This window comes from Rhizobium sp. LC145 (assembly GCF_001005825.1).
Lineage (GTDB): Bacteria > Pseudomonadota > Alphaproteobacteria > Rhizobiales > Rhizobiaceae > Neorhizobium.
Map to the genome: position 1 here is coordinate 111,028 of NZ_LBHV01000007.1, position 106,571 is coordinate 217,598.

The 106,571-nt window shown below is 62.5% G+C and carries 132 protein-coding genes (2 of these 132 only partly in view); 56 read left to right on the forward strand and 76 right to left on the reverse strand.

Annotated elements, in window-relative coordinates; all coding sequences use genetic code 11:
* Together YH62_RS18510 and YH62_RS18515 are read left to right on the forward strand one after the other, a co-directional pair.
* Positions 1-492: the 3' portion of an NAD(P)-binding domain-containing protein gene (locus YH62_RS18510; protein ID WP_082118414.1), read on the forward strand. The gene continues 387 nt to the left of window position 1, outside the view; only the last 492 of its 879 coding nucleotides appear in the window; its start codon lies off the left edge, out of view; the stop codon is at positions 490-492.
* On the forward strand, positions 489-905 hold the full coding sequence (locus YH62_RS18515; protein WP_245282129.1) for a GFA family protein: 417 nt from the start codon (positions 489-491) through the stop codon (positions 903-905). Before YH62_RS18510 ends, YH62_RS18515 begins: the two co-directional genes overlap by 4 nt.
* Here the strand turns inward: YH62_RS18515 and YH62_RS18520 are convergent.
* Positions 902-1,312, reverse strand: coding sequence for a cupin domain-containing protein (locus YH62_RS18520; protein WP_046795744.1), 411 nt, complete (start codon positions 1,310-1,312; stop codon positions 902-904). The genes YH62_RS18515 and YH62_RS18520 overlap by 4 nt on opposite strands.
* Before the next feature lie 391 nt (positions 1,313-1,703).
* On the opposite strand from YH62_RS18520, the gene YH62_RS18525 reads away from it, so the two are divergent.
* A complete protein-coding gene (locus tag YH62_RS18525) occupies positions 1,704-2,615 on the forward strand; it encodes a DUF1062 domain-containing protein (protein WP_348625772.1) in 912 nt (303 codons plus the stop codon).
* On the opposite strand, the gene YH62_RS18530 is transcribed toward YH62_RS18525, so the two are convergent.
* On the reverse strand, positions 2,533-3,408 hold the full coding sequence (locus YH62_RS18530; protein ID WP_046795745.1) for a LysR substrate-binding domain-containing protein: 876 nt from the start codon (positions 3,406-3,408) through the stop codon (positions 2,533-2,535). The genes YH62_RS18525 and YH62_RS18530 overlap by 83 nt on opposite strands.
* A 108-nt stretch (positions 3,409-3,516) precedes the next feature.
* Here YH62_RS18530 and YH62_RS18535 point away from each other — a divergent pair, with 108 nt between their 5' ends.
* Both YH62_RS18535 and YH62_RS18540 read left to right on the forward strand, forming a co-directional pair.
* Positions 3,517-3,912, forward strand: a complete 396-nt coding sequence (locus tag YH62_RS18535; RefSeq protein WP_046795746.1) for a tautomerase family protein — start codon at positions 3,517-3,519, stop codon at positions 3,910-3,912.
* A gap of 103 nt (positions 3,913-4,015) precedes the next feature.
* Complete coding sequence (locus YH62_RS18540) at positions 4,016-4,648, forward strand: LysE family translocator (protein ID WP_046795747.1); 633 nt, start codon at positions 4,016-4,018, stop codon at positions 4,646-4,648.
* Between the two features lies 1 nt (position 4,649).
* Here YH62_RS18540 and YH62_RS18545 read toward each other — a convergent pair whose 3' ends face one another.
* The 4 genes from YH62_RS18545 to YH62_RS18560 form a co-directional block, all read right to left on the reverse strand.
* Positions 4,650-4,952, reverse strand: a complete 303-nt coding sequence (locus YH62_RS18545) for a type II toxin-antitoxin system RelE/ParE family toxin (protein ID WP_046795748.1) — start codon at positions 4,950-4,952, stop codon at positions 4,650-4,652.
* On the reverse strand, positions 4,949-5,212 hold the full coding sequence (locus tag YH62_RS18550) for a type II toxin-antitoxin system ParD family antitoxin (protein ID WP_046795749.1): 264 nt from the start codon (positions 5,210-5,212) through the stop codon (positions 4,949-4,951). Before YH62_RS18550 ends, YH62_RS18545 begins: the two co-directional genes overlap by 4 nt.
* 59 nt (positions 5,213-5,271) lie before the next feature.
* Positions 5,272-5,784 carry a GNAT family N-acetyltransferase gene (locus tag YH62_RS18555; protein ID WP_046795750.1) on the reverse strand — a complete coding sequence of 171 codons (513 nt, stop codon included), beginning with the start codon at positions 5,782-5,784 and terminating at the stop codon, positions 5,272-5,274.
* A gap of 89 nt (positions 5,785-5,873) precedes the next feature.
* On the reverse strand, positions 5,874-6,542 hold the full coding sequence (locus YH62_RS18560) for a hemolysin III family protein (protein WP_046796048.1): 669 nt from the start codon (positions 6,540-6,542) through the stop codon (positions 5,874-5,876).
* 259 nt (positions 6,543-6,801) lie between these two features.
* On the opposite strand from YH62_RS18560, the gene YH62_RS18565 reads away from it, so the two are divergent.
* Positions 6,802-7,665, forward strand: coding sequence for a VOC family protein (locus YH62_RS18565; protein ID WP_046795751.1), 864 nt, complete (start codon positions 6,802-6,804; stop codon positions 7,663-7,665).
* 72 nt (positions 7,666-7,737) lie between these two features.
* Positions 7,738-8,889: an AI-2E family transporter gene (locus tag YH62_RS18570; protein ID WP_046795752.1), complete on the forward strand. Its 1,152-nt coding sequence runs from the start codon at positions 7,738-7,740 to the stop codon at positions 8,887-8,889.
* A 16-nt stretch (positions 8,890-8,905) separates the two neighbouring features.
* On the opposite strand, the gene YH62_RS18575 is transcribed toward YH62_RS18570, so the two are convergent.
* Entirely contained in the window at positions 8,906-9,301 is a 396-nt protein-coding gene (locus YH62_RS18575) for a DUF930 domain-containing protein (RefSeq protein WP_046795753.1), read from the reverse strand.
* Between the two features lie 243 nt (positions 9,302-9,544).
* On the opposite strand from YH62_RS18575, the gene YH62_RS18580 reads away from it, so the two are divergent.
* Together YH62_RS18580 and YH62_RS18585 are read left to right on the forward strand one after the other, a co-directional pair.
* Positions 9,545-10,792: an FAD-binding oxidoreductase gene (locus YH62_RS18580; protein WP_046796049.1), complete on the forward strand. Its 1,248-nt coding sequence runs from the start codon at positions 9,545-9,547 to the stop codon at positions 10,790-10,792.
* 27 nt (positions 10,793-10,819) lie between these two features.
* On the forward strand, positions 10,820-12,112 hold the full coding sequence (locus tag YH62_RS18585) for an FAD-binding oxidoreductase (RefSeq protein WP_046795754.1): 1,293 nt from the start codon (positions 10,820-10,822) through the stop codon (positions 12,110-12,112).
* A 64-nt stretch (positions 12,113-12,176) separates the two neighbouring features.
* Here YH62_RS18585 and YH62_RS18590 read toward each other — a convergent pair whose 3' ends face one another.
* The 4 genes from YH62_RS18590 to rirA form a co-directional block, all read right to left on the reverse strand.
* Positions 12,177-12,833: a TetR/AcrR family transcriptional regulator gene (locus tag YH62_RS18590; protein ID WP_046795755.1), complete on the reverse strand. Its 657-nt coding sequence runs from the start codon at positions 12,831-12,833 to the stop codon at positions 12,177-12,179.
* Positions 12,834-13,068: 235 nt separating this feature from the next.
* Positions 13,069-13,605, reverse strand: coding sequence for a gluconokinase (locus tag YH62_RS18595; protein ID WP_046795756.1), 537 nt, complete (start codon positions 13,603-13,605; stop codon positions 13,069-13,071).
* Positions 13,606-13,682: 77 nt separating this feature from the next.
* Positions 13,683-14,720: an AbrB family transcriptional regulator gene (locus YH62_RS18600; RefSeq protein WP_046795757.1), complete on the reverse strand. Its 1,038-nt coding sequence runs from the start codon at positions 14,718-14,720 to the stop codon at positions 13,683-13,685.
* A gap of 157 nt (positions 14,721-14,877) precedes the next feature.
* A complete protein-coding gene (rirA, locus tag YH62_RS18605) occupies positions 14,878-15,360 on the reverse strand; it encodes an iron-responsive transcriptional regulator RirA (protein WP_046795758.1) in 483 nt (160 codons plus the stop codon).
* Between the two features lie 172 nt (positions 15,361-15,532).
* On the opposite strand from rirA, the gene YH62_RS18610 reads away from it, so the two are divergent.
* Positions 15,533-16,582 carry a Fe(3+) ABC transporter substrate-binding protein gene (locus YH62_RS18610; protein ID WP_046795759.1) on the forward strand — a complete coding sequence of 350 codons (1,050 nt, stop codon included), beginning with the start codon at positions 15,533-15,535 and terminating at the stop codon, positions 16,580-16,582.
* A gap of 99 nt (positions 16,583-16,681) precedes the next feature.
* Here YH62_RS18610 and YH62_RS30535 read toward each other — a convergent pair whose 3' ends face one another.
* Both YH62_RS30535 and YH62_RS18615 read right to left on the reverse strand, forming a co-directional pair.
* Positions 16,682-16,819: a hypothetical protein gene (locus YH62_RS30535; RefSeq protein WP_197082537.1), complete on the reverse strand. Its 138-nt coding sequence runs from the start codon at positions 16,817-16,819 to the stop codon at positions 16,682-16,684.
* Between the two features lie 118 nt (positions 16,820-16,937).
* Positions 16,938-18,434 (reverse strand): CoA-acylating methylmalonate-semialdehyde dehydrogenase, encoded by a 1,497-nt coding sequence (locus YH62_RS18615; RefSeq protein ID WP_046795760.1) that lies wholly within the window; start codon positions 18,432-18,434, stop codon positions 16,938-16,940.
* A 308-nt stretch (positions 18,435-18,742) separates the two neighbouring features.
* On the opposite strand from YH62_RS18615, the gene YH62_RS18620 reads away from it, so the two are divergent.
* The 3 genes from YH62_RS18620 (at position 18,743) to YH62_RS18630 (ending at position 22,336) form a co-directional block, all read left to right on the forward strand.
* Positions 18,743-19,624 (forward strand): LysR family transcriptional regulator, encoded by an 882-nt coding sequence (locus YH62_RS18620; protein WP_046795761.1) that lies wholly within the window; start codon positions 18,743-18,745, stop codon positions 19,622-19,624.
* Between the two features lie 79 nt (positions 19,625-19,703).
* Complete coding sequence (locus YH62_RS18625) at positions 19,704-21,824, forward strand: S9 family peptidase (protein ID WP_046795762.1); 2,121 nt, start codon at positions 19,704-19,706, stop codon at positions 21,822-21,824.
* Positions 21,825-22,066: 242 nt separating this feature from the next.
* A complete protein-coding gene (locus tag YH62_RS18630) occupies positions 22,067-22,336 on the forward strand; it encodes a hypothetical protein (RefSeq protein ID WP_046795763.1) in 270 nt (89 codons plus the stop codon).
* Between the two features lie 25 nt (positions 22,337-22,361).
* Here YH62_RS18630 and dmeF read toward each other — a convergent pair whose 3' ends face one another.
* The 10 genes from dmeF to YH62_RS18670 all read right to left on the reverse strand — a co-directional run bounded on the left by dmeF (position 22,362) and on the right by YH62_RS18670 (position 29,091).
* Positions 22,362-23,348, reverse strand: a complete 987-nt coding sequence (dmeF, locus tag YH62_RS18635) for a CDF family Co(II)/Ni(II) efflux transporter DmeF (protein WP_046795764.1) — start codon at positions 23,346-23,348, stop codon at positions 22,362-22,364.
* A 23-nt stretch (positions 23,349-23,371) separates the two neighbouring features.
* The gene (gene dmeR / locus YH62_RS18640; RefSeq protein ID WP_046795765.1) at positions 23,372-23,644 is read right to left on the reverse strand and encodes a Ni(II)/Co(II)-sensing transcriptional repressor DmeR; all 273 of its coding nucleotides are present in this window, start codon (positions 23,642-23,644) and stop codon (positions 23,372-23,374) included.
* Between the two features lie 125 nt (positions 23,645-23,769).
* Entirely contained in the window at positions 23,770-23,928 is a 159-nt protein-coding gene (locus YH62_RS30215) for a hypothetical protein (RefSeq protein WP_156176973.1), read from the reverse strand.
* Positions 23,929-23,961: 33 nt separating this feature from the next.
* On the reverse strand, positions 23,962-24,138 hold the full coding sequence (locus YH62_RS30220) for a hypothetical protein (RefSeq protein ID WP_156176975.1): 177 nt from the start codon (positions 24,136-24,138) through the stop codon (positions 23,962-23,964).
* A gap of 11 nt (positions 24,139-24,149) precedes the next feature.
* Positions 24,150-24,440 (reverse strand): hypothetical protein, encoded by a 291-nt coding sequence (locus tag YH62_RS18645; RefSeq protein WP_046795766.1) that lies wholly within the window; start codon positions 24,438-24,440, stop codon positions 24,150-24,152.
* 31 nt (positions 24,441-24,471) lie between these two features.
* On the reverse strand, positions 24,472-24,657 hold the full coding sequence (locus YH62_RS18650) for a hypothetical protein (protein WP_046795767.1): 186 nt from the start codon (positions 24,655-24,657) through the stop codon (positions 24,472-24,474).
* A 158-nt stretch (positions 24,658-24,815) separates the two neighbouring features.
* Positions 24,816-25,718 carry a dihydrodipicolinate synthase family protein gene (locus YH62_RS18655; protein WP_046795768.1) on the reverse strand — a complete coding sequence of 301 codons (903 nt, stop codon included), beginning with the start codon at positions 25,716-25,718 and terminating at the stop codon, positions 24,816-24,818.
* Between the two features lie 123 nt (positions 25,719-25,841).
* Positions 25,842-27,290, reverse strand: coding sequence for a sodium:alanine symporter family protein (locus YH62_RS18660; protein WP_046795769.1), 1,449 nt, complete (start codon positions 27,288-27,290; stop codon positions 25,842-25,844).
* Between the two features lie 125 nt (positions 27,291-27,415).
* The gene (locus tag YH62_RS18665; protein ID WP_052760458.1) at positions 27,416-28,267 is read right to left on the reverse strand and encodes a D-alanyl-D-alanine carboxypeptidase family protein; all 852 of its coding nucleotides are present in this window, start codon (positions 28,265-28,267) and stop codon (positions 27,416-27,418) included.
* Positions 28,268-28,350: 83 nt separating this feature from the next.
* The gene (locus YH62_RS18670) at positions 28,351-29,091 is read right to left on the reverse strand and encodes a cation transporter (protein ID WP_046795770.1); all 741 of its coding nucleotides are present in this window, start codon (positions 29,089-29,091) and stop codon (positions 28,351-28,353) included.
* 84 nt (positions 29,092-29,175) lie between these two features.
* On the opposite strand from YH62_RS18670, the gene YH62_RS18675 reads away from it, so the two are divergent.
* The 4 genes from YH62_RS18675 to YH62_RS18690 all read left to right on the forward strand — a co-directional run bounded on the left by YH62_RS18675 (position 29,176) and on the right by YH62_RS18690 (position 30,945).
* On the forward strand, positions 29,176-29,589 hold the full coding sequence (locus tag YH62_RS18675; RefSeq protein ID WP_046795771.1) for a helix-turn-helix domain-containing protein: 414 nt from the start codon (positions 29,176-29,178) through the stop codon (positions 29,587-29,589).
* Positions 29,590-29,620: 31 nt separating this feature from the next.
* Complete coding sequence (locus YH62_RS18680) at positions 29,621-29,917, forward strand: DUF6516 family protein (protein WP_046795772.1); 297 nt, start codon at positions 29,621-29,623, stop codon at positions 29,915-29,917.
* On the forward strand, positions 29,890-30,246 hold the full coding sequence (locus tag YH62_RS18685; RefSeq protein ID WP_046795773.1) for a transcriptional regulator: 357 nt from the start codon (positions 29,890-29,892) through the stop codon (positions 30,244-30,246). The genes YH62_RS18680 and YH62_RS18685 overlap by 28 nt, the downstream gene beginning before the upstream one ends.
* Positions 30,247-30,456: 210 nt before the next feature.
* Entirely contained in the window at positions 30,457-30,945 is a 489-nt protein-coding gene (locus YH62_RS18690; protein ID WP_046796051.1) for a GNAT family N-acetyltransferase, read from the forward strand.
* A 13-nt stretch (positions 30,946-30,958) separates the two neighbouring features.
* Here YH62_RS18690 and YH62_RS18695 read toward each other — a convergent pair whose 3' ends face one another.
* From YH62_RS18695 to YH62_RS18720, 6 genes are all read right to left on the reverse strand, one after another.
* Complete coding sequence (locus YH62_RS18695; RefSeq protein WP_046795774.1) at positions 30,959-31,288, reverse strand: type II toxin-antitoxin system HicB family antitoxin; 330 nt, start codon at positions 31,286-31,288, stop codon at positions 30,959-30,961.
* Positions 31,285-31,539 carry a type II toxin-antitoxin system HicA family toxin gene (locus tag YH62_RS18700; RefSeq protein WP_046795775.1) on the reverse strand — a complete coding sequence of 85 codons (255 nt, stop codon included), beginning with the start codon at positions 31,537-31,539 and terminating at the stop codon, positions 31,285-31,287. The genes YH62_RS18695 and YH62_RS18700 overlap by 4 nt, the downstream gene beginning before the upstream one ends.
* Before the next feature lie 71 nt (positions 31,540-31,610).
* Positions 31,611-32,588 carry a cation diffusion facilitator family transporter gene (locus YH62_RS18705; RefSeq protein WP_046795776.1) on the reverse strand — a complete coding sequence of 326 codons (978 nt, stop codon included), beginning with the start codon at positions 32,586-32,588 and terminating at the stop codon, positions 31,611-31,613.
* A gap of 75 nt (positions 32,589-32,663) precedes the next feature.
* Positions 32,664-33,578, reverse strand: coding sequence for a cytochrome c (locus YH62_RS18710; protein ID WP_046795777.1), 915 nt, complete (start codon positions 33,576-33,578; stop codon positions 32,664-32,666).
* Between the two features lie 72 nt (positions 33,579-33,650).
* The gene (locus YH62_RS18715) at positions 33,651-34,091 is read right to left on the reverse strand and encodes a cytochrome c (RefSeq protein ID WP_046795778.1); all 441 of its coding nucleotides are present in this window, start codon (positions 34,089-34,091) and stop codon (positions 33,651-33,653) included.
* Positions 34,092-34,231: 140 nt separating this feature from the next.
* A complete protein-coding gene (locus tag YH62_RS18720; protein WP_046795779.1) occupies positions 34,232-34,876 on the reverse strand; it encodes a LysE family translocator in 645 nt (214 codons plus the stop codon).
* A gap of 134 nt (positions 34,877-35,010) precedes the next feature.
* Between YH62_RS18720 and YH62_RS18725 the strand changes: the two genes are divergently transcribed.
* Positions 35,011-35,709 (forward strand): YafY family protein, encoded by a 699-nt coding sequence (locus tag YH62_RS18725; RefSeq protein WP_046795780.1) that lies wholly within the window; start codon positions 35,011-35,013, stop codon positions 35,707-35,709.
* Between the two features lie 45 nt (positions 35,710-35,754).
* On the opposite strand, the gene YH62_RS18730 is transcribed toward YH62_RS18725, so the two are convergent.
* The 3 genes from YH62_RS18730 to YH62_RS18740 form a co-directional block, all read right to left on the reverse strand.
* Entirely contained in the window at positions 35,755-36,207 is a 453-nt protein-coding gene (locus YH62_RS18730; protein WP_046795781.1) for a type II toxin-antitoxin system VapC family toxin, read from the reverse strand.
* Complete coding sequence (locus tag YH62_RS18735) at positions 36,204-36,470, reverse strand: type II toxin-antitoxin system Phd/YefM family antitoxin (protein WP_046795782.1); 267 nt, start codon at positions 36,468-36,470, stop codon at positions 36,204-36,206. Before YH62_RS18735 ends, YH62_RS18730 begins: the two co-directional genes overlap by 4 nt.
* Before the next feature lie 158 nt (positions 36,471-36,628).
* Positions 36,629-37,231, reverse strand: coding sequence for a superoxide dismutase (locus YH62_RS18740; RefSeq protein WP_046795783.1), 603 nt, complete (start codon positions 37,229-37,231; stop codon positions 36,629-36,631).
* 186 nt (positions 37,232-37,417) lie between these two features.
* Here YH62_RS18740 and YH62_RS18745 point away from each other — a divergent pair, with 186 nt between their 5' ends.
* From YH62_RS18745 to YH62_RS18760, 4 genes are all read left to right on the forward strand, one after another.
* Positions 37,418-37,738 carry a hypothetical protein gene (locus YH62_RS18745; RefSeq protein WP_046796052.1) on the forward strand — a complete coding sequence of 107 codons (321 nt, stop codon included), beginning with the start codon at positions 37,418-37,420 and terminating at the stop codon, positions 37,736-37,738.
* A gap of 111 nt (positions 37,739-37,849) precedes the next feature.
* On the forward strand, positions 37,850-38,581 hold the full coding sequence (locus tag YH62_RS18750) for a sulfite exporter TauE/SafE family protein (protein WP_046796053.1): 732 nt from the start codon (positions 37,850-37,852) through the stop codon (positions 38,579-38,581).
* Between the two features lie 10 nt (positions 38,582-38,591).
* A complete protein-coding gene (locus YH62_RS18755; protein ID WP_046795784.1) occupies positions 38,592-38,855 on the forward strand; it encodes a YdeI/OmpD-associated family protein in 264 nt (87 codons plus the stop codon).
* A gap of 60 nt (positions 38,856-38,915) precedes the next feature.
* Positions 38,916-39,203, forward strand: coding sequence for a hypothetical protein (locus YH62_RS18760; protein ID WP_046795785.1), 288 nt, complete (start codon positions 38,916-38,918; stop codon positions 39,201-39,203).
* Between the two features lie 337 nt (positions 39,204-39,540).
* Here the strand turns inward: YH62_RS18760 and YH62_RS18765 are convergent, their stop codons facing one another.
* The gene (locus tag YH62_RS18765) at positions 39,541-40,422 is read right to left on the reverse strand and encodes a branched-chain amino acid aminotransferase (protein WP_046795786.1); all 882 of its coding nucleotides are present in this window, start codon (positions 40,420-40,422) and stop codon (positions 39,541-39,543) included.
* Between the two features lie 172 nt (positions 40,423-40,594).
* On the opposite strand from YH62_RS18765, the gene tam reads away from it, so the two are divergent.
* Complete coding sequence (gene tam, locus YH62_RS18770; protein ID WP_046795787.1) at positions 40,595-41,365, forward strand: trans-aconitate 2-methyltransferase; 771 nt, start codon at positions 40,595-40,597, stop codon at positions 41,363-41,365.
* A 30-nt stretch (positions 41,366-41,395) separates the two neighbouring features.
* On the opposite strand, the gene YH62_RS30225 is transcribed toward tam, so the two are convergent.
* On the reverse strand, positions 41,396-41,536 hold the full coding sequence (locus tag YH62_RS30225) for a hypothetical protein (protein WP_156176977.1): 141 nt from the start codon (positions 41,534-41,536) through the stop codon (positions 41,396-41,398).
* 62 nt (positions 41,537-41,598) lie between these two features.
* Positions 41,599-42,507, reverse strand: coding sequence for an alpha/beta hydrolase (locus tag YH62_RS18775; RefSeq protein WP_245282130.1), 909 nt, complete (start codon positions 42,505-42,507; stop codon positions 41,599-41,601).
* A 141-nt stretch (positions 42,508-42,648) separates the two neighbouring features.
* Here YH62_RS18775 and YH62_RS18780 point away from each other — a divergent pair, with 141 nt between their 5' ends.
* A complete protein-coding gene (locus tag YH62_RS18780) occupies positions 42,649-43,308 on the forward strand; it encodes a glutathione S-transferase family protein (protein WP_046795788.1) in 660 nt (219 codons plus the stop codon).
* Between the two features lie 6 nt (positions 43,309-43,314).
* Here the strand turns inward: YH62_RS18780 and YH62_RS18785 are convergent, their stop codons facing one another.
* Positions 43,315-43,650 carry a hypothetical protein gene (locus YH62_RS18785; RefSeq protein ID WP_137326788.1) on the reverse strand — a complete coding sequence of 112 codons (336 nt, stop codon included), beginning with the start codon at positions 43,648-43,650 and terminating at the stop codon, positions 43,315-43,317.
* Between the two features lie 83 nt (positions 43,651-43,733).
* Positions 43,734-44,627, reverse strand: coding sequence for a LysR family transcriptional regulator (locus YH62_RS18790; protein WP_046795790.1), 894 nt, complete (start codon positions 44,625-44,627; stop codon positions 43,734-43,736).
* A 313-nt stretch (positions 44,628-44,940) separates the two neighbouring features.
* Here YH62_RS18790 and YH62_RS18795 point away from each other — a divergent pair, with 313 nt between their 5' ends.
* The 6 genes from YH62_RS18795 to YH62_RS18820 all read left to right on the forward strand — a co-directional run bounded on the left by YH62_RS18795 (position 44,941) and on the right by YH62_RS18820 (position 50,234).
* Entirely contained in the window at positions 44,941-46,122 is a 1,182-nt protein-coding gene (locus YH62_RS18795) for an MFS transporter (RefSeq protein WP_046795791.1), read from the forward strand.
* 61 nt (positions 46,123-46,183) lie between these two features.
* Positions 46,184-47,221, forward strand: a complete 1,038-nt coding sequence (locus YH62_RS18800; protein WP_046796055.1) for an aldo/keto reductase — start codon at positions 46,184-46,186, stop codon at positions 47,219-47,221.
* Between the two features lie 105 nt (positions 47,222-47,326).
* On the forward strand, positions 47,327-48,154 hold the full coding sequence (locus tag YH62_RS18805; protein ID WP_046795792.1) for an aldo/keto reductase: 828 nt from the start codon (positions 47,327-47,329) through the stop codon (positions 48,152-48,154).
* Positions 48,155-48,261: 107 nt separating this feature from the next.
* The gene (locus tag YH62_RS18810; RefSeq protein ID WP_046795793.1) at positions 48,262-48,540 is read left to right on the forward strand and encodes a BrnT family toxin; all 279 of its coding nucleotides are present in this window, start codon (positions 48,262-48,264) and stop codon (positions 48,538-48,540) included.
* Positions 48,494-48,748: a BrnA antitoxin family protein gene (locus YH62_RS31035; protein ID WP_046795794.1), complete on the forward strand. Its 255-nt coding sequence runs from the start codon at positions 48,494-48,496 to the stop codon at positions 48,746-48,748. The genes YH62_RS18810 and YH62_RS31035 overlap by 47 nt, the downstream gene beginning before the upstream one ends.
* A gap of 175 nt (positions 48,749-48,923) precedes the next feature.
* Positions 48,924-50,234 (forward strand): hypothetical protein, encoded by a 1,311-nt coding sequence (locus tag YH62_RS18820; RefSeq protein ID WP_046796056.1) that lies wholly within the window; start codon positions 48,924-48,926, stop codon positions 50,232-50,234.
* Positions 50,235-50,287: 53 nt separating this feature from the next.
* Here the strand turns inward: YH62_RS18820 and corA are convergent, their stop codons facing one another.
* The 3 genes from corA to YH62_RS18835 all read right to left on the reverse strand — a co-directional run bounded on the left by corA (position 50,288) and on the right by YH62_RS18835 (position 52,966).
* Entirely contained in the window at positions 50,288-51,265 is a 978-nt protein-coding gene (gene corA / locus YH62_RS18825; RefSeq protein WP_046796057.1) for a magnesium/cobalt transporter CorA, read from the reverse strand.
* Between the two features lie 296 nt (positions 51,266-51,561).
* Entirely contained in the window at positions 51,562-51,954 is a 393-nt protein-coding gene (locus YH62_RS18830; RefSeq protein ID WP_046795795.1) for a hypothetical protein, read from the reverse strand.
* Between the two features lie 139 nt (positions 51,955-52,093).
* The gene (locus tag YH62_RS18835; RefSeq protein ID WP_046795796.1) at positions 52,094-52,966 is read right to left on the reverse strand and encodes an alpha/beta hydrolase; all 873 of its coding nucleotides are present in this window, start codon (positions 52,964-52,966) and stop codon (positions 52,094-52,096) included.
* A 164-nt stretch (positions 52,967-53,130) separates the two neighbouring features.
* On the opposite strand from YH62_RS18835, the gene YH62_RS18840 reads away from it, so the two are divergent.
* Positions 53,131-53,505 (forward strand): helix-turn-helix domain-containing protein, encoded by a 375-nt coding sequence (locus tag YH62_RS18840; RefSeq protein WP_046795797.1) that lies wholly within the window; start codon positions 53,131-53,133, stop codon positions 53,503-53,505.
* 111 nt (positions 53,506-53,616) lie between these two features.
* Positions 53,617-55,155, forward strand: coding sequence for a helicase HerA-like C-terminal domain-containing protein (locus YH62_RS18845; RefSeq protein ID WP_046795798.1), 1,539 nt, complete (start codon positions 53,617-53,619; stop codon positions 55,153-55,155).
* A gap of 9 nt (positions 55,156-55,164) precedes the next feature.
* Here YH62_RS18845 and YH62_RS18850 read toward each other — a convergent pair whose 3' ends face one another.
* The 5 genes from YH62_RS18850 to YH62_RS18870 all read right to left on the reverse strand — a co-directional run bounded on the left by YH62_RS18850 (position 55,165) and on the right by YH62_RS18870 (position 58,632).
* A complete protein-coding gene (locus tag YH62_RS18850; RefSeq protein ID WP_046795799.1) occupies positions 55,165-55,911 on the reverse strand; it encodes a sulfite exporter TauE/SafE family protein in 747 nt (248 codons plus the stop codon).
* Between the two features lie 107 nt (positions 55,912-56,018).
* On the reverse strand, positions 56,019-56,420 hold the full coding sequence (locus YH62_RS18855) for a nuclear transport factor 2 family protein (protein WP_046795800.1): 402 nt from the start codon (positions 56,418-56,420) through the stop codon (positions 56,019-56,021).
* A 92-nt stretch (positions 56,421-56,512) separates the two neighbouring features.
* The gene (locus YH62_RS18860) at positions 56,513-57,328 is read right to left on the reverse strand and encodes a VOC family protein (RefSeq protein ID WP_046795801.1); all 816 of its coding nucleotides are present in this window, start codon (positions 57,326-57,328) and stop codon (positions 56,513-56,515) included.
* A 38-nt stretch (positions 57,329-57,366) separates the two neighbouring features.
* Complete coding sequence (locus YH62_RS18865) at positions 57,367-57,834, reverse strand: DUF1579 domain-containing protein (RefSeq protein ID WP_170986341.1); 468 nt, start codon at positions 57,832-57,834, stop codon at positions 57,367-57,369.
* Between the two features lie 45 nt (positions 57,835-57,879).
* Entirely contained in the window at positions 57,880-58,632 is a 753-nt protein-coding gene (locus YH62_RS18870; protein ID WP_046795803.1) for a thioredoxin family protein, read from the reverse strand.
* Positions 58,633-58,685: 53 nt separating this feature from the next.
* On the opposite strand from YH62_RS18870, the gene YH62_RS18875 reads away from it, so the two are divergent.
* Positions 58,686-59,138: a MarR family transcriptional regulator gene (locus tag YH62_RS18875; RefSeq protein ID WP_046796058.1), complete on the forward strand. Its 453-nt coding sequence runs from the start codon at positions 58,686-58,688 to the stop codon at positions 59,136-59,138.
* Here YH62_RS18875 and YH62_RS18880 read toward each other — a convergent pair.
* The 3 genes from YH62_RS18880 to YH62_RS18890 form a co-directional block, all read right to left on the reverse strand.
* The gene (locus YH62_RS18880; RefSeq protein ID WP_046795804.1) at positions 59,131-59,886 is read right to left on the reverse strand and encodes an RES family NAD+ phosphorylase; all 756 of its coding nucleotides are present in this window, start codon (positions 59,884-59,886) and stop codon (positions 59,131-59,133) included. The two genes, YH62_RS18875 and YH62_RS18880, sit on opposite strands and share 8 nt — an antisense overlap.
* Entirely contained in the window at positions 59,846-60,244 is a 399-nt protein-coding gene (locus tag YH62_RS18885) for an MbcA/ParS/Xre antitoxin family protein (protein ID WP_046795805.1), read from the reverse strand. Before YH62_RS18885 ends, YH62_RS18880 begins: the two co-directional genes overlap by 41 nt.
* 212 nt (positions 60,245-60,456) lie before the next feature.
* Entirely contained in the window at positions 60,457-60,879 is a 423-nt protein-coding gene (locus tag YH62_RS18890; protein ID WP_046795806.1) for an organic hydroperoxide resistance protein, read from the reverse strand.
* Positions 60,880-61,020: 141 nt separating this feature from the next.
* Here YH62_RS18890 and YH62_RS18895 point away from each other — a divergent pair, with 141 nt between their 5' ends.
* Positions 61,021-61,488 (forward strand): MarR family winged helix-turn-helix transcriptional regulator, encoded by a 468-nt coding sequence (locus YH62_RS18895; protein ID WP_046795807.1) that lies wholly within the window; start codon positions 61,021-61,023, stop codon positions 61,486-61,488.
* 147 nt (positions 61,489-61,635) lie between these two features.
* Here YH62_RS18895 and YH62_RS18900 read toward each other — a convergent pair whose 3' ends face one another.
* The 3 genes from YH62_RS18900 to YH62_RS18910 form a co-directional block, all read right to left on the reverse strand.
* Positions 61,636-62,520 carry an aminoglycoside phosphotransferase family protein gene (locus YH62_RS18900; protein WP_046795808.1) on the reverse strand — a complete coding sequence of 295 codons (885 nt, stop codon included), beginning with the start codon at positions 62,518-62,520 and terminating at the stop codon, positions 61,636-61,638.
* Positions 62,521-62,581: 61 nt separating this feature from the next.
* The gene (locus tag YH62_RS18905; RefSeq protein WP_046795809.1) at positions 62,582-63,316 is read right to left on the reverse strand and encodes a L,D-transpeptidase; all 735 of its coding nucleotides are present in this window, start codon (positions 63,314-63,316) and stop codon (positions 62,582-62,584) included.
* Between the two features lie 225 nt (positions 63,317-63,541).
* Positions 63,542-64,351, reverse strand: a complete 810-nt coding sequence (locus YH62_RS18910) for a L,D-transpeptidase (protein WP_046795810.1) — start codon at positions 64,349-64,351, stop codon at positions 63,542-63,544.
* Between the two features lie 246 nt (positions 64,352-64,597).
* Here YH62_RS18910 and YH62_RS29570 point away from each other — a divergent pair, with 246 nt between their 5' ends.
* Positions 64,598-65,530, forward strand: coding sequence for an RHS repeat-associated core domain-containing protein (locus YH62_RS29570; protein ID WP_082118416.1), 933 nt, complete (start codon positions 64,598-64,600; stop codon positions 65,528-65,530).
* An 89-nt stretch (positions 65,531-65,619) separates the two neighbouring features.
* Here the strand turns inward: YH62_RS29570 and YH62_RS18915 are convergent, their stop codons facing one another.
* Positions 65,620-66,102, reverse strand: a complete 483-nt coding sequence (locus YH62_RS18915; protein WP_046795811.1) for an Rrf2 family transcriptional regulator — start codon at positions 66,100-66,102, stop codon at positions 65,620-65,622.
* 134 nt (positions 66,103-66,236) lie between these two features.
* Here YH62_RS18915 and YH62_RS18920 point away from each other — a divergent pair, with 134 nt between their 5' ends.
* Complete coding sequence (locus YH62_RS18920) at positions 66,237-67,124, forward strand: NAD(P)/FAD-dependent oxidoreductase (RefSeq protein WP_046795812.1); 888 nt, start codon at positions 66,237-66,239, stop codon at positions 67,122-67,124.
* On the opposite strand, the gene YH62_RS18925 is transcribed toward YH62_RS18920, so the two are convergent.
* The 3 genes from YH62_RS18925 to YH62_RS18935 form a co-directional block, all read right to left on the reverse strand.
* Entirely contained in the window at positions 67,121-68,746 is a 1,626-nt protein-coding gene (locus YH62_RS18925) for a cisplatin damage response ATP-dependent DNA ligase (protein ID WP_046795813.1), read from the reverse strand. The genes YH62_RS18920 and YH62_RS18925 overlap by 4 nt on opposite strands.
* A 250-nt stretch (positions 68,747-68,996) precedes the next feature.
* Entirely contained in the window at positions 68,997-70,007 is a 1,011-nt protein-coding gene (locus tag YH62_RS18930; protein ID WP_046795814.1) for a ligase-associated DNA damage response exonuclease, read from the reverse strand.
* Between the two features lie 82 nt (positions 70,008-70,089).
* A complete protein-coding gene (locus YH62_RS18935; protein ID WP_046795815.1) occupies positions 70,090-71,601 on the reverse strand; it encodes an MDR family MFS transporter in 1,512 nt (503 codons plus the stop codon).
* Between the two features lie 123 nt (positions 71,602-71,724).
* Here YH62_RS18935 and YH62_RS18940 point away from each other — a divergent pair, with 123 nt between their 5' ends.
* The 3 genes from YH62_RS18940 (at position 71,725) to YH62_RS18950 (ending at position 74,475) form a co-directional block, all read left to right on the forward strand.
* Positions 71,725-72,246 (forward strand): MarR family transcriptional regulator, encoded by a 522-nt coding sequence (locus YH62_RS18940; protein ID WP_046795816.1) that lies wholly within the window; start codon positions 71,725-71,727, stop codon positions 72,244-72,246.
* A gap of 78 nt (positions 72,247-72,324) precedes the next feature.
* Positions 72,325-73,704 carry a TIGR03808 family TAT-translocated repetitive protein gene (locus YH62_RS18945; protein WP_245282131.1) on the forward strand — a complete coding sequence of 460 codons (1,380 nt, stop codon included), beginning with the start codon at positions 72,325-72,327 and terminating at the stop codon, positions 73,702-73,704.
* 123 nt (positions 73,705-73,827) lie between these two features.
* Positions 73,828-74,475, forward strand: a complete 648-nt coding sequence (locus YH62_RS18950; protein WP_046795817.1) for a glutathione S-transferase family protein — start codon at positions 73,828-73,830, stop codon at positions 74,473-74,475.
* Positions 74,476-74,477: 2 nt separating this feature from the next.
* Here YH62_RS18950 and YH62_RS18955 read toward each other — a convergent pair whose 3' ends face one another.
* Positions 74,478-75,371, reverse strand: a complete 894-nt coding sequence (locus YH62_RS18955) for a LysR substrate-binding domain-containing protein (protein ID WP_046795818.1) — start codon at positions 75,369-75,371, stop codon at positions 74,478-74,480.
* Between the two features lie 102 nt (positions 75,372-75,473).
* On the opposite strand from YH62_RS18955, the gene YH62_RS18960 reads away from it, so the two are divergent.
* Positions 75,474-75,671, forward strand: coding sequence for a hypothetical protein (locus YH62_RS18960; protein WP_046795819.1), 198 nt, complete (start codon positions 75,474-75,476; stop codon positions 75,669-75,671).
* Between the two features lie 7 nt (positions 75,672-75,678).
* Here YH62_RS18960 and YH62_RS18965 read toward each other — a convergent pair whose 3' ends face one another.
* On the reverse strand, positions 75,679-76,302 hold the full coding sequence (locus YH62_RS18965) for a glutathione S-transferase family protein (protein ID WP_046795820.1): 624 nt from the start codon (positions 76,300-76,302) through the stop codon (positions 75,679-75,681).
* A gap of 81 nt (positions 76,303-76,383) precedes the next feature.
* Complete coding sequence (locus YH62_RS18970; protein WP_046795821.1) at positions 76,384-76,740, reverse strand: hypothetical protein; 357 nt, start codon at positions 76,738-76,740, stop codon at positions 76,384-76,386.
* A gap of 135 nt (positions 76,741-76,875) precedes the next feature.
* Between YH62_RS18970 and YH62_RS18975 the strand changes: the two genes are divergently transcribed.
* Positions 76,876-77,631 (forward strand): DeoR/GlpR family DNA-binding transcription regulator, encoded by a 756-nt coding sequence (locus YH62_RS18975; protein ID WP_046795822.1) that lies wholly within the window; start codon positions 76,876-76,878, stop codon positions 77,629-77,631.
* Here the strand turns inward: YH62_RS18975 and YH62_RS18980 are convergent.
* Positions 77,628-78,635: an asparaginase gene (locus tag YH62_RS18980; RefSeq protein ID WP_046795823.1), complete on the reverse strand. Its 1,008-nt coding sequence runs from the start codon at positions 78,633-78,635 to the stop codon at positions 77,628-77,630. The two genes, YH62_RS18975 and YH62_RS18980, sit on opposite strands and share 4 nt — an antisense overlap.
* 72 nt (positions 78,636-78,707) lie before the next feature.
* On the opposite strand from YH62_RS18980, the gene YH62_RS18985 reads away from it, so the two are divergent.
* The gene (locus YH62_RS18985) at positions 78,708-79,445 is read left to right on the forward strand and encodes a DUF3750 domain-containing protein (protein ID WP_046795824.1); all 738 of its coding nucleotides are present in this window, start codon (positions 78,708-78,710) and stop codon (positions 79,443-79,445) included.
* Positions 79,446-79,454: 9 nt separating this feature from the next.
* Positions 79,455-79,892 (forward strand): YdeI/OmpD-associated family protein, encoded by a 438-nt coding sequence (locus YH62_RS18990; RefSeq protein ID WP_046795825.1) that lies wholly within the window; start codon positions 79,455-79,457, stop codon positions 79,890-79,892.
* Positions 79,893-80,173: 281 nt separating this feature from the next.
* Here the strand turns inward: YH62_RS18990 and YH62_RS18995 are convergent, their stop codons facing one another.
* The 5 genes from YH62_RS18995 to YH62_RS19015 all read right to left on the reverse strand — a co-directional run bounded on the left by YH62_RS18995 (position 80,174) and on the right by YH62_RS19015 (position 84,403).
* Positions 80,174-80,455: an XRE family transcriptional regulator gene (locus YH62_RS18995; RefSeq protein ID WP_046795826.1), complete on the reverse strand. Its 282-nt coding sequence runs from the start codon at positions 80,453-80,455 to the stop codon at positions 80,174-80,176.
* Complete coding sequence (locus YH62_RS19000; RefSeq protein WP_046795827.1) at positions 80,455-80,778, reverse strand: type II toxin-antitoxin system RelE/ParE family toxin; 324 nt, start codon at positions 80,776-80,778, stop codon at positions 80,455-80,457. Before YH62_RS19000 ends, YH62_RS18995 begins: the two co-directional genes overlap by 1 nt.
* 40 nt (positions 80,779-80,818) lie before the next feature.
* Positions 80,819-81,823 carry an NAD(P)H-quinone oxidoreductase gene (locus tag YH62_RS19005; RefSeq protein ID WP_046795828.1) on the reverse strand — a complete coding sequence of 335 codons (1,005 nt, stop codon included), beginning with the start codon at positions 81,821-81,823 and terminating at the stop codon, positions 80,819-80,821.
* 77 nt (positions 81,824-81,900) lie between these two features.
* Complete coding sequence (locus YH62_RS19010) at positions 81,901-83,703, reverse strand: GGDEF domain-containing protein (protein ID WP_046795829.1); 1,803 nt, start codon at positions 83,701-83,703, stop codon at positions 81,901-81,903.
* 139 nt (positions 83,704-83,842) lie between these two features.
* On the reverse strand, positions 83,843-84,403 hold the full coding sequence (locus YH62_RS19015) for an HdeD family acid-resistance protein (RefSeq protein WP_046795830.1): 561 nt from the start codon (positions 84,401-84,403) through the stop codon (positions 83,843-83,845).
* A 181-nt stretch (positions 84,404-84,584) separates the two neighbouring features.
* Between YH62_RS19015 and betC the strand changes: the two genes are divergently transcribed.
* From betC to betA, 3 genes are all read left to right on the forward strand, one after another.
* Positions 84,585-86,108 carry a choline-sulfatase gene (gene betC / locus YH62_RS19020; RefSeq protein WP_046795831.1) on the forward strand — a complete coding sequence of 508 codons (1,524 nt, stop codon included), beginning with the start codon at positions 84,585-84,587 and terminating at the stop codon, positions 86,106-86,108.
* Between the two features lies 1 nt (position 86,109).
* Positions 86,110-87,573 (forward strand): betaine-aldehyde dehydrogenase, encoded by a 1,464-nt coding sequence (gene betB, locus YH62_RS19025; protein ID WP_046795832.1) that lies wholly within the window; start codon positions 86,110-86,112, stop codon positions 87,571-87,573.
* Between the two features lie 160 nt (positions 87,574-87,733).
* Positions 87,734-89,383: a choline dehydrogenase gene (betA, locus tag YH62_RS19030; protein ID WP_046795833.1), complete on the forward strand. Its 1,650-nt coding sequence runs from the start codon at positions 87,734-87,736 to the stop codon at positions 89,381-89,383.
* Here betA and YH62_RS19035 read toward each other — a convergent pair whose 3' ends face one another.
* From YH62_RS19035 to YH62_RS19070, 8 genes are all read right to left on the reverse strand, one after another.
* Positions 89,384-89,755, reverse strand: a complete 372-nt coding sequence (locus YH62_RS19035) for a type II toxin-antitoxin system VapC family toxin (protein ID WP_046795834.1) — start codon at positions 89,753-89,755, stop codon at positions 89,384-89,386.
* On the reverse strand, positions 89,749-89,964 hold the full coding sequence (locus YH62_RS19040) for a CopG family transcriptional regulator (protein WP_046795835.1): 216 nt from the start codon (positions 89,962-89,964) through the stop codon (positions 89,749-89,751). The genes YH62_RS19035 and YH62_RS19040 overlap by 7 nt, the downstream gene beginning before the upstream one ends.
* A gap of 62 nt (positions 89,965-90,026) precedes the next feature.
* Positions 90,027-90,497: a DUF6644 family protein gene (locus YH62_RS19045; protein ID WP_046795836.1), complete on the reverse strand. Its 471-nt coding sequence runs from the start codon at positions 90,495-90,497 to the stop codon at positions 90,027-90,029.
* Between the two features lie 11 nt (positions 90,498-90,508).
* Positions 90,509-90,892, reverse strand: a complete 384-nt coding sequence (locus YH62_RS19050; RefSeq protein ID WP_046795837.1) for a DUF6152 family protein — start codon at positions 90,890-90,892, stop codon at positions 90,509-90,511.
* Between the two features lie 86 nt (positions 90,893-90,978).
* On the reverse strand, positions 90,979-92,016 hold the full coding sequence (locus YH62_RS19055) for a sulfate/molybdate ABC transporter ATP-binding protein (protein WP_046795838.1): 1,038 nt from the start codon (positions 92,014-92,016) through the stop codon (positions 90,979-90,981).
* Between the two features lie 15 nt (positions 92,017-92,031).
* The gene (gene cysW, locus YH62_RS19060) at positions 92,032-92,919 is read right to left on the reverse strand and encodes a sulfate ABC transporter permease subunit CysW (protein ID WP_156176978.1); all 888 of its coding nucleotides are present in this window, start codon (positions 92,917-92,919) and stop codon (positions 92,032-92,034) included.
* Complete coding sequence (cysT, locus tag YH62_RS19065; RefSeq protein ID WP_046795840.1) at positions 92,912-93,775, reverse strand: sulfate ABC transporter permease subunit CysT; 864 nt, start codon at positions 93,773-93,775, stop codon at positions 92,912-92,914. The genes cysW and cysT overlap by 8 nt, the downstream gene beginning before the upstream one ends.
* 13 nt (positions 93,776-93,788) lie before the next feature.
* Positions 93,789-94,814 carry a sulfate ABC transporter substrate-binding protein gene (locus YH62_RS19070; RefSeq protein ID WP_046795841.1) on the reverse strand — a complete coding sequence of 342 codons (1,026 nt, stop codon included), beginning with the start codon at positions 94,812-94,814 and terminating at the stop codon, positions 93,789-93,791.
* Positions 94,815-95,134: 320 nt separating this feature from the next.
* On the opposite strand from YH62_RS19070, the gene YH62_RS19075 reads away from it, so the two are divergent.
* Positions 95,135-95,791 carry a class I SAM-dependent methyltransferase gene (locus tag YH62_RS19075; RefSeq protein ID WP_046796060.1) on the forward strand — a complete coding sequence of 219 codons (657 nt, stop codon included), beginning with the start codon at positions 95,135-95,137 and terminating at the stop codon, positions 95,789-95,791.
* Positions 95,792-95,847: 56 nt separating this feature from the next.
* On the opposite strand, the gene YH62_RS19080 is transcribed toward YH62_RS19075, so the two are convergent.
* Positions 95,848-96,306 (reverse strand): Rrf2 family transcriptional regulator, encoded by a 459-nt coding sequence (locus YH62_RS19080; RefSeq protein ID WP_046795842.1) that lies wholly within the window; start codon positions 96,304-96,306, stop codon positions 95,848-95,850.
* A gap of 454 nt (positions 96,307-96,760) precedes the next feature.
* Between YH62_RS19080 and YH62_RS19085 the strand changes: the two genes are divergently transcribed.
* From YH62_RS19085 to YH62_RS19120, 8 genes are all read left to right on the forward strand, one after another.
* The gene (locus tag YH62_RS19085; protein WP_046795843.1) at positions 96,761-97,531 is read left to right on the forward strand and encodes a phosphoadenylyl-sulfate reductase; all 771 of its coding nucleotides are present in this window, start codon (positions 96,761-96,763) and stop codon (positions 97,529-97,531) included.
* 36 nt (positions 97,532-97,567) lie between these two features.
* Positions 97,568-98,524 carry a sulfate adenylyltransferase subunit CysD gene (gene cysD / locus YH62_RS19090; protein WP_046795844.1) on the forward strand — a complete coding sequence of 319 codons (957 nt, stop codon included), beginning with the start codon at positions 97,568-97,570 and terminating at the stop codon, positions 98,522-98,524.
* A gap of 1 nt (position 98,525) precedes the next feature.
* On the forward strand, positions 98,526-100,031 hold the full coding sequence (cysN, locus tag YH62_RS19095) for a sulfate adenylyltransferase subunit CysN (RefSeq protein WP_046795845.1): 1,506 nt from the start codon (positions 98,526-98,528) through the stop codon (positions 100,029-100,031).
* Between the two features lie 365 nt (positions 100,032-100,396).
* Entirely contained in the window at positions 100,397-101,185 is a 789-nt protein-coding gene (gene modA / locus YH62_RS19100) for a molybdate ABC transporter substrate-binding protein (protein WP_046795846.1), read from the forward strand.
* Positions 101,186-101,378: 193 nt separating this feature from the next.
* Positions 101,379-102,080 carry a molybdate ABC transporter permease subunit gene (gene modB, locus YH62_RS19105; protein ID WP_046795847.1) on the forward strand — a complete coding sequence of 234 codons (702 nt, stop codon included), beginning with the start codon at positions 101,379-101,381 and terminating at the stop codon, positions 102,078-102,080.
* Positions 102,077-103,147, forward strand: a complete 1,071-nt coding sequence (gene modC, locus YH62_RS19110; RefSeq protein ID WP_046795848.1) for a molybdenum ABC transporter ATP-binding protein — start codon at positions 102,077-102,079, stop codon at positions 103,145-103,147. Before modB ends, modC begins: the two co-directional genes overlap by 4 nt.
* A 110-nt stretch (positions 103,148-103,257) precedes the next feature.
* A complete protein-coding gene (locus tag YH62_RS19115) occupies positions 103,258-103,815 on the forward strand; it encodes an AAA family ATPase (RefSeq protein WP_046795849.1) in 558 nt (185 codons plus the stop codon).
* A gap of 85 nt (positions 103,816-103,900) precedes the next feature.
* Positions 103,901-104,371 carry an NUDIX domain-containing protein gene (locus YH62_RS19120; protein WP_046795850.1) on the forward strand — a complete coding sequence of 157 codons (471 nt, stop codon included), beginning with the start codon at positions 103,901-103,903 and terminating at the stop codon, positions 104,369-104,371.
* Between the two features lie 33 nt (positions 104,372-104,404).
* Here YH62_RS19120 and YH62_RS19125 read toward each other — a convergent pair whose 3' ends face one another.
* The 3 genes from YH62_RS19125 to YH62_RS29575 form a co-directional block, all read right to left on the reverse strand.
* A complete protein-coding gene (locus tag YH62_RS19125; protein WP_052760460.1) occupies positions 104,405-104,719 on the reverse strand; it encodes a hypothetical protein in 315 nt (104 codons plus the stop codon).
* Between the two features lie 194 nt (positions 104,720-104,913).
* Complete coding sequence (locus YH62_RS19130) at positions 104,914-105,240, reverse strand: hypothetical protein (RefSeq protein WP_046795851.1); 327 nt, start codon at positions 105,238-105,240, stop codon at positions 104,914-104,916.
* Positions 105,241-105,304: 64 nt separating this feature from the next.
* Positions 105,305-106,087, reverse strand: a complete 783-nt coding sequence (locus YH62_RS29575; RefSeq protein ID WP_170986354.1) for a capsular polysaccharide biosynthesis protein — start codon at positions 106,085-106,087, stop codon at positions 105,305-105,307.
* A 326-nt stretch (positions 106,088-106,413) separates the two neighbouring features.
* Between YH62_RS29575 and YH62_RS19135 the strand changes: the two genes are divergently transcribed.
* Positions 106,414-106,571, forward strand: the start of a protein-coding gene (locus YH62_RS19135; RefSeq protein WP_046795852.1) for a tyrosine-type recombinase/integrase. The gene runs 721 nt beyond the window's last position; the window shows 158 of its 879 coding nt (coding positions 1-158); it begins with the start codon at positions 106,414-106,416; its stop codon lies beyond the right edge, outside the window.

Below are 106,571 nucleotides of genomic sequence, written 5' to 3' on the forward strand. Positions count from 1 at the left end.
GAAACGGTGATCCTCTACAGCGGCTCGAAGGCGCATTTCAACAAGCACGAAGCGCTGTTCAAGGCGCTCGGCGGCAAGTCCGCCTTCGTCGGCGAGGATTTCGGCACGGCCTCGGCGCTCGACAGCGCGCTGCTTTCCCAAATGTGGGGCACGCTCTTCGGTACGCTGCAGGCGCTCGCCATCTGCCGAGCGGAAGACATCGAATTCGACACCTATGCCGGTTTTCTGACAGCGGCGCAGGCGATCATCGACGGGGCCAGCCAAGACCTGATGGAGCGCATCCGCGATGGCCGCGATCTCGGCGACGCCGAAACGCTGGCGACGATCGCCGCCCATAGCTCCGCCTTCCACCACCTGCGCGACCTCGTCGCGGAACGCGGCCTCAACCCCGCCTTCGGGGACGCGCTCGGGGGCCTTCTGGAAACCGCGCTCCGCAACGGCCACCAGGACGACGATTTCGCCGTGTTGGCGCGCTTCATGGGGGCGAAATGACGGGGCCGGACATGCCGGCGGACCACACCGCAAGCTGTTCCTGCGGCAGCTTGCGGCTTTCCTTCCGGGGAGAGCCGCTCCGGGTCTATGCCTGCGCCTGCCTTGAATGCCAGCGGGCGACAGGCTCGGCCTTCGCCTATCGCGCCCGGTTCCGGCGGGACGCCGTGACCGAGGACCAGGGCGAGCGGCGGCGCTTCCGCCGCATCACCGAGAATGGCCACTGGATGGATAACATCTTCTGCCCGACCTGCGGCTCGCTGGTCTATATGGAGGCGGAGGTGATCCCGGAACAGCTCGTCGTTTCCGTCGGCTGCTTCGGCGAGCCCAAGTTCGCAGCGCCAGCCACACTCTTCTGGGCGAAGCGCAAGCACGACTGGTATGGGCTCCACGAAGCGATCCGCCTCGTGGATTAATCCTTCGCGAGCTCGCCGGAATACTGATCGTCCGTCACCGGCTCGAGCCAGTCGACGGGCGAGCCGTCCAGCGCTTCCTGAATGGCGATATGGGTCATGGCCGTGGTCGGAGCGGCACCGTGCCAGTGCTTCTCGCCCGGCGGAAACCATACGACATCGCCCGGACGGATGACCCGGATCGGCCCGCCCCAGGTCTGCGCAAGGCCGAAGCCCGCCGTCACGATCAGCGTCTGGCCGAGCGGATGGGTGTGCCAGTTGGTGCGCGCGCCGGGTTCGAAGGTGACGGCGGCGGCCCGCACGCGGGCGGGGTCCGGCGTTTCGATGACCGGGTCCAGCCGGACGGTGCCGGTGAAATAATCGGCAGGCTGCCGCCTCGACGGTTGCGATCCGCTGCGCTTGATGTCCATGATCCTCACCTCGTCCTGTTCTGTTGTCTTTCCATATAGGTCACAGTCGCCAAGGGCGAGAGCCGGACTTGCTTTTCCGCTCCGGTCGGTTATCCATTGCAGCCGAAGAGCGTCGGCTTTTGAGGTTCGCTTTGCCTAAGTAATCCCCGGTCTCGACAGGTTCACCCGCCATGCGGCTCGCGCTGACGTGCGAACGCATGGGCTGACTGTTCATCGGGGTGGCGGCTTGAGACCGGTTTGGCATTGCTCGTGCCAGTGCGGCCTCCGCTGCCCTGAAACCATCCGACGCTTCATCTCTTCGACAGTCCGGACATTCGCCACGCCGCGCCCGATCAGGGCTTCTCCAGTGCCATTTCCCGCATGAACTTCCCGACCGGAAGATCAAGACGGCATGTGCGACATCCTTCACGTCGAATGGACTGTAACTTCGAAAATCCCACCCCGCCCCATCCTCCCCTGCTCCGGCTGCGGCGCTCAAAAGCCCTTCCGCTCCAGCGGCAAGACGCGGCTCAACGCAAACGGCCGCAGGCTGGACGCCTGGCTGATCTACAGGTGCATCGATTGCGAGAAGACCTGGAACCGGCCGATCCTCGAACGGCAAAACGTGCGGCAGATCGAACCCGCTGTGCTGGAGGCCCTGCAGGCCAGTGCACCTGCCTTCGTGGCAAGCCTGGAATTCGATGCGGAGGCGCTGAGGGCCAGGGCCAGCCGCATCGAGGAAAGCACCGAGTTCGAGGTCCGCAAGGGGGCGATATCCGGGACCGAGCGCTGGCGCAGGATTGGCATCACGCTTGCCCTGCCCTTCCCGATCGGCCTCAGGCTCGACCGGCTGCTGGCTGGAGAACTCGGGCTTTCCCGCAGCCGGCTGGAGAGGCTCTTCGAGACCGGCGAGATCAAGGTCGAGCCCGAGCGCAAGGATACGCTGAAGCGCGACATTCGCAACGGAACGATTGTGACGCTCGATCTTCGCGAAGAGGCCGAACGGCTGGCGATCGGCACGAGGGCGATTGGCGGGGGAGGCTTTCTCGTTGATCCACGGGCATGCCCCTCATCCGGCTGCCGCCCCCTTCTCCCCGCTCGCGGGGAGAAGGGATATGCCGCGCCGTCTTCTTCATTCCGCAAGCACCACATGAGGCAAGTCCCCTCTCCCCGTCAAAACGGGGAGAGGGCTGGGGTGAGGGGCAGATCGCGGCGGCGATGCGCGGTGAAGGAGCTGAAAATCAGCGGCCGGCGATCGCCTCCAGCACCAGGTTCCGCAGTTCCGCGACATGCGGCTCGGCCTTCGCCTTGGCCGCATGGATGACGAGATCGACCTCGCCGAGCGGCGGGAGGCCGGCTTCCTTCGGATCGAGCGTGACGAGGTGCGGCGGCTTGCCCTCCAGAGTGCGCGGCGTGACGCCGAGACCCGCCGTCACCGCCGCCCACAGCCCGGCAAGGCTGGGGCTTGCGAAAACCTGACGCCAGGCGACGCCTTCATCCTCCAGCGCCTCGACCGCCACGCGGCGGAAGGCGCAGGGTGCATCGAAGGCGATCATCGGCAGCGGTTCGGCGGCATCACGTCGGAAATCCCCCGACCCGCCGATCCAGAAGACAGGACGCCTTGCAACCACCTGCGAATGGGCGCTTTCGAGATCGCCCCAGGTCAGCGCGAAATCCAGCTCGCCACGCTGCACCGCCTCCACCAGTTCCGACCCGCGATCGACGCGCGCCTCGACCCGCACCTTCGGATGCGCCCGGGAGTAGCGTCCGAGCAAGTCCGGAAGCCAGGTTTCGGCAAAATCCTGCGGCAGGCCGACGCGTGCCCAGCCTTCCAGCGCGTTGAGGCCCCGCAACGCCATGCGCGCCTCGTCGTTGAGATCGAGAATGCGGCGGGCATAGCCCAGCATAAGCTCGCCCGCTTCGGTGAGCATCAGCCCCCTGCCCTGCTTCGCTACCAGGGTCTGGCCGACCTGATCCTCCAGCTTGCGAAGCTGCAGGCTGATGGCCGAGGGCGAGCGACCGAGCCGGTCGGCGGCTCGCGCGAAACTGCCGAGCTCGAAGCCGGTGACGAAGCTTCTGAGCACATCCATGTCGATGTTGACGGGCATCGCAACCATTCAGCTTTCCAAAATCATTTGTTTTAAACTACGCGATTTTCAAAACCATCATGCCGGCGCATGCTGATCCCGTCAAGAAAGATCAACACCCGCAAAGGAGTTCGAAAAATGCCTTTCGTTCACATCACGATCGCCGGCCGGAAGATCGGCGAGAACGACATCCGCCACCTGCAGGAGGAGGCCACGAAGCTGATGGTGACGCTGATGCGCAAGCGCGCGGAGGCAACCGCCGTGCTTGTCGAACAGGCCGAACTTTTCGGCTGGGCGGTCGGCGGCAAGCCGCTCTCGGTCGCCGGCCATATCGAGGTCAAGATCACCGAGGGGACCAACACGGCGGAGGAGAGGCAGCGCTTCGTCGAGGCGGGCCATGCGCTTCTGAAATCCGTGCTCGGGCCGGAACTCTCCGTCGCAACCTATGTCGTGGTGCACGTGATCGCGCCCGGCGACTACGGCTATGACGGACTGACGCAGGAGCAGCGAAAACTTGCCGCGGCGGCGGCGTGAATACGATCGAAGCCGGCCGGCATCATGCCCGGCCGGCTTCCAATGAGGCTTGCGAACAACCGAAAGCTGCGGCAATGATGCGGGAATATCCTGGAGCCCGCCCATGCCATCGATCGAACTGCTTCTCGCCTTTCTGGCCACCACGGCGGTCTTCGCCTACATTCCCGGCCCGGCCATGCTCTACGCCGCCGCGCAGACGCTCGCGCGCGGCCGCTGGGCCGGCCTCATGGCGACGCTCGGCATTCATGTCGGCGGCTATGCTCATGTGCTTGCGGCCGCGGCAGGGCTTTCCGTGCTCTTCCACGCCGTGCCGGTCCTCTATCTGGCGGTGAAGCTTGCGGGAGCGGCCTATCTCGTCTGGCTCGGCATCACCCTTTTCCGCACCAAGGCGACAGGCGGCGGCGAACTTCCCGAGATCACGCGGAAATCCGGCCGCCGCGCCTTTTTCGAAAGCGTCACCGTCGAAGTGCTCAATCCGAAGACGGCGATCTTCTTCCTGGCCTTCCTGCCGCAATTCGTGGATGCCTCGGCCACTTTCCCGATCTGGCTCCAGTTCGTCATCCTCGGCACGATCGTCAACCTGATGTTCTCGTCGGCCGATATCGTTTGCGTGTTGCTGGCAGGCGCCGTCATCGGCAAGCTGCGGAACTCGGGCCGTGCCCAGCGGCTGATGCAGAGGGCCGGCGGGGCGCTCCTCGTCGGGCTCGGCACGCACCTGGCCCTGCAGAGAAGCTGACTTATTCGTCGCTCGGAAAAAGGATTGTCTCGTAATCCTGGGCACCGTGGATAACGTGCAGGATGTCGATCTGGGTTTCGCTGACACGATAAAAGATAAGATACTCACCGTGCCGCAGGCGACGAATTCCCGTATGCTCGTATCTCCGAAGAAGGGGAAACCGATAGGGAAAATCCGTTAGCCGTTCGCACCGCTGCACAAGCTCACGGACGAAAGTCATCGCCCGGCCAGGGTTATCCGGAGCAATGAACTGCCAAATGCGATCAAGGTCAGCGTGGGATTTTGCGGTATAGACAACGATCACGTGTCGCCGTCTTTCATCATCTTTTCGTATTTGGCCTGAAAGTATGCGAGCACTTCGCTCGCCGGCTTCACTCGCCCCGCATCTGCATCGGCAAGCCCTTCCGCCAGCGCCGCATCGAGAGCCGCAAGCCGCTTCTCCCGTTCTTCCACCAGCCGCACCCCTTCCCGCAAGACCTCGCTACGCGAGTTATAGCGGCCGGTTTTCACCAGCTCGTCGACGTAGTCTTCCAGTCTTTTCCCGAGATTCGCGCTGCTGGCCATGTCGTCACCTCTACCGGAAATCTAGCACAGGCTGATAATAGTTAGCAACGTATTCTCATTCAGTCCCTCGGCTCGACCCTCAACTCCAGGCAGGCGAGGTCCAGCCAGCGGCCGAACTTGGTACCGACTTCGGAGAAGCGGCCGACCATGCGGAAGCCGAGGCTTTCATGCAGGCGGATAGAGGCGGGGTTTTCCGCCCCGACCCCCGCGATCATCACATGGACCTTCGCGTCCGCGGCACGCTCGATCAGCGCCCGCATCAGCGAGCGGCCGATGCCGAGACCCCTCGCCGCCTTATGAACATAGACGGAATGCTCGACGGTGTGGCGGTAGCCGTCGAAGGCCCGCCAGTCGCCATAGGAGGCGTAGCCCACCACCTTGCCATCCGAAATCGCGGCCAGCACCGGAAACCCGCGCGATTTTCGCGCCGCCAGCCATTCCTGCCGGTTTTTCAGGTCCACCAGCGTCTCGCTCCAGATCGCCGTGGTATTGGCCACCGCGTCATTGTAGATTTCCAGAATGCCCGGAAGGTCGGCCTCGGTGGCATCGCGTATTTCGATCGCAGGCTTCATAAGCTTGTCCACTATGATATATATTATGTTCTCTCATAGTGGAATGCGTCAGCACTTGTCCAGCGATATCGGCAAAGGCCCGCTGCTTCTCAGAAGCTCGACTGCGAGAGGCTGAAACAGGTCATCACCGCGCTGTAGTGGACGGCGGCGGCGGCCACCACGAAGCCGTGCCAGATGGCGTTCTGGAAGCGCAGCCGCTCCCATACGTGGAAGATGACGCCCAGCGAATAGATGAGCCCGCCGACGATGATGAGCCACAGCGTGATTGCCGGCAGATATTGCGACAGCGGCCCCGCGACGATCACGCCGCTCCAGCCCATGGCGAGATAGAGCAGGATCGCCAGCCTGTCATAGCGGCCCGGAAAGACGCATTTGAGCATAATGCCGCTGATAGCAACCAGCCAGATCATGACGAGCATGAAGAGGATCAGCGGCTCATGGGCTCCGCGCTGCAGGAAGGGCGTATAGGTGGCGGCGATCAGGATGAAGATCGCCGAATGATCCAGCCTTCTCAGCAGCCATTTCGTGCGGGAATGCGGCCATATGTTGTAGGTGAAGGAGATGGAGAGGCAGAGCACCAGGCCGAGCCCGTAAATCCACGCCGCGGCGATCTCGCCATGGCTCGACCAGACGGTCGCATAGAAAATGAGGGCCGTGGCGCCGACCAGCGCAAATACGATGCCGATGCCGTGGACGATGCCATCGGCCACCAGCTCATGGAAATCGTAATTGCGCCCGAAATTGAAAAGCTCGCTCATGACCATCCCGTCCAGACTATCGCCCAACCGGCATTTATAGAATGTCGCGGGCGGGCGGCGGCGGCAAGACCGCGCCCCATCACACTCGGTTGCAGCGGTTTGCGTTTCTCGATCACGGCGCGACTTGCGTCAACAATTGCGAAACAAATAATCGCCGATCGTTGCACTATCGTGAACATCCGATCTTGCCGATATTGAGGCTCGAGTTTGACGATCGTTGGCGGCCTTCCGCATCCCGCCGTCCAGAAGGTGTTTACCCATGACCATGCCCGCCACCCCGTTCGCATTGACGCGCCCGGCCCATATCGGCCAGGTGCATCTCGTCGTTACCGACCTGCCGCGCGTTTCCGATTTCTACCAGAGGATCATCGGTCTCAAGTCGATCGAGAAGAGCCCGAGCGGCGAGATCCTCGGCGCCGGCGGCCGCCCGCTCCTGACGCTGACGATGGAGAAGGACGCCGCCCGCGCGCCGCGCAATGCCGCAGGCCTCTTCCACACCGCCTTCCTGGTGCCGAGCCGTCAGGAACTCGCCCGCTGGGTGGCACATGCCGCCGGTAATGACATGCCGCTCGACGGCGCTTCGGACCATCTGGTCAGCGAGGCGCTCTATCTCTCCGACCCGGAGGGCAACGGCATAGAGATCTATCGCGACCGTGCACCGGAGGAATGGACTTACCAAGAGGACGGCACGGTGGAGATGGCGACGCGCCGCCTAAATCTGCAGGAGCTTTACGAAAGCGCCCCGAAGGACGGTTGGGACGGCATGGCGGATGGCACCGCGATCGGCCACATCCATCTGCAGGTCGGCGATATCCCACAGGCGGACGCCTTCTATCGCGACGTGCTGGGTCTGAAGATCATGGCGCGCTATCCCGGCGCGAGCTTCTTCGCGACCGGCGGCTATCATCACCATATCGCCGCCAATATCTGGAACAGCCGCGGCGCCGGTGCCCGGCAGGCCAACATGACCGGGCTTTCCGGCTACACGATCCGCTTCAACGAGAAAGCCGCGCTCGACAAGGCGCTGGCCGCGCTTGAAGCGCAGGAGATCGCCACGTCCAAGACCAGCGAGGGCTGGTCTCTCAAGGATCCGTGGGGCATAGGACTGACGCTTTCGGCTTGAGCCGGCGACAGGCTTCCGGAACCAGATTCGGGCTTTCGCGTTGAGGGCTCGCAGCGGGAGTCCGGAAACGACATGACTACCAACAGCCGACAGGGCGCGACGCCGAAGAAACCCGTTCCGGAACTCGGAGGGCATGACGCGGCCCTTCATACCGACGAGGTCGAGCCCCCCGAGCGGCTGCCGCTCGGCCGCGAGGCGCTGGAGGTGGCGACGTCCTGGGCGGTGATCGGCATCTTCATGATCCTCGGCTTCGGGATCGTCCATTACATGTCGCTGATCCTGATCCCGCTGACGCTCGCGGTCGTCGTCGGGCTCATCCTCGGGCTTGCCGCGGACCGGCTGGGGCGCGCCGGCATGCCGCGCTTTGCGACCGCCGTCCTGTTGTCCTCGCTGGTGGCGGCGGTGTTCTTCTTCATCGTCAACTCGCTCGCGCAGCCCGTCGCGACGCTGGTGCGCGAGGGGCCGAGCGCCATCGAGCGCACCATCAACCGCATCCTGCCCTATCTGGAACGCCAGCAATGGCTGAACATCTCGCCCGCGAGTTTCGATACCGGGCCGATGTCGGTGCAGTCGCTCATCGAAAATTCCAGCAACATACTCGGAGTGCTCACCGCCAGCCTGACGCCCGCCATCATCCAGGCGCTGATCTTCTTCGGCGCCCTCTTGCTCTTCCTTTACGGGCGGCTGAAGCTCCGGCGCACCATCATTCTCGCCTTCCCGACCCGCCGGCAGCGGCTGGTGGCGATCCGCGTCCTGAACTCGATCGATCATGTGCTCGGCTATTATTTCGCGACCGCCACGCTCATTTACCTGGCGCTCGGGGTAAGCATGGCGCTGATCGCCTATTTCGGCGGGCTCGCGATGCCGGTGCTCTGGGCAATGTTCGCCTTCCTCTCCAGCTTCATTCCCTTTCTCGGCATCACGCTGATGACCATTTCGGTCGCGGTCGCCGGCATTCTCACCCATGAGGCGCTGATCCTCGGGCTCATTCCGGCGGCCGTCTTCTTCTCTCTCCACCTGGTCATGGAAAACCTGATCTTCCCCGCGGTCATGGGGCGTCAGTGGGAGATCAATCCCTTCCTCGTCTTCGTCGCCATCCTGTTCTGGACATGGATGTGGGGGGCGGTGGGGGCCATGCTGGCGCTGCCGCTATCGCTCATCATGATGACGGTGCTGAACGAGCTTTTCCCGGAACGGAAGACGGTGCCGCATCTGCCGGGCTGATACGCCCACGCCGCATTCACTCATAGAGATAATGCTGGCCCCATTCCTCCCGCGGGATGCGGTTGCCGATCTTGTAGTCGAAGGACAGCACCTTGAGGCCCTGGTCGCCTGTCCTGCATTCGTATTCCAGCCGATACCAATCGCCGCCGCTGCGGAAGACGGCGCCGGGCGCCTCGATGGCATCACCCTCGCGAACCGGATCGCCGAACGTATAGGCGATCACCTTGTCCGGACGGAAACTCTTGGTGTCTTCCTTGATCCGCTGCATCGCTTCCATATCGCAACGCTGCTCGCGCCGCTCTTCGGGAGCAAGCGCATTGAGCTGTTTGACGATGCCCGGATCGAGCGCGAGCGCGTGTGCCGGCAGGGCAGCAAGAAAGGCGAAGGCCGCCAGGGACAATTGGGTCTTCATATTGCTCCATCCAAGGTGAATCGGACGGCGGGAAACTATGTAAGGGGTTCCCGCATTGCCACCTACCATGACGGGAAACGAGAAGATGTGATCGCTGCGGCATCAGGATCAACAGCAGCGAGCCTGCCGCGTCCCTCGGGAGAGCCGGTGGATTTACGGGCGCGCGGCGATTTTTCATTTGCACCGCAGCACCCGGATGGGCATGTTCGGATCAACTCGAAAAAGACTGGGGTAATGCATATCATGAGTGCGGATGCGATCGTTCTGGGAGCCGGCATCATCGGCGTTTCCACAGCGCTGCAATTGGCAAGGCGGGGCAAATCGGTCGTTCTCGTCGACCGGCGCGAACCGGGCCTGGAGACCTCCTACGGCAATGCCGGCCTCATCCAGCGCGAGGGCGTCGTGCCCTACGGCTTTCCCCAGCAGTTCGGGATGATCCTGCGTTATGCGCTGAACAACCGCATCGACGCGCATTACCATTGGCGGGCGATCCCCAGGGTCACGTCCTTCCTTGCCAAATACTGGTGGCATTCCAATCTTTCCCGGCACCAGATGATCGCGCGCGCCTATGCGCCGCTGATCGAGCATTCGATCTCCACCCATAACGAGCTGATCGAGGCGGCCGGGGCGGAGGATCTGATCCAGAAGGACGGCTGGACGGAGGTGTTCCGCACTTCCGCCAAGCATGACGGCGAAATGAAGGAGGCCGAACGGCTGGCCGGCGAATACGGCGTCAAGTACCAGGACCTGACGCCCGCCGATATCGCCGCCCAGGAGCCGCACCTTTCCCGCGATTTCGTCGGCGGTCTCAAATGGCTCGATCCCTGGTCGGTGAAGGACCCGCTGGCGCTGACGCGCGCCTATGTGGCGCTCTTCGAAAAGCTCGGCGGGCGCATCCTGAAAGGCGACGCCAAGAGCCTTTCCCAGACCTCGACCGGCTGGCGGATCGTGGCCGGCGACGGCACGGTGGAGGCAAAGGACGTGGTCGTGGCGCTCGGTCCCTGGTCCGACACGGTGACCAAGCCGCTCGGCTACGACTTCCTCGTCGGCGTCAAGCGCGGCTATCACATGCACTATGCCACTCAGGGGAACGCGAAGCTCAACGGCTGGACCATGGATGCCGAGCGCGGCTATTTCCTCGCGCCGATGAACCAGGGCATCCGGCTCACCACCGGTGCCGAGTTCGCGATGCGCGATGCGCCGAAGACGCCGGTGCAGCTCGAGCGCGCCGAAAAGGTCGCCCAATCGATCTTCCCGCTCGCCGAGCGGCTGGACCAGGAGCCCTGGATGGGCGCCCGCCCCTGCACGCCGGACATGATGCCGGTGATCGGCAAGGCGCCGCGCCACAAGGGCCTGTGGTTCGCCTTCGGCCATGCGCATCACGGCCTGACCCTCGGCCCTATTACCGGCCAGGTCATCGCCGAGGCGATCACGGGCGAGAAGACGCTGATCGACATTTCCGCCTACCGGCCGGAAAGGTTCGGCATCTAACCGGCGGATACGGCTGGAACTTTACGGATGATGACCAGCGACAATCCCGGCCATACGAACTCCTGGTACGCGGCTTCCGCGAACGACAAGCGCATCCGCCCTGCCCTTAAAGGCGAGACACAAGCCGATGTCTGCGTCATAGGCGCAGGCTTCACCGGCATTTCTGCGGCGCTCGAACTTTCCGAACGCGGCTATTCCGTCGTGGTGCTGGAGGCGACAAGGATCGGCTTCGGCGCATCCGGCCGCAATGGCGGGCAGATCGTCAACGGCTACAGCCGCGATCTTGCGACGATCGCCGGGCGCTATGGCCGCGACAAGGCGGTGAAGCTCGGCGCGATGTCGCTCGAAGGCGGGGAGATCATCCGCAGCCGCGTCGCGAAATACGGCATCGATTGCGACCTCGTGGCAGGCGGCTTCTTCGCCGCCTTCACGGAGAAGCAGATCCGCGAGATGGAGGCCCACAAGGCCGATTGGGAAAGGCACGGCCATACCGGGCTCGAAATGATCCCGAAGGCGGATGTCGGCCAATACGTGAAGACCGAGCGCTATGCCGGCGGCATGATCGACAGGTTGGGCGGCCATATCCATCCGCTCAACCTCGTGCTTGGCGAAGCAACCGCCGCGGAAAGCCTCGGCTGCCGCATATTCGAGGGATCGCGCGTGACTGGCCTCGATATGGGCGACAAGCCCGTCGTGCGGACCGCGAAGGGCTCGGTAAAGGCCTCCTACGTGCTTGTCTGCGGCAATGCCTATCTCGCGCCGCTGCTGCCGGAAATCCATGGCCGCATGATGCCGGTCTCAAGCCAAGTGATGACCACCGAGCCTCTGGCCCCCGACCTGATCGAAAGTCTGCTGCCGGCGAACTATTGCGTCGAGGACGCCAACTACATTCTCGACTACTATCGCCGCACCTCCGACAACCGCCTGCTCTATGGCGGCGGCATCGGCTATGGCGGGAACGATCCGAGAGACCTGACCGGCGTCATCCGCCCCAACATGCTGAAGACCTTTCCGCAGTTGAAGGACGTGAAGATCGACTATGCCTGGAGCGGCAATTTCGCGCTGACGCTCACCCGCATCCCACACATGGGCAGGCTTTCCGACAAGATCTATTTCTCGCATGGCGATAGCGGCCACGGAGTGACGACCACGCATCTGCTCGGGAAAATCCTCGGCGAGGCGGTGGCGGGACACGCGGAGCGCTTCGACATCTGGGCCTCGCTGCCGAACCTGCCCTTCCCCGGCGGGCGGACTTTCCGCGTGCCGCTCACCATGTTGGGCGCCTGGTGGTACGGATTGCGGGACCGGCTGGGCCTTTGACCAGTCAAAATGACATATGCAATTCCGGACGGAAAACCGGTGTCCACTTTTCCTGGAATTGCTTTTATCCGAAGTCCGGAAAGCTGCCCTCGATGAACTGGCTGAGCTGAACCTTCGCACAGTTCTTGAAATCCGCGATGACGAGCGCCGCCTCCCCCTCGCCCACCAGAAGCGCAAGCCGCACGGCGCCGACCGCAAGATGGAACATCAGGAAGACGGACCGGCCATACTGCTCGTGCAACGGCTCCGGCACGAAATTCCGGGTGGCTTCGATGAATATCCGGGAATGGATGCGCGAATGGGCGATATCCATGTCGGAAAGCGTCTTGTCCGCCTGGATGGCGTTGATGAGGTCCTGCAAGGGGGGATTGCCGCGGACCGCCTGGAAATAGTTCTCGAAGAGGTCTTCCACGGCGCGGAAGGCATCCTCGCGATTTTCGACGCCGCTGGTACATTCCATGACAAGACCGAGGACCTCCTCGGCATAGCGCTCGTAAAGCATCGCCACGATCGCGGACTTGTTCGGGAAGTATTGATAGACGGATGCGATCGGACCGCCCGAGAGAGCGGCGATCTCCTTCATCGTCACCGCATCGATGCCCTTCCTGCCGATCAGGTCCATGGACACCTTCAGGATTTCGTCGATACGCTCGCGGCTTCTCTCCTGTTTGGGCACCCTGCGAAGCTTGCTGCGCGCAGGGCCTTGCGTCGAGTCTGACATCCGGAAAGCGTCTCCTGAACATTCACAGTTTCGATGACTGCGGGCACTCGGAGTTTCCCCCGAGGCGCGCGCAGAGCCATGGAGCGTTTCAGAGGCTAAACGGAAACGTCCTATACACTAGAAATGTATCTTTTTTCGAAACGGCAAGATGTTCGAAGAGCTTGTTCGCAATATTTTTTTAGGTAATACTTTTATGCGGGGCCGTTATCGGAATACGCCCCTTTTTGAAACGGTATCAGGCGGACCAAAACTTGGTCAGGCCTTCGTAAGCCTTGTCGACGATCACTTCCAGACTTGCGTCGATATCGACCGTCGCCACCCCCTCTTCCCCCTCGGGGCTTTCCAGCGTCGCAAGCTGGCTTTGCAGGAGCGAGGTGGGCATGAAGTGTCCCGTCCGCTCGCCCATACGCACCTGGAGGAGTTCCGGCGTGCCCTTGAGGAAGACGAAGAACAGTTCTCCGCCGGAGGCTTTGCGCAGACGCTCGCGGTAGATCTTCTTGAGCGACGAACAGGAAAGAACCAGGGTTTCGCCACGTCTCAGGGCGGAGGCCAGTTCCTCGCCGACGAGATCGAGCCAGGGCCAGCGGTCCTCGTCCGTCAGCGGAATTCCCTTCGCCATCTTTTCGACATTGGCCGGCGGATGCAGGCGATCGCCCTCCGCGAAGGCGCAATGGAGGCGTTCGGCCAGGAGCTCTCCGACCGAGGATTTTCCAGCACCGCTGACGCCCATGACGATGATCGCCCGAGGCGGGCGCGCACTGATATCCGACATTTTTCTTCCACTCTTCAAGAACTCGCGCATGCCGATATCCATCGCCGCGCGGATTTGCACAAGCCCCCAGTCCCGAATTAGGGCTTTTGCCGGGCATCCTTGCCCAGCACCAGCGGCATCAGCGCGGACAGGAACATCAGCCGCAGCACGTGATGGGCGCCGACATAGGTGGGGTGGGCGTTCAGCATCACCGCCATGGCAGCCATGGTTTCCAGCCCGCCTGGGGAAAAGGCGATGAGCGCCGCATCGAGCGGCACACCCGTCAGATAGGAAACGCAAGCCGCCATGGAGGCCGCAAGCGCCGTGACGACCACCGTCAGCACCATGCCGGCGACGAAGGCCGACCTCAGCGCGGTGATCGAAACGCCGGAAAAACGGGTGCCTATGACGCAGCCGAGGACCACGTAGGTCGGCGTGAGTATCCAATCCGGGACCGCGCCGGAGACGAGGCCGGTCACATGCGTCGCGGCGGTCGCCACGACGCCGCCGAGAAGTAGCGCTGCCGGAAAATGCCAGCGGAGGAAAAGCAGGCCGAGCGCGACGGCCGCGGCAAGCGTGACGGCCAGCACGAGGAGGTTCATCGTCTCTGCCGGCAGAGCGGGAGCGGCGCCGGCGAGATCGAGAAACTCGACGATCAGCGGCACGGTGAGCGTCAGCGCCAGAACCCGGACGCTCTGGACGATGCCGACCACCAGCATGTCGCTGCGGGTCTCGGCCGCCAGGCTCATGATATAGCTCAGATGCCCCGGCGAGGCGGCGAGCAGCGCGGTAACGCGGTCATAGCCGAACAGCCGCTGCAGGACCCAGGCACCGCTGTGAAGAAGGATGACGACGGCGACCAGGACCATGACGAAGCTGAGCGGCCAGGTCTTCGCCGCGACGATCACCTCCGGCGTCAGCCCCGTCCCCATGGATACGCCGATGATGACGAAGCAGACGTTTCGCACCTGCTGCAGCACGGTGAGCTTCAGCCCGCAAAGCCCGCCGATGGTGACGGCCAGCGCCGGACCGATGAGGAAGGGGGCAGGAAAGGCGAGCGCATAGGCGACGAGCGCGCCACCGCCGCCAATCAGCAGGGTGAGCACAAAGGCGCGGATATCCGGACGTGACATGATGAAGCCTTCGGCGGAATCAAAAGCCGGGAAGCGGACGGAAGGGATATTCCCTTCTATTCACCAGGCACGGAAGGTCAACCTGCCGGAGGGCAGAAATGAAACATCCGGCGCTGCAAGGCAGGCGCCGGATGGCAAACGTTGAAAGACAGGAGAAAGATCAGGCGGCCGGAGCCGATACCGCAGGACGGGTCCTCGCCAGGTTCGTCTCATCGAGACCCAGCAGGAAATTGATCTGCGGGCGGGCCTTCACCAAGTCGTCGATCGTGTATTCGGCCAGCACGCCGAAGAAGGCGTTGAGCGCCTTGCGCAGCGCCGCGTTGAGGCCGCAGCTATCGACCAGCGGGCATTCCACCACGCCGTCCTCGAAGCATTCGGCCATGGCGAAGTTTTCTTCGGTCACCTTCACCACGTCGAAAAGCGTGATGCGGTCCGCCGCCCGGCCGAGCTTCACGCCGCCATTGCGGCCGCGCACGGTTTCCACCAGACCAGCCTTGTTGAGCGGCTGCAGGATCTTGAAAAGGAAGAGCTCGGAGACGTTGTAAGCCTTCGCAATCTCGGGAATGCGGCTCAGGTGCCCTTCATTGGCAGCGCAGTACATCAACATGCGGACTGCGTAATTTGTCTGTTTCGTCAGGCGCATACCGGTCTCCGGAGTTCGTTAACGATCCATATATAGGGGCTTTGCTAGTTTTGAACAATTCCAAAATAAGAAAATCGTGATCAACTTTTATGCAGCGGCCATTCGGGCATATTGACGAGCGAACCAAATCATGACCTTTGTCGTCAACAAAGACAATCATAGGAGGACAGTCATGAAAGGCAACCGCTCTAACCTGCACAAACTTCTACTTGCGGCTGCATCCGTGCTGGCAACCGCTTCCGTCGCGGCGGCCGATGGCGAGGTCAACATCTACTCCTATCGCCAGCCGGACCTGATCAAGCCGCTGCTGGACACTTTCACGAAGGAGACCGGCATCACCGCCAACGTCCTCTTCCTGGACAAGGGCCTCGTGGAGCGCATCCAGGCGGAAGGCGTGAACTCGCCCGCCGACGTGATCATGACGGTCGACATCTCCCGTCTCGTCGAGGCCAAGGACGGCGGCGTCACCCAGCCGGTGACGGACAACGAGACCATCAACAAGGACATCCCGGCCAATTTCCGCGATCCGCAGGGGGAATGGTTCGGACTCACCACGCGCGGCCGCGTCATCTACGCCTCGAAGGATCGCGTCAGCCAGGACACGATCACCTATGAGGAGCTCGCCGATCCCAAGTGGAAGGGCAAGATCTGCATCCGCGACGGTCAGCACTCCTACAATATCGGCCTCTTCGCCTCGATGATCGCCGCCCATGGCGAGGAATATACCGAGAAGTGGCTGAACGATTTCAAGAACAATCTCGCCCGCAAGCCGGCCGGCGGCGACCGCGACCAGGCCAAGGCGATCCTGGCCGGCGAATGCGACATCGCGCTCGGCAACACCTATTACGTCGGCCTGATGCAGACCAACGAAAAGGAGCCGGAACAGAAGGAATGGGCAGCCGCCATCAAGATCCTGTTCCCGAACTCCGCCGATCGCGGCACGCATGTGAACATTTCCGGCATGGCGCTCGCCAAGAACGCGCCGAACAAGGAAAACGCCCTGAAGCTGATGGAATTCCTGGCTTCCGGCGAAGCGCAGAAGATCTATGGCGAGCAGGTCTACGAATATCCGGTCATGCCGGGCGCCGAGCCTTCCGACGTGGTGAAGGCCTGGGGCCCCATCAAGGCGGATACGCTGCCGCTCTCGGACATCGCGGCCAACCGCAAGAAGGCCTCCGAACTGGTCGATAAGGTCGGCTTCAACGAAGGCCCGGAAAGCTGAGCTTTCGGCACTACTGAATTACGGATGGCCGGGGCCGCAACGCTCCGGCCATTTTCGTTTGTCTGTTCGATTACCGAGCGCCAGCCCTGATCGAACGGATCAGAACGCGGGCACGATATCCAGCGCCGCCGCTATGCAGACGGGAACTCCCACAACACATGCAGCGACCAGCAGGCTCAGACTCATTCTGATGCGTTGAGCGCGGCGGGCGCGCTTCTCATCCCACTCGTAGACCATGGTACTCCCCACTCCTACAGCGCGCTAAATTAGGACGATGGGATAAAAGGTCAACACCTGGAACAAAAACGGGCTCCCGAAGGAGCCCGCAGAATGTGTTTGTCTTTTGGAGTTCGACTTACCGCATGACGGGCATGACGAACTCGGCGCCGTCCTTGATGCCGGAGGGCCAGCGGGCGGTGATCGTCTTGGTGCGGGTCCAGAACTTGATGGAATCGATGCCGTGCTGGTTGAGATCGCCGAAGGACGAAGCCTTCCAGCCGCCGAAGGAGTGATAGGCAAGCGGGACCGGGATCGGCACGTTGACGCCGACCATGCCGATGTTGATGCGGGACGCGAAATCGCGCGCCGCATCGCCGTCGCGGGTGAAGATCGCGACGCCGTTGCCGTATTCGTGCTTCATCGGCAGCGACAGGGCTTCCTCATAGTTTTTGGCGCGGGCGACCGAGAGGACGGGACCGAAGATTTCGGTCTTGTAGATTTCCATGTCCGCGGTGACGTGGTCGAACAGCGTGCCGCCGACGAAATAGCCCTCTTCATAGCCCTGCAGCTTGAAACCGCGGCCATCGACCAGGAGCTTGGCGCCTTCCTCGACGCCCTTGCCGATCAGGCCGTTGATGCGGTTATAGGCATCCTTTGTGACGACCGGGCCCATGTCGGCCTTCTCGTCGGTATAGGGGCCGATGCGCAGCGACTCGATCCTCGGGATGAGCTTTTCCACGAGACGGTCGGCGGTATCGTCGCCCACCGGAACCGCAACCGAAACCGCCATGCAGCGCTCGCCGGCAGAGCCGTAGCCCGCGCCCATCAACGCGTTGACGGCCTGGTCCATATCGGCATCCGGCATGATGATCATGTGGTTCTTGGCGCCGCCGAAGCACTGGGCGCGCTTGCCGTTCATCGCCGCCGTGCCATAGACGTAGCGGGCGATCGGGGTCGAGCCGACGAAGGACACCGCGCCGATATCCGGATCGGCAAGGATCGCGTCGACCGCGGCCTTGTCGCCGTTGATGACGTTCAGCACGCCGGCCGGAAGTCCTGCCTCGATCATCAGTTCCGCGAGGCGCAGCGGCACGGACGGATCGCGCTCCGACGGCTTCAGGATGAAAGCGTTGCCGCAGGCGATCGCAGGCGCGAACATCCACATCGGGATCATGGCCGGGAAGTTGAAGGGCGTGATGCCCGCGCCGATACCGACCGGCTGGCGCATCGAATACATGTCGATATGCGGCCCGGCGCCTTCGGTGAACTCGCCCTTGGAGAGATGCGGGATGCCGATGACGAACTCGCAGACTTCCAGGCCACGCACGAGATCGCCCTTCGAATCCTCCACCGTCTTGCCGTGCTCGCTGGACAGCAGCGTAGCGAGCTCATCCATGTTTTGGTTCAGGAGATCCACGAACTTCATGAACACGCGGGCGCGGCGCTGTGGGTTGGTGGCCGCCCACTTGACCTGGGCTTCCCTGGCGTTCTCGACCGCGGCGCGGACATCGGCGACGCTCGCCAATGCCACCTGGGCCTGCACCTCGCCGGTGGCGGGATTGTAGACGTTGGCCGTGCGGCCGCTGGTGCCGGCGACATGCTTGCCGCCGATGAAATGACCAATCTCGCGCATGGAATGCTCCTCCAGTGTTTTCTCGATAGGCAGAGGATACCCTCATGATTGCACAACGCAACGCCATAGTTTACGCATCCGTTGTGCAAGGATTGAAGTCTGGTTTTAAAAACCTCTTCCCGCAGAGGGAATGCGGTGGAGGTAAATCCCCCTCTGGCCTGCCGGCCATCTCCCCCACAAGGGGGGAGAGAACTCGCGGAACCCTCTCGACCATTTCGCAGGGCGAACCGAAGGGGGCGGCAGGTTAAGCCCCTCCCCTTTTGGGGAGGGGTTGGGGAGGGGAATTAACCGGGACGAGGTGAGCGGGAATGAACTGGGATGACGTACGAATGTTCCTGGCGGTGGCTCGTTCAGGACAGATCCTCGCGGCCTCACGACGGCTCGGCATCAACCATGCCACGCTCGGGCGGCGCGTCACTGCACTGGAAGAAGATTTGCGCACGCGGCTTCTCATTCGCCGCACCAATGGCTGCGAACTGACGGCGGAAGGCGAGGTTTTCTTCCGGGCCGCCGAGCGGATGGAGACGGAGATGCTGGCCGCACAGGCAAGCACCGGCCGGATCGATACGGCGATAGCCGGCACGGTCAGGATCGGCGCGCCGGACGGCTTCGGCGTATCCTTCCTCGCCTCGCGGCTTGGCCGCCTCACACGCCGCCATCCCGAACTCAAGCTGCAACTGGTACCGGTGCCCCGCTCCTTTTCGCTGTCGCAGCGCGAGGCGGATATCGCAATCACCATCGAGCAGCCGGAACAGGGCCGGCTCGTATCCTCCAAGCTCACCGACTACACGCTTGGGCTCTACGCCTCGAAAGCCTATCTTGCGGAGGCCGTCATTCCGGAGAGCGTGGAAGCGCTGAAGGACCATGCGCGCGTCGGCTACGTGGAAGACCTGATCTTCTCCCCTTCCCTCAATTTCACCGGGGAGATCATGCGCAACTGGGATGCGAGCTTCGAGATTTCCAGCGCCATCGGCCAGACGGAAGCGGTGCGCTCCGGCGCCGGCATCGGCATCCTGCACGACTACATCGCCCGGCAATATACCGAACTCGTGCGGGTGCTGCCGGAGGTGACGATAAGGCGCGCCTACTGGACGACCTATCACGAAAGCGGCCGCAACCTGATGCGGCTCAAGGCCGTCATCGAGTTTCTGGGTGAACTCGTGCGGGAGGAAGGAGATATCTTCGTATGAGAGGCCCCAGCTCACGGCTTGCCCTCACCCTCGCCTGCCCCTATCTCTGGCACACCTTCATTCCTGCCGGAGACCCGCCTTGTCCCTCTCCCCGAAAACGCCTTTCCAAAACCTGCCGAGCCCGCCCGTAGCCGAGAAGAAGCCGGTCACCGATACCCGCCACGGCATTACCCGCACGGACGATTATGCCTGGATGCGGGCCGAGAACTGGCAGGCGATGTTCAAGGACCCCTCGCTTCTCGATCCGGCAATCCGGACCCATCTGGAAACCGAGAACGCCTATATGGAAGCCGGCATGGGCGATACGGCCGAACTGCAAAAGGTGCTGTTTGCCGAAATGCGAGGCCGCATCAAGGAAGACGACAGCTCCGTGCCGATGAAGGACGGACCCTACGCCTATGGTACGCTTTACGTGACGGGCGGAGAGCAGCCGCACTTCTTCCGAACCCCACGCGACGGCGGCGAGAAGCATGTGCTGCTTAACGGCGACAAGGAAGCAGAGGGCAAGGATTATTTCCGGCTTTCCGGCATCGACAATTCCACCGATCACGGCTTCGGCATCTGGGGCTATGACGACAAGGGCTCCGAATATTTCACGCTGCGCATCCGCGATCTTGCGACCGGCGAGGATCTCTCCGACGTGATCGAGAATACCGGCGGCGGCGGCGTGTGGGCGCCGGACGGCAAGAGCTTCTTCTATACGCTGCAGGACGAAAATCACCGGCCGTCCAAGGTCTTCCATCATATCCTCGGCACCTCGCAGACCGGCGACCGGCTGGTCTACGAGGAGAAGGACCCCGGCTTCTTCATGGGTGTCGGCGGCTCGCTGCTGGACGACTTCATCTATATCGACATCCACGACCACGAGACGTCGGAATACCGGCTCATCTCCACCAAGGACCTGACGGCCGAGCCCAAGCTGGTCGCGGTTCGCGAGGAAGGCGTCGAATATTCAATGACGGAAGGCGGCGACGTCTTCTACATTCTCACCAATGACGGCGACGCCAAGGATTTCAAGATCATGGAAGCGCCGGTTGAGGCGCCGGGCAAGGAGAATTGGAAAGAGATCGTACCGCACGAGCCCGGCCGGCTCATCATCAGCCACATGGCGTTTGCGCGCCATCTCGTCTGGCTGGAGCGGCGCGAGGGCCTGCCGCGGATCGTCGTGCGCGACCGGGCGACCGGAGATGAGCACGCCATCGCCTTTGCCGAGGAAGCCTATTCGCTCGGGCTCTCGGGAGCTGCTGAATACGACACGAACGTCATCCGCTTCTCCTATTCCTCGATGACGACGCCAAGCCAGCTCTTCGACTACGACATGGTAACCCGCGAGCGGGTGCTTCTGAAGACGCAGGAAGTGCCCTCCGGCCATAACCCGGAAGACTATGTGACGCGCCGGGTGATGGCTCCCGCCCCCGACGGCGAACTGGTGCCGGTCTCGCTGCTCTATCGCAAGGACACGCCGCTCGACGGTTCGGCGCCCTGCCTGCTCTATGGTTACGGTGCCTACGGCATCACCATCCCCGCCTCGTTCAACACCAACAATCTGTCGCTTGCCGATCGCGGCTTCGTCTATGCCATCGCCCATATACGCGGCGGCAAGGAGAAGGGCTTTGCCTGGTACGAGAACGGCAAGATGGAGCATAAACAGAACACGTTCAAAGACTTCATCGCCGCGGCTGACTATCTGAATCAACAGAAGTTCACGTCTTACGTGAACATTATCGCCGAGGGCGGATCGGCGGGCGGCATGCTGATGGGCGCCATTGCCAACATCGCCCCGGAGAAATTCGCCGGAATCATCGCGGCCGTGCCCTTCGTCGACGTGCTCAACACGATGCTGGACGACACGCTGCCGCTCACCCCTCCGGAATGGCCCGAATGGGGCAATCCGATCGAGTCCGAGGAGGAGTACCACTGGATTGCCTCTTACTCGCCTTACGACAATATCGGCGCAAAACCCTATCCGCCGATCCTGGCGATCTCCGGCCTCATCGATCCGCGCGTCACCTATTGGGAGCCGACCAAGTGGATCGCGAAGCTTCGGGAAGTGGCGCCCGAGGCAGGACCCTATTTCCTGAAGACCAATATGGCGGCGGGCCATGGCGGCAAATCCGGACGCTTCCAACGCCTCGAAGAAATCGCCTTCGAATATTCGTTTGCGATCAAGGTGGCCGGGAAGATGGCGGCTGCAGTTTAAGCGGCGGCGGCTTTAGAGGCTACGGCTGACCGGAGTATCTTCCACTTCCGCCATTCCTGTGCTCGTCACAGGAATGACGGGAGCCCGCCGAACCACTGCAGTTAACAACCAACCAGCGCGCCCTCCCCGCCGCCATTGATTTGTCAAGAGTCGCCTCGCCTCAGAAACGGCGAGACGCAAGCCTCGCGCAAGCTTCAGGCGTTAACCACTGGTTAACCATTACAAATGTGGGTCTGCGCGCCATGAAGATCGATAGCGGCCTCAACGGCTATCATTATCCCAACCGGACGCCCGAGACGGAGCGGAAGGCGGAGGAAGCTCCGCATCGCGAAACCGCGACCTTCCAGCGCGCTCCGGACGCGCTCACCGGCAGCAGTACGCTGCTTTCCCCCTCGCTTGCCAATGCGCTGTGGTCGATGGAATTGAGCGGCACGACCTCCCGCGCCGACGAAGCGGCCGCACCCACTGTGACCCAGGACTGGGTCGAGGAACTTTACCAGGAATTCGCCTGAAGCCTGAGCGCGACCGTTGCTCCAGTCACGCCGCGACGGCCGGCGTGACCTCCACCGTGACATGCGAAAGCTCGGGGATTGCCGCAAGCTTCTCCTTGTAGAAGGCCGGCGCGCGCGGCGTCGGCGTAACCACCGAAACGATCGCCGCGTGATGGCCCGGCCCCACCTGCCAGACATGCAGGTCCGCGATCCTGTCTTCTCCATTCTCGACGATCTCGCGGATTTCCTGCGGCAGATCCTCATCCGCCGGCAGGGCATCGAGAAGCACGTTCGCGGTGGCGCGGATCAGGCCCCAGGACCAGCGGGCGATCACCAGGCCGCCGACGATGCCCATGACCGGATCGAGCCAGACCCAGCCGTTCGTGCGGCCGAGGATCAGCGCGAAGATCGCCAGCAGCGAGGTCAGCGCGTCCGCCAGCACATGTAGATAGGCGGCGCGCAGATTGTGATCGGTTCCGCCGGCACGATGGCCGTGCTGGCCATGCGCATCATGGGCGTGATGGTGGTCATCGTCATCGTGGTCATGGTGATGGCCATGATGGGAGTGGCCGTGATGCGAATGGTCGTCCCGAAGCAGCCAGGCGCTGAGCAGGTTGACACCGAGCCCGGCAACCGCGACCAGGATCGCCTGATCGAAATCGATCGCCACCGGATTGGCGAGCCTGACCACGCTTTCCCAGGCGATCAGGAGCGCGATCAGCGCCAGCACGACGGCGCTTGCGAAGCCCGCGAGATCGCCGAGCTTGCCGGTGCCGAACGTGTAGCGCGGATTGCGCGCCTGCCGGCGGGCATAGAGATAGGCGAGCGCGGCGATCAGCATGGCGCCCGCATGGGTGGACATGTGCCAGCCATCGGCCAGCAGCGCCATGGAGCCGAAGAGCGTTCCGGCGACGATCTCGGCCACCATCATCGTGGCGGTCAGCGCGATCACCAGCCAGACGCGCCGCTCGTTGCGCTCGTGGTTATCGCCTAGAAACACATGCTCGTGCCTCATCTGATCGACGGTGGACATGGCCTTACTCCTTACGGTGAATATCAGCGGATATAGGTGCGCAGCACTTCGGCCAGCTCGTCGGTGGCCTTGGCTCTCGCCTTCTCGTCTTCGGCGTGGAGCACATGCTCATGCAGGTGATCCTCGATCACCTCGCCCGTGAGACCGGAGAGCGCACCGCGGATGGAGGCGAGAAGCTGCAGCACCTCGCCACAGGGGCTTTCCGCCTCCAGCGCGCGCTCGACAGCTTCCATCTGTCCCTTCAGCCGGCGCACGCGCGCCAGAAGCTTCGCTTTTTCGCGGATGGTGTGCGACATGATCGTCGTTCCTCAATAGTATAGGGGGGTATATTATCCATCCGACCAACGAAAGCAACCCGGTCCCGCTCTTGCCGGCAGGTCCGGGTTCGCTATTCCACGGAAAAATGACTTGAACGGGCGGATCAGATGGCGGTCGCCAGCCGCGTCAGAAGGAATGCGAGGAGCAATATGAGCCCCAAGGCGATGCACATGTGCAGAATGATGGTCGAGCCGCGGAAATCCTTCTCCGCCTCGAAGCGGGGAAGGATCATTCGGCGGCACTGCCTGAGAATGTTCGGCATCGAAGATATCCGGGGTTCGGGAAACGGCTGAGATCACCAGAGGGAGAGCGCGGATGCGGCGGCGAGGAGCCGGATACCGGCGGCCGCGACCAGCATCAGCACACAGACGCCCGCCGCCATGAGGCCTTGGCGAAGTCCCGGCCTTTCGGAAGCGTGGCGCTTCGCGGCGCCCAGGGAAGTCAGTGGGGAAGTCAGTTCGAGGTTGGACATCGGGATGCCTTTCAGGAGACGAGCCTGAGGCGGCTTTCGCGCGGCCTGCGCCGCGAGACCGCCTTGGCGGGGTGAAGCGAGGAGGAGGAAAGGATCACGCCATCGGGAACGCAGCAGACGGCGCCCGGCTGGTGATCACTTTCGAACATGGCGAAATGGACGGCGGATGCCCTGTCCCTGAAGAAGCCGCCGACCAGGCCTTCGCGGTCGCATACGACCCAGCAGCCGTTCTCGTCACGGCCCACCGTGAAACGGGTGCCGTTCCTTAAGGAAGGTTCTCCACGCAACATTGCTTTGCCCATCGATATGTTCCTTTCGTGAGGTCGGGAAAGATCAGGAGAGTGCGCAGTAGAAAGCGCCGCCGACGCTCGCCGCGATCAGGACGACCGCGGCGAGGCGCAGGAAGACGTCCAGGCGGCCGTAATCGTCTTGTGGCAGGCGCCGTTCGCCGTGCTTTGCGGCTTGCGCCTGCTCCTGATGGTAGCGGGCCAAATGATAGAGCCCCAATCTGCCGTACATGTCTCGTACTCCAGCGTTGCGGATGGTTTTCCATCCGCGCACATGCTCGTGATGTGCAGGATCAAGGTAAGCTGGGTGGCATAGGTTATCGATTGGGGCCGGAAACCGAAGAAATAGGAATTTCATAAGGATAAGTGCCGCTGCCCCGATCAGCCGGCTCAGGCGAGCGCCTGCGAGAAAACGGGCTGCCCCTCCAGCGCGGCAAGCGCATGGGCGATCGCTTCGCGCATTTCCGGCTCGACCTCCACGAGAGGAAGGCGGACCTCCGGCGGCGTGCCGTAGAGGATCGCTAAGGCCGCCTTGACGACCGCCGCATCCCACCGGCCCTCGGCGGCGACCAGAAGCGACTGCGCCTGGCGGAAGGAGAGATCGCCGGCGGATGCGGCTGCCGGCACTTTCATGGCCGCCAGCCGATAGGGAAGCACGTTGCCGAGTGCCGATATGCAGCCATGGCCGCCGCAGGCCAGAAACATCGGCAGCGTGGAATCGTCGCTCGAATAGTGCCGGTAGCGACGCCTGAGATCGGCTGGAAGTCGGTGAAAGGCTTCCAGCCGCCCGATGCCGTGGCGGATGCCGACGATATTTTCGACATCCGCCAGCGAGGAAAGGAGCGCATGACCGCAATCGAGCGCGGTGCGGTACGGATCGTCGTCCAGGACGACCGGCAGACGAGTCGCCCCGGCCACTTCGCGGAAATGGCCGATCACGCCCTTCGGCACCGGCTTGGAATAATAGGGCACGGTGACCAGCACGCCGTCGGCGCCGATTTCCGCCGCGCGGCGGGTCATGGCCACGGTTTCGGCCGTATCGTTGGTGCCGGTGGCGGCGAATACGGCAAGTCTACCCGCCGCCCGTTCGAGGCAGATGGCGAGAACCCGGTCGCGTTCGTCATGGCTCAGCGCATAGCCCTCGCCGAAGACATCGCAGACCACGACGCCATCGACGCCCGCCCTCACCTGCCGGTCGAGCGCCTTGTTCAGCCAGGAACGTTCCATGGTGCCGTCGCGGAAAGGCGTGACGAGCGCCGTCACCGTCCTGAGTTCAGCAATTCCGACCGTCATCGCAAAGCCCTCGCGTGATTGACCGCGAGGGCTTAGCCCGGCCCCGCATAGGAAATCGATGCGGGGCAAGGGCGAGCCTCATAGGGAAATCATAGGCTCGACGGGATCAGTGAAAGCCGGGCGTCAAGCCTTTGCCGGATGCAAGGCGTCCTTGGAGGTTGGGGAGACGGATATGTCGTGCCAGATATCCGCATCGATTTTCCCGGCGAGTTCCGGATACATTCCCGGATCGAACACCGGGGCTCCGGATCGCCTCTGCTCGAAGTAATCGCGGGTCAGCTTTACGACCAGCGGCGACAGCAGGACGATCGCCACGAGATTGATCGAGGCCATCAGGCCCATGGACGCATCGGCAGCATCGAATACCGTCGTCGCACTCTCATAGGAACCCCAGAGAACCATCAGGATCAGGCCGACGCGTGCGCATAAAAGCCCGACCTTGTTGTCCAGACCGAGATAGACGAGAGCGTTTTCGGCATAGGAATAGTTGCCGATGACCGATGTCCACGCGAAGAAGAAGATCGCGATGGCGATGAAGGCGTGCCCCGCGCCGCCGATATGGACGGCCATCGCAGCCTGGGTCAACGGTGTTCCCGTAAGCTCCCCTCCGGGCACGAGCGCGCCGGACAGCAGGATGATGAGGCCGGTGGCCGTGCAGATCAGCAGCGTATCGATGAACACGCCGAGCGCCTGAACCATGCCCTGCGAGGACGGGTGATGGGGGCTGGGCGTGGCTACCGCGGCAATATTCGGCGCCGATCCCATGCCGGCTTCGTTGGAGAACAGGCCTCGCTTGACACCGTTCAACATGGCTCCGGCCATGCCGCCGACTGCCTGCTCGAAGCCGAAGGCGCTCCGGACGATCAGTGAGAGTGCTGCCGGCACATCGGCAATGTTGACGATCAGCACGTAGAGAGCGACGCCGAGATAGGCGACCGCCATGAACGGCACGATATATTCCGCAATGCGTGCGATCGACTTGATGCCGCCGAAAATGACGACGCCGGAGATGCCGGCAACGACAACCCCGACCCCGAGCTTGGGCACGCCGAAGGCGCCGTGCATCGCCTCTGCGATCGAATTTGCCTGGACGGCATTGAAGGCAAGGCCGAAGACCAGGATCAGGCACACGGCAAAGATCACCGCCGCCCAGGGCGCGTTCAAGCCTCGGGAGATGTAGAAGGCCGGGCCTCCGCGATATTCCCCACTTTGACCGCGGACCTTGAACAACTGGGCCAGCGCGCTTTCGGCATAAGCCGTCGCCATGCCGAGAGCGGCAACCACCCACATCCAGAAGAGCGCGCCCGGCCCGCCGAGCGTCATCGCAACGGCGACACCAGCCAGATTACCGGTGCCGACCCGCGAGGCGAGACTGGTGCAAAGCGCCTGAAACGGCGTGATGCCGGCCGCATCCGCCTCGGGCGCACGCAGGACGACGCGGAAAAACTCGGGAAAATGGCGGAACTGGAGAAAACCCAGGCGGACCGTGAAGAACAATCCAACGGCAATCAATCCGTAGATGAGGACATAGCCCCAGAAGACCGTATTGAGAAATCCTATGATCGCCGTCATCTCGTTGCCCCTTCTTTCGACTTGAGTGTATCCGGATACGCGTCGACCGCTCCTTTTGGGCGAAGCATGTTGTGCCGACCTCCTTTAGGCTGTGGAGGCGTTGCGGGCAAGATTGCGCGGCGGGATCAATAGAGGCCGGGCGTCACCGGCACGGCCGGCACTGTTCTCCGGCCGGCGGCGGCGCCGAGCAGGACACCGTCCAGCAAGGCGGCCATGGTGCGGTCGCGGCTCTTGGCCGTGGAGCCGCCCATCACCACGCCGACTATGCGGCGGCCGCCCTTGCTGACAGAGGTGACGACATTATAGCCGGAGGCGCTGGTATAGCCGGTCTTGATGCCGTCCACGCCGGGATACTCGTCCATCAGGTAATTATGGCCCTCGAGCGTCTTGCCGCGAAACTGGAAGCTGCGGGTGGAGAACAGGCGGAATTCGCGGGGAAAGTTCTTCATCAGCGCCAGGCCCAGCACGGCCATGTCGCGGGCGGTGGTCACTTGGCCGGGCGCCGTCAGCCCGCTTGCATTGCGAAACGTGGTGTTACGCATGCCGAGGCGCCTTGCCTTCGCCGTCATCAGCTCCGCGAAACGCTCTTCCGAGCCGCCGAGCTTCTCGCCGATCGCAATGGCCGCGTCATTGGCGGAAAGCACGATCATGCCGAGCACGGCCTCCCGCACCGTCACCGCATCGCCCTCGCGGACGTTCAGCTTGTAGGGCACGGCGCGGGTCGCGCGCCGCGAGACCGGCACGGGATCATTCCAACCGATCCGCCCCGAACGAAGCGCCTCGAAGGTGAGATAAAGCGTCATCATCTTGGTGAGAGAGGCAGGCCCGTTCGGCGCTCCGGCATTTTCCGCGCTGATGACCTTGGCGGTCTTCGCATCGATCAGGATATGGGCATTGCCGGCGGCGGCACTTGCGGCACTCAGAAGAAACGCCGCAAGCGCGAAGAGCGACGCGGCGCGGGACGGAAGGCGGGCCATGGTCTTCCTTTCGGGCTGGCTGGGTCCTCAACCTATGATGCCTGCCCTTGTACCACAGCCCGCCATAGGCTCAATGCCGCGGCTCAGTGCGCGTGCTCATGTTCCTTGTGATCGTGATGGGCGGCGTGATCGTGGCCCGAGCAGCAGGCGGAATGCGCCTCGCCCACCGGCCCATGGCTATGTCCCGCATGCGCATCCAGGCTGATCGTGCCGCCGTTTTTCCATTCTGCCCAGGACTGGCGGAGGATCTGCACCGAAGAGGTGAGGAAGAGCCCAGCCATGACGCCCGCGACGATGAGATCCGGCCAGGCGGTCGCAGTACCCCAGACGCCGAGCGCAGCGATCATGACGATGACGTTGCCGATCGCGTCATTGCGCGAGCAGAGCCAGACGGAACGCACGTTGGCGTCGCCATCCTTGTAGTTCATCAGGATCAGCACGCTCGCCACGTTGGCAAGAAGCGCCAGGAAGCCGATGACGCCCATGATCGGGGCTTCCGGCACGCCCACATAGAAGACGCGGTAGACCGTGGAGCCGAAGACCCAGAGGCCCATCAGAAAGAGGCTGATGCCCTTGGCGGCGGCAGCGGTGGTGCGGACCCTTATCGAAGCGCCGATGACGGCGAGCGAAATGCCGTAGGTGACCGCGTCTGCGAAGAAATCCAGCGCATCGGCCTGCAGCGCCTGGGAGCCGGCAAGCCGGCCGGCGATCATCTCGACCAGAAAGCCCGCAGCGTTGATGGCGATGACCGCCCATAGCCGCCGCTTGTAATCGTCCGACAATCCCTCGAACGTGCCGTGATGATGGCCGCAGGATGCGCTCATAGTGTCACCTTTTCCTTGTCTGGTTTCCGGTGACGCCCTACATAATTCCTCTAGTGACTAGAGGTTCAAGAGGAAAAATCGAAAATGTTGTCGATCGGCGATCTTTCGAAGCGCACCGGCGTGAAGGTGCCGACCATCCGCTATTACGAGCAGATGGGACTGATGGGCGCGGCCGAGCGCTCTGAGGGCAACCAGCGGCGCTACGAGAGGACAGACCTCGAACGGCTGGCCTTCATCCGACATGCCCGCGATCTAGGCCTCGACATTCCGGCAATCCGCGATCTGATCGCGCTCAGCCGGCATCCCGAGATGCCCTGCGTCGACGCCGACCGGATCGCCGCCGATCACCTTTCCGCCGTGCGCGAAAAGATCGCCAAGCTCCAGAGGCTGGAACACGAGCTGGAGCGCATCATCTCCCATTGCGACGGCCATTCGATCGAGGATTGCTACGTGATCCGGGCGCTTTCGGACCATGGCTTATGCGACGGGGAACATTGACGGGGGGTCCGCGTTGTAGCAAACTCCAACAATGAAAGCGAAGCTTCTGCTGCAGAAACGCCTGGCGCTCACGGAAACCTGCTTCGCGGACATCAAGATATGGCAGGTGCCGAAACCGGTTCGCGGCAGCTTGCACGATATCAAATACAGCCTGGCACCGGTATCGGGCGAAACCTGCGTGCTGCGCTATGACAACGAAGCCGGCAAGAGAGATCACAAACATCTGGGCCGCGACGAGGTCGCCTATGCGTTTGTGAATCTGGAAAGATTGCAGGACGATTTCTGGAAGGATGTCGAGCTATGGATGAAAGACAACATCCCATCGTAACACTTGGCCTTTCCTCCATCGAGGAAACCAAACGGCAGATGGCGGCCGCCTTTCGCGGGGAGGCTCAGGGCACCCATATCGACTTTGCTTCCATCGATCTTCTCTGGAAGGTGCTGACTGTCAAACGCTGGGAAATCCTGCAAGCGATGGCAGGTCAGGGCGACATGGCCATCCGCGAAGTGGCGCGGCGGGTGGAGCGTGACGTAAAGGCCGTCCACGGCGATATCACCGCGCTGATCGCGGCAGGCATCATCGACAAGACCTCCGACGGGAAAGTGGTTTTTCCCTATGGCGGCATCAGGGTCGATTTTACGCTGAAGGCGGCGTAGAGGCGCCGTCACCAAAGCCGCTTGACAAGCCCCGTGAATGGGAGCATCACACCGGCATGATCAAGACGCGCAACATCATCTCCTGCTCGTATTTTTGGGCCTTCCTCTAAAGGGCGGCCGACAGATCATCATTGTCAACAGGCCGCCGTCAGGCGGCTTTGTTGTATGAAACGGCACCTGACGGCGACAAACCGGAAAAGGATGCCGAAAATGACCGAAGACACCGAAATCACACTTCCCCGCCCGCCGGTGGTGACCATCCGCGCCGCAAAGCCGCGCGACCTGCCCGAACTCAACGAGATGATCGGGCTTTTGGCGGCTCATCACAACGATGTGGTAGCCACGACACCCGAAACGCTGGAACGCGATCTGTTCGGTGAAATGCCGTGGATCACCGCGCTTGTCGCCGATACGGGTTCGCAGCTCATCGGCTACGCCATTCTCGTGCCGCTCTACAGAGCGCAGGAAGGCAAGCGTGGCATGGACCTGCACCATCTCTTCGTGCGCGACGGACATCGCGGCCACGGCACCGGCCAGCACCTCGTCTCCCGCGCCCGCGAAATCGCCAGGAACGCCGGCTGCGACTATCTCTCGGTCAGCGCCGCGACCGGCAATCTCGCCGCCCACCGCTTCTACGAATTCATGGATTTCGTGCCGCGGCCGGTAACCGGCATGCGCTATATGCAGGCACTGGCATGAGGCGCGGGATCATTCATCCCGTCGCCTTTGCCAGAACCTCTCCAGCCCATTCGTTGAGGCTCTTTCCCTCGAGTTCCGCAGCCTTCGCCGCACGGGCATGGACGTCCGGATCGATGCGGAACATCACCCGCCCCGAATATGGCTTGTGCGGAGGCCGGCCAAGGCGTTCACAGGTTGCAAGATAATCATCGACCGCTTCATGGAACGCCATCTTGAGGTCCGCAACATTGTCCGCATGGAAACCGATGACATCGGGTATGCCGGCAATGCGCCCAGCGAAGATTTCGTCCTCCGCATCGAATTCCACACGTGCCGAATAGCCCTTGTAGTGCAACACATTCATGGTTCTATTCCCAATTGCTTCAGGAAAAGCCGCGCATCCTTGACTTGATAGCGTTTCGCCTCCTTTTCCGGATGAGGGCGATGAAACGACGCGATCAACCCGTCCTTCTCGAAACGGACACGCGAACCGCTGCCTTCAAGGATATTGCAGCCGACAGCAAGCAAAAGGCTTTCGATATCGCTCCATTCGATCGACGGAGAAGCGGGGTCGCGAAAAATGGCGACGAGCGTCTTGCGCTGCTTGCTGTTCATGCAGGCAACCTACTTGATGCTAGCATAATTTGCAAGCATGGAACCTGATCGAACGGCACCGCCGCCTTCCTCTAATGGCCGTGCGCGTGGTGCCGTCCGGCATTCTCGGCATCATGCGCAGCGCCGACAGCATGGCCTATGGTGCGGGCGTCCTCGCCCCGGCAGCAGGTATCCGGCCGCTCCATCTCCAGGGTCGAATGGCCGATACCGAATTTTTCATGCGCCAGCATCTTCAGCCGCGCCTTGACGTCGTCGGCGCTCGCCTCGAAGCCATCGGCCAGCACGACATGCGCCTCCATGGCCGTGTACCGCTCGTCGATCGCGAAGACATGGACGTGATGAATGCTCGAGACGCCCGGTTCCGTGCCGAGCGCCTGGACCAGCGCCTGGATATCGACGCCGGAAGGCGTGCCGAGCATCAGCATGCGGATCGAGCCGCCGATCTCCGCAAAGGCCTGCCAGAGGATATAGGCGGCGATCAGCAGCGTGACGATCGGATCGACGATCCGCCAGCCATAGAAAATGATCAGCGTTCCGGCGATGATGACGCCCACCGAACCCAATGCGTCCGCGACATTGTGCAGGAAGGCGGCACGGATGTTCATGCTTTCCTTCGACAGCGCATAGGTCAGCAGCGCGGTCACGAGATCGATGACGAGCGCGACGGCGGCGATGACGACCACGATCCAGCCCTCGATCGGCTCGGGCGTGATGAAGCGCATCACCGCTTCGTAGACGAGATAGAGGCCGATCACGATCAGCGTCGTGTAGTTGATGAGGGCTGCGACGATTTCCGCCCGCACGTAACCGAAGGTCATGACCTCGTCGGACGGGCGGCGCGCGATCTTGCGGGCGGCAAACGCAATGACCAGCGAGGCCGCATCGCTGAAATTGTGAAGCGCATCGGCAATCAGCGAAAGGCTTCCCGAGACGACGCCGCCGACGATCTGGGCAACCGTCAGGAGCATGTTGACCGCGATCGCGCCGATCATCCGCTTGTCGCCGCCTTCGGCCGCGGCGTGATGGTGATGCTCGTGGCTATGGCTCATGGTGACGCCTCTCCGCCCACATGGGAGCGAAAACGTAAGGTTGCGGGCTTCGTTCCACCCGGCGGCGGCTATCGGTCAGCGTGACGGTACGGCTTTCAGATAGGCGGCGATGGCTTCGAGATCCTGTTGCGGCAAATGCGCGAGGTTGCGCTGCACGTCGGCCATCGAGCCGCCGACGGAATCATACTCAGGCGTGAAGCCCGTCTGGAAATAGTTCACCAGGTCGCTCTCGCTCCAGGAGCCGAGATCCTGGCCGCCCGGAGTGATATTGGGAATGCGCCCCTCGCCTTCCGGGTTCGGTCCGCCGGCCAGCCATTGGCCATCGAGGAAACCGCCGAGCGCGTCGCGCGGGGTATGGCATTCGCCGCAATGGCCCGGCCCTTCGACCAGGAACTGACCGCGTTTCAGCTTCTCATCGGCGGAGGCAAGCTCGACGCGCGGCTCATCGTTGAAATAGCGGTACTTCCAGGCGCCGAGCGCAAGCCGGATATTATAAGGAAAGCGCAGTTCGTGCGGCAGCGCGACATAGCTGCTTTCGGGCAGCGTGCCCAGATATCCGAAGAGATCGTTGATGTCCTGCGGGCTCATGCGGGCATAGGAGCCGTAGGGAAAGGACGGATAGAGATGCTCGCCGTTCCTGCCGACGCCGCGGGTCATGGCATTGCCGAATTCGGCGAGCGTCCAGCCGCCGATGCCGGCAGTCGGATCGGGCGATATGTTGGGAACGTGGAAGGTGCCGAAGCCGGTGGGCAGCGCCCTGCCGCCCGACATCACCTTCAACGCATCGCCCGTCGCATCCGGCGCCGCGTGACAGCTCGCGCAGCCGCCCGCCCAGAAGAGGTTTTCCCCGCGGGCGAGATCGGGCTCGCCGAGGTTCGCCCAATAGCTATCGGGATGGGGGTCCGGCCTGGTGAGCGCCCAGGCCGTGACCGCGCCCGCGACGACGATCGCCGCACCGGCAACGAAGAGCTTGGTCCATCTTGCGGCCATCATCCCTCTCCCGCTTCACATGCATAACAGCGGCCGCAAACAGGTCGCGGCCGCATTCCTAAAACCGGTGGATCAACGCTTCAGGCGATAGGTCTGATGGCAATCGCCGCAGCTCGAGCCGAGGCTCTGCATGGCGGCGCCGACGCCTGCCTGGTCGGCGGGGAAGGATGCAAGCGCCGTATCCGCCTTTTCCGCGAGCGCGAGCGCCTTGGAACGGAAATCCTCCGTGTTCTGCCAGATGGCAGGAGCCGCGGCCGAATCGACCTCGGAGCCCGCGGGAAACTGATCCGGAAATGCCTTGAGATTGGTGCTGACGGCGGTGAGCGCCGTGCGCACCGTGGCCTCGTCATAGGGCTTCTCGCCCTTGGCGATGCCGCCGAGGGCGGCCATGGCCCCGCCGACCTGTTTCATCAGCTGTTCGCGCTTTGCCTGCGGGGTTTCCTGCGCAACGGAGACGGCGGCGAAGCCAAGACAGAGTGCGGTCGCCGTGATTGCGGCAGCTTTGAACCTCATGCGGGACTCTCCATGGTTGGTTACCGGCACGAGCCGGCGAGCGATTGTTCGACGCGGGCAAGATGCCGGTTCCGGACCGGAGATAGAAGTAACAAACCGGTGATAAGCGTTGTAAAACAAGGTTGTAAAGTAAGACTTCGTCAGAACGCACCGGAAGCGTCAAGCCCTTCCCATAGCGTGATCAGCGAGACCACCACCAGCAACAGCCCGGCCACACGACCGAGCCAGACGGTGATGCCGCCGTTGCCGACCAGGAACTCCCGTGCCTTGCCGGCGGCCGCGGCGAGCCCGCCATAGACGGCGAGCTGCGTTGCCGCCGTCATCGCCGCCATGACCGCCGCCTGCGGCGCCAGCGGGCCGAAATCGGGCCGCAGGAACTGCGGATAGACCGCCAGCATGAAGAGATAAGCCTTGGGGTTCATGAGGCAGGTGACGGCGCCGCGCCGGAACGCCTCCCAGTTGGAGCGGGCATCGGCCGGGCCAACCCCTTCCACGACGATGGAGCTCTTCATCAGGCTCACGCCGATCCAGGCCATATAGGCCGCGCCGACGATGAGCAGCGGCGTGAAGAGCTTCGGCATGAGGCTCGCCAGCAGGCCGACGCCGAGCGCGCCGTAAAGCGAATGGACGAGCCCGCCCGCCATGATGCCGCCGGTGGCCGCAAGGCCGGCGGCACGGCCACGCGTGAGCGAATTCGCCAGCACGAAGATCATATCCATGCCCGGCACGACGATGATACCGAACAACAGGGTGAAGAAGAGCCAGAGGTTTTCCGTATAGGTCATGTCAGTTAGCCTTGGGTGCCGCGAGCGCCTTCCAGAAACAGGCGCCTTGTTTTTCAATCGGATATGCAGAGATATAGACGAAACCAACTGACAACGTTCTGTCAGTTGTCTGGGCCGGCAAAGAGGAAAACGACATGCGCAAGGCTTCCCGGCTGTTCGAGATTATCCAGATCCTCCGGCTTGCCCGCAAACCGGTGACGGGCGCCGAAATCGCCGACCAGCTCGAGGTGACGGTGCGCTCCATCTATCGCGACATCGCAGCACTTCAGGCCATGCGCGTGCCGATCGAGGGCGAGCGCGGCATCGGCTATATCATGCGGCCGGGTTTCACGCTGCCGCCGCTGATGCTGTCGATCGAGGAGACGGAGGCGATCGTGCTTTCGCTGGCGCTGCTGGAGCGCACCGGCGATACCGGGCTCAAGCAGGCGGCAAAACAGGTGAACCGCAAGATCGCCGCGGCCGTGCCGCCGCCGCTGGCGCGCATCTTTTCCGACAATGCCCTGCATGCCTGGGGCATAACCGCGCCGGCACCGGAAGCCATCGACCTTGCGCTGGTGCGCCGCGCGATCCGCGACGAGCGGAAACTTGCGCTCGACTACCGCGATGAATTCGGCCGCGCCACCGAAAGGACGATCCGGCCCATCGCTCTCGTCTACTACTCGCAGACCGCCAATATCGTCGCCTGGTGCGAACTCAGGCGGGCGATCCGCAACTTCCGCGCCGACCGCGTGGAACATTGCGAAGCGGTGGAGGAGTTCTTCCGCGGCGAAGGCGTGAGGCTGAGGCAGCTCTGGGTGGAAGGCTGGCAGACGGGGCCTGCGGCTGCGGGTTAGAGAGGGAGGCTGATCAGCCTTCACGGATAAAGCTAGTGTGACAAGCTATCGGCCAATGGCCAATTCATCGGGTGACCTTGCCGGAATGCCAAACGGCCGAAAATGTTTCAGGTTATGCGTGATGACGATCAGCCCGCGAATGCTCGCGGTTCCGGCGATGAGCGCATCCACCGTTCCGGGATTGTGGCCGGCCGCCGCGGCCTTTGCCTCCAGCCTGCCGGATTCTCGTGCCGTTTCGGCATCAATCGGCAAAATCCTATCCCCATAGCCGGCAATCATCCCTTGCAGGAACATCGCGATGATCGACGCTTTCGACGTCGCACCCTTCGCCTCCAGCAAGCGAATTCCCCGTTCGATTTCATGCACCGTGAGAGCAGAGAGATAGATCGCGTCCAGTTTTTCCTGCTCCTCCACCCAGTTGGCGAAGTTCGGACTGACGTTCGCCTTGGAGGGCGCGAACATGGAAACGGCATTGGTATCGAGGAGATACCCGGTCACAGATCGACCTCGCGGCCCGGCGTCGGATTTCTCGCGAAAACATCGTCGTCGAGATCGAAATCGGCCGGGAAGCTTCTGAGATATCGGGCAAGGCTCGGCCGATCCTTCCGAAGCGCGCTTCTCGCAAACTCCGCGGCTTCGACGCTGACCATCACGGCCGCCGGCCTTCCGTGGCGCGTGATCGTGACGAATTCTCCCGCGGCAGCCTGGTCGACCAGACTGGAAAATCCCGCCTTCGCATCCTTAAGGCTTACCCTTGGCATATCGCCTCGCAAAGTAGTCACAAATGACTAATATGCTGCCCATTCGTGTAATATTCAAGGGCAGGACGGCGGCCCAAAACAAAACACCCGGCCGCCGATCTGGCGCCGGATGTTTTTCAAATGATCGCGGCTCGCCCTTTCCGGACGAAATCGGAGCCTTACTTCGTGGCTGCTTCGTAGCGTTCCAGGACGTAATCCCAGTTGATCAGGTTATCCACGAAGGCTTCGAGATACTTCGGGCGGGCGTTGCGGTAGTCGATGTAATAGGAATGTTCCCATACGTCGACGCCGAGGATCGGTTCCGCGCCATGCACCAGCGGGTTCTCGCCGTTCGGGGTCTTGGAGATGGCGAGCTTGCCGTCCTTGACCGAGAGCCAGGCCCAGCCGGAGCCGAACTGCGTGGCGCCGGCTGCGAGGAAATCGGCCTTGAACTTGTCGTAGCCGCCGAGATCGGACGTGATCGCGCTTTCCAGCTTGCCCGGCAGCTTGTTGCCGCCGCCGCCCTTCTTCATCCACTTCCAGAAATGGATGTGGTTGTAGTGCTGGGCCGCGTTGTTGAAGAGGCCCTGATTGGTGCCGAAGGACTTCTTCACGACTTCCTCGACAGAAAGATCGGCCATGCCGGCCTCGGCCGCGAGCTTGTTGCCGTTGTCGACATAGGCCTTGTGATGCTTGTCGTGGTGAAATTCCAGCGTTTCCTTCGACATATAGGGCGAAAGCGCTTCGTAATCGTAGGGAAGTTCAGGAAGTTCAAAGGCCATTGTCTTACTCCTTTTCGGCAAACACCTAGGAACGGCTCGCGCGGGGACGGGCTCGTGGCGGAACATAGGTGCGGACATGGCCGGAGGCAACGGCAATCTTGCCAAAAATCCGCCTGCCGACGTCAAAGACTTGCTGGATTTCCGGTGTTGTTGGAACCTCTGATTTAAATGATTCGCGAGGCCTCCATGAAGACCGCTCTGCCGCTTTCCCTTCTCATCCTGCTTTCCGTCCAGACCGCGAAAGCATCCTCCGACGAGGCCTGGGCCGCATTCGAAAAGACGGTGGAGGAGAAATGCGTCGCCGCCGCAAGCGGTATGATCGAGAACCCGGAAGCGGCGGTCGATCCTATCGGCAGCGAGCGCTTCGGGCTTGCGATCGTCACCGGCAAGGCGGTGGGCGCCGATGCCCGCGTCAGCCATATCTGCGTGATGGACAAGCAGACCCAGGCCGTCGAACTCGGCAGCGAACTCGGCGAAGATCGCGTGACGGTGGAACTGCCGGACTGATCCTTACTCCGCGCAGGCGCGGGAACCTTTTATTCCGATCACGAATTACCTCCGGCTGGAACCCAGGTGAGGACCATAGCCAGCCAGGAGAATGGCTCGATGCTCGACTTCGTGACCACGGACTTCCTGATCTTCGTGCTGATCGGCTTTTTGGCACAGATGGTCGACGGCGCTCTCGGCCTCGCCTTCGGCGTGCTTTCCACGACGAGCCTGCTGACGATCGGGGTGCCGCCGGCGGCGGCCAGCGCCATGACCCACGTGACGGAATGCTTCACGACCGCGGCATCGGGCGTCTCGCATGCCTATCACCGCAATGTCGACTGGCGGCTCGTCGCACGGCTGGCACCTGCAGGCATGATCGGCGGCGCGATCGGCGCCTATCTGCTTTCCAACATCGACGGCGAGGCGATCGAACCTTTCGTTTCGGCCTATCTCATCGCCGTTGGGCTCTTCATCCTCTACAAGGCGTTCCGGCCGCAATGGCCGCGCGACGTGCGCGACTGGATCGTGCCCTATGTGGGCGCCGGCGGCGGCTTGCTCGACGCGATGGGCGGCGGCGGCTGGGGACCGATCGTGACGAGCACGCTGCTCGGCCGCGGCCACGACGCCAAGAAGGTGATCGGCTCCACAAACCTCACCGAATTCGGCGTGACCTCGGTGATCTCGCTGACCTTCATCCTGGCTCTCGGCTGGTCGGAACTTTCCTCCGCCATTGGCCTCATCCTCGGCGGCATTCTGGCGGCTCCGTTCGGCGCGCTCATACTCAAGCGCGTGCCGGTGAAGCCCTTGATGATCGCCGTTTCCGTCATCATCATCGGCACTGCGGCGGTGAGGCTCGTCTGAGGAGGCGGTCATGAAATCCGGCAAGGATACGGACAAGCTGAAGCGCCCGCTGAACCCCATGCCACCGGAAATCGCCGAGCGGCTGAAGGCGGCGGGGCTCGAGGCAGCCTATGATGCCCGCCCCGCCTACCAGCGCAACGACTATCTCGGCTGGATCGCCCAGGCGAAACGGGCCGACACGCGCGAAAAGCGCATCCGCCAGATGCTGGACGAACTCAAGGCCGGCAATGCCTACATGAAGATGAAGTACACCGGACCGACGGGAAGGGAGTGAGGAGGCGGCTATCGAGCCCCCGCCTCTCCGTGCTAATGTCGGCGGACAAGGAGCTTCACGATGCGCGCGAACCGTTCCATCACCATCTCGCTGCCGGAAGACATGGCTGACCTCGTGGAAAAGAAAATCGCCTCAGGCGAATTTGCCGACGAGAGCGAGGTCGTGACCGAAGGGCTGTGCTATCTCGCCGACCACGATGCGGAAATCGAGCAATGGCTGCGGGACGAAGTCGTGCCGACGATCAAGGCGCACGACGCAGACCCCAGCTGGGGCCGTACTATCGATGAAACCCGCAAAGAGCTTGACGAATACATGCGCACCCGCGATCGGCGATCAATCGGCGCATGATCTACACAGTCATCTTCGCGCTTGAAGCACGGCACGATCTGGCTAACCTGTTCGACTATCTGGCGGAACGTAAGGGCGAGGATTTCGCTCGTGCCTATGTTCAAAGGATTGTCTAGCATTGCCGCAGGTTCGATAGATTTCCCAAAAGAGGAACACCACGGGACGACATCGAACCCGGACTTCGGCTCGTAGATTACAAGCGCCGAGGAACGATCGCCTTCCGCGTTAGCGGCGATACGGTCACCATCGCCCGCTTTCTGCACGCCGGAAGAAGTTTAGGCGGAGCTGTTGAAGTCAGTGAAGAGGACGACGCATAGCGTCGCCCTCCTCTGAAATCTCAGCCGCGCGCGGTCGAGCGGGCCCAGTCCATGTAGAGTTCCAGCGCCTTGCGGGCGACCGGGCCTTCCTGGAATTCGCGATCGTCCAGGCGGTTGATCGCCACGATCTTGGAATAGTTGCCGGAGGTGAAGACCTCGTCGGCTTCCAGGAAATCCTGCACGGTGAGCGTCGCCTCGCGCACGTCAAAGCCCGCCTGGCGCAGAAGGCCCATCACACGGGCGCGGGTGATGCCGGCGAGGAAGGTGCCGTTGGCGACCGGGGTCAGGACGACGCCGTCCTTGACCATGAAGACGTTCGAGGAAGCGGTTTCGGCCACATTGCCGTTCATGTCGCGGGCGAGCGCGTTGTCGAAGCCGCGCGAGCGGGCCTCGATGATCATGCGGCCGCTGTTCGGATAAAGGCTGCCGGTCTTGGCGCCCGTCATGGCGACTTCCGGCGAGGGGCGGCGGAAGGGCGAAACCGTTAGCGAACCTGCCTTGGCCGAATTCATCGGAGCCTCGAACAGGCAAAGCGCGAAGCGGGTGGATTCCGGATCGGCGGCCACGACGCTGTAGGACGTGCCGTGCTCGGCCCAGTACATGGGCTTGATGTAGATCGCGGTCTTGCCGTCGAACTTCTTCACGCCTTCCCAGGCGAGCGCTTCGATATCCTCAGCCGGGACGACGGGCTTCAGGCCCATGTTGAGCGCCGAACGGTTGATGCGCTGGCAATGCAGGTCGAGATCCGGAGCAATGCCGTCGAACCAGCGCGCGCCATCGAACACCGTCGAACCAAGCCACATGGCATGCGAGGTGGGGCCGATCAGCGGAGGATTGCCCGAGTGCCACTCGCCATCCACGAAAGTCCAGGTGGCGCTGCGGGGGGTGGTATCGACGGGCATTACGGGTCTCCTTGGCTCTTCCAAATTTCGCCGCGAGTGAAGGCCCGGCCTCGTTCGCAGGTCAAGCGATAATTGGAAATGAGTCATCACAAAAATTGATAAATTCGACCATGGAGCGCTTATGCGAGGAGTGGCATGTTCCACGCGGTCGCAATGTCACGGAGTCGCGAAAATGGTCTGGTCGGCGGAGCAATACGTGAAATTCGAGGACGAGCGGACGCGGCCGGCGCGCGATCTGCTTGCCCAGGTGTCACTCGGTTCGGCAAGCCGCGCCTATGATCTCGGCTGCGGGCCGGCCAATTCCACCGAACTTCTGGCGGAGCGCTTCGGCGCCGCCAACGTCATCGGTCTCGACAGCGACGACAACATGCTGGCGGCGGCGGCAAAACGGCTGCCCGAGAGCCGCTTCATCAAGGCCGATCTCGCCACATGGGTGCCGGAGGAACCGGCGGACCTGCTTTATGCGAACGCGGTGTTCCAGTGGGTGCCGGATCACCTTTCGGTGCTCGCCCGGCTGATGGATCACCTGCGGCCCGGCGGGGTGCTGGCCGTGCAGATGCCGGACAATCTTTCCGAACCCAGCCACACGCTGATGGAGGAAGCGGGAGCGGCCGGCCCCTGGGCGCCGGCTTTCGAGGGCGGCAGGATCAGGCGCGCGCCCCTGCCCCCGCCATCCGCCTATTACGACCGGCTGATGCCGAAGGCGGCCCGCGTCGATCTCTGGCATACCATCTATTATCACCCGCTCGCCGATGCGGCGGCGATCGTCGAATGGGTCAAGGCAACGGGCCTCAGGCCTTATCTCGATGCCGCCGGCCCGGACCACGCTGAGGCCTTCACGGCGGACTACACGGCCCGCATCGCGCGCGCCTATCCGCCGATGGCGGACGGCCGGGTGTTGCTGCGCTTTCCCCGGCTCTTCATCACCGCGGTGAAAGCCTGAACCAGCAAAGGATTGCGTAACGGGTAGTCGCTAACGGGACTCAGGATCGGCATCGGCGCTGCTGGTAAGCTCGCCATTGGCCGGCTCGTCCCTCGGCGAACGCAGAACGAGGATGCTGAGGACGAGAGCGATCAGCACCACGAAAATCCCCGGCATGATAAATCGCATCATGGCTCCTCCATTGCGGGGGAAGCAACCCGTCTGCAACGAAAAGGTTCCACACCACTTTCCCCTCAACCGCGCATGGAAGCTGCCGGCAGAACCCGGCCGAGGAAATCGCGCAGCAGCGGAACGACCTCTTCCAGATGGGTTTCCAGCAGCCAATGGCCGCCGGTCTCGAAGAGGTGAAGCTCGGCATCCGGCAGGTCGCGGAGATAAGCGCGCGCGGATTTCTCCGGCATGTAGCCGTCGCGCGGGCCCCAGACGATGAGCGCCGGCGGCCGGTGTTCCCTCAGATAGGCCTGGTAGCGCGGAAACCACGCGACGTTTTCCCGCAAGCCGGCTATGACATCGATCGCGATCTGCCGGCGCTTCTCGTCCATCAGCGACCAGTGGAGCTGCCATAGATCGGGCGAGATGCGCTCGGCGACATCGGCATCCACCTCGTTCAGGAACTCTTCCCTGAAGCCTTCCTCGCTCACGGCCGTAGCGATCTTCTCGCGCCCCTCCGGCGTCGGATTACGCCAATATTCCTTGAGGCCCTCATATTTCGGCCCCAGCGCATCCTCGTAGATGTCGCCGTTCTGGATGATGACGGCTTCGATACATTCGGGATGCCGGATCGCCAGTCTGAGGCCGATCTGCGAGCCGAAGTCGTGCAGGTAGATGGCGAAACGGCTCGCTCCGAGCTTTTGCGCGAAAGCATGGAGAAATTCGGCATAACCATCGAAATCATAAGAGAACCCGCCGGGCGCATCGCTATATCCGCAGCCCGGAAAATCCGGAGCAAGAAGCCGCCAGCGATCGGCAAGCGCCGGCATCAATTCCCTGAATTCATAGGAAGAGCAGGGATAGCCGTGCGGCAGAAGCAGCACGGGAGCATTCTCCGCACCCGCTTCGCGGTAGAATATATTCATGCCGTCGAGATCGAGCCATTTATGGCGAACCCGTTTCTCGTCGAGATGCGTGGCCATCGCTTGCATGAGCGTTCTCCGTAGGCATTGAGAATAAGCCCTCAAAACCGCGGAGGCGCCTGAATCGATCCGAGGGAAATAAACCGATTGCAAAACAGGATCAGTTAATCAATACTGATTTCAAAATGAAACTGGTTTGGAGGTTTACCCATGCGCCCGATGCTCTACGCCCACCCGTTCTCTTCCTATTGCCAGAAGACGCTCACCGCCCTCTACGAGAACGATATCGCTTTCGAATACCGCATGCTGAGCCCGGACGACCCTTCGGCCTACGAGGAGCTTTGCGCGATCTGGCCGGTCAAGCGCTTTCCGATCCTCAAGGACCGCGGCAGGCAGATCTTCGAGTCTTCCATCATCATCGAATATCTGCAGCAGCATTATCCGGGGCCGGTGAGGCTGATCCCCGACGACCCCGATCTGGCGCTCGAGGTGAGGATGCTCGACCGCTTCTTCGACAATTACATCTCCACCCCACAGCAGAGGATCGTCTTCAATGCGATCCGCCCCGAGGACAAGCGGGATCCTTACGGCGTTCAGGAGGCACGCGATATGCTGGAGGCCGCCTATGGCTGGCTGGACGAGCGCATGGGAACCCGGGAATGGGCGGCCGGCGACGGCTTCAGCCTCGCCGACTGCGCCGCCGCGCCCTTCCTCTTTTATGCCGATTGGACGCATGAGATCGACGGCAGGTTCGCCAATGTGCGGGCCTATCGCAAGCGGCTGCTCGCCCGCCCCTCGTTTGCGCGGGCGGTCGACGAGGCCCGGCCCTACCGGCCGCTCTTCCCGCTCGGCGCACCGGACCGGGATTAAGGCTGGTTAGAAGCTGCTGTCGGTCGCCACCGCATGGCCGTTCATGGCGGCCCATATCATTCGCACCTCCCGGCGCAGGACCGCGCTGGGACGCACGCCGCCGCTCGAATAGTTGCGGTATTTTTCCCGGTAGGCTTCAATGAAGACCGCCACCGCCTCGATCACATCGTTGTGCTGGTCGATCTTGCGACGCAGTTCTTCCCTCTCCGAATGGAGGTTTTCCAGGCTCTGGATCAATAGCCGCAGATCTTCCATGGGTATCGTGAGATGCGGCAGCTCGGCGGTTGCGGCATCCACGTCGGCCCGAATGCGGGCAAGGACGTCATTAAATCGTTCGGACATGATCAGATTCTCCATGCCTATGAATTTGTGGAAGAAATTGTCCAAACCATGGCATGAATGCGGCAGGTTCGCCACGTTCGCCATCAAAGCCGCTCCGCCAGGAATTCGATGAATGCGCGGATGCGCACGGCGAGATGTTCGTGGCCGGCATAGACGGCGTGCATCTCCTCCATGTCGCCGGGATTATAATCCTCCAGCACCGGCACGAGGCGTCCCGCCTCAAGGTCCGGCTCCACATGGAAACGCCCGACACGGCCGATCCCCAGCCCGGCAAGGCAGAACTGCCGGATGATTGAGCCGCTGCTCGCCTTCAGGCTTCCCGCCACCGGGCGGACTTCCGCCCTGCCCGTCACCGGATCACGAAAAGGCCAGCCTTCGACCGCTCTTCTAAAATTGAAGTTGATGCAATTGTGATGAATGAGTTCGTCCGGCGTCTTCGGCGTGCCGTGCCTTTTCAGGTATTCGGGCGAGGCCATGACCACCTGGCTGCTTTCGGCCAGCTTTTTCGCCATCAGCGACGAATCGCGCATGGGGCCGTGGCGGATGGCGATATCCACCCGCTCGCCGATCACGTCCACGATGTCGTCGGTCAGCGTGACGTCGAGCTGGACATCCGGAAAGAGCGTCAGAAATTCACCCGCCAGCGGAAGGATGTAGCGCTCGCCGAAGCCGACCGAGGCGTTGACGGAGAGCGGCCCGCGCGGAAGCATGCGCCCTCCCCCCGAAACGACCGCCTCCGTATCGGCGATCTCGGCGAGGATGCGCTGCGCCCGCGCCAGATAGGTCTCGCCTTCCGGCGTCAGTTGCAGCGTACGGGTGGAGCGCACGACAAGGCGCGTGCCGAGCCGGTTCTCGAGCCGGGTGACGAGCTTGCTGACCGCCGAGGGCGAGAGCTTGAGCCTGCGCCCCGCGGCCGAGAAGCTCCTGAGCTCCGCCGCGAGCGTGAAGACTTCCATTTCCCCAACGCGATTGTCCATCGTTGCTTCTCTTTCGCTCCAACGGTCACGAGATGCAATGTGGCGCGGCGAGCTTAACCCTCCCCCTTGTGGGGAGGGTGGCCGGCAGGCGGGAGGGGTCTTTCTCCACTCGAAGGAAGATCCCCTCCCCAACCCCTCCCCACAAGGAGGAGGGGCTCCACGCATCGCGTCCTGCATCCTCACCTGTGACTTCACTTCACAAATGATTATCCGCTTGTGTCGCTACACAGGCAAGTGCCGCGCGACGATATTCCCGTCATCCTTCCAAGGACATCATCCTCCATCCCTCCTCCCAAGGATTAGGAACACAAACATGCCACTCGCTCTCTATGCCCTGACGGCCGGGGCCTTCGGGATCGGCGTCACCGAATTCGTCATCATGGGTCTGCTCATCGACGTCAGCAAAGATCTCGGCGTCTCGATCCCGGCGGCCGGCCTGTTGATCTCCGGTTATGCGCTGGGCGTCGTCGTCGGCGCGCCCCTCCTCGGCGCGATCTCCGGCAAATGGTCGCGCAAGACCCTGCTGATGAGCCTGATGGTGGTCTTCACCATCGGCAATCTCGCCTGTGCGCTGGCGCCCGACTACTGGACGCTGATGGCGGCGCGCGTGCTCACCGCGTTTGCGCATGCCTCCTTCTTCGGCGTCGGCTCGGTCGTCGCCACCAGCCTCGTCGCTCCCAACAGACAAGCTTCGGCCATTGCCATCATGTTCACGGGGCTTACCGTCGCCAATATCCTCGGCGTCCCGTTCGGCACCTGGCTCGGCCAGGCCTTCGGCTGGCGCTCGACCTTCTGGGCCGTCACCGCGATTGGCATCATCGCGCTTGCAGTGATCGCGCTGCTCGTTCCCAGGGACAATGCCGCGGACCAGCAGGAAGAGGGTTCGCAGGGCGTGCTTGCCGTGCTCGGCCGCCGCTCCGTGCTGCTCGGGCTGCTGACCACAGTGCTCTCCTGGGTGGGCGTATTCGCCGGCTTCACCTATATCGCGCCGATCCTGACCGAGATCACCGGGTTCTCCGAATCCGCCGTCTCGCCCATCCTGCTCGTCTTCGGCGGCGGGCTCGTCGTCGGCAACCTGCTCGGCGGGCGTCTGGCGGACCGCAAACTGGTGCCCACCGTCATCGGCAGTCTGATCGCGCTTTCGGTCGCGCTGCTCGCCCTGACCTTCGCCATCCACCAGCAGGTCGCCGCGGTGATCGCGATCGGTCTCTTCGGGGCAGCCGCCTTCGCGACCGTATCGCCGCTGCAGATGTGGGTGCTGGAAAAGGCGGAAGGCGCCGGCCAGGGACTGGCCTCCTCCTTCAACATCGCCGCCTTCAACCTCGGCAACGCCATCGGCGCCTGGCTCGGCGGCGTCATCATCGACAGCGGTCTCGGCCTCGGCTCGGTCACGCTCGTCGCCGGCCTGGTGCCGATCGCCGCCCTTGCGGTCGCGCTGATCGCGATCCGGCTGGATGGCTCCCGCCCTGCCCTGCAGGCAAGCCCGGCGGAATGATAAGACGGGGCGGGGCTCGCCCGCCCTTCTCGGCTACGCGAACTTTTCCATGGAGCCCGATATGGAATACAGATCACTTGGAGCATCCGGCCTGAAGGTGCCCGTCCTTAGTTTCGGCGCCGGCACGTTCGGCGGCTCCGGCCCGCTCTTTGGCAATTGGGGCACGACAGATGTCGAAGAGGCCCGCCGTCTCGTCGATATCTGCCTCGAGGCCGGCGTCAACCTGTTCGACACGGCCGACGTCTATTCGAACGGCGCCTCGGAAGAGGTGCTCGGCCAGGCCATCAAGGACCGGCGCGATGCCGTGCTCATCTCCACCAAGGCAAGCCTGCCGATGGGCGATGGACCGAACGACTGGGGCTCGTCCCGTTCGCGGCTGATCCGCTCCGTCGAGGATGCCCTGAAGCGGCTCAGAACCGACCACATCGACATATTCCAGCTCCACGCCTTCGATGCCTCGACGCCGGTGGAGGAAGTGGTCTCGACGCTCGACCGGCTCGTGGCCGACGGCAAGCTTCGCAATATCGGCGTCTCGAACTTCTCCGGCTGGCAAATCATGAAATCGCTGGCGGCCGCCGAAAAGCACGGCTGGACCCGCTACGTGGCGAACCAGGTCTATTATTCGCTGGTCGGTCGCGATTACGAATGGGACCTGATGCCACTCGGCAAGGACCAAGGCCTGGGCGCGCTCGTCTGGAGCCCGCTCGGCTGGGGCCGTCTCACCGGCAAGATCAGCCGGGAAAAGCCTATCCCGGCGGGAAGCCGTCTGCACGAAACCGCGAGCTTCGGTCCGCCGGTCACCGACGAACTGCTCTACAAGGTCGTCGACGCGCTCGAAGACGTGGCTGCTGAAACCGGCAAGACCGTGCCGCAGGTGGCGATCAACTGGCTTCTCCAGCGGCCGACCGTATCCTCCGTCATCATCGGCGCCCGTAACGAGGAACAGCTTCGTCAGAACCTCGGCGCGGTCGGCTGGGCGCTGACGAAAGAGCAGATCGAAAAGCTCGATCAAGCCAGCGCGGTCACCGCGCCCTATCCGCACTTCCCCTATAGGCGGCAGGAGGGCTTTGCACGCCTCGACCCGCCGCTCGCCGGGTGACCGGCACACGACATGACGGTTGATCCGTCATGGAATCGGCCCATGTAGAAAAGGCCCCTTTCCTCCGCCCGGTCCGGGCGGACATTCTTTAGTAAGGAGACTATCATGCACGTCGTCAGCGCCAATGGCGCCAATATCCCCGCTCTCGGCTTCGGCACGTTCCGCATGCCCGGCCCGGATGTGCTGCGCATCCTGCCCCAGGCGCTCGAACTCGGCTTCCGCCATGTGGATACCGCCCAGATCTACGGCAACGAGGCGCAAGTGGGCGAAGTGATCGCCAAGTCGGGCATTCCGCGCGCCGACATCTTTCTCACCACCAAGGTCTGGGTCGACAAGTACCGTCACAAGGACTTCATCGCTTCCGTCGACGAGAGCCTGAAGAAGCTTCAGACCGACCATGTGGACCTGCTGCTCCTCCACTGGCCGAAGAGCGAAGTGTCGCTCGCCGAGCGCATCGGCGCACTGAACGAGGTCCGGAAAGCCGGCAAGGTGCGCCATATTGGCGTTTCCAACTTCAACACCGCCCTGATGGCGGAAGCCGTGAAGCTTTCCGACGCGCCGATCGCCAACAATCAGATCGAGTACCATCCCTATCTCGACCAGTCCAAGGTGATCGCCGCGGCGCGCAAGGACGGCATTTCCATTACCGCCTACTACCTGATGGCGGACGGCAAGGTGCCGCAGGACGAGGTGCTGAAGGAGATCGGCTCGCGGCACGGCAAGACGGCTGCGCAGGTGGCGCTGCGCTGGGCCGTGCAGCAGAAGGACGTTATCGCCCTTTCCAAGACGGCAACGGAAAGCCGGCTTCAGGAGAATTTCGACATCTTCGATTTCGCGCTGACGGAAAAGGAGATGCAGGCGATCCACGAACTTGCCCGCCCCGACGGCCGCATCGTCAACCCCGGCCATCTGGCGCCGGAGTGGGACAACTAAACATTGCAAAACGACATCAAATGCGCTGGATTGTTCCGGCGCATTTTTTTGTGAATGCTCCTTCGTCCATAACGCTGGAAAATCCATTTTTTCTGTAATAACAATAAATGGCGATCCTATTCGATCCGGTGAAGCGGCTTCTGACCCTCGAGCAGCGAGGTCTGGATTTCGCCGATGCGGGCCAGGTTTTCGATGGCCCTCACCTGACGATCGAAGACGATCGGATCGACTATGGAGAAACGCGCTATTTCACCGTGGGCTTCCTGAATGAACGGCTGGTCGTTCTGGTCTGGACGCCCCGGGGAGACCATCAGCGCATCATCAGCATGAGGAAAGCCAATGACCGGGAACAGAAAGCCTATGGCGCCAGACTGGCCGGCCATTGATGACGATGCCCCCGATCTGACGGAAAGCCCATGGGCGGAGAAGCTTGCGGAGGCACCCGTTCAACGGGGCCGGCCGAAAAGCGATCGAACCAAGGTTTCCACGACGATCAGGCTGGATGCGGATGTTCTGGAGCGCTTTCGAGCGGATGGGCCCGGCTGGCAATCCCGCATCAACGACGCATTGCGGGATTGGCTGGCGAAAAGGTAATCTTCCGCCGCCGCCGGATGGGTGGTTTCCCACCCATCGCTGACGCCCGTTGGGCAGGATGCGAAACATTCGCCGGTGCTGAATCACATTCGGCGCGCAATCCGGCCCTTACCGCGGTTGCCTCCCGCAAACACACCGGAATAGCCTCCGGGTGGTGGAGAAGGAGGAGCTTTCCATGCATTTGAAGCAACTATTGGCCTCGGTGGCACTCGCCGCCGTCATGTCCCTGCCTGCGGCATTGCCGGCCCTTGGGCAGGAGAAGAAGGATTGCCCGGAAACGCTTCCGGAAGGCACCGAATGCCTTGCGGGCGCCGACCAGAACGGCGCCTTCTACTGGATCGCCAAGCCTCAGAACTGGAACGGCATTCTCGTCGTGCACTCGCATGGCGGTCCGCGCACCGCCAAACCCGAACCGGATGATCCCATCGAAGATTTGGAACGGTTCGCCGTCACCGTCGAGGAAGGCTATGCCTGGGCCGCCTCCAACTACCGCCGGGAAGGCTATGGGGTGCGAATGGCGGCGGAAGACACCGAAAACGTCCGCAAGATCGCCGAAAAGCTGCTCGGCGAACCACGTCTGACCCTGCTGCACGGCCAATCCTGGGGCGCCAATGTCGCCGCCAAGGCAGCCGAACTCTATGCGCTCGATGCCGACGGCAAGAGGAATTACGACGGCGTGGTGCTGACGAGCGGCGTGCTCGGCGGCGGCACCGAGTCCTACGGCTTCCGTGCCGATCTTCGCGCCGTCTACCAGTATTACTGCAAGAACCATCCGCGGCCCGAAGAGGCGCAATATCCCGTATGGCAGGGTTTGCCCAAGGATGGGAAAATGCCGCGGGCCGAACTCGAAAAGCGTGTCGACGAATGCACCGGCGTTTCCCTCGACAAGGACAAGCGCTCGCCGGAACAGACGAAAAACCTCGCCAATATTCTTGGCGTCACCAAGGTGCCGGAGGGCAATCTCGTGGCGCATCTCGCCTGGGCCACCAATCTCTTCCAGGATATCGTATGGCGGCGGCTGGAGGGAAAGAACCCCTTCGACAATTCGAAGACCGTCTATTCCGGCTCGGATGACGATGCGGCCCTCAACGAGGGCGTGGAGCGGTTCAGCGCCGACGCGGAAGCCCGGCGGCTGCTCGCCTATGACGCTGACCTGACGGGCGCGATCGTCGCGCCGACGATTTCCATGCATGCCAGGAACGATCCGACCGCCTTCGTGGAACTGGAGGCCCAATATCGCGAGACGGTCGCCAACGCCGGCAATGCCGATCTACTGGTCCAGACCTTCACCGACGAGAACCAGCACAGCAAGCTCTCGACGCCGCAATACGCCGCGATTTTCGCCGCCATGGTGGGCTGGATCGACAAGAGCGAGAAACCGAGCCCTGCATCCATCGCCGAAAGCTGCAAGGCCGCAAGCGCCCGTTACGACAACGAGCCCTGCCGGTTCATCATGAACTACGAGCCGCAGGTGGCGGGGCAATAGCACCCCAACTCTCTCCCCGCATGCGGGGAGAGAGACGCCCCCTTAAGGGGTGGTTACAGCCATCCCTTTCTCTTGAAATAGAGATAGGGCATGATCATCGAAACGATCATCATGCCGATCGCCATCGGATAGCCGTACTGCCATCTCAGTTCCGGCATGACATCGAAGTTCATGCCATAGACCGAGGCAACCAGAGTCGGCGGCAGGAAGACCACCGCGGCGACCGAGAAGATCTTGATGATCTGGTTCTGCTCGAGATTGATCAGCCCCAGCGTCGCATCCAGCAGGAAATTGATCTTGCTCGACAGGAAGGCCGAGTGATCGCCGAGCGAGGTCGCATCCCGCTGCAGAAGCTTCAGGCGCTGGCGGAGCTCCTTGGCCAGCTTGCGGTCGACGCCGTCCAACGCGCTATAATAGGCAACGACGCGCGAGACGCTGACCAGGCTTTCGCGAACGACCGTCAGGAACTCACCCGCCTGACCGATCTCCCGGATCAGTTCCTGAAGGTCGCGCGTCTTCTTGTTGACCTTGGCGGCCTTGGCGCTGAAGACTTCCTGGGAAATCTGGTCGATGTCGTTGCCGAGCCGCTCCAGCGTATCGGCCATGCGGTCGATCACCGCCTCGATCAGCCCCGCCATGATCAGCTCGCCATTGCTGCAATGCAGGCCCGCGCCGTTGCCTCGGCGGGCGCGGGCCAGAAAGGCGTCGAAGGGCCGCGGTTCCGAATAGCGCACGGTCACCAGCGCCTGGCCCTTGACGATGAAGGTGACGGGCACCTTGCGCGGCGCCTCGGCATCCGGCCGGGTCAGCACCGTCATGGTCATGAACTCGGCGCCGTTCTCCTGGTAGAGACGGGCGGAGAGTTCGATGTCCTCCATTTCGTCCATGGTCGGCACGGTGATGCCGAGGCGCTCGCCGACGGTGCGCTCTTCCTCCTGGGTCGGATTGATGAGGTCGTACCAGACGACGGGCGGCTGAGCCTCGGATTTCAGGTCGAGCGCGACCGCGGCACCGGCAATAGCAGGCGCCATGACGACGGCGGGCGTATCGGAAACAACCGGCACAAGGCGGTCGAGGTCATAGGCATGGATACGCAGCATGACAGCTCCTTTTCTCGGACCATCGGTCCTTCAGGAGCGCGTATCCTTAAAAAGGATCAGAGCCCCGAAAGGACGGGTCGGTATGTTGACGTCGAACTTCGACTGTCGGGGTTCATCTCTCTTTTTCCTTTGAAACAGCGACGCCCGAACGGGCGGCGCTGAGCGAACGGATGCGCCCAATGCGCAAGGAAGTCAAACACATTTTGCACCGCACAGGCGGCACGGCATTACACGAACTGGGAAAGGCCCGGAACGGAAGAAACCACGGTGTCCACGACCTCGTCGCCGGCATGCTCGCGGGCAACGGCAATGGTTTCCTTGGCGAGCGAAGTGATCTCACCCATGCCGAGGCCCTGGCTCATCAGCTGCTGGCCGAGCCCCATGACCCCGCCGCCGCCGATCGCCGACATCAGGCCGCCGAGCAGACCACCGCCGTTCGAGCCTTCGCCGTTGAACTGGGCGACCAGTTCCGTCGCGCCGGGGATCGACTCGATCATTTTGGCGACGGCGCCGTCATCGGCCTCGCGCTGCAGGAAACCGAGCATCATGCCGACCGCCTTTTCAGCGACATCGGGAGCGATGCCGACATTTTCAGCAACGCGGGTAACCAGCTCGTTCATAAAGATTCTCCTCGAAATCTGACGTTGACGTCAAAGTAATACACACTGTCCGGCCCCCAAACCAGTGGGGAGCCGTAAATATAGGAGCAAATTCGCGCCGGTCGAATCGGTGGACTGGCGTACCGCCTGTGTCACGGCCCTAAAGCGCATCGATCCAGGCGCTGATGGCAGCATTTGCGTCCTCCCGGCGGTCCTGCATGATCCAATGACCCGCATTGGACCATAGATCGACTTTCGACTTCGGGTGCGAGAACCACGGCCGCATGCGGCCCGCCTGAGCTGGATCGCGGCACAGGTGATAGATGGGCACTTCCACTCGTTCGCAGAATTTCGCGCTCGCCTCTCCGACACCGACCTGGTCCGCTCCGAAGAAGAGGGGGCCGAAGGTGTCGCGCACGACGTGGTTCGGCATGCCCTGGACGCGCCTTGCGTGCCAGCGCTTGAATGCCGGATCGGTCGCTGCATCATAAACGAGCTGAAACAGAGCCGGGACAACAACGGCGGGATCGCCGGCGCTCAGATCGCGGACGGTCTTGTCGAACAGTTGGGCCGCGTCACCACCAAAACCAAGCGCCCCATCGACGGACACGACGGCGCTGACCAGATCCGGCCGCTTGAGGGCAAGGCGCGCGGCGATCTGCCCGCCCATCGAGTGCCCGACGATGACGAACTTCTCGCCCGGATACCTGGTTGCGATCAAGGTTTCGATGTCGGCAACGTGATCGGCGGGCCTATAGGCGCCCGACGGCATGACCTCCGACCTTCCATGCCCGCGCAGATCGGGCGCGACCACCCGGTACTTGCTTTCGAACAATGGAAGCTGCCCGATCCAATCATTGGAATCGCAAGTCCAGCCGTGCAGGAGCATCACATTCCTGCCCGCGCCGGCCTCGGTATAGAAGAGTTTCGCCGCAGGTGCCGCCGCCGTCGGCGTGCTCCTGAACGTGGCGGCCGCTACGGCCGTGGCGCCGGTGAATTTCAGCAGGCTGCGCCTCGAAAATCTGGTCTCCATCTTATCCTCTGTCGTTTGCAAAGCTTGGCGTTCGATTGCCTCGCAGGGACATGAACCGATGTCGGCAATCCTGGCTGCCATGCGAGTTGCAGGACAGATATCCATTGTATATCTAGGATCAAGAATGCACTTCCAGGTGCGTAGATATACGGAAGGTTACCGGGATGACGGACCAGGTTGATGCGGTGTTCTTTGCAGACTGCGCCGCGCGTTCTTTCTTCGATCAGGTCGCCAACAAATGGTCGGTGATGATCCTCACCGTCCTTGCCGAGAGGCCGACGCGCTTCAATGAGTTCAGGCGGAGGTTGGAAGGGGTGACGCACAAGGCGCTCACGCAGGCCCTGCGGCGTCTGGAGCGCAACGGGCTGATCGACCGGAAAGTATTCCCCACTTCGCCGGTCGCGGTCGAATACTCGATCACCGAACTCGGGCGCACCCTGCAAGTCCCGCTCGGAGCGGCGTATGACTGGGCGATCGGCCATCTGCACGAGATCGAGCAGGCGCAGCAGGCCTATGACAATAAAAAGCCGGCCCGGTGAACCACACAGTGGAAGGAGTAACCAACCGTTGCACTTGCCGTTGCCGCTTTTCCCGACGCACCCTATAACTAACATCCTGTGAGGGCACGCGGCCAGGGAGCGCATAGTTGCATGGACGAAACGGGTAAACTCTTCATCGGCGGCAGCCGCAATCCGGACGATTCGCTCAACAAGGCCGAATATCTGGATTTGAAGTTCGGCAACCGGCACGGCCTCATCACCGGCGCCACCGGCACCGGCAAGACCGTGACGCTGCAGATCCTGGCGGAAGGCTTTTCGAAAGCCGGGGTGCCCGTCTTCGCCGCGGACATCAAGGGCGATCTCTCCGGCGTCGCCGCCAAGGGCGAGCCCAAGGATTTCCTCGCCAAGCGCGCCGAGCAGATCGGCTTTGCCGATTACGATTTCGAACAGTTTCCGGTGATCTTCTGGGATCTCTTCGGCGAGAAGGGCCACCGGGTGCGCACCACCATCGCGGAGATGGGCCCTCTCCTGCTCTCACGGCTGATGGATGCCTCCGAGCCTCAGGAAGGCGTCATCAACATCGCCTTCAAGATTGCCGATCAGGCGGGAATGCCGCTTCTCGACTTCAAGGATTTCACCTCCCTCCTCAACTACATGGCGGAAAACGCCAGCGCGCTTTCCAGCCAGTTCGGGCAGATTTCCAAGGCCTCCGTCGCCTCGATCCAGCGGTCGCTGCTGGTGCTGGAACAGCAGGGTGCCACGCATTTCTTCGGCGAGCCGGCGCTGAAGATCAGCGATATCATGCGCACCCATACCAATGGCTATGGGCAGATCTCGGTGCTTGCCGCCGACAAGCTGATGATGAACCCACGGCTCTACGCGACCTTCCTGCTCTGGCTGCTTTCCGAACTCTTCGAGGAACTGCCGGAAGTCGGCGATCCGGAAAAGCCGAAGCTCGTCTTCTTCTTCGACGAGGCGCATCTGCTCTTCAACGACGCGCCGAAAGTGCTCACCGAGCGTGTCGAACAGGTCGTCCGCCTCATCCGCTCCAAGGGGGTGGGCGTCTATTTCGTGACGCAGAACCCGCTCGACGTACCGGAAACCGTTCTTGCCCAGCTCGGCAACCGAATACAGCATGCGCTGCGCGCCTATACGCCGCGCGAGCAGAAGGCGGTGAAGACGGCGGCCGATACCTTCCGTCCCAACCCCGCCTTCGATTGCGCCACCGCGATCACCAATCTCGGCACCGGCGAGGCGCTGGTCTCGACGCTGGAAGGCAAGGGCGCCCCCTCCATGGTGGAGCGCACTCTCATCCGGCCGCCTTCGAGCCGCATCGGGCCGCTTACCGATCAGGAGCGTCAGGCCGTGATGGACCGGAGCCCCGTGCTCGGCCTCTATGACGAGGACGTGGATCGGGAATCCGCCTTCGAAATGCTGGCTGCCAAAGCCAAGCAGGCAGCGGATGCGGCAGCCGCCAAGGAGGCGGAGGAGGCCCAGACCGCATCGGCGGGTTCCGGCTGGACGCTGCCGGGCTTCGGCGGCGGCGCGGACGAGCGCCCCACCCGCGGCCGCGCCGGCTCCCAGCGCCAGACGGTGGTGGAAGCAGCGATGAAGTCCGTCGCCCGCACCGTCGCCACCCAGGTCGGCCGGGCGATCGTGCGCGGCATCCTCGGCAGCTTCAAGCGGTAAGGCCTAGGCCTAAAACCACGGCCGCAGGGCAAGCTCGCCGCCGAGCAGGACGAGGCAGACCAGAAAGCCGCGCCGGAAGGCGGCGGGGCTGATGCGATTTCGCAGCGCCTGCCCCGCCCACATGCCGGCAAGCGCCGGCAGGATCGCCAGTGACGAAAGCAGGAGATTGCCGAAATCTAGGGCGCCGTGCCAGGCGAGGCCGGCAAACAGCGCCATGGTCGAGACGGTGAAGGAGAGGCCGAGCGCCTGCACGAGATCGTCGCGGCCAAGGTTCAATGCCTGAAGATAGGGCACGGCCGGGATGACGAAAACGCCGGTTGCGCCCGTAATGACGCCGGTCACCAGACCGATCAGGGGCGACAACCATCTTTCGGCCTGCGGGGGCACGAAGGGCTGCTTTCCGAAAAGCGAATAAAGGGCATAGGCGACCAGGACGAGGCCAAGGGCAGCCACGGATAGAGGGCTTCCCGCGGTCAGCAGAAATGCGCCCGGCACGGTGCCGGCGACGATCATCGCCATCATCGGCCAGAGCCTTCTTGCGAGCGCCATGAAGCTCGGCCCGGTCGACAACTGCCATATGTTGGTGACGGCGGAAGGCACGAGCAGCAGCCCCGCCGCCGCGACGGGAGAGATGAGCGCGCCCAGCACCCCCATCGCGACCGTCGGCAGCCCCATTCCGGTGACGCCCTTGACCAGGCCTGCGATGATGAATGTGCCGGCAACGGCGGCGAGAAAGGGAAGGGAAAGCTCCGTCATGCCGCCTTATCTCACGGCGGCTCGATGCTTCTCAAGGCGCGAAAAGGCCTGATGCTTCGATAAAGGTCGAAGGATGCACAGCCCTCACGCGCATCTCCGCGTCGCCGTCACGGCTCGATGAAGCGATCCTCGACCGTCGGGACCGAATGGTGTTCATGCGAGATGACCCATTCGCCATCACGTTTCTCCAGGCCCACCGTCAATCTGAAATCCAGCGGGCCGGCAGACGTGCCATCGCAATGGAAAGTGCAGGCGGCGAAGGCGACATCGTTGCCGGCCACCACCCGCATCGAGGTCGGCCGATAGGTGATCGGCCCTTTCGGATCGGCAAAGAAGAAATCCCAGGTCTTGTCATAGGCTTCAATGCCTTCGACCGTTTCGGGAAAATCGAACATCAGGAGATCGGACGAGTGGCGGGCAAGGATTTTTACGCGATCACCGCTCATCACTGCATTCGCCCAGTCTTCGATGATATCCCTGATCCGCTGCTCTTCGCTTTCGGATGCCATGCGAACCTCCTTTGCTCGCGCAGCCACGCTCACCCCGCCACGGTCGCAACCGCGGCGAGGCTTTGACGACGTCGGGAAGATCAACTCGGCGGTTATCGTTTCGCCGCGCTCAGAGCGAAGAAGGCGCCCTGCGGATCGGTGCACTGGACGATCCAGCCGCCGCTCGGAACCTGCATAGGCCCCATGACGATCTTGCCGCCACCAGCCTTCACCCGCTCGGCCGCAGCATCGATCGCCTCGACCGTGAAGTAATAGGCCCAGCAGGCAGGCATGTCGGCCGGCTTGGTCATCATACCGCCGATCATCTGACCGTTATGGGCGAATATCTTGTAAACGCCCATCTCACCGATGTCGCAGTCCTGATCAAGCGTCCAGCCGAAGACCTTTCCGTAGAAATCGAGAGCTTCGGCACCATCGCCAGCATAGAGTTCATGCCAGCCGACGGCGCCGACATCCTCCGGAGCAAGCTCCGGCGGCGGTGGCTGATCCATCGGCAGGGGCTTCATGACGCAGATGACCGCGCCGTGCGGATCGGCAAGCACGGCGAAGCGGCCGATACCGGGGATATCCTCGGGCGGACGCTGCACCGCGCCGCCGTGTTCGGTGAATTCCCTAGCCGTCTGGTCGACGTCATCGACCGCGACATAGCCGGTCCAGTTCGGCGGGATCTTGCCTTCCAATTCCGGCGGAAAATTCATCATGCCGCCGATGCCGGGGCAATTTTCGCCCTCCCCCATCTCGAACAGGAAATAGGGAAAATCGATATCCGGCATATCGACCTGCTTGACCTTCCAGCCGACCACCGAGGAATAGAATTTGCCCGCGGCATCGGTGTCGGGCGTCATCAGTTCGCACCAGATGAACTTGCCATGCGTCTTCGAACGTGCTTCCGAAACGGTCTGCAACATTGCCGTTTCCTCCTTCGATTGTAGTTGAACGCGCTGGTTCAGAGCTTGCGCGTATAGCTCGCTTCCATGAACTGCTTCCAGCTTCCATCCGGCTGTTTGGCGCTGGAATTGAAGGTGCGGTTGTTTCTATCCTGGAAGGTGATCTGCTCGCGGTAGTCGCCGGTCTTTCCCGGATTTTCCATATCCGGACCGGTGGTATAGAGGCTGAGCGTCTTGCCGTCGGCGGAAAGCTCGCCCTCGTAGACCCACAGGTAGTTCATCATCGACCCCAGCCAGGTGCCGACATATTTGCCCTTTTCGGGATCGTAGCCCAGCGTCATGATCGTCGTGGCATCCCCGCCTCCGGGCATCTGGCCATTGCCTTCGGCCACAAACCAGATGCCGCCCAGGGAGCGGACCACTTCCGTCCACGTCTCATCGCCGCTCATGGTTCCGGAAGTGACATTCCATGTCCCGACGAGCTGTTCGAGAAAGCCGTGCTCGGCCTGCGGTTTCGGCATTTCCATCATGATTTCCTCCTCCTCTTTATACGGACCCGATCCTGCGCCCGATCAATGGCAAGATGATGAAGACGCCGCCTCCGGCGCCGGCTCATATTCATCGTGGCGCTTGACGAAATTCATGGTCGAGTCCTCGTTGCGGCCGAAGGGCGCCCGGTCGAGGATCATCAGCGTGCCGATCACCTCCTCGCCGCCTCGGGCATAGGTCGAATAGGTATGAAAAACCTCTCCGCTCTCGTTCCTGTAGAAGGCGGAAAGGCCGGGCAGCTCGTCATGCGCATCTTCCGGTGGAATTTCCGTGAAATTGTAGAAGACCTTGTCCTTCGCGAGATCCTCCTTGGTGAAGGAGACGTGATAATCGAAGTTGAAGTCCGAGCCGTAGGACGAGACCCAGGGAAACTTCCAGCCCATGCGCTTCTTGTAGGCCTCGATCTTTTCGAGCGGCGCACGGGAAACGGCGATCAGCGTCACGTCGTGATGGTTGAGATGTGGCAGCGTGCCGTCGAAATGGTCGGCCAGGAAGGAGCAGCCGGGGCAGCCCGCCTCCCATTCCGGACCGAGCATGAAGTGATAGATGAGGAGCTGACTGCGGCCGTCGAACAGCTCGGCAAGCGCCTTCCTCCCCTTCGGCGTGTCGAAGACATACTCTTTGTCGACCTTCACCCAGGGTAATGCCCGGCGCTCGGCCCGCACCTTGTCGCGCAGATGGGTCTCTTCCTTCTCGAGCTTCAGGAGATCGCGGCGGGCCTTCAGCCATTCCTCGCGCGATACGACGGGATTTCTCGGGGATACGGTAGCATCCATGATTTCTCTCCTCCATTGACATGATAGGTTGATATCAACATACTATCCGCATGCTGTCAAACACTGCCGAAATAGAGCCGATTCCCTTCTCGACCACCCTGCATGTTCGCGACACATGTCTTTGTCTGCACGTGCAGCGAGCCGCGCGGGCGCTCGCGCGCCGCTTCGACAATGCCATGAAGCCGATCGGGCTGACGAACGGCCAATTCTCGCTGATGATGTCGCTCAACCGCCCCCAGCCGGCCTCCATGGGATCGGTCGTCAACGTGCTCGCCATGGACCGCACGACGCTGACGGCGGCGCTGAAGGTGCTGGAACGGCGCGGGCTCGTCAAAACCGCCGTCGACCCTAAGGACCGGCGCGGCAAGCTCCTGAGCCTCACCGATGAAGGCATGGCCCTGCTTTCGGCAGCGCTGCCGATCTGGGTCCGCGTGCATGGGGAGGTCGACGCGGAACTCGGCGGCGACGTGGAGCGGCTGAGAGAGACGCTGGCTCTCGTTAAATAGGCCGCAGTCGCGGATCGGCCTCGAAATCCGCCCGCGAGAACCCGATCCTCGTCAACGGAAAATCGCGGATCGCCTGCACGCCGGCGCCGGACAGGCGGATGCGCCAGGTCTGCCGCTCCACCGGCTCTCTCGCGGCAAATGTTTTGGCGGTGAGGAGCGCGATATTCATGCCGCCTTCCGGATCGCGCACCGAACGGTAGAGGATCGCCTCTATGCCCGCCCCGCGCGCCGCATCCGCCAGCGCCTGGCAGGCGGCGTAATCGGTGCGGTGCTCCCAATGGGCACGATCCCGATCGAATGGCGGAAGGGTGAGATCGATGCCGGCATCCGTCTTCGCGGGCACGGCGAAGGCGGTATATTCCGCGGCATTGGCGGGAAAGGGCGTGGCGGGCGATTCGGCGAAGAACAGCAGCCGGTAGAAGGCCATTTCGGCGATCGCGGTGGTGACGGCCGTGGCCGCATAGAAGACGCCGAGTGTTCGCCCGGCCCGGCGAAAACGCGAGCCGTGCGGATAGGCGGCGCCATAGCGGAAGGGCGTGGCGAGCAGATAATCCAGCCCCTCGCATTCGGGCGGATAGGAGGGCTTCGTCTCCTCCAGCAGGTTTTCGAGAAGCGCCTGCTCCTCCACCGTATCGACGAGCTTCATCGTCGATACCCGGTGCTGCGCCTCCACCAGCCGCCAGAAGCGGCCGGAGATGCGCCGCGCCTCAGACGAGAGCGCGGCGGGCGTCCAGATAGGCAAGGACATCGGTGAGGCCGGAAACGGTGAGGATTCTTTGAGCCGGCACGCCGCCGAGCGCCGAATTTTCGTTGCGCAGCCATTGGCGGGCGACCATGTCGTCACCGCCGGTAATGGCATCGAGCGAGCGGAACAGCCGGATGAGCAGGAGCGCCAGCTCGAAAGGCTTCGTGCCCTTCTCCAACTGGTGATCCTGCCGCTTCATGCGCGAGACGGAAGCTTCCGATACGCCGACCACCGCGCCGAGTATGCGCGCGTTGAGACCCAGCCGTTCAGCTGCGTTCACCGCCGCCTTGGTCACCACCATCCCTTCCTGAGACGAACCTTCTCGCGTCGGAGGGGGAGCCACTTTCTGCCGCAAAGTCATGGCTATTTCCTTTCCATGGAAAGAATATAGCACTAAACTTGCGGAAAACAAGGCGCGTGCTCGGGGGCCGATGAGGAACTCCCCACCTCCCCTTGAGGGGGAGGTCGCAGCGAAGCTGCGGGTGGGGTGAGCACTGTGCTCACGCACGAACGGTCACCCCACCCCGAACCTGCGGTTCGACCCCCCCCCCTCGAGGGAGGGTGGAAATCCCGTCAGGCCACCTTGACCGGAACTTCTGTCGAGGTGCGCATGGCATGGCTGTAGGGGCAGACGATATGGGCCTTGGCGACGAGGTCTTCCGCCTGGGCCTTGTCGAAGCCGGGAAGATCGACCAGCAGGGAGACTTCGATGCCGAAGCCGGTGCCGTCGTCGCGCGGGCCAATGCCGACAGTGGCGGTGACCTTGGCGTCATCCGGGATCTTCACCTTCTCCTTGCCGGCGACGTTCTTCAGTGCGCCCAGGAAGCAAGCCGAATAGCCGGCAGCGAAAAGCTGTTCGGGATTGGTGCCGGTGGCGCCGTCGCCGCCAAGTTCCTTCGGCACGGTCAGCGTGACATCGAGGACACCGTTTTCGGAAACGGCGCGGCCGGCGCGGCCGCCGGTGGCGGAAGCCTTGGTCGTATAGAGAATGGCCATCTGGGGACTCCTTCCTGAGAGCGAGGCTAATTTTGTTGTTCGCAATTCAATTGCGCGCAATATAGTTATGCGCATTGTGTTTTGCCGTCAAGCCTGCGACAATGACGAAATAGAGAGCTTGCCCCTAAAGTCAGGAGCCACATGCAGAAAAAGTCGGAAAACGGTCACTTGGGAGACGTCGGCATCAGCCTCGACGGCCAGCTCTGTTTCGCGATCTACGGCGCGGCGCATGCCTTCAACCGCGCCTACAAGCCGCTTCTGGAGCCGCTCGGGCTGACCTATCCGCAATATCTCGTCATGCTGGCGCTGTGGGAGCAAGACGGTCAGCCGGTGAAGGCGATCGGCGAGCGGCTCGGCCTCGATTCCGGCACGCTCTCCCCTCTCCTCAAGCGGCTGGAGCAGGCCGATCTCGTCAAGCGCAAGCGCGACCGCCGGGACGAGCGCCAGGTGCATATCTCGCTCACGCCGAAGGGCGCCGAGATGAAGGCTCAAGCCGAACACGTCGCCCGCGCGATCGGCGAAGCGCTGGGCTGCGGACTGGACGAGGTCGCCGCATTGAGGGATGCCTTGAAGGCGCTGAGGGAGAGGCTTCTGAGCGCGGACGCGTGAGGTTTGTTGCCCCTCATCCGGCTGCCGCCACCTTCTCCCCGCTCGCGGGGAGAAGGGATATGCCGCACCGGTTTCCCGCATCACAAGGGTTCGTTTGCCACGTCCCCTCTCCCCGCAGGCGGGGAGAGGGCTAGGGTGAGGGGCAAATCAAATAGCGCCCTGATGATCCGCGACGATTTCCTCGATCCAGCGGCGATGGGCATCCGCCTTTTGCAGATCACTTTCCCGATGTTCGGCAAGGGTGATCAAAGCCTTCCACAGCGCCCAGCCGCGCCCTCTCTCCCAAGCCTGAGCGTCGAGGTCCAGCCGCTCGCGGAAGGCCTCGCGCGCCGGCCGGTCGAACAGCGTCCAGGCGATGACGAGATCGGAGGACGGGTCGCCGACGCCGGAACTGCCGAAATCGATCACCGCGGAAAGTCTGCCGTTTCGCACCAGGAGATTGCCTTCGGCGATATCCCCATGCACCCAGACGGGCTTTTGCTGCCAGCGGCTGGCGAGCGCCCTTTCCCAGATTTCCGTCAGCAACGGCACGTCCATTTCATCGGCAAGAACCGCAAGCGCTGCCCGCGTTTGACCATCATAGACGCCGAGCGAACCACCCCGATGGAAGTTGTGCACGCCGGCGGCGGGACCACCAGAGGTATCGATCCTCCAGAGCGCGATCAGGAAATCCGCCAGCTCCTCGGCGAAGCGGACCATGTCGGCGATCCGTTCGCGCTTCGCCGTCTCGCCCTCGATCCAGCGGTAGATCGACCACGGCCAGGGATAGCCGCAGCCCGGCCTTCCCTGGGCGAGCGGCGCCGGGATCGGCAGCGGCAGGGCAGAGGCCAGGTCCGGCAGCCAGCGATGCTCCTTCTCCACCTGCGCGACATAGTGCTCGGCGCTCGGCAGCCGAACCGACATATGATCGCCGAGGTGGAAGGTGCGGTTGTCCCAGCCGCCATTGGCGACGGGACGCACCGGCAGATCCGCCCATTGCGGAAACTGTTCCGCGACCAGGTTTTCGACCAGCTTCGTATCGATTTCCGCCATGCGCTCCCCCACAATGCCGGATAGGCGCTAACACCGCCTCACGACGGGAATGTGAAAGCGCTTACTGCCAGACGACAATGCGAGCCTTGGTCGGCACGCGATCGTAGAGATCGATGACGTCCTGATTCATCAGCCGCACACAACCGGAAGAGGCCGCCGTGCCGATGGATTGCCATTCCGGCGAACCGTGCAGGCGGTAGAGCGTGTCCTGGCCGTTCTGGAAGATATAGAGGGCGCGCGCGCCGAGCGGATTGGAGAGCCCCGGCGGCATGCCGCCATTGTCGGCGGAGTATTTGGCAAGCTCCGGCTGGCGGGCGATCATTTCGTTCGGCGGGGTCCATTTCGGCCATTTCTGCCGCCACTGGATGACGCCCTCGCCCTGCCAGGCGAAGCCTTCGCGGCCGATGCCGACGCCGTAGCGCATGGCCGAGCCGCCCGGCTCGATGAGATAGAGGAAGCGCGAGGCGGTATCCACCACCACCGTGCCCGGCCGTTCGCCGGTCGGATCGACCACGCGCTGGCGATAATAGCGCGGATTGATCTTCTGGTAGGGCACGGCCGGAATGACGAAGCCGCCATCCATCACCGTACCATACATGGCGTCGAGCTCGGCCGAGCCGCCCGCATCCATCGGGGGTGGAGCGAAGGCAGCGGGTGTCGGAGCGATCGGCTCCGGATAACTGGCGACGAGCTGCCCGCGCGGCGCGGTCGATGCGCAGCCGGCAAGCGTGGAAGCCGCTCCGCCTGCCAGAAATGTGAGAACGCTCCGGCGGGAATAGGAAGTGGTGAGACTCATGCTGGGAAGACCACCCGTCTTGGTAATGCTGATGTCGGCCTCGTCAACGGCAGGAGGCAGGAAAAAGTTCCAGCCGTGAACAGGGCTACCACCCCATGGTTTACGCTTCGCTAAGCAAGCCGGCACGCCGCTTAGCCGATACTCTGTAGCAAAGCAAATGCGCCCGGCCGACGTGAGTCGCCAGGCACATTCGCGTGAACGCATGGAAGTGTCGCGCGGGTGTGGTCAGATAACCACGATCTCGGCGCCCGCGGGCACGCGCTCGAAAAGGTCGATGACATCCTGGTTCAGCATGCGCACGCAGCCTGAGGAGGTCGCCTTGCCGACCGACTGCCAATCCGGCGTGCCGTGGACGCGGTAGAGCGTATCCTTGCCGTCCTTGAAAATGTAGAGCGCGCGCGCGCCGAGCGGGTTGTTGAGGCCGGGGGTCGCGCCGCCCGCGAACTGGCGCAGTTCCGGCTGGCGCTCGACCATGTCCAGCGGCGGGGTCCAGCGCGGCCATTTCGCCTTCCACTGGATCTTGCCGCGCCCCGACCAGGCGTAGCCGTCCCTGCCGAGGCCGACCCCGTAGCGGATCGCCTTGCCGCCGGGCTGCACCAGATAAAGATAGTGCTCGCGCGTATCGACGACGATCGTGCCCGGCGCTTCGCCCGTCCGGTAGGATACTTCCTGACGCAGGAAGCGCTGCTCGATCCGCGAATAGGGAATCTCCGGCAGAGTGTGACCTTCGTCCCGCATCACGCCATACATGGTGCGGTGGACGGGGTTGGAGACCGGCAGGCCATAGGTCTGGTGGAACTGGGTCTGGTAGAGATTGCGCTTCTGCGGGATCGGCTCGCGCGTCGGCACCGGCTGCGGCTGCACCGGCGCGGCGTAATAGGGATTGTAGAAGACCGGCGCCGTCTCCTGCACGAAGACATCCGGGTTCATGCGGCTCGTATCGGTGACGAAAAGGCAGCCGCTCAGCGGGATCGAGGAGACCGAGACCGAAAGCAGCGCAAGGATTCGGCGGAGAGGCTGATGAGTTGATGGCATGGAAACCCACTTCCGGCAGATGACGTCGGAAGCGATCATGCCAGAGCCAACTGGCGCGAGGCTGGTGACGCGGATGGCTCACCATTCAGCTCAGGGAGGCATCCCAATGATAAAAGGTGACGTAATCGGGCGTGAAGCCAGGCGTTGCGATTAGCGACTTGCCGCTCCAATCATAATCTCATAAATTGTAAATTATAAAAATACAACTAAACAGATTTACTCATCGGTGACTTGGAGGATTTCACAATGGCCAAGCATTCCGGAAAAGGACGGGAGCATAGCGCCGCTTCCGACACGGCACGGCATAGCGCCATGGGCTTCAACGGTGAGCTCCACGAAACGCAGGGCTGGCAGCTTCTCGGAAATGGGCGGCGCGCCTACAATCCCATCCTGATGCGCTTTCACAGCCCCGACCCGCTATCCCCTTTCGGGCGGGGCGGCATCAATGCTTATGCCTATTGCGGCAATGATCCCATCAACCGCACAGACCCGACGGGGCGTTCCTGGATAACTGCCCTGCGGGCAGTCGTAAGATTTCTGCGGCCGGTCATGCGCAGGCGACCCGTTTTCTTCGATGGCACGTCCACGGGCATGCTCTTGGATCGCACGTCCACGGGCATGCTGATGCCTTCGCGAAATCCCGATTCACGCGCGCCGATCCATGTCGGTTCGGGCAGAATATATCGACCAGACATGACCGATCGCTATGCCCATGAGCCAATTAGCGCCGTGAATAATTGGACGAGAGGAGAATTGGGAGATCGCCGCTTGCACCACGAGGAGAGATACTTTTCTGCGGATGCGGTTGTTTTACCGCGACGCGCACCACCAATCTATGACGAGGCGGTCGGAAGGTTCGAAATGTCCGCTCTCGAACCTAGGCCGAATCTCCATCCATCAGCGCCGCCAAGGTATTTTGAGGTCGACGATGGTCCACTTAGAAGCGAGGCACTTTCGGCCAGCCATCGTCTTTTCGCGCACGAGCAGTTCGCGGAACCGCCTCCCTATTACAACAACGACCTGCAACTTACGCCAATGGGCCGGCCACGCTGGCACAGAATGTCCCAAGGTCCGAGACGTTACGAGCCTGTTCACCTGCCCAGCTATGACGAATCAAATCAGAGGCAGCGTGCTCTTATTGCGTTTGCAGGTGCGATACGCCGCGATTCCCGGTGGTGAGGCGCGATGGGTTGCCCTAGCCGCCACATGGTCCGGCGCTCGTTCAGAGCATGACCCTCATCTGGACGCCATGAGCGAGCGCAATCCAGCTACGCCGTCGCACTCTTCCCTTCGCGGCACCGCGCGCCCTCGTGGCCAGAGCTGCGGACCTTTGCCATCCGCTCGTCGAAATCGCGGGCGAGATCGGCAAGCGTCACATGACCGAGACGCTCTAGAAGCAGCTTTTCGGCTTCGGCAAGCGCATCCTCCAGCGCCGCGTTGACCGCCTGCTCGACAAGGCATTCCGGCTGGTCGCAGGCCGGCCCGACGGCAAAGACCGGCGGCTCGCCGATCGCCCGGTAGACGTCGAGCAGGGTCAGCTCCTCCAGCGGACGGTTGAGAGTCCAGCCGCCGCCATGGCCCTTCTCCGAGCGGACATAGCCCTTCTCCCGAAGCCCCGCCATGGTGCGGCGGATCACCACCGGATTGGCGTTCAACATGCCGGCGATCACTTCGGACGTCGCCGAACCCTCGTGCCGGTCCATATGGATCAGCACATGCAGCATGCGGGAAAGCCGGCTATCCTGTCGCATCTTCGGTCTTCATCCTTCTCGATCCATCGAACCCATCCTACAGGAACGAGCCTTACGCAACAACAAAAGTTACAAACCTGTTGACGAGCCGAAATCATGTAACTTATGTTGTATCGAGATAAAGGAGTTTCCAGATGTATGACGCCATCATCGTGGGCGGCAGCTTTGCCGGCCTTTCCGCCGCACTCCAGCTCGGTCGCGCCCGCAGGCGAACTCTCATCATCGACGAGGGCCTTCGCCGCAACCGGTTCGCCGCGCACTCCCACGGCTTTCTCGGACAGGACGGACGCCCGCCGCAGGACATCGTGGCGGACGCCCGCGCGCAGCTTCGGCACTACGAGACGGTCGAATGGCTGGATGGGCGGGCCGAGAAGGCGGAAAAAGCCGGTTCCGGATTTTCCGTCAAAACGGGTGACGGCCGGCGGATTTCGGCGCGGCGGCTCGTCCTGGCGGCGGGTGTGATCGACACGCTGCCGGACATTTCAGGTCTTGAGGGGCGCTGGGGCCGCTCCGTCTTCCACTGCCCCTATTGCCACGGCTATGAGCTGAACCGGGGGAATGTCGGCGTGATCGCCGTCTCGGACATTTCCATGCATCACGCGATGATGCTGCCGGACTGGGGGCCGACCACCTTCATGCTCAACGGCAGCTTCACGCCCGACGAGGAGCAGCGCGCGCAACTTGCTCGCCGGGGTGTCAGGATCGAGGAAGCGCAGATCGAGAAGATTACCGGCGAGGCCGACATCCACTTCACGGACGGAAGGACCGCCTCCTTCGCCGGCCTTTTCGTATTGCCGCGGTCGCGCATGGCAAGCGGGCTTGCCGAACAGCTCGGCTGCGAATTCGAGGAATCCCCGCTTCTCCGCTTCATCAGAACAGGCCAGACCAAGGAAACCACCGTTTCCGGCGTCTTCGCCTGCGGCGACGCCACGCGCCCCGCAGGATCGGTCGCGATCGCCGTGGCGGACGGCAATATCGCCGGCTCCGCCGTTCACCAATCGCTGATATTCCGGGAGGATTAACCTCCCTTCGCCTCCACCATGGCGGTCAGCGTCGAAAGCCGGTCGGCATCACGCGGCAGCTTATCGGCCCGCAGGCGCGCAATCCGGGGAAACCGCATGGCAACCCCCGACTTGTGGCGCGTGGAGCGGTTGATGCCCTCGAAGGCGACTTCCAGCACGAAGCCGAAATCCGGTTCTGCCCGGACCGCACGGACGGGGCCGAACCGATCGACGGTGTTGTCGCGCACGAACTTGTCGAGCACTTCCAGTTCCGCATCGGTAAAACCGAAATAGGCCTTGCCGACCGGCACCAGCTCCTCGCCGTCCGGCGTTTCGGCCCATACGCCGAAGGTGAAATCGGAATAATAGCTCGACCGCTTGCCATGGCCGCGCTGCGCATAGAGCATCACCGCATCGATATTGTAGGGATCACGCTTCCACTTGAACCAAGGGCCTTTCAGGCGGCCGGCCTGATAGGGGCTGTCCTTTTTCTTGATCATCACGCCTTCGATCACCGGATCGGGCGGCGTGCGGCGCAGGCGGTCCAGCTCATCCCAGGTGGAGAAGGCCACGAGATCGGACAGATCGAACCGATCATGCGGCGCCCTGTCGATGACATCCGAAAGCCGCCGCCGGCGCTCTAGGAAACCCTCGGCGCGGATATCCAAGTCGCCTTCGAAGAGCAGGTCGTAAGCCCTTACGAAGGCCGGGTATTCCTCCAGCATTTTCGTTGTGACCGTCTTGCGGTTCAGCCGCTGCTGCAGATCGGAGAAGGTGCGGGTCGGGCTGTTGGAACGCATCGTGCCGCCGACCAGCAGCTCGCCATCGATGACGCCCTCGAAGCTGATGGCATCGATGATATCCGGGAAAGCGCCGGAGATATCGTCGCCCGAACGGGAATAGAGCTTGCGCGTGCCGCCATAGCTCGACATCTGCACGCGGATGCCATCCCATTTCCATTCGGCGGCGTAGTCTGCCGGATCGAGCTTTTCGAGATCGCCCTCCTCCACCGGATTGGCGAGCATGACGGAATGGAAGATCGCGGGCGTGGCCAGCACCGGCTTTTCCGCCCTGCCCTCCAGCCAGGCGAAGAGCGGCTCATAGGGCGGCACGAGGCCGTGCCAGAGCGTCTCGATCTCGGTCACATCCTTACCGCTCATATCGGAGAGCGCCTGCTTGGCGAGGCGGGCCGAGACGCCGATGCGCAAAGCCCCCGTGACGAGCTTCAGGAAGGCGAAGCGGCTCGACGGATCGAGCCTTCCGAGAAGATCGCGGACCGCCGAGCGCACCTCAAGGCGGCCGAGCGCGTTCATTTTCGTCACCACCTCGCCGAGATGCGGCTGCTCCTCGTCCGTTGTGTCGTCCTTTCCTTCGGCATCCCAGACGAGAGATATGGTTTCGGCCAAATCTCCCACATAGTCGTAGGAATACTGGAAGAGGACCGGGTCCATGCGCTCCAGCACGAGATCGCGCAGCATGGCCGGCTTGACGTTCTTCAAGTCGAGCGCGCCGGCAAGCGCCGCAAGGCCATAGCCGCGATCGGGATCGGGCGTGTCGCGGAAATAATCGGCAAGCAGCTTCAGCTTGCCGTTGCGCGATGGGGTGAGGACGAGGCGGTCGAGGAGAGTCGCGAAGGCTTTCATGACGCCCGCTCCGCAAAGTTCCCCTCTGGCCTGCCGGCCATCTCCCCCACAAGGGGGGAGAGGACTCGCGGCATGCCTTGCCGGTCCCTCGAAGCCGAACACCGCAGGTCACCTCTCTTTGGACGGGTGAGCGAGGCACCAAAGCCCCTCCCCCTTGTGGGGGTCCGCAAGGACGGGTCGAGACAAGAGGCTCGACCCCGGTCGGGTTGGGGAGGGGTTTTCATCTTCAGCGAGCGGAAGGAGATCACCATCAATCCCCCTCGTCCTCATAGCCCACCAGATGCAGCGGGCGGGCGGGAATGCCCTGGAGTTCGCACCAGCGTACCAGCGCCTCCTCGCGCCCGTGGGTGACCCAGACCTCGGAAGGCTCGATCTCCTTGATGGTCGACAGAAGCTCCGGCCAGTCGCAATGATCGGAGATCACCAGCGGTAGTTCGACGCCGCCCTGTTTGGCGCGCTGGCGCACCATCATCCAGCCGGAGGCAAAGGCGACGAGCGGCTCGTTGAAGCGGCGCGCCCAGCGATCCTGAAAAGCCGAAGGCGGACCGACGATGACGGAGCCCCGGAAGGTCTCCGGGCTGCTGCCCTCTATGGTGGCGGGGCGGATATCGCCGAGATCGATGCCCTCCCGCTGATAATATTCGCAGAGCCTCGCCAGTGCGCCGTGGATGAAGATCGGTTCGTGATAGCCGCAATCGCGGATCAGCCGAATGACGCGCTGCGCCTTGCCGAGCGCATAGGCGCCGACGAGGTGGCTGCGTTCGGGAAACTGTCTGAGCGAGGTGAAGAGCTTGCCGATCTCTTCCCTCGGATCGGGATGGTGGAAGACCGGCAGGCCGAAGGTCGCCTCGGTGATGAAGACGTCGCAGGCGATCGGCTCGAAGGGAGCGCAGGTGGGATCGATGCCGCGCTTGTAATCCCCCGAGACGACGATCCGGAGCCCTTCCCGTTCAACGACGATCTGGGCCGAGCCGAGCACATGGCCGGCGGGATGGAAGCTCACCCGCACGCCGTCGATATCGATCTCCTCTCCGAAGGAAACCGCCTGCTCCGCGCCTGCAAAGCCTTCCCCATAGCGCAGCCGCATGATGTCAAGCGTCTGGCGGGTCGCCAGCACCTTGCCGTGGCCGGCGCGGGCGTGATCCGAATGGCCGTGCGTGACGAGCGCCCGCTCGACGGGGCGCACCGGATCGACATGGAAGCGGCCGATGGGGCAGAAGAGCCCGGCCGGAGTGGGGTGGAGCAGCGCCTCGGGTTTCATGCGGCTCAAGATAGAGCGTTTCCGTCTTTCTCCAAGCCACGGAAACGCTCTATCCCTTTGTTTTCAGGCCGTTGCGAACCGATCAACGGCTCCCGGCGGTTGCCGGCGGCAGCCGGACCGGTTTCAGCGCAAGCGCCGCGGCAAGGCCGATCGCCGCGATACAGGCCCCGGTCAGGAAAAGCGGTGTGAAGGCGGTGGAATAGATCTCGGCGATTGCATGACGCGTCGCCTCCGGCAATTCCGCCATCATCTTGGGCGTCATCTCCGCCAGCCGCCCGGCGCCCGGCAGATCGATCGCCGCATGGCCGACCTGGGAACCGATGATGGCGCCATAGATGGAGATCGCGATCGCCGCGCCGCCCATGCGGGTGAGCGTCACCGCGCCGGTGGCCGCGCCGACATCGGCACGCGGCGCGCTGTTCTGGACCCCGATGATCGGCGCCTGCTGACCGAAGCCGATCGCCAGCCCCTGCAGCAGCATCAAAAGGGCTACGATGGTGAGCGGCGTACCGGCGCCGATCTGCGAGAATATCGCCAGCACTGTCATGTTGAGCGTCAGTCCGATGACGACGAAGGGCTTGTAGCGGCCGGTCATCGAGATCAGCCGTCCGGCCGTCAGGGAGCCGAGCGCGATACCGCCGGTGGTGGCGATGAAGAACAGGCCGGCCGTGGTGGGCGTCAGGCCCGTCGTCGTCTGCAGGAAGAACGCGAAATAATTCACCATGCCGATCGCCACGCCGCCGGTCATCAGCGAAATCACCAGGAATAGCGAGAAGGTCGAATCCCGGAAGAGCTTCAGGGGAATGATCGGCTCCGGCACACGGGCCTCCACCTTGACCCACAGGAAGGCGCAGAGCGCGCCCAGCCCGATGATGAGGAGCGACTGCCAGGCGAGCAGCGAGCCGAATATCTGCGCGGAATCGGCCCAGAGCACGACGCTCGCCACCGCGCCGGCAAGCAGTATGGCCCCGCCGTAATCGATCTTCGGGCGGCGCGCGGGACGGCGATAGGGAAGAAGGAGCACAAGACCGGTCAGCACGATGATGCCGATCGGCAGATTGATGAGGAAGATCGAGCGCCAGCCGAAGAGATCGCTCATCGTGCCGCCGAGCGTCGGGCCGACGGTTCCCGAAGCCATCAGCACGAGGCTGGAATAGCTCTGATATCTCGCCCGTTCCCGCGGCTCGAAAAGCTCGGCATTGATGGAGAAGATCGACACCATGATACCGCCGCCGCCAAGACCCTGGACGACGCGGGCGGCGATCAGCGAATCCATCGACCAGGCAAGGCCGCACAGCACCGAACCAAGCACGAAGATGAGGACGGCGGCGATCATGACGTATTTGCGGCCGAAGAGATCGCCGAGCTTGCCATAGACCGGCATCACCGCGCTCGTGGCGAGCAGATAGGCCGACCCGACCCAGCCGAAACGTTCCAGCTCGCCGAAATCGCCGACGATGGTGGGAAGCGCGGTGGAGACGATCTGGTTATCCAGCGTCGCCATGAACAGCGCCATCATGAGAAAGAGGAAAACGGCCAGCCGCAGACCATGGCTGGAGACGAGCGGCGGCGGCGCCGAATAATTCATGTCCATGGATATCTTTCCGGAAGTGAGAGCGCAATTCATGTGCCTTAAGCATATAACTGTCAATAACAAATGTTTGGCACGCGCAACAACTTGTCTTGATCGGTCGGCGCGCTTTGCTATGGTCGCTCCATGAACAAGAGCCTGACGAAACGAGAGAAAACCGAGACCGGCAAAGCGGAAGAGATCGCCCGCATCGGCGATACGCTGACGCGTATGCGACTGCTGATCCGCCGCCGCATCATCGGCCGCATCGCCATCGCCAATACCGTGCCGGGGCTCGATGTCTCGCACCTCGACGTGCTCGACGTGATGAAGCGGATCGACAAGGCCGGCGGCGAGGCGACCGTCGGGGCGATCGCGGAGGCCATGCGCATCGACCCCTCGCGCGGCAGCCGCATGGTGGCGGAGCTGGTTGCGCGCGGCGTCGTCCGCCGCACGGCTTCCCAAGCGGATGGGCGGCGGTCGCTGATCGAGCGGACCGAACTCGGGGAGCGCCTGATCAGCGAAGTGCGCGCCGTCAAGCAATCGCTGCTGATGGACGTGCTCGAGGATTGGCCGGCCGAGGATGTCGAAGCCTTTTCCGTGCTCTTCGAGAAATTTGTCACCCGTTTCGAAGCCGTTCACCCGACAGGCGACCGATCGGAGAGCTAGAAGCTTGGGCGAAATTCGACAAGACGACTTGGGCGCAAACTGTGCCTCTTGATTTAACTGACATCCTGCGGAGAGAACATGGCGGGGGACATGCTTTCGAGACGCTCGGCACTGGCCTTGATGGCCGGCGGGGTTGCGGCAGGCGCGGTTCCAAGCCGGCTGCACGCCGCGTCGTCCGGTCTTTCCATGACCGATCTCAGAGGTTCCATCGATGCGCGGGAGCATGGCGTGACGCCGGGCGGAGGGGAACAGAGCCGCAAGCTTGGAGAACTCCTCGCCAAGGCCGCGCGCGAAAGAGTGCCTCTCTTCCTGCCGCCGGGCGATTACGAAGTCTCCAATATCGACCTGCCGGATGGGGCCCGCATTATCGGCGTGGCGGGCGCTTCGCGCATCGTCCATTCCGGCGGCGGATATCTCTTCCGCGCCAATAATGCCTCACGGATCGAGTTCTCCAATATCGTGATCGACGGCGGAAACCAGCCGCTCGGTGAAGAGACAGGCGCGCTCATCCATATGCGCGGCGTGAGGCAAGTCCTTCTCGGCAATTGCGAGATTGCGGGCTCCCGGAAGAGCGGTATCCAGCTCGAAGCCTGCGGCGGAAGGATCGAGAACTGCAGCATTTCAGGTGCGGCCGAATACGGGCTCTATGCGGTGGAGAGCAGCGGGCTTTCGATCGCAGGCAACACGGTTTTCGATTGCGGCAATGGCGGCATCCTCGTTCATCGCCGAACCAAGGGCGTGGACGGCACCATGGTTTCCGGCAATCGGCTCTTCCGCATCGGCGCGACTTATGGCGGCACCGGACAATACGGCAATGCGATCAACATCTACCGCGCCGACAATGTGATGGTGAGCGGCAACCATGTCTCGGACGCCGCCTTTTCGGCGATCCGGGCCAATGCCGCCTCCAATGTGCAGATCGCCAACAATCAGTGCTTCGGCTCGGGCGAAACGGCGATCTATTCGGAATTCGGCTTCGAGGGCGCGCTGGTGACCGGCAATCTCGTTGATGGCGCGGCAAACGGCATTTCGGTCGTCAACTTCAACGAGGGCGGGCGGCTTGCGATCATCTCGGGCAATCTTATCCGCAACATCTCGGCTTCCGGACCCTATATCCACGACAGCGTGGGTTTCGGCATAGGCATCAGCGCCGAGGCCGATACGGCGGTCACCGCCAATGTCATCGAGAACGTGCCGAAATGGGGAATGCTGGTCGGCTGGGGACCTTTTCTGCGCAACCTTGCCGTAACCGGCAATATCGTGCGCCGCGCAAGGGTCGGCTGCGCCGTCTCGGTAGCGGACGGCGCCGGCAAGGCGCTGATCACCGGCAATCTGTTCGACGAGGTGCTGGACGGCGCGGTGATCGGCTACCGCTGGCACGATGCCGCCACGCGCGAGCTTGCAGCCGGCCCCTCGGGCTTCAGTCATCTGACGATCGAGGGAAACCGGACCGGGTAGAGCACACCCGTAGAAGAAGCAAATCCCATCAAGACAAATCATCAATTCTCAACGCGGATTGATCTTCCGTTCGGCCGCCCGCGGCAATAGCGTGCGCCCGAAGCTTTTCCACGGAGGGAATCAATGCTGACGATCTATGGGGTCTATCGCTCGCGCGCCACGCGGCCGCTCTGGCTTGTGGAGGAACTGGGCATTCCGTTCAGGCATGCGCCGGTGATCCAGGCCTATCGCCTGCCGGACCCGATGGCGCCGGGTGCGCCGGTCAACACGCTGTCGCCGGAATTCCGGTCGGTCAACCCGATGACGATGATCCCTTCCATGGATGACGGCGGCTTCGTACTGCACGAGTCGCTGGCGATCAGCCTCTATCTCGCGAAGAAATACGGCGGCGAGTTCGGGCCGAACTCCATCGAGGAAGAGGCGCTGATGATCCAATGGTCGCTGTTTGCCGCCACGGGCATCGAAACCAATGCCCTGAAGATACAATCCTCAGCGCCGGATACCGAACAGGGCAAGGCCGATATCGAGGTCTGCGCCCGCGGTTTGAAAAGGCCTCTCGACGCATTGGAAGAGCATCTGAAGGTCGGCGGTTATATGGTCGGCGGCCGCTTCACGGTCGCGGACATCAATGTCACGGAGATCGTGCGCTATGCGCAGGGTTATGCACCGCTCTTCGAAACCCGCCCCGCCCTGAAGGCATGGCTCGAAAAATGCCAGGCCCGGCCGGCCTTCAAGGCAATGTGGGAAAAGCGCCTCGCCGAGCCCGCCTGATTTCACGCGCCGGAGATTTCCGGCGCAAGCTCCGCGTGAAGCCAATCGCGGAAAGCCCTCACCTTCGCCGGCAGGCGCGCGCCGGCGCGGGTGACGAAATAGTGTCCCATGCCGGTGCGGGCCTCTATCGCGAAAGGCTTCACCAGCCTGCCCTGCTCCAGCGCATAGGCCGCCAGCGTGTGCCAGGCGAGCATCACCCCCTGCCCCGCGACCGTGGCGTCGAGGCAGAGCGAGGCATCGTTGAAGACGTGACGCGTCTCCATCCGCCTGCCCGAAAGCCCGGCCTCGCGAAGCCAGGTCTCCCAGGTGAACATGGAGGGACCATCGATGATGGCCGGCAGTTTCAGGATATCGGCCGGCTCCTTCAATCCTTCCGCCAACGCCGGCGTGCAGACCGGAAAAATCCGCTGTTCCCGCAACAGCTCCGCATCGACCCCAGGCCAGGTCCCCGTGCCGACACGGATGGCGAGGTCGATATCGTCCGTCCCGAGATCGGCAAGCCTGGTGGTCGCATCCATGCGCAGGCGAATGCCCGGGTGGAGCGCCGAGAACCGATCAAGACGGTGAACGAGAAAGCGGGCGGCGAAGACCGGTGCAACGGAAATGGTGAGCAAGGTATCATCCCGCCGCCTGCCGATCGCCACCGCCTCCGAGAGGGAGCGAAACCCCTCCGTCAACCGAGCGAGCATCGGGCGGGCGGCTTCGGTCGGCTGCATGCCCTTGGGCAGACGCTGGAATACGAGCTGGCCGAGCTGCGCCTCCGCCTTGATGACCTGCTGGCTGACGGCGCCGATCGAAACGCCGAGCTCTTCGGCCGCCGCATGCAGCGAGCCGAGGCGACCGACCACCTCCAGTGCCCGAAGGCCGTTCAGATGCACGAGGTTCAGGTTGTTCATATAGATTTTCTACAATGAACTCCTGAACAACTCAATTGAACCTTTCGCCCGCCAAGCGCATTCTATCCTCGCAAATACCGAGAGATTTGCGAGGTGACCGATATGGAACCGCTGAAGATTTTCTGGAGCCTGAGAGAATGGCTGCACGCTGCCGAGGATCGGGCTGAAGAAGACCGTGAAGACCCCTTCCAGGATCCCGACATCCAGGCGATGAACAGCTTGGAACTGGCTGACCTGCCCTTCCCGAGCATTTATCACGCCGACCTGGACTTAGGGGCGCCGCCCCGGAAATGCGCCTGAGTCTCGCTCAGGCGACCTGATGTTCCGCGAGGGTGCGCTGCACGGCGGGGCGCTCCTTCATGCGCCGGTAATGATCGGCGACACGCGGAAATTCGGCGATATCGACGCCCGCTCCAGCCAGCCAATCGGACATGGTGAAGAGATAGGCGTCGGCGACCGTGTAGTTCTCGCCCATGACCCAGGGGCCAGCGAAATATTCGTTCTCGATCAGCGTGAAGCAATCGCGCAGGTTCTTCGGCATCTTCGCCGCCATGTCATCGAAGGATTCCTGCTTGTCCGCCCAGCGATAGCCGCGCCTGCGATGCGCATAAGCGACATGCACGGTCGAGGAAATATAGGTGTTGAAGGCCTGCATACTGCCGAAGGCGAAAGGATCGTCGAGCGGCGCGAGCTTCGCCTCGGGTGCTGCCTGCGCGATGAAGGCGAGGATGGCGACGTTTTCCGTCAGCACGCCCTTTTCCGTTGCCAGCGCCGGAACGCGCCCCTTCGGGTTGATCCTCAGATATTCGGCGGACTGCTGCTCGTTTTCGGCGAACTTCACGCGCCGCAGTTCATAAGGCAGTCCGGATTCGGCAAGCGCGATGGCGCTCGCCAGCGAACAGGAATTCGGCGAAAAGAACAGCGTGTACATTGGGCATCCTCCGTTTGAGGATGCCCTTTCTATCACGGCTTTGGCCTGCCGGAAGCATCAAAAGACACATCAAAAGACGCATCAAAAGACACCGGGCACGTCCTCCAGCCGGTACCAGACCGGGATGCCGCGCTCGGTGGCGATGCGGACGTCGTTATCGGCCCCCTTGGATTCACCCGGCAGGCGGAGCACGCCTTCGCAAAGCTGAAGCAGGCGCCCGGCGACAGGGTGAAAAATCTCATTGTAGAGATCATCCCCCACTTCGACGCCACCCGCCGCATGCCAAACCGGCAGCGCGACCCATTCTCCGATCATCGGCACATGGCCGGCCTTAAACAGCGCGTAGGACGGCGCCTCCAGCCGCTTCAGGTTTTCGGCCATCTTCTTCGGGTCATCCCCCGTGCCCGAACGATAGGGTCCAGCAATCAAGATCAGCATCTTCGTTTCTCCAAACCAATCTGCGCTCATGGCAGAACTGCACGAATTTGCCTGAAATCCTTTACACTCGGCATAGTTTCAGGCATATTCATGCTTATTCATGCTTATTCATGCAGTTTCGTGCAGAGTCAAGATATGCTGACCAGTCAACGCAAAGACCTCATTCTCGACATGCTGCGCCGCGAGGGCCAGGTCGTCGCAAAGCGGGCCGCGGAAGAATTCTCGCTCTCCGAGGACACGATCCGGCGGGACCTGAGGGAGATGGCCGCCGATGGCCTGCTTCGGCGCGTCCATGGCGGGGCGATGCCCATATCGCCGGACCTGCCGGATCTCTCCGCACGGCGGGTGATTTCGTCGGAGGTCAAACGGAAGCTTGGCGCGGCGGCCGCGGGCATGGTGAAACCCGGCCAGTTGATCTTTCTCGACGGCGGAACGTCGACGGCAGAAATCGCCCGTGCGCTACCCCGCAGCTTCGCCTTCACGGTGGCGACCCACAGCCCGACGATCGCTGCCGAACTCGAACATCATCCGACGGCTGAGGTTATTTTGATCGGCGGGCGTCTCTACAAACATTCCATGGTGGCTGTCGGGGCGATGCCCATCAGCCAGATTTCCCTGATCCGGCCGGATATCTTCTTCCTGGGCGCCACCGCCATCCATCCCTCGCGCGGGCTTTCCACCGGCGATCTGGAGGAAGCGGCAGTCAAACGCCACATCGCCTCGCGCACCGCCGAGACTTTCGTGCTGGTGACGGACGAAAAGCTGGACGCCTCCTCACCCTGCACGATCATGCCGATTTCCGATCTGGCAGGCATGATCGTCCAAAGCGGGTTGGGCGAAGAGCGTCTGGCGCCTTATCGTGCCCTCGAACTTGAAATCATCGAAGCCTAAGCAAACAGCGCGTCGGTGACACGAACATCGCCGACATGGATGCCGTTCCAGTTCTTCATCGAGCGGTTGGCCATGCCCAGAAGCTTCTGCTGAGCCTCGTCGCCCTTCTCGAAATAGCGGGCGATCAGCGCGAAGATCATGGCTTCCGCGGCGCGCGTGGTGCCGTCCTCGCATTTGACGGCCATGGCGAGGCCCTGTTCGGGAAGAGCCGCGACGAAGACGCCCTCGGCGCCGGTCTTGGCGAAGATTTTTCCGGGCGCGACCTCCATCAGCCTGGTGCAGGCCCGCTTGGTGCCGGCGACGTAGAAGGGCTCGGCCATGCAGGCCTCCATCAGCCGTCGGGAGGCCTTCGCCCGCTCCGGGCCAAGGCCCCGCCCCGTCAGCATCTTCGCAAAACCGTGGGCCAGCCCCTTCAGCGGAACCGCATAGGTGGGAATGGAGCAGCCGTCCGTGCCGCAATTGTCCCGACCGAGGACCGCGCCCGTCAGATCTTCCATGACGCCGCGGATTTCCGCCTGCAGCGGATGCTCGTAGCCGACATAGCCCTTCACCTCGATCCCGGAATGGACGCAGGTGCAGACGAAACCGGAATGCTTGCCGGAGCAATTGTTGTGAAGCGCGGTGGGTCTTTCGAGCGTGCGGGCCTGATGGATGAGCGTCTCCTGATCCGAGGACCAATGCGCCCCGCATTCGAGCGCGGCGACATCCCTGCCGGCGCGGGCAAGCATGGCGGAAGCCGTGGCGACGTGTTCGTCTTCCCCGGAATGCGAGGAGCAGGCAAGCGCAAGCTCTTTGTTGCCGAAGCCATAGGCATCCGCCGCACCGCTTTCGATGAGCGGCAGCGCCTGCATGGCCTTGCAGGCGGAACGGGGAAAGACGCCCGCTTCCGCCTCCCCGAAGGAGAAGACCACCTTGCCGTCGCCATCCACCACCACGCCAAGCCCGCGGTGGCGGCTTTCGACGGCATTGCCTCTGGTCACTTCTACGGTAACGGGGTTTTGCATGGTCCGGTCCTGAAATTGCTGCTTTCTTTTCTCCATAGAACAACCGGACGGGACTTGCACGGGGCGTATCGCATGAAATCAGTCAAGCGGCTGTTTCTCACCATCTTCATCATCTACCTGCTGCCGACCTTCGCCTCCGCCGGCTGGTGGGCCATGCAGGACAGGCCTGCGCGCTGGAGCGAGGCGCGATGGTCCTCGGCCGGCATCCTGCCCGAGGCTTCGGCCAGCGAGGACGCGGCGATCTACATATTTTCCGCCGCCACCGGCGGGCTGAAGGGCGCGGTCGCGAGCCATGCCTGGATCGTGACCAAGGAAAAGGGAGCCGCGAGTTACACCCGCTACGACAAGGTGGGATGGGGATCTCCGATCCGCCGCAACCACCGGCCGGCGGACGCCTATTGGTACTCCAACCAACCGCAGCTCGTCGCTTCCGTGACGGGCGCGCAAGCGGAACTGCTGATCCCGAAAATCGAGGGCGCGATCGCCGCCTATCCCTATGCCGAGCCGGGCGGCTACACGATCTGGCCGGGTCCGAATTCCAATACCTTCGTCGCCCATGTGCTGCGCACGGTGCCGGAACTCGGCGCGGTGCTTCCGCCGCACGCGGTCGGACGCGACTACCTGCCCGACGGGGACTTCGTGCATATCGACAATGATTGGCGCGATCTGCACGTGACCATGTACGGGCTTCTCGGCTTTTCCGCCGGTCTGCGCAGCGGCTTTGAGGTACATTTCCTCGGCCTCGTGGCCGGGCTGGACTTTGCCAATCCCGGCATAAAGATACCGGCTCTCGGACGCATCGGCATTTGAGGTCTCGACATGCGCAAGAGCTTCACCACCGTTCTTGGGCGTGACGGCCCAGGCTTCTTCATCATCCTGCCGTTCGATCCCAAGCCGGTCTTCGGCAAGGTGCGCGCGCCGGTGAAGGTGACGATCAACGGCTATACCTATCGCAGCACGATATCGGCCATGGGCGGAATGTTCTGCCTGCCTTTACGCAAGAGCCATCGCGAGGCGGCGGGCGTCAAGGGCGAGAAAGAGCTTCATGTGACGCTCGAGCTTGATCAGGAAGAACGCACGGTCGAGCCGCCGGTCGAGCTGATGGAGGCGCTTCAGCTTGCGGAATGCCAGGATGCCTGGCAGCGCCTGAGCTATACGCAGCGCCGGGAGGACGCAGAAGCCGTTGCCGAGGCGAAACGGCCCGAGACGCGCGTGCGGCGGATCGAAAAGATCATTGAGAGAATGAAGCCGGCGTGATCCGGGAAAAGGAAAAGGGCCGCGCGAGGCGACCCTTCCATGAGTTTCGGTCCGGTTGAACGAACCCGGGCCGTTTTACAAACGTCCCGAAGGAGGATGGGGTTTAGAGCGAGGATTGCCCCGCCGAAACCTTCACCTTTCCACTGTCCGTTACGCAAACCGTAATCTCACTAGACATTGGATCACCTCCTTTCGTTACGTTGATGATGAGATTAAGTTAGGGACGCATATCCGAGTCTGCAAGGCACGAAATATGAACAAACGCGCGATTAAGTTACCGGTTAGGCGGCATCGGCGATGTTCAGGCGCACGGAAAGTCCGGCTTTGGCCGCCAGCTCCACCAAGGCATCCAGGCTGAAATTGGTAATCCGCCCACGCAGCAAATCATTCAAACGAGGCTGAGTGACACCGAGCCGACGGGCGGCCTCGGCCTGGGTCACACCCCAGCTTCGAACCTTTTGCTCCACCGCGATCAAGAGTGCTGAACGCATCGACATGTTGGCAGCCTCTGCGGGCGTATCTTCGAGCGCATCCCAGACGTTTTCAAAGCTTTGACGTTCCATCATCTCGCTCCATCAATCTGCCGCAGCCGTAAGGCGGCGATATCCAGATCTCTCTTGGCAGTCTGCTGCGTCTTCTTCTGGAAGGCATGCAGCACGTAAATCGCATCCTCGATCCTGGCGACATAGACCACACGGAAAGCTCCCGCTTCGTCCCGAATACGGATTTCCCGCACGCCCGGACCGATCGTCGACATCGGCTTCCAATCGCTCGGATCAAGGCCGAGCTGAATCTTGTGCAACTGGACGCCGGCCTGCTTGCGTGCGTCTTCCGGGAAGCCACGCAACCGCTCCAAGGCATCTCCCATAAATTCCAGAGACTTCATAAGCGCCGCACTTTATATCAAAATCGATATACAAACAAGATTATCGAGAGAACTGCAACACGATCTTGCCGACATGCGTGCTCGTCTCCATCAGCCGGTGGGCCTCCACGACCTGGTCGAAGGGGAGAACCGTGTGGATGACCGGGGCTACTCTGCCTTCTTCCAAAATAGGCCAGACTTCCGATAGCAGATCATCGCGGATGGCGCGCTTTTCCTCCGCCGTGCGGGGGCGCATGGTCGAGCCCGTCACGGTCAGGCGCTTGACCATGATCGGCGTGAGGTTCGCCTTTTCCACCGTCGGCCCGCCGAGGAAGGCGATGATCGACAGGCAACCGTCCTTCGCAAGCACGCTCAAATTCTTCTCGAAATAGGCGCCGCCGATCATGTCCAGCACCACATCCACGCCCTTGCCGCCGGTCACCTCCTTGATGACGGCGGCGAAATCTTCTGTCCTGTAGTTGATGCCGCGCGCAGCGCCGAGCTTTTCGCAGGCCGCGCACTTCTCCTCAGAGCCCGCCGTCGCATAGACCGTCGCGCCGAAAGCCCTGGCAAGCTGGATCGCCGTCGTGCCGATGCCACTCGTGCCGCCATGGATAAGCACGCTTTCGCCTTCCGTCAGCGCAGCCATCTGGAAGAGGTTTGCCCATACGGTGAAGAAGGTTTCCGGCAGCGCGGCGGCCCTAACCGCATCATAGCCCTTCGGCCATGGGAGAGCCTGGCCCTCCGGAACTGCGCAATACTCGGCGTAAGCGCCGCCATTGGCGAGCGCGCAGACCTTGTCGCCCGGCTTGAAACCGTTCACCCCTTCGCCGAGCGCGACCACCTCGCCGGCGATTTCGAGGCCGAGAATGGGGCTCGCATCCTTAGGCGGCGGATAGGTGCCCTGCCGCTGCGCCACATCCGGCCGGTTGATGCCCGCCGCCTCGACCCTGACCAGGATTTCGCCGGGCCGCGGCCTGGGAACCGGCCCGGTGGCGACGGTCATGACGTCCGGCACTCCGAAGGACGGCAGATCGATGAAACGCATTTCGGCGGGAAGCGGCATGGGGGGCTCCTTTCGGTGACACCCCTCAACCTAGGCCACCCACGGAAGGATAAAAAGACGGCCTTCCGGCAGGCGGGTCAATTTGTCTCGCCGAAGGTGGCGAAGATCAGCCCGCTCTCGCTCGCCTTGGCCTGCGCCTTCACGGCCGCGATCTTCGCGCCGATCCGGCCGACATCGTCGAGCAGGAGGCCCTGGGGCAGTTCCAGTATGCCCATGGAACAGCGCAGCAGCGGGAAGTCGCGCTCCGCGCCCGACCGATCATGGCCGCGGATCTTGCCGGCCGCCCGCTCCTCCGGCGAATAGAGCTCGGCGACATCGGTGTGGAAGTCGCTGAGCAGCCGTTCCAGGATTTCGGTGAGTTCGTCCCGCGTCCAGTCGCGCACGCCGATGAAGAAATCGTCGCCGCCGACATGTCCCAGGAAATCGCCTTCGGAGAAGAAATAACGCTTCATCAGCGCGGCGAAGAGCGTGATCGCATGATCGCCCACGTGAAAACCGTAATGATCGTTGAACGGTTTGAAATTGTCGAAGTCGCAATAACAAAAGAACCTCGTCTCCTCGTCGTCGCGGCCTGCTTCCTGCATGAAATCGCGGATGGCGCGATTGCCCGGCAGGCCGGTCAACGGGTTCTGGTCCTGGGCGATCTTCAACTGCTTTTCGTTGATGACCTTGATGAGCGAAGCGGCGGAGACCACGCCGGCATAACGCATGTTTTCCGTCAGGATCACGCAGGCGCTGTTTTCCATGCTGGCGAACAGGCTCATCAGCTCCTCGGCATCGGCATCCAGCCCCATGATCGGTGCCGGATCGACGAAATGCGAGATGGTGCGCTCGTAGACCTTGTTCTTCAGAAGGTCGCGGCCGAAGGGCTGATAGATATATTCCTTCAGGTGATATTCGTTGATGACGCCGCGCGGCTCGCCATTGGCGTTCAAGACCGGAAAGAACGCCTGGCGCGGGTTCTTCCGGAAGAGTTCGAACACCTTGTCGATGCTCTCGTTTTCGTAGACGCTCGGCAAATTCTCGATCTGGCGGCGGATGAGGATCTCATCGAGCGACTGGCTGGAGCGCAAACGGCCGATATCGGCCAGGTGGGGAAAGGCAGGCTGCAGTTCGGCCGGAAAGGTCGTCGGCCGGGCGATGAAATAGCCCTGCACCAGATCGACGCCATATTCCCGGCAGGCCACGAATTCCTGCTCGGTCTCGATGCCTTCGGCGATCACCCTTATGCCGAGCACGTGGGCAATGCTGACGATGTTCTTGACGAGATGCCGCTTGCGGGGGCTCCTGTCGATACCGGCGATGAAGTGCCGGTCGATCTTGAGATAGTCCACCGGGTAATCGCACAGGAGCTTCATCTCCCCGTGGCCGACGCCGAAATCGTCGATCGCGAGCTTGAAGCCCGCCTTGCGCATATGCGTCACCAGATTGGCGAATTCCGGAACACTGGTGTTGTCGAAGCGCTCGGAGAACTCGAAGCAGACCGAGGATGGCGGTATCGCCGACTTCCGGAGGCTCTGCAGCAGCTTGTCGATGAAATACTCGCCGTGGCGGATGAGCCGGACATCGAGATTGAGAAAGAGTGTCGCGGAGGAGAAATCCGGCAGCGCGGCGAACTTGGCAAGCGCCCGGTTCGCCAGCATCTGCTCGAGCGGGAGAAGCTGGCCGGCATCCTGCGCCTGGTCGAGCAAATCGAGCGGCGAGGAAAAACCTATCCGCTCATGCCCGCGCAGCAGCGATTCATAGCCGAAGACCGAACCCGTACCCATTTCGACGATCGGCTGGAAGGCGTTTTCCAGAACCAGCTTCGCGAGCGTGACGAGCTGATCATTGGCATAACGCCTCAGAACACCCGGCTCGAGGATTGCGGCGGACGACATAACTACTCCACGCGGTACGCAAGACACGGGCGCGAAGCTCACAGCAATTCGTCAAAAATCTCTTTCCCTTCAGTGATATTTCCATGAAGGTTTGATGACGTAGGCGAGTTCCTCCGCCTCGCTCAACCAGAGCTATCGGTCAGGCTTCCTTAGCGCGGGCCGCCAGCGCCAGCGCTATCAGCGCCCAACCCTGCATGATGAGGTCGACTGCCAGGAAGAGACCGAGAACCCAAAGGCTGTTCACCGGCCAGCCAAGCGCGATCACCAGGCCGGCGATCACCGTGACGATGCCCGCGGCGATGACCCAGCCGGCGCCCTTCATCGGCCGCATTCGGTAGCCGATCCAGATGCGGAAGCCACCGGCGACGATCATGGCGACGGCCATGAAGAAGGTGAATACCACGGCCGTCAGCGCGGGGTTCCAGAAGGCGAGCAGGCCGGCGATCGTATAAAGCAGGCCGCTCAGACCCCAGTAAAGCCAGTCCCGCCAGCCGCCCTTCGATTGGAAGGCGTGGAGGAACTGCGCGGCGCCGCCGATCAGCATCATCATGCCGATGTAGAAGACGGAAGCCACCGTCGCCACGAAGAGATTGGCGAAGGCGATGATCCCGAACACCAGAAGGAGAATTCCAAGAGCGAGAAACCAGCCCCACTTGTCGCGCACCGTGCCGACGGACGGCGTATCCAGACCCAAAGTCATGACAAACTCCTTTTCCCCAGGGGCTTCCAAGCCCATGCAGAGTATCTGGAGCCGGCACGACAGACGTCAACGGCGCGCTTTTGCGACAGGATGGTTCGCAAACTTCGCTTGATCGACATCGAAATCGAAAATAACTCAGTCTCGAAGCCGTAATCCGCTCTCGCAGGAAACCGATTCCGCCATGGCCAAGCCGAACATCCTCATCATCATGGTCGATCAGCTCAACGGGAAACTTTTCCCGGACGGGCCTGCGGACTGGCTGCATGCCCCGCACATGAAGGCGCTGGCGGCACGATCGGCACGGTTTTCCAACAACTACACGTCCTCGCCGCTCTGCGCGCCGGCCCGCGCCTCCTTCATGGCCGGTCAACTGCCGAGCCGGACGCGCGTCTACGACAATGCGGCCGAATATGTCTCGTCGATCCCGACCTATGCGCATCATCTGCGCCGCGCGGGCTATTACACCGCACTTTCCGGCAAGATGCATTTCGTGGGGCCGGACCAGCTCCACGGCTTCGAGGAGCGGCTGACGACCGATATCTATCCGGCGGATTTCGGCTGGACGCCGGATTACCGGAAGCCCGGCGAGCGGATCGACTGGTGGTATCACAATCTGGGTTCAGTGACGGGCGCAGGCGTGGCCGAAATCACCAACCAGATGGAATATGACGACGAGGTCGCCTTCCTCGCCAACCAGAAGCTCTACCAGCTTTCGCGCGAGAACGACGACGAGAACCGCCGGCCATGGTGTCTCACCGTCTCCTTCACTCACCCGCACGATCCTTACGTGGCGCGCCGGAAGTTCTGGGACCTCTACGAGGACTGCGAACACCTCCTGCCGGAAGTCGGTGAAATCCCGCTGGAGAACCAGAATCCGCATTCTCAGCGGATCATCTTTTCCTGCGACTACAAGAATTTCGACGTGACGGAGGAGGACATCCGCCGCTCGCGCCGGGCCTATTTCGCCAACATCTCCTATCTCGACGAGAAGGTGGGCGAGCTCGTCGATACGCTGACGCGCACGCGGATGCTGGAGGATACCTTCATCCTGTTCTGCTCCGACCACGGCGACATGCTGGGCGAGCGCGGCCTGTGGTTCAAAATGAACTTCTTCGAGGGCTCGGCTCGCGTGCCGCTGATGATCGCCGGGCCCGGCATTGCGCCGGCCCTGCACATGGCACCCGTTTCTAACCTCGACGTGACGCCGACACTCTGCGACCTCGCAGGCATTTCCATGGAGGAGATCGAGCCCTGGACGGACGGCGAGAGCCTGAAGCCCGTAATGAACGGCCAGGTCCGCACGAGCCCGGTGCTGATGGAATATGCGGCCGAAGCCTCTTACGCGCCGCTCGTTTGCATTCGCGAGGGCAAATGGAAATACATCCATTGCGAACTGGACCCCGAACAGCTTTTCGATCTTGAGGCCGATCCGAAGGAGCTCACGAACCTTGCCGGCGATTCGGCCTTTGCCGATATCCTGGAAGGGTTCAGGAAAAAGCGCCTCGCCAAATGGGATATGGCGGGTTTCGATGCCGCAGTGCGTGAAAGCCAGGCGCGCCGCTGGGTGGTCTACGAAGCGCTCAGGAACGGCGCCTATTACCCCTGGGATCACCAGCCTCTGCAAAAGGCTTCCGAGCGCTATATGCGCAACCACATGAACCTCGACAATCTCGAGGAATCGAAGCGTTATCCGAGAGGCGAATGAGATGAAAGCCCAGCCCATCGCCAGCCATTTCATCGACGGCGAATATATCGAGGACACGGACGGCACCGTCATCGAAAGCCTCTATCCCGCCACCGGAGAGGTGATCGCGCGCCTGCATGCGGCAACGCCGGCGATCATCGAAAAGGCGATCGCCGCGGCGAAACGCGCCCAGCCGGAATGGGCAGCGATAAGCCCCACGGCGCGCGGCCGCATCCTTAAACGTGCCGCCGAAATCATGCGCGAGCGCAACCGCGAGCTTTCAGAACTTGAGACACTCGACACCGGCAAGCCGATCCAGGAGACGATCATTGCCGACCCCACCTCGGGTGCGGACAGTTTCGAATTCTTCGGGGGCGTGATCGCCGCCGGCATGAACGGCAGCTATATCCCGCTCGGCGGCGATTTTGCCTATACCAAGCGCGTGCCGCTCGGCGTCTGCGTCGGCATCGGCGCCTGGAACTATCCGCAGCAGATCGCCTGCTGGAAAGGTGCACCGGCGCTCGCGGCCGGCAATGCCATGGTCTTCAAGCCGTCGGAAAACACGCCGCTGGGTGCGCTGAAGATCGCCGAAATCCTGATCGAGGCCGGCCTGCCGAAGGGGCTCTTCAACGTGATCCAGGGTGACCGGAACACAGGACCCCTGCTCGTCAACCATCCGGACGTGGCGAAAGTTTCGCTGACGGGCTCGGTGCCGACCGGCCGCAAGGTGGCGGCGGCGGCGGCCGGCAGCCTCAAGCATGTGACGATGGAGCTCGGCGGAAAATCGCCGCTGATCGTCTTCGACGATGCCGATCTCGATTCTGCGATCGGCGGCGCCATGCTCGGCAATTTCTATTCCACCGGCCAGGTCTGCTCCAACGGCACACGCGTCTTCGTGAGCCGCAAAGTGAAGGATCAGTTCCTCTCGCGCCTCAAGGAGCGGACGGAAAAGATCACCATCGGCGACCCTATGGACGAGGCGACGCAGCTCGGGCCGATGGTTTCCTTCGACCAGCGCCAGAAGGTCTTGAGCTATATCGACAAGGGCAAGGCCGAGGGTGCGACGCTGATCACCGGCGGCGGCATTCCGAACCATGTGACCGGCGAAGGCTATTACGTGCAGCCGACCGTGTTCGCGGATGTGACGGACGACATGGTGATCGCCCGCGAGGAAATCTTCGGGCCGGTGATGTGCGTGCTCGATTTCGACGACGAGGCTGAGGTGATCGCCCGCGCCAACGCGACCGAATTCGGCCTTTCGGCCGGCGTCTTCACCGCCGATCTTTCGCGAGGGCATCGCGTCGTGGATCAGCTGCAGGCCGGGACGCTCTGGATCAACACCTACAATCTCTGCCCGGTGGAAATCCCCTTCGGCGGCTCGAAGCAATCCGGCTTCGGGCGGGAAAACTCGCTTGCGGCGCTGGAGCATTATTCGGAGCTGAAGACGGTCTATGTGGGCATGGGCAAGGTCGACGCGCCGTATTGATCACCTCCCCCTTGAGGGGGGAGGTCGCAGCGAAGCTGCGGGTGGGGGTGACCTGCGGCTGCATTCAAAGTTCACCCCACCCCGGCACTTCGTGCCGACCCTCCCCCTCAAGGGGAGGGTGAGAGACTGCCGTACCGCTCGCTAATTTGAAGGTTCGTTCATGCAGGCAGATTTCGTCATCATCGGTTCAGGGTCGGCGGGCTCCGCCATGGCCTATCGCCTGTCGGAAGACGGCAAGCATTCGGTGATCGTCATCGAGGCCGGCGGATCGGATTTCGGGCCGTTCATCCAGATGCCCGGCGCGCTTGCCTGGCCGATGAGCATGAAGCGCTACAACTGGGGTTATCTTTCCGAGCCCGAACCGAACCTCAACAACCGCCGCATCACCGCACCGCGCGGCAAGGTGATCGGCGGCTCGTCGTCCATCAACGGCCTCGTCTATGTCCGCGGCCATGCGGAGGACTATAACCGTTGGGAAAAACTCGGCGCGGTCGGCTGGGCCTATGCCGACGTGCTGCCCTACTTCAAGCGGATGGAGCATAGCCACGGCGGCGAGGAAGGCTGGCGCGGCACGGACGGACCGCTGCATGTGAGGCGCGGGCCGGTGAAGAACCCGCTCTTCCACGCCTTCATCCAGGCCGGCAGCCAAGCTGGTTTCGAGATGACCGAGGATTACAACGGCTCGAAGCAGGAAGGCTTCGGGCTGATGGAGCAGACCATCTATCACGGCCGGCGCTGGTCCGCCGCCAATGCCTATCTGAAACCGGCTTTGAAGCGACCGAACGTCGATCTCGTCTACGGCTTCGCCAACCGGATCGTCATCGAGAACGGCCGGGCCGTCGGCGTCGAGATCGAGCGGCGCGGGCGTCCCGAGGTCATCCGCGTCAACCGCGAGGTGATCGTTTCGGCCTCCGCATTCAACTCTCCGAAGCTCTTGATGCTTTCGGGCATTGGCCCGGCCGCGCATCTCAAGGACATGGGCATAGAGGTGAAGGCCGATCGGCCGGGTGTGGGCGCCAACCTGCAGGATCATATGGAATTCTACTTTCAGCAGGTCTCCACCAAGCCGGTCTCGCTCTATTCCTGGCTCCCCTGGTTCTGGCAGGGCGTGGCGGGCGCGCAATGGCTGCTTTCAAAGGGCGGGCTCGGCGCTTCCAACCAGTTCGAGGCCTGCGCCTTCCTGCGCTCCCAAGCCGGGCTGAAACAGCCGGACATCCAGTATCATTTCCTGCCGGTGGCGATTTCCTACGACGGCAAGGCCGCCGCGAAGAGCCACGGCTTCCAGGCGCATGTGGGCTATAACCTGTCGAAATCCCGCGGCTCTGTGACGTTGCGCTCGCCCGACCCGAAGGCCGATCCGGTGCTGCGTTTCAACTACATGAGCCATCCGGAGGACTGGGAGAAATTCCGCCATTGCGTGCGGCTGACCCGCGAGATCTTCAGCCAGAAGGCGTTCGATCAATATCGCGGGCCGGAAATCCAGCCGGGCGAAAAGGTGCAGTCGGACGAGGAGATCGATGCCTTCCTGCGCGAGCACCTGGAAAGCGCCTATCACCCCTGCGGCACCTGCCGCATGGGCCGCGCCGACGACCCACAAGCCGTGGTCGATCCCGAATGCCGGGTGATCGGGGTGGAGGGCTTGCGCGTCGCCGACAGTTCGATCTTCCCCCACGTGACCTACGGCAATCTCAACGGCCCCTCGATCATGACCGGCGAAAAGGCTTCCGACCACATTCTCGGCAGGCAGCCCCTACCCCGCAGCAACCAGGAGCCCTGGGTCAATCCAAGAGCGGCGGTGAGCGATCGGTGATCAGTGATGTAGCATGTAAGGAATGCGAATACCTGGGAGGTCGGCCGGAAAATCCCTGGTGTTTCGCGTAACGAGCAGCATGGAATGAACGTCAGCACTTGCCCAGATGATCGCATCCGGCAGCTTCACCTTGTATCGTTGACGAAGGAGTACGGCGCGCTCGGCAACGGCTTCATCGATGGTTATGATGTGAAAGCTGTCGAGAAAGTCACGGGTTGCCGATGCCACTTCGGGCTTGGCACCGATCAGTACCTCCATCCAAGTGATGATACTGATGCACCTGTGATCGTATCGTGCAAGTTCTTCGCGCGCTTCAGGAATGGCATTCAGATAATCGATAACGATATTCGTGTCGAAGAGGGCCTTCACCATTCACCACGAATCTCTTCCTGAAATTTCAGGCCGTCGATTCCGCCCTCTCCCCAGAGCCCGAAAGCCTCAGCTTGCTTTTCCTTGGCGTTTCGCCGGAGGTAATCGCGAACCGCCGCGCGAATAAGGGACGCGCGCGACACGTTTTCTTCCCTTGCCAGACGGTCGAGTGCCTCAAGATCAGCTTCACCAATATCAATCAACGTTCGCATTGATAGGACTCCGATACATGATATCGGCAATGTATATCATACTCCTTTCTGCACATCCAGCTTCACAAAAAACCGATCCATCGGCCCGCTATTACCGCGCTGATCCAGATGAGGATCGAAAGCGTGGCAGAGACGCGCAAAGCGGCTGTCGGTGCGCCGCCCACAAGCAATCCGCGCCAGGCGGCCCCGAAGTGGACGACCGCCACGTTCAAGATCCCGAGGGCAATGAGGCCGAGCTTCGCCAGAAAGGCCGGGTTCTGGGCGTATTCCGTCGGCCGCACGCTGAAGAGACAGAGGCCGGTGACGATGGCCAGAACCACGCCGGCGCCGGCAAGCCGCGAGAGATAGGGCGCGACCGCCTGCAGGACGGCCGCAGGCATCAGGCCGAGCAGAGCCAGATCGAGCGCCAGGATCGAGCCGAACAGCACGCCGATCGACAGGATATGCGCGGCATTGACCAATAGATAGGCGGTCGATGAGGCGATGAGCGCCCGGGCAAGCGGGGTTTCGGCAAGCGGAGCCAGCCACTCCATGGGGGCCGGCCTCAGTTCGTCTGGATGCGTTCGGGATACATGTCGAAATTCTTGCCGTTGACGGTGATGCGCACGGCCTTCATCAGCCTTTCGTTCTCATCCTTCGAACGATTGCCGAGAACGGTGATGCGGTCGCCCGCCTTGGCCGAACCTTCCTGGAAGCCTGAACGCTCGGTCTGGCGCGGATTGCCGAGATCGATCTGCCAGACGACGCCTTCCGAATCCACCCGCAGCGAGGGATGGGGCGGGGCGAAGGAAATAGACTGGATCGTGCCTTCCAGCGTGGTCTGCTCGCCTTCCGCCCAGGCCCAGCCATGGTGGGCGGCCGCGGTACCGGCAAGAACCGCGGCAACGGCGGCTCCGGCAAGGATGCTGGCGATCGATACGCGGGTCATGGCGGTTCTCCCTCTATCACGATGCAATGACGCCAAGATGTGGAGCGAAGCCGCCAAGACCATAGGCTTCACCTAATCTTGAAGACCTATTTGAAGAACACTTTCCAGCGTGTCGGACGGAAGCGCAGCTCGCTGCCGAGCGCCACCGGCGCATGCAGCGGCACTTCCACCTCGACGTGATAGGGCGCGTGCCCCTCGTTGGCGATGTCGATCTCGGCGATCCGCGTGCCGGCAAGGCGGCGGCAGGCGGTAACCTTGCCGAACAGCGCATCCGGAGCGTCGACCAGCACCACATCCTCCGGTCGGAAGAAGAGATCGCCCTCCCCTTCCTGGGATTCCAGAATGCCGACCGGCTGGCCCTGGAACAGTACGGTCCCGGACTTGACCTCGATGGGAAGCTGCGAGGATTCGCCGATAAAGGAGAAGACGAAGGGCGAACCCGGCCGGTCGTAGACATCGTCGGCCGAGCCCACCTGCTCTATTTTGCCCTGGCTCATGACCACGACGCGGTCGGCAAGCTCCAGCGCCTCCTCCTGATCGTGGGTCACGAAGACGGTGGTATGGCCGGTGCGGTCGTGGAATTCGCGAAGCCAGCGGCGCAGCTCCTTGCGCACCTTGGCGTCCAGAGCGCCGAAGGGCTCGTCGAGCAGCAGGATGCGCGGCTCGATCGCCATGGCGCGGGCGAGCGCCACGCGCTGGCGCTGGCCGCCCGAAAGCTGGTTCGGATAGCGCTTCTCCAGACCGGAAAGCTGCACCATCTCCAGCAGTTCGGAGACGCGGCGGCGGATTTCCGTCCTGGCCGGACGATTGCCCGAAGGCCGCACCTTCAGCCCGAAGCCGATATTTTCCGCAACCGTCATGTGGCGGAAGAGCGCGTAGTGCTGGAAAACGAACCCGACATTGCGCTCCTGCACCGTGCGATGGGAGGCGTCCTCCTCGCCGAAGAAGATCTGGCCGGCGGTCGGAAAATCAAGGCCGGCGATCAGGCGCAGAAGCGTCGTCTTGCCCGATCCCGAGGGGCCGAGCAGCGCGATCAGCTCGCCCGAGGCGATCTTCAGCGACACGTCGTTCAGCGCCGGAAAACGTTCGAATTCCTTGCGGATATTGCTGATGGTAACTTCCATCGAGACTTACACCTTTCAATGCCTGCCGCCGGCATTGCCGGCACCGAACCGAAGTTCGAGAAGAGTTTTGAGAGCGAGGGTGACCAGCGCAAGCAGCGCAAGCAGCGAGGCCACCGCGAAAGCCGCAACGAAGCTGTACTCATTATAGAGTATCTCCACATGCAGCGGCATGGTGTTGGTGAGGCCGCGGATATGGCCGGAGACGACCGATACGGCGCCGAATTCGCCCATGGCGCGGGCGTTGCAGAGCAGCACGCCGTAAAGCAGGCCCCACTTGATGTTCGGCAGCGTCACGTACCGGAAGGTCTGCCAGCCGGAAGCGCCGAGCGAGAGCGCCGCCTCCTCGTCTCCGGTGCCCTGATCCTCCATGAGCGGAATGAGCTCGCGCGCCACGAAGGGGAAAGTGACGAAGACGGTGGCGAGCACGATGCCCGGCACGGCGAACAGGATCTCGATGCCGTGGCTCTTCAGCCAGGGACCGAGCACGCTCTGGGAGCCGAACAGCAGCACATAGACGAGGCCGGAAATGACCGGCGAGACCGAGAACGGCAGGTCGATCAGCGTGATGAGGAAGGACTTGCCCTTGAACTCGAACTTGGCGATCGCCCAGGAGGCGGCAAGGCCGAAGACGAGGTTGAGCGGCACGGCGATCGCCGCAACGAGCAGCGTCAGGCGGATCGCCGAAACGGCGTCCGGCTCGACCAGCGCCGCAACATATTCCTCCCAGCCGTTGCGGAAGGCTTCCACGAAGACCGCGACCAGCGGCAGGAAGAGAAAGAAGGCGAGGAACAGCAACCCGACCAGGATCAGCGCCAGCTTGGCGAGCGGGCGCTCGTCGGCGGGGCTGCGAAACGCGGATGGCTTGCCGAGATAGGCTTCGGCGGAGCGGACGTCTTCAACCATGACCATACCTCCTGCGGCTCCAGGCCTGAACCAGATTGATGAAGAAGAGCATCGCGAATGAGATCAGCAGCATGATCGTGGCGACGGCGGTCGCGCCGGCATAGTTGAACTCCTCCAGCCGGATGACGATGAGGAGCGGCGCGATCTCCGAAACGTAAGGGATATTGCCGGCGATGAAGATCACCGAGCCGTATTCCCCGACCCCACGGGCGAAGGCGAGCGCGAAACCGGTCAGGATCGCCGGGGTGAGCCCCGGCAGGATGACCTTGAAGACGGTCTGGAAACGGTTGGCGCCAAGCGTGGCAGCCGCCTCTTCCACTTCCCGGTCGATCTCTTCCATCACCGGCTGGACGGTGCGCACCACGAAGGGCAGGCCGATGAAGATGAGGGCCACGACGATCCCGAGCGGCGTGAAGGCGATCCTCAGGCCGAAGGGCATGAAGAGCGAGCCGATCCAGCCGTTCGGCGCATAGAGGGCGGCGAGCGCTATGCCGGCCACCGCCGTCGGCAGCGCGAAGGGCAGGTCGACCATGGCATCGATCAGCCGGCGGCCGGGAAAATCATAGCGGGTGAGGACCCAGGCCACGATGACGCCGAAGACGACATTGACGAGCGCCGCCACGAAGGCCGTTCCGAAGGATATATAAAGTGCATCCTGCGTGCGGCGGTCGGCCAGGACCGCGAGAAAGCCTTCCCAGCCGAGCCCGGCGGTGCGCCAAAGCAGGCCGGCGATGGGAATGAGAATGATCAGCGACAGGTAGGCGAGCGAAAAGCCGAGCGTCACCCCGAAACCCGGGATGATGCTCGGCCGTTTCAATCGCCACCGCACCGGATGGGCGGCAGCGGTATCGGTCATATGGACATCTCTATCAGTTAGCGGGCTTGTAGATCTGGTCGAAAATGCCGCCATCGCCGAAATGCTCGGGCTGCGCCTTCTTCCAACCGCCGAAGATCGGATCGTCGATGGTGACGAGCTTGACGTTCGGCAGAGCCTTCAGGAGCTCACCATCGACCACTTCCGGCTTGGACGGGCGATAGAAGTGCTTGGCCGCGATATTCTGGCCCTCGTCCGAATAGAGATACTGGAGATAGGCCTCGGCGACCTTGCGGGTACCCTTGGCGTCCACATTGGCATCCACGACCGCGACCGGCGGCTCCGCGAGGATGGAGATCGGCGGCACGACGATATCGAACGCATCCTTGCCGAATTCCTCGCCGGCGAGATAGGCCTCGTTTTCCCAGGCGAGCAGCACGTCGCCGATCTGGCGCTGGGCGAAGGTGACGGTCGAGCCGCGGGCGCCGCTGTCGAGCACCGGAGCGCGCTTGAAGAGCTCGGTGATATAGGCCTTGATCTTGTCCTGATCGCCCTTGTACTCCTCGTTCGCCCAGGCCCAGGCGGCGAGATAGTTCCAGCGGGCGCCTCCCGAGGTCTTCGGGTTCGGCGTGACGATCTGCACGTCGTCCTTCACCAGGTCGCCCCAGTTATGGATCCCCTTCGGGTTGCCCTTGCGGACGAGGAAGACGATTGTGGACGTATAGGGCGAGGAATTATTCGGCAGGCGAGAGCGCCAGTCGGCATTGATCTTGCCGCCGTTCTCCGCGATGGCGTTGATATCGCTTTCCAGCGCCAGCGTCACGACATCGGCTTCCAGGCCGTCGATGACGGAGCGAGCCTGCTTGCCGGAGCCGCCGTGGGACTGCTGGACGGTGACGTCCTCGCCTGTCTCCGCCTTCCAATGCGCGGCGAAGGCCGCGTTGAACTCCTTGTAGAGCTCTCGGGTCGGATCATAGGAGACGTTGAGGAGCTGTGACTGGGCATAGGCCGGTGTGAAAATCCCGACCGTCAGCGACAGGCCGAGTGCGATCGCGCCCAATCCGTTCATGAATTTGAACATGGCGGTTCCCTCCATTGGTTACTGCCTAAAGACTATCGGGTTAGTCGAGTTGGTCAATTCGCCAGCGAGAGAAGGCAAAACTGTTTCCCTTCGGCGGGTCCGTGCAGCAATGAAACGGTCGGCGGCGGACAGCCCGGCAGAATGACAGCGTCGGGATAACCCGTCCCGGCGAAAACACAATCCCGCCACAATTGACGATCCGACAGGCAAAATCGCCCTGCCTCATCATTACGACAGCGGAAACCGTAGTCATGAAACGGTTGCAGGAGGAAATCGATAATACCATATGCAAGTTGCTGCAGATACGATGGAGGACGATCTTGGCCAGCATCCGCAACACCGCCGAACACCAGCGAGAGGTCTACAAGCGATGGGCCCCGATCTATGACCGCGTCTACCGGCGCTTTCTCCGCGACGCACACCGGACGGTTGCCACGCTCGCATCGGCGGCGGGACAAGATATCCTCGAAGTGGGCGTCGGCACCGGTCTCGTGCTGCCGCACTATTCCAAACAAAGCCGCGTCACCGGCATCGATCTTTCCGAAGACATGATCGCCAAGGCGCGGGAGAAGGTCTCCCGCGACGGGCTGGCCCATGTCCAGGCGCTGCGTGTGATGAACGCGCATCGGCTCGATTTCCCGGATCATTCCTTCGACGCCGTCTGCCTGCCCTTCGTCATCACGCTCATTCCCGAGCCCGAGCGAACGCTCGACGAATGCGCCCGCGTGCTGCGGCCGGGCGGCGAGATCATCATCGCCAGCAAGCTCGGCCACGGGCGCGGCGTGCAGGGCGCGATCGAGGAGATGGTCGCGCCGCTCGTCCACCGGGTCGGCTGGAGTTCATCCTTCCGCATTGCGCGGATTGCGGGCTGGGCGGAACGGCGCGGCGATTTCGAGGTGCTGGAAATCCGCCCGGTATTTCCAAATGGCTTCTTCAAGGTGATGCGGCTGAAGCAGCGGCAGGCTGCACTGGCCTGATGCGGCGACGACGACACTCTGTCTAGCCCCTCCGGGGCCGAACGGAATGTCGTGTATCACGCCGTCAGGAGCTCACGGGCGGGCGCCTGCGTCTCGCCCGACGTGCCCTCGATGGCATCGGCGATCGTGGTCTTGAACAGCACCTCGCGCGTGGCATCCGCGACGCGGGCGAACACATGGCGGATTTCACACAGATGCTCACCGTCGCAATCCTCGCACCGGCGATAGGCGGTCTGGCTGAGACAAGGCAACGGCGCGATCGGGCCGTCGACCAGGCGCAGGACCTCGCCGAAGGTGATGCGATCGGCGGGCTTCAAGAGAAGATAGCCGCCCTGCTTGCCGCGCCGGCTGGCAACGATGCCCGAGCGCTTGAGGTCGAGCAGTATCTGTTCGAGGAATTTTTTCGGGATGCTCTGCTGAACCGCGATCTGGGAGATCAGCATAGGCTCGTCCGGATCTGCCTGCGCAAGAGCGGCGAGCGCTCTCAGCGCGTATTTCGCTTTCTGGGATATCATCACGCAACCATTGGACCATCACGCCGCCGCAGGATGGACGCCCCCGGCGACGTGCAACTTCTCGTTTTCCCGTCGCGTCCGGCGGCGCCGAAGAGGCGCGCCAGGGCGAACAACATCATCCTAACGCACAAATCTTTCCGAAATCATGGCGATTGCGGAAATTCGTGCGAGCATCCTCGGGCAGGCTGTAAGGGCTTGCGGGGGGTGCCGGTCCGCCGAAATCGGCGTCTCCAGCGGACATGATCCGGACTTACCGCAAATTGCAGAAAATTACAAACGGATGCGGGCCTCCGGAACCTGAAAATCGAGCATTTTCACGCGAAGCGGCAGCTTTTCTGCCAGGTCGCGGCTTTGGAGAGATATTTGCTCCTCATCTCCATGACATGAAACGGGTTTTTCTGTCTTTCGCGGCGCGGAACCGGATAATCAAGACATCGCTCACGGAACGAGACCCATGACGCTTCACGATGCAGCACGCCAGGACGGACCGGTCCTGGCAACGTCGCTCGACGCCAAACTCGAAAAGCTCGACCTGGCCGGCCGGCTGGCGCTTGCCGCCGAACTCGGCAACGCGGTCTTCACCACCTCGCTCGGTATCGAGGACCAGGTGATCACCGCCGCGATCGGGACGCATCGCCTGCCGATCGAAGTCTCGACGCTGGAAACCGGCCGCCTGTTCAAGGAGACCGTCGACCTGATCGGCGAGACGGAGGAACGCTACGACATCACGATCCGCTGCTTCACGCCCGAACAGGACGATGTGGACGCCTATGTTGCGCAATACGGCATGAACGGCTTCTACGACAGCGTCGAAGCGCGCCATGCCTGCTGTCACGTGCGCAAGCTGAAGCCGCTCGCAAAAGCGCTTTCAGGCGCGGAGGTGTGGATCACCGGACTTCGCCGCGGCCAGTCCGGCAACCGAGCCTCGACGCCGTTTGCCGAGTATGACGCAGAGCGCAACCTCATCAAGATCAATCCGCTCGCGGACTGGGACATCGAGATGATCCGCGCCCATGTGGCGAGCGAGGCGATCCCCGTCAATCCGCTGCACGCGCGCGGCTATCCCTCGATCGGCTGCGAACCCTGTACCCGCGCCATCAAACCCGGCGAGCCGGAACGCGCCGGCCGCTGGTGGTGGGAGAACGACGAGAAGCGCGAGTGCGGCCTGCATGTGCATGAGGCCGAGGCAAGCGCCATTCCGCATGCCGGCTCGATCACCCGATAACCCTTTGTGTTTGTTATAGACTGCCCGGAGACCGAAATGCCCCTGTCGTCAGTACAGGAGACGGAAATCAAGAACCCGCCCGTTTCCAAACCGCCTCTCGATCCGCATCTGAAAGCCCTCGAAAACGAAGCCATCCACATCTTCCGGGAAGTCGCGGCCGAATTCGAACGGCCGGTGATGCTCTATTCCATCGGGAAGGATTCATCGGTGCTCCTGCACCTTGCCCGCAAGGCCTTCTATCCCGGCCGCGTGCCCTTCCCGCTTCTCCACGTGGATACGACGTGGAAGTTCCGCGAGATGATCGAGTTCCGCGACGAGATCGCGCAGAAATACGACCTCGACCTCGTGGCGCACACCAATCCGCGCGGCAAGGCGGAGGGTATCACGCCCTTCACCCATGGATCGGCATTCTATACCGACATCATGAAGACCGAGGCGCTGCGCCAGGCGCTCGACGCCGGGCAATACGACGCGGCCTTCGGCGGCGCGCGGCGCGACGAGGAGGCCTCCCGCGCCAAGGAACGCATCTATTCCTTCCGCACGCCGGACCACAAATGGGACCCGCGCAACCAGCGCCCGGAACTCTGGAACGTCTATAACGGCATGATCCGCAAGGGCGAGAGCGTTCGCGCCTTCCCGCTCTCCAACTGGACCGAGGTCGATATCTGGCGCTATATCCAGGCCGAGGACATCCCGATCGTGCCGCTCTATTTCGCCGCCGAGCGCCCCTATGTGGAGCGCGATGGAATGATGATCCTCGCCGAGGACCCTCGCCTGGAGCTGCAACCGGGCGAGACCATCCAGCACGGCATGATCCGCTTCCGCACGCTCGGCTGCTTCCCGCTGACCGGCGCGATCCGCTCGACCGCTTCCAATCTCGAAGAGGTAATCGCCGAGCTTGAAATCGCCACCGTCTCCGAACGTCAGGGCCGCGCGATCGACCGCGACCAGTCCGGCTCGATGGAGAAGAAGAAACGCGAAGGATATTTCTGAGATGACGGCAACCGCAACCTCCGCATCCGCTGGCACATCCTCTGGCGCCACCATCCTGCCCTTCGCCGAGCCCGTCAAGGCCGGGCGCGACACGCGGCCGCTGCGCCTCATCACCTGCGGCAGCGTGGACGACGGCAAATCCACCCTCATCGGCCGGCTGCTGTGGGATACCAAGGCGGTGAAGGAAGATCAGGCGGCCACGCTGCACAGGGATTCCGGCCAGCAGAACGATCTCGGCCTGCCGGATTTCGCCCTGCTGCTCGACGGCCTGCAGGCCGAGCGCGAACAGGGCATCACCATCGATGTCGCCTATCGCTACTTCTCGACCGACCGGCGCTCCTTCATCGTCGCCGATACGCCCGGCCACGAGCAATATACCCGCAACATGGCCACCGGCGCCTCGACCGCCGATCTGGCCGTGCTGCTCGCCGATGCACGCGCCGGTCTGCTCGAACAAACGCGCCGGCACGCGACGATCGCGGCGCTGATGGGCATCCGCCAGTTCGTGCTGGCGGTCAACAAGATCGACCTCGTGAACTACGACAAGGCGATCTTCGAAAAGATCTCCCACGATTTCCGCGAGTTCGCCCTGTCGCTCGGGGTTCGCCAGATCACCGCGATCCCGATGTCGGCATTGAAGGGCGAGAGCGTCGTCTATTCCGCCGGGGCGACCATGCCCTGGTACGAAGGTCCGACGCTGATCGAGACGCTGGAGCTTGCGACCGTGCGCTCCGCCCAGGCCGGCGGCTTCCGCCTGCCGGTGCAGCGCGTCTCGCGTCCGGGCGAAAGCTTCCGCGGCTATCAGGGAACCGTGGCCGGCGGCTCGGTGAAGCCCGGCGACAGCGTCATGATCCTGCCCTCCGGAACGGTTGCGAACGTCAAGCAGATCGTGACCTTCGATCTGGTGCGCAATGCCGCCGTCGCGGGTGATGCGATCACGCTCGTTCTCGACCGGCAGGTGGATGTTTCGCGCGGCGACGTGATCGTCTCGCTTGACGGCCAGCCGATGACGGGCTTTCATTTCGAGGCGCAGCTCGTTTCGCTGCAGCCCGGCGGCATCGAGCCCGGCAAGCGCTACTGGCTGAAGAGCGGGTCGCGCCGCCAGCGCGTCTCCGTAGAACCCGTCTCGCAGCTGGAACTTTCCACCGGCAAATGGCAGCCGCACGCTTCGACGCTTTCGATGAACGCGATCGGCAAGGTGCGGCTCTCCTTCGAGGAACAGGCGGTCTTCGACACCTATGAGCAGAACCGCGCCACCGGCGCCTTCATCCTGATCGACCCCGACACCAACAATACGGTGGCGGGCGGCATGATCACCGCCAAGCGCGGCGAACTCGGGGGCATCCACCGCGACGGCCAGCGGGTGCTAATGTCGCTGCCGGCGGACCTCGCCGAGCTGATCATGTCAAGCGAGCTCTTCGCCAAGCGCCGTGACGAGACCGAGATCAAGCGCATGACGGCAAGCCAGGCGGCGGAAATCTTTTCCAACGCCGCCAGCGATATCTAGGCCACCACCCTCATCACCATGCCGGACACGGCTCCTCCCCTGGGAGGAGCCGCAAGATTGTTGGTAAACGGCACTAACTTCTCTTTCGTCATGCTCAGGCCTGTCCCGAGCATCTGACCGCGTCCGCTGTATTGAAATTACTTGAGCATCATTGGCGGCTTGGCGAGAGGCGAGCAGATCCTCGGCACAAGGCCGAGGATGACATCGTGTATGCAGAGAGATCGTCAAACAAGCTTGCGCCTCCGCCGGAGCCGCCAATTATATTCACGACTAAGTCAGCGTTATATCCCATGAAATATATCACTGGCTTTTCCTCCCTCCTCGATATATCCAAATGGATATTTCGATAAATCGAGGAGAGGACAATGTTTTTTAGTCGCCGCTTTAGTCTCAGGCTCGCCTTGGCCATCACGGCGGGCTTTCTGACCGCATCGCTCAGCACGCCGACCCAAGCCCAGGAAAAGGTCACCGTCTTTGCCGCCGCCAGCATGAAGAACGCGCTCGACGCCTGCAATGCCGCCTGGACGGCCGAAACCTCCAAGGAAACGGTGGTTTCCTACGCGGCAAGCTCGGCGCTCGCCAAACAGATCGAATCGGGAGCGCCCGCCGACATCTTCATCTCCGCCGACCTCGACTGGATGAAATATCTCGCCGACAAGAATCTCGTGAAAACCGACACGCAAACCAAACTGCTCGGCAACCGCATCGTGCTGGTGGCCCCGCGGGAAGGCGCACAGCCCGTCGAGATCGGCCAGGGCTTCGACCTTTCCGCTCTCCTCGGCGACGGCAAGCTCGCCATGGGCGCGCCGGATTCCGTGCCCGCCGGCAAATACGGCAAGGCCGCGCTCGAAAAACTCGGCGCATGGTCCGCCGTTGAAGGCAAGGTCGCCGGCGCCGAGAGCGTGCGCGCAGCCCTTGCGCTCGTTTCGCGCGGGGAAGTGCCCTACGGCATCGTCTACCAGACGGACGCGGCCGCCGATCCCGGTGTGGCCATCGTCGGCACCTTCCCCGAGAATACGCATCCGCCGATCATCTATCCGATCGCCGTCCTCACGGAATCGAAGGCCCCGGATGCGGCCGCCTATCTCGACTATCTGAAATCGGACAAGGCCGCGCCCTTCTTCGAGAAGGAAGGATTTACGGTGTTGAAGTAGGGTGATGGAGTTCACCCTCCCCTTGAGGGGGAGGGTCGGAGCGGAGCTCCGGGGTGGGGTGACATTATCCGCAGCTCGATGGAATTGTAAGAGTTTCACCCCCACCCGCCGCTTCGCGGCGACCTCCCCCCTCAAGGGGAGGTGAGTACCCCACAACGGCCGCCGCGCCCCGGCGCATCATTCGGAGCTTTCTTTGGACTGGCTGACACTAAGCGAAGAGGAATGGACGGCGATACGGCTGAGCCTCAAGGTTTCCAGCGTCGCGATGATCGCGAGCCTCCCCTTCGGCATTCTCGTCGCCTATCTGCTCGCGCGCGGAAGGTTCTGGGGCAAATCGCTCCTGAACGGCGTGGTGCACCTGCCGCTCATCCTGCCGCCGGTGGTCACCGGTTTCCTGCTGCTCATCCTCTTCGGGCGGCGCGGCGCGATCGGCGCCTTCCTCTATGAGCATTTCGGCATCAGCTTCTCCTTCCGCTGGACGGGGGCCGCACTTGCCTGCGCGGTGATGGCCTTTCCGCTGATGGTGCGCTCGATCCGCCTTTCCATCGAGGCGGTGGACCGCAAGCTGGAAGAGGCGGCCGGCACGCTCGGGGCAGGCCCCGTCTTCGTCTTCCTCACCGTCACCCTGCCGCTCGTCCTGCCCGGCATCATCGCCGGCATGATCCTCTCCTTCGCCAAGGCCATGGGCGAATTCGGCGCGACGATCACCTTCGTCTCCAATATTCCGGGCGAAACGCAGACGCTTTCCTCGGCGATCTATACCTTCACCCAGGTGCCGGGCGGCGATGCCGGCGCCATGCGGCTGACGATCGTGGCGATCGTCATTTCCTTCGCAGCGCTTCTCGCCTCGGAATTCCTCGCCCATATCATCGGCCGCAGGGTGCATCTCGAATGACGCTGACGGTGGAGGCAAAACAGCGGCTCGGCGAATTCACGCTCGATGCGGGCTTCACCTCGGAGCGCGGCGTCACCGCACTTTTCGGGCGTTCCGGCTCCGGCAAGACCTCGCTCGTCAGGATCATCGCCGGGCTTTCACGGCCGGACGAGGGGCGCGTCCTGCTCGATGGCGACATATTGGCGGATACGCAAGCGCGGATTTTCGTGCCCAAGCACCGCCGGCGGTTCGGCTATGTCTTCCAGGAGGCCCGGCTCTTTCCGCACCTGAGCGTGCGGCAGAACCTCAATTACGGGCGCTGGTTCGCGCCGAAAAACACCCATGCGGAAAGCTTCGGCCATGTCGTCGATCTGCTCGGCATCGGCTCCCTGCTCGACCGGCGGCCGGGAAAGCTTTCCGGCGGCGAGAAGCAGCGCGTCGCGATCGGCCGGGCGCTGCTTTCCTCCCCTCGCCTGCTTTTGATGGACGAGCCGCTCGCGGCACTCGACGACGAGCGCAAGGCGGAAATCCTGCCCTATCTCGAACGGCTGCGCGACGAGATGAACATCCCGATCGTCTATGTCAGCCATTCCGTGCCGGAGGTGGCGCGGCTCGCCGATCGGGTGGTGATGTTGGAGGACGGCAGGGTGAAGGCGATCGGCACGCCTACGCAGGTGCTTTCCGGTCCCTCGCTTTCGGCGGCCGACCGGCGCGAGGCCGGAAGCGTGCTTTCCGGAATCGTGGAGCGGGTGGACGAGCGCTATCGGCTGGCGACGATCCGGCTTTCGCAAGCTGCCCTCGTGGTGCCGGACGCGCATGTGGCAGCGGGAAGCCGGGTGCGGCTCCACATTCCCGAGCGCGACGTGATGATCGCCACCGCGCGGCCGGAGGGTCTGAGTGCCCTCAACATCCTCGAAGGGCGGATCGCCACGATGGAGCCGGACGGCGAAGGCACGATCCGGCTTGGCGTGGATTGCGGTGGCGATATCGTACTCTCGCGCATCACCGCGCTTTCCGGGGAAAAGCTCGGGCTTCTGCCCGGCATCCCGGTCTTCGCCGTCATCAAGACCGTCGCGCTCGAGCGCTGAACCTTTCTCCCGATGACCGACCGTCATCCTGAGCGGAACTCGACCGTTGGACTTGCCGGCTAAGCCCTGCTATCGAAATATTTTCGGATCGGGTCGAAGTCGAGGGCAGCATGCAGCTATTGCTGATTACCGGACCGGCCGGAGTCGGCAAATCCACGCTCAGCTGGGAAATGAGCGCGCAACTTGCTGCGGCCGAAGTTGCTCATGCCGTTATAGAAACGGATGAACTCGACAGGGTGTTTCCGCGCCCCAGCGCAGAAGAGCTCGAAGAAATCCGGCCAGGCACGATCGACGTCAGCAGCATCAACCTCGCGGCGATCTGGTCAACATACCGGCCCCTGGGGCACACCCGCCTGATCATGTCCGGCGTCATGATGCATCTGGATTTCGACAGGCGGTGGATACTTGCCGCCATTCCCGAGGCGCAGATTACCGTGGTGCGCATGCTGGCTACCGAGCCCACGCTGCTGGCGCGTCTTGCGCAGCGCGAGATCGGGTCCGGCGCGGAGGAGCAGGCGCAGCGCTCGCTTCGGCAGGCGAGACGCATGGCGAACGAGGATGGCGAAGGCGCGATCATTCTGCCCACGGACGGCAAGGCGCCCGCGGAACTTGCCGGGATCATTCTTCAGAAAACAGGCTGGCTGAATATCGGCCAGGAACGGGATTAGACGCCGCAGCACCCGGCAGATGGACGGGCGACCAGCAAACGGGGTAAGTTCGCCCGGCCTCACCGCCTCTGTCGGAAGTCTTCCCATGCCGCAGCGTAGCGCAGGATTGCTGATCCACCGGCTGAAAGGCGGGGAGCGCCAGGTGTTCCTCGTGCATCCGGGCGGCCCTTTCTGGGCGCGCAAGGACGAAGGCGCGTGGTCCATCCCCAAGGGGCTTATCGACGAGGGAGAAGACGAGCTGACCGCCGCAAGGCGTGAGGTGATGGAAGAGGTCGGCGCTACAATCGAGGGCACATTCGAATGGCTCGGCGAATACCGCCAGCCGGGCGGCAAGCGGGTGCTCGCCTGGGCCGTCGAGGCCGATATCGACATCGACCCCGAAACGATCGCCAGCAACATGTTCACGATGGAATGGCCGCCGCGATCGGGGCAGTTCAGAGAATTTCCCGAGGTGGACCGGGCCGGCTGGTTTTCTCTTTCGGAGGCGCAGGCCAAGATATTGAAAGGCCAGAAGCCAATGCTTGCGGACCTTGCGGAGCACCTTGGCCAAACCTGACCGGGCACATCTGCACCCGGTCAGGAACCGCAATCAATCCAGATAGCGGTCGTTATGGGTTTTGTTACGGATGTAGCGGGATGCCCGGTCCTGCATGCGCTCGATCTTCTGGCGCTCGCGTGGGGAAATGTAGCCGTCGCGGGCCGCATGACGCTGATAGCGATCGATCTCATCCTGTTGGCGGCGGAGGCCTCGAAGCTCCTGGGGCGTCAGTTCGCCACGCGCCATCCCACGATAGACACGATATTCCTGACGGTTCTCGCGCGCTTCGCTGCGATATGTCTGGGCAAGGGTCGGAACAGCCGACACCATGACAAGAGCGAGCGCGCTGATCAAAATTTTCTTCATGACGAACTCCTTTCGGTGCGATTCTCCCGATCGCGAACGGGCGCATGCTAGGTCGGCAACGATGAACGCCGGCTGAAGGTTTCATTCAGAAAATGGAGGGGAACTGCGGACTCGCGCCCGAGTTATTGCGTAAAGGAGAAACAGAAGTAGCCCTACGGCTGAGAGATGTCGCCAACGGATACATTCCCGCATTCTCAGGGGCTCTTCCACCGAAGTATCAAGATGATCAAGACCAAGCACATAATAGCAGCAGGCCAGAAGTCCGTAGCTTGGTCCCAATTCCAATTCCACATCAGATAGCCGTCAAGATGGGGAGGTTTCATTTTGACGCTGACCTCAAAATCGCGTTTCTCTCGACCGTGGAAGTGCCCGATGGCAAAGGCGAGACCAACAATTATCGAAAATCGCCAAGTGAAAAGCACGCGAACGAGAACGGCCACAACTGACGCCATTACCAGAGCCTCGACCATATGACCGGCCCAGTCCCAGTGACTCTGGATGTAGCTCCAATCAATCTGCATCACGACTATCCAGGCTTCTGATCGGAGGGGTCGCGGATTATCCGCTGGTTACGCTTGGAGGAAGTCAAGCTTCCCAAGGATAAAGCAGCCGCCCAATAAGCCGATACTCGGGCTCTTCCAACTCGCGAAAGAACCCAGCCGGGTTGCTCCGAAATTGTGCTGAATGCCGATCATTCCCCACCTTCGCAATGACCCTTGCAACCACGGGCGTTAGCAGATGGCGCCATCCAAGAAGACCATATGCACCAAACGGCCTCCATCGAATACGGGAAGCATCCGTTGATCGAGAGATGGTATCTTTGCGCGCCGATGCTCGCTCCAAGGTCTGCTCAAATGAGCTGGCCCTGCCGTCGATCTGGAAATAGCTTGGGTAAAGTATGTAGGCAGCTGCAAAGACTTCTTCCAACCTCAGCGCTCGCCCTCTTCTCGGCAGGGGCTGCCGATCATCCGTGAGACCCCACCCAGCATAAAATGGACCGCCAAGAACTGTTACGGTCTTCCCGCGCATGAGCGCCTCAAATCCGGCCAAGGACGTTATCGTGTAAACGTGGTCGGCGTTGTCGAGTGCATCCGGAAGCGAGACCTGTCGCGTGAGGACCGTGCAAAGGTGCGAGACTTCGGCTGGGTCGGACACCTGTCGCCGCATCCGATTTAACACATCAGGATGTGGCTTATAGAAAATCGACGCATCTGGATTCTCGGCAGCTGCAAGCCGAACCAAGTCGTTGTTGGTGATCGGCCTATCACAACCGAAGCGTATGGATGCGTCCTCCTCGTCGCGAAGCTCTTGAGGACGACGTGATCTATCGAAAAGCCGAAGGGCAACGCGTCGGACGCCTATGAGGATTCTGGCGCGGCTGCTAAGGTTCCTGCGCTATTGGAAAGCCGCCGGCACAAGAACGGACAAGGCGGGTAAGGACGTGACGCTACATTATGTTGCGCACTCGGGATGAAAACCCTTGTAGGCCAAGGCTTCTAGCTGGTCGGAGTGGCAAGATTCGAACTTGCGACCCCCACGTCCCGAACGGTGATGGCTTCGCGAAAACCCACCTTTTCCGGGACGGACGGGATCGTCTGATCCTCGTCTGTTCCGGTTCTGTCCGCTCAAACGGTCCGCAATCGGTCCGTATAGGCCCGATGTTCTGCATCCGCCTGATACCCGGAGTCAAGCGAATGGACATGTCATTCCGGCCGGTAGCACCCGCCCATTACCTGCATCACGCACCAGCCTATCGGACGTTTTCTGAGGGCGCCGAAAGCTATATCGAGCATGGCGGCGAAGCGAAATCCCTCCCGCCGATCCTCGCCGAGATCGGTGCAAAATCGCTCGG

Bases quoted from the DNA above. Each gene is read 5' to 3' on its own strand.
- YH62_RS18515 (WP_245282129.1), top strand. From the start codon at position 489: ATGACGGGGCCGGACATGCCGGCGGACCACACCGCAAGCTGTTCCTGC.
- YH62_RS18520 (WP_046795744.1), bottom strand. From the start codon at position 1,312: ATGGACATCAAGCGCAGCGGATCGCAACCGTCGAGGCGGCAGCCTGCC.
- YH62_RS18525 (WP_348625772.1), top strand. From the start codon at position 1,704: ATGTGCGACATCCTTCACGTCGAATGGACTGTAACTTCGAAAATCCCA.
- YH62_RS18530 (WP_046795745.1), bottom strand. From the start codon at position 3,408: ATGGTTGCGATGCCCGTCAACATCGACATGGATGTGCTCAGAAGCTTC.
- YH62_RS18535 (WP_046795746.1), top strand. From the start codon at position 3,517: ATGCCTTTCGTTCACATCACGATCGCCGGCCGGAAGATCGGCGAGAAC.
- YH62_RS18540 (WP_046795747.1), top strand. From the start codon at position 4,016: ATGCCATCGATCGAACTGCTTCTCGCCTTTCTGGCCACCACGGCGGTC.
- YH62_RS18550 (WP_046795749.1), bottom strand. From the start codon at position 5,212: ATGGCCAGCAGCGCGAATCTCGGGAAAAGACTGGAAGACTACGTCGAC.
- YH62_RS18555 (WP_046795750.1), bottom strand. From the start codon at position 5,784: ATGAAGCCTGCGATCGAAATACGCGATGCCACCGAGGCCGACCTTCCG.
- YH62_RS18560 (WP_046796048.1), bottom strand. From the start codon at position 6,542: ATGAGCGAGCTTTTCAATTTCGGGCGCAATTACGATTTCCATGAGCTG.
- YH62_RS18565 (WP_046795751.1), top strand. From the start codon at position 6,802: ATGACCATGCCCGCCACCCCGTTCGCATTGACGCGCCCGGCCCATATC.
- YH62_RS18570 (WP_046795752.1), top strand. From the start codon at position 7,738: ATGACTACCAACAGCCGACAGGGCGCGACGCCGAAGAAACCCGTTCCG.
- YH62_RS18575 (WP_046795753.1), bottom strand. From the start codon at position 9,301: ATGAAGACCCAATTGTCCCTGGCGGCCTTCGCCTTTCTTGCTGCCCTG.
- YH62_RS18580 (WP_046796049.1), top strand. From the start codon at position 9,545: ATGAGTGCGGATGCGATCGTTCTGGGAGCCGGCATCATCGGCGTTTCC.
- YH62_RS18585 (WP_046795754.1), top strand. From the start codon at position 10,820: ATGATGACCAGCGACAATCCCGGCCATACGAACTCCTGGTACGCGGCT.
- YH62_RS18590 (WP_046795755.1), bottom strand. From the start codon at position 12,833: ATGTCAGACTCGACGCAAGGCCCTGCGCGCAGCAAGCTTCGCAGGGTG.
- YH62_RS18595 (WP_046795756.1), bottom strand. From the start codon at position 13,605: ATGTCGGATATCAGTGCGCGCCCGCCTCGGGCGATCATCGTCATGGGC.
- rirA (WP_046795758.1), bottom strand. From the start codon at position 15,360: ATGCGCCTGACGAAACAGACAAATTACGCAGTCCGCATGTTGATGTAC.
- YH62_RS18610 (WP_046795759.1), top strand. From the start codon at position 15,533: ATGAAAGGCAACCGCTCTAACCTGCACAAACTTCTACTTGCGGCTGCA.
- YH62_RS30535 (WP_197082537.1), bottom strand. From the start codon at position 16,819: ATGGTCTACGAGTGGGATGAGAAGCGCGCCCGCCGCGCTCAACGCATC.
- YH62_RS18615 (WP_046795760.1), bottom strand. From the start codon at position 18,434: ATGCGCGAGATTGGTCATTTCATCGGCGGCAAGCATGTCGCCGGCACC.
- YH62_RS18620 (WP_046795761.1), top strand. From the start codon at position 18,743: ATGAACTGGGATGACGTACGAATGTTCCTGGCGGTGGCTCGTTCAGGA.
- YH62_RS18630 (WP_046795763.1), top strand. From the start codon at position 22,067: ATGAAGATCGATAGCGGCCTCAACGGCTATCATTATCCCAACCGGACG.
- dmeF (WP_046795764.1), bottom strand. From the start codon at position 23,348: ATGTCCACCGTCGATCAGATGAGGCACGAGCATGTGTTTCTAGGCGAT.
- dmeR (WP_046795765.1), bottom strand. From the start codon at position 23,644: ATGTCGCACACCATCCGCGAAAAAGCGAAGCTTCTGGCGCGCGTGCGC.
- YH62_RS30215 (WP_156176973.1), bottom strand. From the start codon at position 23,928: ATGCCGAACATTCTCAGGCAGTGCCGCCGAATGATCCTTCCCCGCTTC.
- YH62_RS30220 (WP_156176975.1), bottom strand. From the start codon at position 24,138: ATGTCCAACCTCGAACTGACTTCCCCACTGACTTCCCTGGGCGCCGCG.
- YH62_RS18645 (WP_046795766.1), bottom strand. From the start codon at position 24,440: ATGGGCAAAGCAATGTTGCGTGGAGAACCTTCCTTAAGGAACGGCACC.
- YH62_RS18650 (WP_046795767.1), bottom strand. From the start codon at position 24,657: ATGTACGGCAGATTGGGGCTCTATCATTTGGCCCGCTACCATCAGGAG.
- YH62_RS18655 (WP_046795768.1), bottom strand. From the start codon at position 25,718: ATGACGGTCGGAATTGCTGAACTCAGGACGGTGACGGCGCTCGTCACG.
- YH62_RS18660 (WP_046795769.1), bottom strand. From the start codon at position 27,290: ATGACGGCGATCATAGGATTTCTCAATACGGTCTTCTGGGGCTATGTC.
- YH62_RS18665 (WP_052760458.1), bottom strand. From the start codon at position 28,267: ATGGCCCGCCTTCCGTCCCGCGCCGCGTCGCTCTTCGCGCTTGCGGCG.
- YH62_RS18670 (WP_046795770.1), bottom strand. From the start codon at position 29,091: ATGAGCGCATCCTGCGGCCATCATCACGGCACGTTCGAGGGATTGTCG.
- YH62_RS18675 (WP_046795771.1), top strand. From the start codon at position 29,176: ATGTTGTCGATCGGCGATCTTTCGAAGCGCACCGGCGTGAAGGTGCCG.
- YH62_RS18680 (WP_046795772.1), top strand. From the start codon at position 29,621: ATGAAAGCGAAGCTTCTGCTGCAGAAACGCCTGGCGCTCACGGAAACC.
- YH62_RS18685 (WP_046795773.1), top strand. From the start codon at position 29,890: ATGGATGAAAGACAACATCCCATCGTAACACTTGGCCTTTCCTCCATC.
- YH62_RS18690 (WP_046796051.1), top strand. From the start codon at position 30,457: ATGACCGAAGACACCGAAATCACACTTCCCCGCCCGCCGGTGGTGACC.
- YH62_RS18695 (WP_046795774.1), bottom strand. From the start codon at position 31,288: ATGAATGTGTTGCACTACAAGGGCTATTCGGCACGTGTGGAATTCGAT.
- YH62_RS18700 (WP_046795775.1), bottom strand. From the start codon at position 31,539: ATGAACAGCAAGCAGCGCAAGACGCTCGTCGCCATTTTTCGCGACCCC.
- YH62_RS18705 (WP_046795776.1), bottom strand. From the start codon at position 32,588: ATGAGCCATAGCCACGAGCATCACCATCACGCCGCGGCCGAAGGCGGC.
- YH62_RS18710 (WP_046795777.1), bottom strand. From the start codon at position 33,578: ATGGCCGCAAGATGGACCAAGCTCTTCGTTGCCGGTGCGGCGATCGTC.
- YH62_RS18715 (WP_046795778.1), bottom strand. From the start codon at position 34,091: ATGAGGTTCAAAGCTGCCGCAATCACGGCGACCGCACTCTGTCTTGGC.
- YH62_RS18720 (WP_046795779.1), bottom strand. From the start codon at position 34,876: ATGACCTATACGGAAAACCTCTGGCTCTTCTTCACCCTGTTGTTCGGT.
- YH62_RS18725 (WP_046795780.1), top strand. From the start codon at position 35,011: ATGCGCAAGGCTTCCCGGCTGTTCGAGATTATCCAGATCCTCCGGCTT.
- YH62_RS18735 (WP_046795782.1), bottom strand. From the start codon at position 36,470: ATGCCAAGGGTAAGCCTTAAGGATGCGAAGGCGGGATTTTCCAGTCTG.
- YH62_RS18740 (WP_046795783.1), bottom strand. From the start codon at position 37,231: ATGGCCTTTGAACTTCCTGAACTTCCCTACGATTACGAAGCGCTTTCG.
- YH62_RS18745 (WP_046796052.1), top strand. From the start codon at position 37,418: ATGAAGACCGCTCTGCCGCTTTCCCTTCTCATCCTGCTTTCCGTCCAG.
- YH62_RS18755 (WP_046795784.1), top strand. From the start codon at position 38,592: ATGAAATCCGGCAAGGATACGGACAAGCTGAAGCGCCCGCTGAACCCC.
- YH62_RS18760 (WP_046795785.1), top strand. From the start codon at position 38,916: ATGCGCGCGAACCGTTCCATCACCATCTCGCTGCCGGAAGACATGGCT.
- YH62_RS18765 (WP_046795786.1), bottom strand. From the start codon at position 40,422: ATGCCCGTCGATACCACCCCCCGCAGCGCCACCTGGACTTTCGTGGAT.
- tam (WP_046795787.1), top strand. From the start codon at position 40,595: ATGGTCTGGTCGGCGGAGCAATACGTGAAATTCGAGGACGAGCGGACG.
- YH62_RS30225 (WP_156176977.1), bottom strand. From the start codon at position 41,536: ATGATGCGATTTATCATGCCGGGGATTTTCGTGGTGCTGATCGCTCTC.
- YH62_RS18775 (WP_245282130.1), bottom strand. From the start codon at position 42,507: ATGCAAGCGATGGCCACGCATCTCGACGAGAAACGGGTTCGCCATAAA.
- YH62_RS18780 (WP_046795788.1), top strand. From the start codon at position 42,649: ATGCGCCCGATGCTCTACGCCCACCCGTTCTCTTCCTATTGCCAGAAG.
- YH62_RS18785 (WP_137326788.1), bottom strand. From the start codon at position 43,650: ATGTCCGAACGATTTAATGACGTCCTTGCCCGCATTCGGGCCGACGTG.
- YH62_RS18790 (WP_046795790.1), bottom strand. From the start codon at position 44,627: ATGGACAATCGCGTTGGGGAAATGGAAGTCTTCACGCTCGCGGCGGAG.
- YH62_RS18795 (WP_046795791.1), top strand. From the start codon at position 44,941: ATGCCACTCGCTCTCTATGCCCTGACGGCCGGGGCCTTCGGGATCGGC.
- YH62_RS18800 (WP_046796055.1), top strand. From the start codon at position 46,184: ATGGAATACAGATCACTTGGAGCATCCGGCCTGAAGGTGCCCGTCCTT.
- YH62_RS18805 (WP_046795792.1), top strand. From the start codon at position 47,327: ATGCACGTCGTCAGCGCCAATGGCGCCAATATCCCCGCTCTCGGCTTC.
- YH62_RS18810 (WP_046795793.1), top strand. From the start codon at position 48,262: ATGGCGATCCTATTCGATCCGGTGAAGCGGCTTCTGACCCTCGAGCAG.
- YH62_RS31035 (WP_046795794.1), top strand. From the start codon at position 48,494: ATGACCGGGAACAGAAAGCCTATGGCGCCAGACTGGCCGGCCATTGAT.
- YH62_RS18820 (WP_046796056.1), top strand. From the start codon at position 48,924: ATGCATTTGAAGCAACTATTGGCCTCGGTGGCACTCGCCGCCGTCATG.
- corA (WP_046796057.1), bottom strand. From the start codon at position 51,265: ATGGCGCCTGCTATTGCCGGTGCCGCGGTCGCGCTCGACCTGAAATCC.
- YH62_RS18830 (WP_046795795.1), bottom strand. From the start codon at position 51,954: ATGAACGAGCTGGTTACCCGCGTTGCTGAAAATGTCGGCATCGCTCCC.
- YH62_RS18835 (WP_046795796.1), bottom strand. From the start codon at position 52,966: ATGGAGACCAGATTTTCGAGGCGCAGCCTGCTGAAATTCACCGGCGCC.
- YH62_RS18840 (WP_046795797.1), top strand. From the start codon at position 53,131: ATGACGGACCAGGTTGATGCGGTGTTCTTTGCAGACTGCGCCGCGCGT.
- YH62_RS18845 (WP_046795798.1), top strand. From the start codon at position 53,617: ATGGACGAAACGGGTAAACTCTTCATCGGCGGCAGCCGCAATCCGGAC.
- YH62_RS18850 (WP_046795799.1), bottom strand. From the start codon at position 55,911: ATGACGGAGCTTTCCCTTCCCTTTCTCGCCGCCGTTGCCGGCACATTC.
- YH62_RS18855 (WP_046795800.1), bottom strand. From the start codon at position 56,420: ATGGCATCCGAAAGCGAAGAGCAGCGGATCAGGGATATCATCGAAGAC.
- YH62_RS18860 (WP_046795801.1), bottom strand. From the start codon at position 57,328: ATGTTGCAGACCGTTTCGGAAGCACGTTCGAAGACGCATGGCAAGTTC.
- YH62_RS18865 (WP_170986341.1), bottom strand. From the start codon at position 57,834: ATGGAAATGCCGAAACCGCAGGCCGAGCACGGCTTTCTCGAACAGCTC.
- YH62_RS18870 (WP_046795803.1), bottom strand. From the start codon at position 58,632: ATGGATGCTACCGTATCCCCGAGAAATCCCGTCGTATCGCGCGAGGAA.
- YH62_RS18880 (WP_046795804.1), bottom strand. From the start codon at position 59,886: ATGTCCTTGCCTATCTGGACGCCCGCCGCGCTCTCGTCTGAGGCGCGG.
- YH62_RS18885 (WP_046795805.1), bottom strand. From the start codon at position 60,244: ATGACTTTGCGGCAGAAAGTGGCTCCCCCTCCGACGCGAGAAGGTTCG.
- YH62_RS18890 (WP_046795806.1), bottom strand. From the start codon at position 60,879: ATGGCCATTCTCTATACGACCAAGGCTTCCGCCACCGGCGGCCGCGCC.
- YH62_RS18895 (WP_046795807.1), top strand. From the start codon at position 61,021: ATGCAGAAAAAGTCGGAAAACGGTCACTTGGGAGACGTCGGCATCAGC.
- YH62_RS18900 (WP_046795808.1), bottom strand. From the start codon at position 62,520: ATGGCGGAAATCGATACGAAGCTGGTCGAAAACCTGGTCGCGGAACAG.
- YH62_RS18905 (WP_046795809.1), bottom strand. From the start codon at position 63,316: ATGAGTCTCACCACTTCCTATTCCCGCCGGAGCGTTCTCACATTTCTG.
- YH62_RS18910 (WP_046795810.1), bottom strand. From the start codon at position 64,351: ATGCCATCAACTCATCAGCCTCTCCGCCGAATCCTTGCGCTGCTTTCG.
- YH62_RS29570 (WP_082118416.1), top strand. From the start codon at position 64,598: ATGGCCAAGCATTCCGGAAAAGGACGGGAGCATAGCGCCGCTTCCGAC.
- YH62_RS18915 (WP_046795811.1), bottom strand. From the start codon at position 66,102: ATGCGACAGGATAGCCGGCTTTCCCGCATGCTGCATGTGCTGATCCAT.
- YH62_RS18920 (WP_046795812.1), top strand. From the start codon at position 66,237: ATGTATGACGCCATCATCGTGGGCGGCAGCTTTGCCGGCCTTTCCGCC.
- YH62_RS18925 (WP_046795813.1), bottom strand. From the start codon at position 68,746: ATGAAAGCCTTCGCGACTCTCCTCGACCGCCTCGTCCTCACCCCATCG.
- YH62_RS18930 (WP_046795814.1), bottom strand. From the start codon at position 70,007: ATGAAACCCGAGGCGCTGCTCCACCCCACTCCGGCCGGGCTCTTCTGC.
- YH62_RS18935 (WP_046795815.1), bottom strand. From the start codon at position 71,601: ATGGACATGAATTATTCGGCGCCGCCGCCGCTCGTCTCCAGCCATGGT.
- YH62_RS18940 (WP_046795816.1), top strand. From the start codon at position 71,725: ATGAACAAGAGCCTGACGAAACGAGAGAAAACCGAGACCGGCAAAGCG.
- YH62_RS18945 (WP_245282131.1), top strand. From the start codon at position 72,325: ATGGCGGGGGACATGCTTTCGAGACGCTCGGCACTGGCCTTGATGGCC.
- YH62_RS18950 (WP_046795817.1), top strand. From the start codon at position 73,828: ATGCTGACGATCTATGGGGTCTATCGCTCGCGCGCCACGCGGCCGCTC.
- YH62_RS18955 (WP_046795818.1), bottom strand. From the start codon at position 75,371: ATGAACAACCTGAACCTCGTGCATCTGAACGGCCTTCGGGCACTGGAG.
- YH62_RS18960 (WP_046795819.1), top strand. From the start codon at position 75,474: ATGGAACCGCTGAAGATTTTCTGGAGCCTGAGAGAATGGCTGCACGCT.
- YH62_RS18965 (WP_046795820.1), bottom strand. From the start codon at position 76,302: ATGTACACGCTGTTCTTTTCGCCGAATTCCTGTTCGCTGGCGAGCGCC.
- YH62_RS18970 (WP_046795821.1), bottom strand. From the start codon at position 76,740: ATGCTGATCTTGATTGCTGGACCCTATCGTTCGGGCACGGGGGATGAC.
- YH62_RS18975 (WP_046795822.1), top strand. From the start codon at position 76,876: ATGCTGACCAGTCAACGCAAAGACCTCATTCTCGACATGCTGCGCCGC.
- YH62_RS18980 (WP_046795823.1), bottom strand. From the start codon at position 78,635: ATGCAAAACCCCGTTACCGTAGAAGTGACCAGAGGCAATGCCGTCGAA.
- YH62_RS18985 (WP_046795824.1), top strand. From the start codon at position 78,708: ATGAAATCAGTCAAGCGGCTGTTTCTCACCATCTTCATCATCTACCTG.
- YH62_RS18990 (WP_046795825.1), top strand. From the start codon at position 79,455: ATGCGCAAGAGCTTCACCACCGTTCTTGGGCGTGACGGCCCAGGCTTC.
- YH62_RS18995 (WP_046795826.1), bottom strand. From the start codon at position 80,455: ATGGAACGTCAAAGCTTTGAAAACGTCTGGGATGCGCTCGAAGATACG.
- YH62_RS19000 (WP_046795827.1), bottom strand. From the start codon at position 80,778: ATGAAGTCTCTGGAATTTATGGGAGATGCCTTGGAGCGGTTGCGTGGC.
- YH62_RS19005 (WP_046795828.1), bottom strand. From the start codon at position 81,823: ATGCCGCTTCCCGCCGAAATGCGTTTCATCGATCTGCCGTCCTTCGGA.
- YH62_RS19010 (WP_046795829.1), bottom strand. From the start codon at position 83,703: ATGTCGTCCGCCGCAATCCTCGAGCCGGGTGTTCTGAGGCGTTATGCC.
- YH62_RS19015 (WP_046795830.1), bottom strand. From the start codon at position 84,403: ATGACTTTGGGTCTGGATACGCCGTCCGTCGGCACGGTGCGCGACAAG.
- betC (WP_046795831.1), top strand. From the start codon at position 84,585: ATGGCCAAGCCGAACATCCTCATCATCATGGTCGATCAGCTCAACGGG.
- betB (WP_046795832.1), top strand. From the start codon at position 86,110: ATGAAAGCCCAGCCCATCGCCAGCCATTTCATCGACGGCGAATATATC.
- betA (WP_046795833.1), top strand. From the start codon at position 87,734: ATGCAGGCAGATTTCGTCATCATCGGTTCAGGGTCGGCGGGCTCCGCC.
- YH62_RS19035 (WP_046795834.1), bottom strand. From the start codon at position 89,755: ATGGTGAAGGCCCTCTTCGACACGAATATCGTTATCGATTATCTGAAT.
- YH62_RS19040 (WP_046795835.1), bottom strand. From the start codon at position 89,964: ATGCGAACGTTGATTGATATTGGTGAAGCTGATCTTGAGGCACTCGAC.
- YH62_RS19045 (WP_046795836.1), bottom strand. From the start codon at position 90,497: ATGGAGTGGCTGGCTCCGCTTGCCGAAACCCCGCTTGCCCGGGCGCTC.
- YH62_RS19050 (WP_046795837.1), bottom strand. From the start codon at position 90,892: ATGACCCGCGTATCGATCGCCAGCATCCTTGCCGGAGCCGCCGTTGCC.
- YH62_RS19055 (WP_046795838.1), bottom strand. From the start codon at position 92,016: ATGGAAGTTACCATCAGCAATATCCGCAAGGAATTCGAACGTTTTCCG.
- cysW (WP_156176978.1), bottom strand. From the start codon at position 92,919: ATGGTTGAAGACGTCCGCTCCGCCGAAGCCTATCTCGGCAAGCCATCC.
- cysT (WP_046795840.1), bottom strand. From the start codon at position 93,775: ATGACCGATACCGCTGCCGCCCATCCGGTGCGGTGGCGATTGAAACGG.
- YH62_RS19070 (WP_046795841.1), bottom strand. From the start codon at position 94,814: ATGTTCAAATTCATGAACGGATTGGGCGCGATCGCACTCGGCCTGTCG.
- YH62_RS19080 (WP_046795842.1), bottom strand. From the start codon at position 96,306: ATGATATCCCAGAAAGCGAAATACGCGCTGAGAGCGCTCGCCGCTCTT.
- YH62_RS19085 (WP_046795843.1), top strand. From the start codon at position 96,761: ATGACGCTTCACGATGCAGCACGCCAGGACGGACCGGTCCTGGCAACG.
- cysD (WP_046795844.1), top strand. From the start codon at position 97,568: ATGCCCCTGTCGTCAGTACAGGAGACGGAAATCAAGAACCCGCCCGTT.
- cysN (WP_046795845.1), top strand. From the start codon at position 98,526: ATGACGGCAACCGCAACCTCCGCATCCGCTGGCACATCCTCTGGCGCC.
- modA (WP_046795846.1), top strand. From the start codon at position 100,397: ATGTTTTTTAGTCGCCGCTTTAGTCTCAGGCTCGCCTTGGCCATCACG.
- modC (WP_046795848.1), top strand. From the start codon at position 102,077: ATGACGCTGACGGTGGAGGCAAAACAGCGGCTCGGCGAATTCACGCTC.
- YH62_RS19115 (WP_046795849.1), top strand. From the start codon at position 103,258: ATGCAGCTATTGCTGATTACCGGACCGGCCGGAGTCGGCAAATCCACG.
- YH62_RS19120 (WP_046795850.1), top strand. From the start codon at position 103,901: ATGCCGCAGCGTAGCGCAGGATTGCTGATCCACCGGCTGAAAGGCGGG.
- YH62_RS19125 (WP_052760460.1), bottom strand. From the start codon at position 104,719: ATGAAGAAAATTTTGATCAGCGCGCTCGCTCTTGTCATGGTGTCGGCT.
- YH62_RS19130 (WP_046795851.1), bottom strand. From the start codon at position 105,240: ATGCAGATTGATTGGAGCTACATCCAGAGTCACTGGGACTGGGCCGGT.